Here is an 84,412-nt window from a genome sequence, read left to right as displayed (position 1 = left end):
AGCGCGCTGACGATCCGTTCCTGCCACCACGGCGTCGCCCGCATGTCGGCGAGCCACGCGGTGCTGGTGTTCCAGTCGTCGATGACGTCGTGGTCGTCGAAGATCATGCAGCTGGGCACGGTGGAGAGCAGCCAGCGGACGCCCGGGTCGCGCCAGGACTCGTCGTACAGCCAGGTGTACTCCTCGTAGTCCGCGACCCCGCTGCCCGGTGGCACGTCGGGGTCGCGCCGGGCGGCCAGCCGGTCGCCGGTCGCGTCCGAGGTCTCGTCCGCGTACACCTGGTCGCCGAGCAGGAGCAGCACGTCCGGGCGTTCGCCCTCCGGCGCGGAGGCGAGACGCGCGGCGAGTGTGTCGAGGGCGTCCGGCCCCACCGGATCGTGCCCGTGTGCGGGCCGTGCCGCCCAGCGGCAGGAGCCGAACGTGACCCGCACGGCGTCGGCCCCCGGGGGTGGCGTGCGGATCGTGCTCGGCGGAAGCGCGGAGTCCTCGGGCGGCCAGACGCGTTCGCCGTCCAGCAGCACCTCGTACGCGGTCGAGGAGCCCGGTGTCAGGCCGGTCACCGGGATCAGGGCGTAGTGGTGCCCGGCGATCAGGAACGTGCGCGCGGAGCCGCTGCCGAGGTCCGCTCCGCCCTGGTCGCAGCGGACCTCGGCGGTGCACGCGCGATCCGTCTCGACCCACACGGTCGCGGCGGTGCCCGTCTCCCAGTCGACGTGCCGCAGCAGTGGCCCCAGGCGCAGCCGGGTCATGTGACGCCCCTTCCTGTCGCCCCGTACGGTACGGAACGACTCAGGGGGGTGGGCGGGTTCCGGGGGTTCCGCGGCCTTGCGCGCCTCGTGGCGCCGGTGGCACGGGTGGCACGGGTGGCACGGGTGGCACGGGTGGCACGGGTGGCACGGGTGGCACGGGTGGCGGGGCTGTTCCCCTCCCCGCCCCTTCCCGAAACCGGGGCTCCGCCCCGGACCCCGTACCGCCCTGCGGGCGGCCGGGGCTTGTCCGGGCCTGCTCAGGCGCCACCCGGGCCGGGCTTGCCCGCGCCCGCTGGGCGGTGGCCTCGAACACCCGCCGGGCCGGTGTCGCGGAGGGAAGTCCAGCCTCGTCGGCGATTGAGGCGCGGGGTCGCGGCGGAGCCCCGAGGGTGCGTCAGCAGCTGTTCAGGACCGACTGGAGCGCGCTCTTCTCCGCGGAGTCGACCTTCAGCTTCCAGTAGTACTTCGTGTGCACCCACATCCGCGCGTAGGAGCAGTGGTACGAGCTTCGCGGCGGCATCCACTCCGCCGGGTCCTTGTCACCCTTGGACTGGTTGACGTTGTCCGTGACGGCGATCAGCTGAGGGCGGGTCAGGTCGTTGGCGAACTGCTGGCGCTTGGACGTGGTCCAGCTGTTCGCGCCGGAGCGCCACGCCTCCGCGAGCGGGATGACGTGGTCGATGTCGACGTCGGAGGCCGCGTACCAGGTGGCGCCGTCGTAAGGGGAGTACCAACGGCCGCTCACAGCCGCGCAGGTGGAGCTCTGCACCACGTCCGTGCCGTCGCGATCGAGGACGACCTCGCGGGTGTTGCAGGAGCCCGACTGGGTGATCCAGTGCGGGAAGTGGTCACGGCTGTAGCCGGAGGAGGAGCCCTCCGCGGACACGGTCAGCTGGCTGAGGTAGCTGCGGGCGGTGGAGGCGCTGACGGGGGTGGGAGGCGCGGCCTGCGCGGCGGGGGCGGTGGCCAGCAGACCTGTCGTGGCGAGAGCGGAGGCGGCGGCGAGCACGCCTATTCGGCGGGCGGCGGCACGGGGACCGTCACCGGCAACGTCGCCGGAACCGTCACCGGCAACGCCGCTTCGACGCGCGTAGACACCTGGCATGTGAACTCCTCTGGGGTGGGGGGAGCTTGGCCTTGCGGGCATGGCCATGCTGGCGGCGCCGGGTTGCCTGGGGATGGGCGCCAGGTAACAGAGTGGCGACATGGGCACGTCACATCAAGACTTCTGACGCACCGGCACGAACGGCTCCTCGTCGTAGGGTTGCCGCGTGCTCCTGCCGGTCAACCTCACCCTCGGGGCCGTACTCGCCGTTCTGCTGGCGGCCGCGGCGACCGTGGCGGCCCTCGCCCACCTGGGGCGTTCGCGCCAGATCGCCGTCGCGGGCGTGCGCGCCGCAGTCCAACTCGCCGCCGTCTCCATGGCGATCGGCTGGGTCGTCCGCTCCGTACCGCTGCTGCTCGCGTTCCTCGTCCTCATGTACGCGGTCGCCGTCCGCACCGCAGGACGGCGCATCACCGCCAACGCCACCTGGTGGTGGGCCGGCCTGCCGATCGCCGCCGGCGTGCTGCCCGTCGTGGCCGCGCTGCTGCTGACCGGGCTGGTCCCGGTGAAGGGCATCACCCTCATCCCCGTGACCGGCATCCTCATCGGCGGTGCCCTGTCCGTGACGGCGGTCGGTGGCCGGCGCGCCCTGGACGAGCTGGAGCAGCGCCGCGGCGAGGTGGAGGCGGGCCTGGCCCTCGGCCTCGCCGACCGCGACGCCCGCCTCGAGGTCGCCCGCAGGCCCGCCTCCGACGCGATGCTCCCCGGCCTCGACCAGACCAGGACCGTGGGCCTCGTCACCCTCCCGGGCGCGTTCGTCGGCATGCTGCTCGGCGGCGCGTCACCGGTGGAGGCGGGCGCGGTCCAGCTGTTCGTGCTGGTGGCGCTGATGGCGGTGCAGGTGGTCGCCGTGGCCCTGGTGCTGGAGCTGGTGGCGAGGGGGCGCCTGCACCGCTCGCCCCGGGAGCAAGGACGCTGACGGCCGTACGGGTGCATCACGTAGGCTGTGCGTTGCAGAAGGGGAGTAGCTCTTCGCCGGACCGTCGACATACTGCTGGGCCTCGCGCCCGGCCGGCGCCCGGAGGCAGTCTCGTCGCAGAGGCTCGCCGGCGAGACCTTCGGCCGCAGTGCCCGTGTACGTATACGTATTCATGGTGCTGCCGTGCCGAAGCGACCCCTGAAACGCTCAGGACTCTCGGCAGGGCCGCGCCCTACCGATTGAGGTCCCATCCGTGATCAGCTTCACCGTCATGGCGATCACCTTCGGCGTCGTCTTCCTCGCCGAACTGCCCGACAAGACCGCGCTCGCCGGTCTCATGCTCGGCACCCGCTACCGCGCCTCCTACGTCTTCGCCGGTGTCGCGGCCGCGTTCGCCGTTCATGTCGCGCTCGCCATCGCCGCAGGGAGCGTACTCACCCTGCTGCCGCACCGCCTCGTGCAGGCCGTGGTGGGGGTCCTGTTCCTGGCGGGCGCGCTGATGCTGCTGCTGAAGAAGGACGACGGTGACGAGGAGACCGTCAGGACCCCGGCAGACCAGTCCTTCTGGAAGGTCTCCGGGGCGGGCTTCATGCTCATCCTCGTCGCGGAGTTCGGCGACCTGACGCAGATCATGACCGCCAACCTCGCCGCCCGTTACGACAACCCCGTCTCGGTCGGCATCGGTGCGGTGCTGGCGCTCTGGGCGGTCGCCGGGATCGGGATCGTGGGCGGCCGGACGCTCATGAGGTACGTGCCGCTGAAGCTGATCACCAAGGTCGCGGCGTGTCTGATGCTGGCGCTGGCCGGCTTCAGCCTCTTCGAGGCGGTGACCGGCTAGCAGCGCGCCGGTCACCGGCCGTAGCGCCGCCGCGTCTCCGCCCGGAGCGCGGCGGGGTCGTGGACCGGATCACCGTGGGGTCTCGGGCCGGATCGCGCCCGGATCGCGGACCGGGGCGCCGCGGGGCCTCGGTCCGGGGCGCGGCCCTTCTCCGGCCCCGGCCGGTCGGGGCCGCGCGGGCGCCGCCGCTATGCGGCGCGGCGCAGCTCGATCGTGCCGTCCGCGTGCGCGGTCACCGCGAGGTGCGTGAGGTCCGGTACGTGGAGGTCCGGCGCCATCGCCAGGGCCCGGGGCCCCACGCCGACCACCCGCATGCCCGCCGCGCGGGCCGCCGTGATGCCCGCTTCCGAGTCCTCGAACGCCACGCAGTCCGCAGGGGCGAAGCCAAGTTCGGCCGCACCCTTGAGGAAGCCCTCGGGGTCCGGCTTGCTCGCGCCGACGCACTCGGCCGTCACCCGCACCCCGGGCATCGTCAGCCCGGCCGCGTCCATGCGGGCGGTGGCCAGCGCCAGGTCGGCCGAGGTCACCAGTGCGTGCGGCAGGCCGGCGACGGCGGCCATGAAGGCGGGGGCGCCCGCGACGGCGACCACGCCGTCCGTGTCGGACGTCTCCTGAGCCAGGAGTACGCGGTTGTCGGCGTGGTTCTGCTCCATGGGGCGGTCCGGCAGCAGTGCCGCCATCGTGGCCCAGCCCTGCCGACCGTGGACGACCTTGAGCGCCTTGTCGGCGTCCAGCCCGTGGGCGGTCGCCCAGGTTCGCCAGACACGCTCCACCACGGCATCCGAGTTGACGATGGTGCCGTCCATGTCGAGCAGGAGGGCGCGAGCGGTCAGGGTGGTCGTCATACGGGCTCCAGGGCGCGACAAAAGAGGACCAAGTGGCTCCGCCCGCCGGTCAGGGAGTGCGGGCAGAGCCACTTTGTTCCTTCAAGATACAAAAACCGGGGCGGTGACGCCAATCCTGCCTGCCTGCCTGCCGCCTCCTTCTTCTCGCCGCCTGCTTCACGGCTCCCGCCTCCTGCTTCACGGCTCCCGCGTCTCGGCCTCCAGCGAGCGGCGGGTGTGAGGGCCGTACACGCCCAGCGGGTCGCGGTCGATACCGCGGTCCCATTGGTAGACCTTCACGGCCTGTTCCACGTCCTCGTCGAACCGCCCGTCGGCCTCGTCGTACGGGTACAGCCACAGCTGCCTCAGCCGCAGCTGGAGTTCGGTCACCGCCGGGCCGCTGTCCCCGAGTCGCAGTGTGCCGCCGCCCGGGTTCTGCCCCGGCGCGTCGGAGACCGTGCCCGTGGCCCGAGCCGTCGACGGCGCGGCCGAGGGGGCGGCGGGGGCGTCGCCGGTTCTCGCGGTCGTATTCGGCTCGCCGCGTGAGGGCGACGGAGAGGCGGAGGCGGACGGGGTCGCCGACACGGACGCGGACGTGGAAGGTGACGGGGGCGCCGACGCCGACGCACTGGCGGAGACGGACTCCGAAGGTGCGTCCGGCTCCACACTGGCGCTTGGCGCGCTGCTCCGGATGTCCGGTGGCAGGGCCCGGTCCCGCTGGTCGTCGCCGGAGAACAACCCGCCGGCGAACGTCACCGTCCCCGCGACGGCGACGGCCGCCGCGCCGACCGCGATCGCGGCGACCGCGCGGCGCCGCCGTGGTCGGGGCCGCGATCCGGGCTCCGACCCTGGACCGGCGACGTACAGGTCCAGCTCCTCGGTGGCGCCGCCCCCGGCCTCGGGCGGAGGTCCGCTGCCGACGACCCGCAGTACCGCGGTGTCCTCGTGCGCGGACCGGAGCGCGTCGTCCGGGTGGCCCGACCCGGGCCCGGCACCGGCCCCCGCTTGAGCCTGCCTGGTTGCCGGCCCGACCGGATGCACGGGCGGAAGCGCCACGGTCGGCGCGGCGCCCGCCCCGGGCGCCGGTTCGGCCCCGGGCCCGGCCCCGGCACCGGCCGCCCACGGCCCATCACCACCCCCATCACGCACTTCAGGCCCAACCCCAGGCCCAACCTCAGGCCCAACCCCAGGCCCGGCCCCAGCCTCCGGTCCCGCCGTGGGCCCGGCCGCCGGTGCGTCTGCCGGCCGAGCCGCCGGCGGCACGCCACCGGCGGTCGGCGCGTACCCCGCCGAAGCCGCCCCCGACGCGCCCGGCATGGGACCCGCGCCCGGCGACGGACTCGCACCGGGGGCCGCGCCCGGCGGTGGGTCGTACCGAAGGCTCTCCAGCGTCACGTACGGCCTGATCCGCAGCGGATCGAAGTCCTCCGCCGCCGAGACGTCCGCCTCCCGCTGCGCACGGAGCGCGGCCCCAGCGCGCTCGGCGCAGTCGCAACCGGGCGCGGCGCTGCCGTCCGGGTTCCGCGGTCTGGCGCACTCCGGGCATCTGCTTCCGGTCATTGCCGGTTCCCCTCCCCTTCGAATGCCGCCGATTATGCAGCCGCCCCTTACGACACCCAACGCCCCACCGGCATCAGCGCGCCTCTCGGCAGGCCATAAGCGGACAGAACCACCACGATGGGGAAGGAAACGCTGCGCCACCGGACCGAGGAGAACGGCATGGCCCAGGAAGTGAGCACCGCTCAGGCGGGGCCCGCCCCCGAGGGGCAGGCACGACGGACGGTCCTCGTGGCCATCGGCGCGCTGTTGCTGGGCATGCTGCTCGCCGCCCTCGACCAGACGATCGTCGCCACCGCGCTGCCGACGATCGTCAGCGAACTGGGCGGCATGGACCATCTGTCGTGGGTGGTCACCGCCTACATGCTGGCCGCGACCGCCGCCACCCCGCTGTGGGGCAAGCTCGGTGACCAGTACGGCCGCAAAAAGCTGTTCCAGACGGCCATCGTCATCTTCCTGATCGGCTCCGCCCTCTGCGGCATCGCCCAGGACATGCCTCAGCTCATCATCTTCCGCGCGGTCCAGGGACTCGGCGGCGGCGGGCTGATGGTGCTGTCGATGGCGATCGTCGGCGACCTGGTGCCGCCCCGCGAACGCGGCAAGTACCAAGGGCTGTTCGGGGCGGTCTTCGGCGCCACGAGCGTCCTCGGGCCGCTCCTCGGCGGCTTCTTCACCGAACACCTCACCTGGCGCTGGGTCTTCTACATCAACCTGCCCATCGGCGTCGTCGCCCTGCTCGTCATCGCCGCCGTGCTGCACATCCCGGTACACCGGACCCGCCACACCATCGACTACCTCGGCACCTTCCTCATCGCCTCCGTCGCCACCTGTCTCGTGCTCGTCGCGTCCCTCGGCGGCACCACCTGGGACTGGGGCTCGGCGCAGATCATCGGCCTCGCCGTCCTCGGGGCCGTACTCCTCGTCGCGTTCGTCGCCGTCGAACGCAAGGCGGCCGAACCGGTCCTGCCGCTGAAGCTGTTCCGCATCAGGACTTTCACGCTTGTCGCCGTCATCAGCTTCGTCATCGGCTTCGCGATGTTCGGCGCGATGACGTACCTTCCGACGTTCCTCCAGGTCGTCCAAGGCGTCTCACCGACCATGTCCGGCGTTCACATGCTGCCGATGGTGTTCGGCCTGCTGCTCACGTCCACCGCGTCCGGTCAGATCGTCAGCCGTACCGGCCGCTGGAAGGTCTTTCCCATCCTCGGGACGGGGATCACGGCGATCGGACTTCTGCTGCTCCACCAGCTCGAGCGGGACAGCTCCACCTGGCTGACGAGCACGTTCTTCTTCGTCTTCGGCGGCGGCCTCGGACTCGTCATGCAGGTCCTCGTCCTCGTCGTCCAGAACGCCGTCGGCTACGAGGACCTCGGCGTCGCCACGTCCGGCGCGACGTTCTTCCGCTCCATCGGCGCCTCGTTCGGCGTCGCGATCTTCGGCACGATCTTCACCAACCGGCTGGAGCGCAAGCTCGCCGACGCCCTCGCCGGGCAGCAGGTCCCGCCCGGCGCGGGACCCGCGGAGCTGGCCGCCGACCCCCGTGCCATCGGCGAGCTGCCGGCCGCTCTGCGTCCGTCGGTACTGAACGCGTACTCCACGGCCATCACCGATGTCTTCCTCTACGCCGTGCCGGTCGTCGTGCTCGCCTTCCTCATCGCCTGGTTCCTCAAGGAGGACAAGCTGCGTGCCTCGGTGACCGCACCCGAGCCGACGGAGACACTGGCCTCCAACCCCGTCGAGCGCTCCTCCTACGACGAGGTCGCGCGGGCCCTGTCGGTGCTCGGCTCCCGCGAGGGGAGGCGCCACATCTACGAGAAGATCACCGAACGGGCCGGCTACGACCTGCTGCCCGCTTCGAGCTGGCTGCTGCTGCGCATGAAGCGCCACGGCGTCGTCGAACCGGCCCTGCTCGCCGCAACCACCCCCGTACCGCTGCGGGCGATCACCGAGGCCGCCAGAGAGGTGGAGGGGCGCGGCCTCGCCCGCCGCGAGGGCCTCGGCCTGATGCTCACCGACGAAGGGGCGGAGGCGGCCGTCCATCTGGCGCAGGCACGTGAGGACTCGCTGGCCGAACTTCTCGGCGACTGGTGGGGCCCGGACCGGCCGACCGACCTCGTCCAGCTCGTCCACGAGCTGAACCTGGAACTGTGCGGTTCCGACGCCGAACGGCCGCACAGCCCCGAGCCCCGCCGCGACCACGAGGCCCCGCACGGGGGGCACCCCGTCGTCTGACCGCCTCGCCGGCCCCGGCTCAGAGATCCCTGCCGTACCAGATGTCCATGTACGGGCCCGAGCAGTACGCCGGTATCTCCTCGTAGCCGTGCCGGACGTACAGCGCCCGCGCCTCGACCAGGTCCAGGCGGGTGTTGAGCACCATCCGGCGGGCCCCGAGCGCGCGGGCCTCGTGCTCCAGCGATTCCATCAGCAGACCGGCACCACCGCAGCCGCGGACCTCGTGCCGCAGGAACACCCGGGTCAGCTCCGCGCGCTTCTCGTCAAGCATCAGCACCCCGCCGCAGGCCGCCGCCGCCCCGCCGTACCGGCCGACGACGAACCGGCCCGTCGGCGGGGTCAGCAGCTCCGCGCCGTCGTTCCCGAGCCCGTCGTCGACCTCTGCCGCGGTCGCGGGCCGGCCCCAGTAGCGGCTCGCCACATCGTGGTAGTACGCGCGCCGCAGCGCGGTGGCGTCGGGGGAGTCGAAGGGCTCGGCGGCCAGGGTCCAGACGGTCATGGGCCCTCTGTATCCCGGACGGTCGTTGTTCGGCCAACCAATTCCCGGTTACTCGCAGCTATGCACGCTCGCCGAACGCGAGCATCCGCCCAGGGTCGGACCCGGAAGGTGAGTCATGTCAACACCGACCACAGTTCTGCTCGTCGTCGCGGTCGTCGCTGCCCTTTCGATCGTCGCGGGCGCGCTCTACGCACGCCGCAGCAGTGGACTCGGCGGCGGCCGCAGAGCACTGCGCCGACGCTTCGGACCCGAGTACGAACGGGTCCTGGCCCGCCACGACGGCGACGCCAAGGCGGCGGACCGCGAACTGCAGGACCGCGTCCGGCGCCACGGAGACTTCATGCCCCAGCCGCTGGCGCCCGGCGTGCGCGAAGAGTACGACGCCGAATGGGCCGCCGTGCAGGAACGCTTCGTCGACTCTCCGCGCAGTGCGGTCGCCGAGGCCGGCCAGCTCCTCGGCCGCCTCGCCGCCGACCGGGGTTTCCCGGCCGCCGGCCGCTACGAGGAGCAGCTCGCCGCGCTGTCCGTCCACCATCCCCGCCACATCGAGGGCTACCGCGAGGTGCACCGTGCCGCACGCGCCGACTCCGGTACGAGCACGGAGAGCCTGCGCGAGGCGATGGTCGACGCGCGTGATCTCTTCGAGGACCTGGTCGCGGACCGTGCCGTGGACCACGGTCGTCACCGGCCCGGACACGGGCAGCGGCGCGGCCACGGGCGAGGACACATGCTGCGGCCGAGGGGGAGGGGTGCGTGATGAGGCACCGGCCCGGTGACGACGTGCCCCCGACTGCCGTCCCGCCCGGCTCCTTCGGTGCCGCGGGTGAAACCCACGCCCCCGCCACGCCGAGCGGGCGGGACGGCAAGCAGACCGCGGAACGCAGCGAACGCGGTGCCTCCCACTCGGCCCGGCCCGGGCCGGTGGACGAGCCGCTGAAGCCGGTCCTCGAACCGGACCCCGCTGCGCAGCCGCTGCTGCCGCCGGACGAGCGCGAACGGCTCGAACAGCGCCTGCAGCACGCGCTGGCAGGCTTCGTCGACGACCCCCGCCGCGCCGTCGAAGAGGCGGCAGGCATCCTCGACGACACCGGCGACCGGCTCACCGCGTCCCTCGCGGAGCACCGGCGGACGCTGCGGGAGTCCGCGTCCGCTGTCGCGGGCGACACGGAGGAACTGCGGATCGCGCTGCAGAGGTACCGCGAGACGACGGAGCGGCTGCTGCGGACCTGACCGGCGGCGGCCGGTCAGCCCTTCGGCGCGGCCTGCTGCACGACCTCGAACGACCACACGGTGGACCCGGTGGCGGCGGGCTTGGGACGCTCGCCGCCACCGCCCTGTGCGCCACCGCCCTGGTGGGCGGCCTTCATCGGCCCCTCCATCCACGCCTGGAACGCGGCCTCGTCACGCCACCGCGTGTACACCAGGTACTGGTCGGTCCCCTCGACGGGCCGCAGCAGCTCGAACCACTCGAACCCGTCGGAGCTCTCGACGGCACCGGCACGGGAGGCGAAGCGCTTCTCGAGAACCTCGCGCTGCTCGTCGGGAACGGTGAGGGCGTTGATCTTCACGATGCTCATACGGCCATCCTGCCCCACGCGGACGGAGCCGCCTTTCCCGCCCCGGGTGGTGGCGTGCCGCTCCCCGGGTGCCGCTCCCCTCCGGGCGCTGCTCCGCGCCCGCGTGTGCCGGCCGTGTCGGGCCCGGCCCCGCGCCTCGCCGCGCCACCGTCAGGCGAGGACCCGCGCTTCGCCGTACCACCGTCACGCGAGGACCCGCGCCACCAGCAGCCCGTCGTACCCCTTCGCCCCCACCGTCTGCACCGCCGTGGCGTCCAGCCGCGGCTCGCGTGCGACGAGTTCGAACATCTCCCGCGTCGCGACGATCGCCGGGTCCTCGCTCGACGCGTCGGCCACCGCCCCGCCGCGCACCACGTTGTCGACGACGATCAGGCTGCCGGGCCTGGTCAGGCGCAGCGCCCATTCGACGTAACGCGGGTTGTTGGGTTTGTCGGCGTCGATGAAGACCAGGTCGAAGGGGCCGGCGCCCGGTTCCGCCGCGATGCGCGGCAGGGTGTCCAGGGCCGCGCCGGTGCGGACCTCGGCGACCTTGTCCAGGCCGGCCCGCGCGAGGTTCGCGCGGGCGAGGTCGGCGTGGCCCGGGTCGTACTCGAGCGAGATCAGCCGGCCGTCCGCCGGCAGCGCCCGCGCCAGCCAGATCGTGCTGTAGCCGCCGAGCGTGCCGATCTCCAGTGCCGTGCGGGCGCCCTGTACACGGGCCAGCAGATGCAGGAGTTTCCCCTGGTTGGGCGCCACGCTGATGGCGGGCAGCCCTGCCGCGTCGCTCGCGGCGAGCGCTTCGGTCAGGGCTTCGTCCTGGGGGACGAGAAGATCGCTGATGTAGCCGTCGACGGCCTGCCACTGATCCTGAGTCATACGCGTAAACCTACGTTCACGGGCCCGCCACCGGTACCGCCTCGCGTGGTCCCACCCGTAAGCGCCACACCGTCGGAGCCACGGCGACCACCGGCGCCCCGGCTGCCGGTCACCTGAGCACGCGCGCGCGTGGCCCGAGTTCTTGTATGTTCCCCCGCATACCGTCTGTGACGGCGCCGTGGCACCAGCGGCAGCCGCCAGGACGGGACCGCCCGTTTCCCGACCGGACGACATGTTTCGGCCGTCGCATGGGGGCGGACGGGGTGACGGTCAGGCGAACAGGCGGTTCCGGGGGTCTTCTTCACGGGGCGGGCGGTGCGACGTTCTGCAGCCACCCTGCGGACACCAGAACTTTCAGACAACGCGACGGACGAACGGTGGGGAGGCTCGGCACGACGTGGCGAACGCGGAACCCGGCCCGCGCAGCGGTGCGGTGGCCACAGCAACGGCGGTGGATGCGAGGATCGGCACCGCCAGGGCCGCGCTGTGGCTCTTCGCCGCCGTCCTGGCCGTACGGCAGGCGGCGGCCGTGCTGACCCTGCCGCCCGGTGAGCGGCTCCTCGACCTGGGCTCCTGGACCGGGGAGAACGGCGTCCTGCACGTCCCCGGTTCCCTGTACGACGAGGGAAGATTCACCGGCACCCCGTTCACCGGGCTCGTACTCAGGCCCCTCGCCGGCTCCGCCGAGCAGGGACTCGGCGTCGCCTGGACCTTCGGCACCCTGCTGCTCGTGGTGCTGGTCGGCCTGGTTGCCGCCCGCGCCCTGCCGGCCCCGGTGTCCCGCCGCAGCACCGTGCTGGCCGCACCGGTCGCGATCAGCCTGCTGATGCTGTCACTGCCCGTCCGCAACAGCTTCCACCTGGGCCAGACCAGCGTCATCCCGGTCCTGCTGGTCCTCCTCGGCTGCCTCGCCGTTCGCGGTGAGCGGCCCGCCGGCCTGCTCATCGGCATCGGCGCCGCCCTCCAGCCGACCGTGCTGCTCTTCGCGCCGCTGCTGTGGTACACCGGCCGTCGCCGGGCCGCCGTGACCTCGGCGGGCACCTTCGCCGCCCTCTCCGCGCTCGCCTGGGCCGCGATGCCCGGCGACTCATGGACGTACTGGGTGCACCACGTCGCGGGCGCCGGGCTCGGCGAGAGCCCCGACAGCCTCGCGAACCAGTCCCTGCACGGCGCGCTCCTGCGCTTCGGTCTCCAGGGCGGACCCGAGATCGCCGTCTGTCTGCTGCTCGCGGCCGTCGTCGTCTTCCTCGGTCTGCGCCGTGCCATCCGTTACGCCCATGACGGACAACTGCTGCTGGCCGTCGCCCTCACCGGCTGTGTCGCCGTCGCTGTCTCGCCGACCGCCTGGCAGCACCAACTCCTGTGGGTGCTGCTCGCCGTCGCCGGACGGGTCGGCAAGCGCGCCTCGGACCGCATGCTGTGGCCCGTGCTCGTCGTCCTCGCGATCACGCTGCCGGGCAAGATGCTGCTGCCCAACGTCACGGTCCTGCACCCCGTGCGGGACAACGCGCTCCTCGTCGCCGCGCTCGCGGCGGCCTGCGCGGTGCCGTTCCTGCCGATCGGCTCGCCGCACTTCCGCCGCCCCGTCCCGACCGAGTACGCCGCACCGCTGCCCGCCCGCTGGGGCCGCGTGCCGCTGCTGCCGTTCTGGCGGCGCGTCCTCAGCCGCCCGAACCTGCTGCTCGAACTGCTGGTCATCAGGGTCGGCTACTCCGTCTACTCCCTCATCCGTGCCGCCGCGACCGGCAGCGTCGCGGCGGCCGAGGAGCACGGCAGGCAGATCCACTCCGCCGAGGCCGCGCTCGGCATCGACATAGAGCACTGGGTCAACCAGGCGGTGGTGAGGACGCAGTGGGCCGAAGCCTTCTTCGACTTCTACTACACGTCGTTCCACTTCACGGTCCCGCTGGCGGTCCTCGGCGTCCTCTACGTGCGCCGGCCGTCCGACTACCGCTGGGCGCGCACGTCGCTCGCGTTCGCGACGCTGCTCGCGCTCCTCGGTTTCTGGCTCTATCCGCTGGCGCCGCCGCGGTTGATGCCCGGGATGGGCTTCATCGACACGGTCCACGGCCCGCAGGATCTCGCCAACCCCGACTACGGCGCGATGACCGCCGTCACCAACCAGTACGCGGCGATGCCGTCCCTGCACTTCGGCTGGTCGCTGTGGTGCGGACTGGTGGTGGTGCTGCTCGCGCCCAAGTTGTGGATGAAGCTGCTGGGGCTGCTGCATCCGCTGTTCACGGTCTGCGCGATCGTCGCCACCGCCAACCACTGGGTCCTCGACGCGGCGGGCGGCGCGGCGGTCGTGGCGGCCGGTTTCGGTCTCACCCATGTGCTGGCGGGGCCGAGGCAACTGCTGGTCCCGGCGAAGTCGGTGCCGGCGGCGAGGTCGCACGCGGACGTGGGCAGCAGGGACGCGGACGGGGACGGCAAGAAGGTGACGGCGCAGAGCGCGTGAGCCCCGGCGGGTGCGGGCACCGGGTCCGCACCCCCGGGGTGGATCGTCGCGTTCAGCAATCGTCCGTCACTTCGGCCGGTTCCGCCACTTGGGCGACCTCGAACCAGACCGTCTTGCCCGGCCTCCCGTGCGTGATGTCCACGCCCCACTGGTCCACGAAGGCGTCCAGCAGCGCCAGCCCCCGGCCGGACTCGTCGTCCGCGCACGGCTGTTGGGGCACGGGCAGCGCGGCCGACCGTCCGACACCTCCACCCGCACGCCCTGCGGATGTCGCAGGATCGGCAATCCGCAACGTCGGCCGGGCGCATGACGCACGTGGTCGCCGTCCGCGACTCGAAGGACATCACCCGCCACGCCCTCCACGTCTTTCGCCCCGCGGTCGCCGTCTGCGTCGACTCGCTGCGGTGATCCGGGGCCTTTTCGGGCGAGGACGAAGACGTCGCGCAGCCGAACGGGCCGAGATCGAGATCCGGATCCCGGTCTCTGCGTCGCTCTGGACGAGCACCCGTTGGTACCCGGACAGCCGGGCGCCACCGACGAGGTGCGCGACGATCTGGTGCGCGCTCGGCGAGTACCGTGATGTGCAGGGTCGGGGCGCGCCGTGTGCCGCGCTCGACCAGGTGGGCGATATCCGGCAGCCCGGCCCTGATGCAGGACTCACGCGGTGTTCTGCCATGTTCTTCTGAACCTCCTTGGCTCGTGGCATCCCGTCCGGTTGAGAAGGAGAGCCCGATGCATCCCGACGTCGGCGACCGCGACCCGCAGAGTCGAAATCTCGCAGGATTCCGGGTGCCGCGGGGCAGCGCGTCGGCCCGGTCAGCGCGATGCGCAGGTGACGAGACGCCCCGCAGGCCCGGTGCCGCGCGCCGCCGGCGGACCGTATCGGGCACCTTCGCGCGGGGGCTGATGGCGGCGATGCTGGTCGGCGCGCTGCTGCCCGGCGCGGCCGGGGTCTTCGGCGCCGGCGGCCAGGACCACGCTGCGCGGCAAGCGGCCGTGCCGGACCTGGGGACACCCCTCGGCCCCGGCACGCACGAGGTCCGGATGCTGCGGACCGAAGTACGAAACACGCTCGCCCACGATCCGCGGGCCTTCACCCAGGGCCTGGAATTCCGCGGCGGGACGCTCTACGAGGGTACGGGGCTGGCAGGCGAGTCCTCCGTGCGCGCCGGACCGCCGGGCAAGCCGCCCACGGTGTACGCCGAGCTGCCGACGCCCTTGTTCGGTGAGGGCATCACCCTGACCGGTGACAAGCTCTGGCAACTCACATGGCGCGACGGCATCGCCGTCGAACGCGACCCCACCTCACTCGCGGAACGTCGCCGGGTCGCCTACCGGGGCGAGGGCTGGGGCCTGTGCCGGCAACGTGGCGCAGGGCAGAGCCGGCTGGTGATGAGCGACGGCTCCGACCGGCTCACCTTCCGCGACCCGGAGACCTTCAGAGCAACGGGCGGCGTCCACGTGCGTCGGGACGGCCAGCCCGTGACAGGGCTCAACGAACTCGAATGCGCCTTTGACGGTTCCCTCTACGCCAACGTCTACAAGACCGACACGATCGTGCGCATCGACCCCCGCACCGGCGCCGTCACCGCGCACATCGACGCAGCCGGGCTCCTGACGGCGGCCGAACGTCGCGGAGCCCGGGAACTGAACGGCATCGCAGCCGTCCCCGGTACCGACGAATTCCTGATCACCGGCAAGCTCTGGCCCCGCATGTTCCAGGTGACCTTCGTGCCGGGGTGAGCCGCCGCCGCACGCGGGCGCGACCGGTGACGGGACACGGATGGGGCCTCTGCCTGCTCAACTCCGGGTGACCCGAAGCTCCTTGATGCCGTTCAGCCAGGCCGAGCGCAGGCGGCGCGGGTCGCCCGCGAGGCGGAGGTCGGGGAGGGTGTCGGCTATCGCGTCGAAGATCAGGTTGATCTCCATGACCGCCAGGGACTTGCCGAGGCAGAAGTGCGGGCCGCCGCCGCCGAAGCCGAGGTGGGGGTTGGGGTCGCGGGTGATGTCGAAGCGTTCGGGGTGGTCGAAGACCGTGGGGTCGTTGTTGGCGGAGGAGTAGAAGAGGCCCACCCGGTCGCCCTTCTTGATGCGGGCGCCGCCCAGGACCACGTCCTGCGTCGCGGTGCGCTGGAAGGAGACCACCGGAGTGGCCCAGCGCACGATCTCCTCGGCCGCCGCCTCGGGTCGCAGCCGCTTGTAGAGCCCCCACTGCTCGGGGTGCGTGAGGAAGGCGTGCATGCCGTGGCTGATCGCGTTGCGGGTGGTCTCGTTCCCGGCCACCGCCAGCAGGATGACGAAGAAGCCGAACTCGTCGGAGGACAGGTTCCCTTCGCCCTCCGCCGCGACGAGCCGGCTGACGATGTCCTCGGCGGGGCACTCCTTGCGCGCCGCCGCCAGGTTCATCGCGTACGAGACGATCTCCATCGCCGCCTCGGTGCCGACCTCCTCGGTGATGGCGTACTCGGGGTCGTCGTACGCGGCCATCTTGTTGGACCAGTCGAAGATCTTGGACCGGTCCTCCTGGGGGACGCCGATGAGTTCGGCGATGGCCTGGAGCGGGAGTTCGACCGCGATGCTCGTGACGAAGTCGAAGCCGCCGTCCGGTTCCGCGCCGGATGCCGCCGTCTCGACGATGGAGCGCGCGCGGCGACGTAGCGCGGCCTCCAGGGACCGCACCGCGCGGGGCGTGAAACCGCGCTGGACGATCTGGCGGACCCGGGTGTGTTCGGGCGGGTCCATGTTGAGCATGATCAGCTTCTGGACTTCGATCTGGTCGCGGCTGATCGACTCGTTGAAGCGGATGACGGCCGTGTTGGCGTGGGACGAGAAGAGCTCGGGGTGCGTGGAGACGTGCCTGACGTCCGCGTGCCGGGTGACGGCCCAGTAGCCCTCGTCGTCGAAGCCGGAGATGCCGGCGGGCTGTTCGCACCACCAGACGGGCGCGGTGCGCCGCATCTCGGCGAACTCGGGGTGGGGGACGCGGGCCTGGAGGAGGTCGGGGTCGGTGAAGTCGAACCCTCGGGGGAGGTGGGGGCAGGACATCGGCAGCTCCCGCTTCAGCGTCGGTCGCGGTCGGGTGGGTTCCGGTGCGGGGCGGAGCGTCGCCCTGACGGGGCCGCCTGCCGGGTGGGCTGACGGTCCATCAGAAGGTGGCTGAAAGGTAATAACGGGTTCTACAAGTAGCAAGGCTCGCGGACGGAACTGTTGCGTGCGGGCCTCCCGGTAAGAGGCGTGCAAGACCCTTGCGTACCGGCGGTAGCACTCATAAGACTTCTGAAAGAACTAGAACGCGTACTAGTTCGAGAGTCTCCAGAGTTCGGCCCGTAAGGGCGCCGGGACGCCCGTACGGCCGCCAGAGAGGACGAGCTCATGGCCGCGGAACCCGTCATCGTCGAAGCCGTACGCACTCCCATCGGCAAGCGGGGAGGGCTGCTCGCCAACCTCCACCCCGCCTACCTGCTGGGCGAGACCTACCGTGAACTCCTCGGCCGGACCGGCATCCCCGCCGACTGCGTCGAACAGATCGTCGGCGGCACCGTCACCCACGCCGGCGAGCAGTCCATGAACCCGGCACGCACCGCCTGGCTGACGGTCGGACTGCCGTACGAGACGGCCGCCACGACCGTGGACTGCCAGTGCGGCTCCTCGCAGCAGGCGAGCCACATGGTCGCCAACATGATCTCGGCCGGCGTCATCGACATCGGCATCGGCTGCGGCGTCGAGGCCATGTCGCGGGTGCCGCTCGGCAGCGGGTCCAAGCACGGGCCCGGCAAGCCGTTCCCCGAGGAGTGGAACGTCGACCTGCCCAACCAGTTCGAGGCCGCCGAGCGCATCGCACGCCGCCGCGGGCTGACCCGGGAGGACGTGGACCGGCTCGGGCTGCTGTCCCAGCAGCGGGCGCAGGCGGCGTGGAGCGAGGAGCGCTTCAAGCGTGAGACGTACGCCGTGCAGGTGCCGACGACGGAGGAGGAGCAGGCCGCCGGGCAGGGCATGTGGCGCCTCGTCGACCGGGACGAAGGGCTCCGCGACACCTCGCCGGAGGCGCTCGCGGGGCTGAAACCGGTCATGCCGACGGCCGTCCACACCGCCGGCAACTCGTCACAGATCTCGGACGGCGCCGCCGCCGTCATGTGGGCGTCCAAGCGCATGGCGCGGGCGCTCAAGCTGAAGCCCCGTGCTCGTATCGTCGCCCAGGCGCTCGTCGGCGCGGACCCGCACTACCACCTGGACGGGCCCGTCGACGCGACGCGGGCGGTGCTCGGCAGGGCCGGGATGTCGCTCAAGGACATCGACCTCGTCGAGATCAACGAGGCGTTCGCGTCCGTGGTGCTGAGCTGGGCGCAGGTCTTCGACCAGGACCTCGAGAAGGTCAACGTCAACGGCGGCGGGATAGCGCTCGGCCACCCGGTCGGAGCGACGGGCGCCCGGCTCATCACGACGGCGCTCCACGAACTGGAGCGCCGGGACAAGGAGTTCGCGCTGATCACCATGTGCGCGGGGGGCGCGCAGGCGACCGGGACGATCATCCAGCGGATCTGAGGTCGTGGACCAGGCGCCGAGGGCGCTCAGTACCAGCCCTGGGCCTGCCAGGCGGACCAGGCGTCGCACGGACTGCCGTAACGGTCCTTCATGTAGTCCAGGCCCCACTCGATCTGAGTGGCCGGGTTGGTCCGCCAGTCGGCGCCGGCGGACGCCATCTTGCCGCCGGGCAGGGCCTGGACCAGGCCGTACGCACCGCTGGACGCATTGGTGGCGCCGACGTCCCAGTGGGACTCGTGGGTCACGATCTTGTCGAAGCAGGCGAACTGCGCGTGATCCTTGATGATCTTCTGGGCGATCGCCTTCGGTGAGCCGGACGGCGCGGCGGGAGCCGCCGAGGCCGTGGCCGGGTTCATGCCGAGCACCGCGCCGGCGGTGGCCGGCACGACGGCGGCACCGGTGAAAGCGGTCATGGAGCGGGGGCGATGCCGCGGAGGACGGGGCGCGACACGTGGGGATCCTGGCTTCGGGGGCGGGGCCGTCGCGACCGGGCAGGCCGGTACCCCGGGGAGGGGTTCCGGCCTGCCGGGTGGGCGCGGGCCGCTCCGTCAGGAGCACGGCGTTGCGCCTTGCGACCGGACCAGTCTTAGCGGCGCGTCCTGGGCGGTGCAACGACCCCGCTTACTAGTCGACGTCGCATTCGGGGCGGAATGTCCCTGGGGCTTGACGGGACGGTCCTCCGCAGGTGGGAGGGGGTGCAAGGGGGGGCCGGGAGTTGCCCCGCAGGCTACTGCCCCGCCTCGTACAGGCCGAAGGTCCCGTGGGGCGCCTCACGGGCGCGGGGTCCCGCGAGCCTCCTCGAAGGTGACCTGCGCCTCCTCGAAGGCGACCGGCGCCTCGAACGCGGCCCGCCGCGTCGCCCGCCGCAGCGCCTTGAGAAGCGTCCCTCCCAGGGTGAGCGTCAGGACGACGGTCAGGACCGCACGGCCGAGGTCCCAGCCGAGGGAGGTGGCCGCGCAGTACGCGACGAAGCGCACCAGGTTCTCGTGGAGCGGGTCCCCGGGGTGGAACGAGATCCCCGACGACATGCCCGTGATGATCGTCCAGCCGTGCAGATTCATCACCGTGCCGTACGCGAAGGCCGCGAGCGCCCCGTACGCGGCGAGCATCAGCAACTCCGCCCGTCCGCGGACGCGGTGGGCTCCCGGCAGCAGCCCCGCGCCCATCGTGAACCAGCCCATCGACAGCATCTGGAAGGGCATCCAGGGGCCGACGCCGCCCGTCAGCAGCGCCGACGCGAACATGGTCACCGACCCGAGCACGAACCCGAAGCCCGGGCCGAGGACCCGCCCGCTGAGCACCATGAGGAAGAACATGGGCTCCAGCCCCGCCGTCCCCGCGCCCAACGGCCGCAGCGCCGCCCCGACCGCGGCCAGCACGCCCAGCATCGCCACCGCCTTCGCGTCCATCCCGCTGTCGGCGATCGTCGCGACGACGACGGCCACCAGGAGCGGGAGCAGCGCGGCGAACAGCCACGGCGCGTCACCGGCGTGTGCCGCCAGGCCCGACTGCGCGTCGGCGAGCAGCGGCCAGCCGAAGAAGGCGACACCGATGCCGCTGATCAGGACCAGCGCGGCGACGGAACGGGGGCCGAGGCGTACGGGGCGGTCAGTGCTCCAGGTCTTCTTCGTCGGCTTCTCGGGCTTCTTCGCCTCGCTCACGGTGTCGTCTCCAGGGCCGCCTCGACCTGCGCGACCGTCAGCCACTGCTGCGGCGCGAGCACCTTGGCGACCTGCGGGGCGAACGCGGGGGAGGAGACCACGACCTCGGCCGTCGGGCCGTCGGCGACGACCTCGCCGTCGGCCAGGATCACCACCCGGTGCGCCAGCTCGGCCGCGAGCTCCACGTCGTGCGTCGCCATGACGATGGCGTGCCCGTGGCGGGCGAGGGCCTGCAGAATCCCCACCAGCCGCGCCTTGGTCGCGTAGTCCAGGCCGCGGGTCGGCTCGTCGAGGAGCAGGAGCGGCGGACGGCCGGTGAGGACGATCGCCAGCGCGAGAGCCAGCCGCTGCCCTTCGGACAGGTCACGGGGATGGGTGCCGTCCGGGACGCCGGGGAGCAACTCGCCGACGAGCGCGCGGCAGGTGCCGGGCGCCGCCTGCGCGTCGGTGTCGGCCGCCGCGCACTCGGCGGCGACCGTGTCCGCGTAGAGCAGGTCACGCGGCTCCTGCGGGACGAGCCCGACATGGCGGATCAGGTCGCGGGGGCGCGTGCGGTGGGGAGCGCGGCCGTCGATCTCCACCGCGCCGCTCGTCGGCTCGATCATGCCGACGAGCGTCGACAGCAGGGTCGACTTGCCGGCTCCGTTGCGGCCCATGAGAGCGACGGTCTCGCCCGGCGCGACCTCCAGGCCGACGTCCCGCAGCGCTTCTGCGCGGCCGCGGCGGACGGTGAGGCGGGTGGTGGTGGCGACGCTGCCGGTGGCGTGTGCGGGGGGCGGGGCGGGTGCGGGGGTGGGGCGGCGGAGGCGGGCGAGCAGGCGGCGGGCGGGGCCGTGGCCGCTGCGCGGGGCTGCGCCCCTCCCCGCCCCTTCCCGAAGCGAGGGCTTCGCCCCGGACCCCGTTTCGGGGGCTCTGCCCCCGGACCCCCGCGCCTCAAACGCCGGCGGGGCCGGTGGCTCGGGTGCCGGCGGTGCAGGGGGCGGCGTCCCGCCTTCCGGAAGAGGCTGTGCGGGGGAAAGCCCCTCCAGCCGCTCCCGCAGCGAACCGGCGCGCCGGCGCGCGTCCCGCACGGACAGCGGCACCGGTGCCGCCCAGCCCGCCGCCCGTGCCAGCGCCACCACCGGAGGGTGGACCGGGGAGTCGGCCATGACCGTCGCCGGATCACCGACGACCAGCCGCGCGCCGCGCGCCGGCAGGAGAACGACCCGGTCCGCGTACTGCACGACCCGCTCCAGGCGGTGCTCCGCCATCAGGACCGTCGTGCCGAGGTCGTGGACGAGCCGCTGCAGCACCGCCAGTACCTCCTCCGCCGCCGCCGGGTCCAGCGCGGACGTCGGCTCGTCGAGTACCAGGACCTTAGGATGCGGGGTGAGCACCGAGCCGATCGCGACCCGCTGCTGCTGGCCGCCCGACAGCGTCGCGATCGGCCGCTCCCTCAGCTCCGCCAGGCCCAGCAGGTCGAGCGTCTCCTCGACCCGGCGGCGCATCACGTCCGGAGCGAGGCCGAGCGACTCCATGCCGTACGCAAGCTCGTCCTCGACGGTGTCGGTGACGAAGTGGGCCAGGGGGTCCTGGCCCACCGTGCCGACCACGTCCGCCAGTTCGCGGGGCTTGTGGGTACGCGTGTCACGGCCGTCGACCGTGACCCGGCCGCGCAGCGTGCCGCCCGTGAAGTGCGGGACGAGCCCCGACACCGCGCTCAGCAGCGTCGACTTGCCGACGCCCGAGGGGCCGACGAGCAGCACCAGTTCGCCTTCGGGAACGGTGAGATCGATGTTCGCCAGTGTGGGCTCTGCGGCGTCGCCGTACGTCACGGACACGTTCTCGAAGCGGATCACCGGGTCGACTCCTTGGCTCCTACGGGGACCGGCGCCACGAACGCCGGCAGCAGGCCGATCAGCACGGACAGCGCGGGCCACAGCGGCAGCACGGGCGCCGTCAGCGGTACGACGCCGGGGTGCAGCGCCTCACCCCCGTACGCGGCGGCCCGGATCACCAGCCCGGCCACGGCCACGCCGGAACCGGCCACCAGCCAGGCCCGCCCGCCCCACCGGTCGGGACGGTAGCGGGTACGGACGGAACGCCGGCCGCCCAGCCACAGGCCACCGGACGCCGCGACGAGGCCCGCTGCCAGCAGCGGCACCCCGTACTCGGCGCCCTCGGCGGCGAGCAGACCGTACGACCCCGCGCACACGCCCAGCAGTCCGCCGAGGGTGAGCACGTTCGTGGTGCGGCGCACGGCGGGCGGGACCTGGGCGGTGCGCCCGTATCCGCGGGCGTCCATGGACGCGGCGACCGCGACCGAACGCTCCAACGCGCCCTCCAGGACGGGCAGTCCGATCTGCGCGACCGCCTTGACGCCGCCGGTGGGGCGGCCGCGCAACCGGCGGGCCGTGCGCAGCCGGAGGACGTCGGCGACCATGTTCGGCGCGAAGGTCATCGCGACGACGACGGCCACGCCCGCCTCGTACAGGGCGCCCGGCAGCGACTTGAGGAGCCGCGCAGGGTTCGCGAGCGCGTTGGCGGCGCCGAGGCAGATGAGGAGCGTCGCGAGCTTGGCGCCGTCGTACAGGGCGAAGACGATCTGCTCGGCGAAGACGCGGCCGCCGATCCTTGTCCCGTCCGCCCAGCCGGGCACCGGGACTTCCGGCAGGGCGAACAGGACGTGCGTACCGCCGATGGGGGAGCCGAGGACGACGGAGAAGGCGACGCGTACGGCGATGACGGCGAGCCCCAGCTTGACGAACGCGCCGTAGGAACGGGCCCAGGGCGCGTCCGTGCGGCGGGCCGCGACGACGTGGCCCGCGACGCCGACGAGCAGGCCGAGGAGGAGGGGGTTGGTGGTACGGGAGGCGGCGACGGCGAGACCGAGCGCCCAGAGCCACCAGGCGGTGGCGGGGAGGGCGTTGGCGCGGGTGGCCGTGGGGGGACGAAGGGCGCGCAGGCGCAGGCGCGGGGGCGTGGTCGCGCGCGGTGGGGTCGTGCGGGTGGGGCCGCTGCGCGGGGCTGTTCCCCTCCCCGCCCCTTCCCCGGACCGGGGCTCCGTCCCGGGCCCCGGTCCGGGGGCTCCTGCTCCTGGGCCCGGCGGCCCGGGGGGACCCACACCGGATCCCCGCGCCCCAACCGCCGGCGGGGCCGGGCGGGGCGTCCCGTCCGCGGCCGGGGTTTGGGGCTCCCTTGGCGCGGGCGGGAGCGTGCGGGGCGCCGATGCCTCGGCCGCGGGCGGGGTTTGGGGCTCCCCCGGCGTCGGCCGGGGGCCGTGGTCGGAGGTCATCGCCTGCGACGGCGGGACTGCCAGGCCGTTGCCGCCGCCAGAACCAGGATCGCCGCGATGCCCGCGTAGACGCCGACCGAGGGGCCGGTGCCGTTGTCGTCGTCCGTGCCCGCCTCGGTGGCCTCGGTGGCCTCCGGCTTCGCGGCGGACTCGAAGACCTGTTCGCCGCAGCCCGACGTCGGGTAGCCCGAGATCGCGCACAGCAGGGCCTGGCTGTTGTAGCGCAGCGGCTTCGCGACCTGTGCCAGGGCCTCGGCCGTCGTCGCCGCCTCGTCGACCTGCGCGCACGCCGAGCGCCGCTCGGGCGGCGTCTCGCCCCCGGGGGCGTCCGTCGTCGTGCCGGGGTCGATGACGAGAGCGATCCTCTTGGTGCCGTCCTTCGCGGGCGTCTTCGCGCAGATCGCCTCGAAGTCGGGTGCCGTGCGCGGCTTCGCGGAGTCCCCGCTGTCCTCGCTCACCGAGAAGCGGAAGCCGTGCACGGACCCGTCGGCGGGGCGTGCGGTGGCCGGGCCCTCGGTGGCGTACGCCCACCGGCCGTCGGTGCTCTGCCAGAACGACCAGTAGCGGTAGCCCGCCGCTTGGGCGGGGGCCGCGACCAGCACGGTGAACAGGGCGCCGAGGCCGAGGAGTACGAGGAGGCAGCGGGTACGTCGCATCAGCTCTGGTTCTTCCTGCGGCCGCTGAGCAGGAAGCCCGCGCCCACGGCGGCGACGAAGAGCACGCCGACGATCCACCAGTTGGTGAAGGAGGACGAGTCGTCGTCCGCCTTCGTGTCGTCCTTGCCGGCCTGCTCGTCGCCCTTCGCGGCCGGTGACTTCGCCCCTGCCGCCTGCGGCGCCGGGCCGGTCGCGGACAGCGCGGCGACCAGGTCCGTGCCGCCGAAGTCCTTCGGGTCGGCGCCGGCCGCCCGCGCGGCGAAGATCAGCTGGGCGTAGGCGGCCGGGCCGTTCTCCTTCGCCCACGCCGCCGAGTTCTTCCGCAGCCACTCGAGCGGCTTCTCCGCCTGCTCGGCGCGGCCCTGCACGGAGAGCGCCACCACCGCGTCGGCGGTGTTGCCGAAGTCCGGCTTGGGGGACGAGTCGTCGGCGCCGGGCATCGGCGGGGTGTCGAAGTGCCCGGTCTTCGCCAGGCCGTTCGCGAGGTACGCCGCGCCGTTGTGCGCGGCGCCGTCGAGGGTCGTGGCCTTCTCGCAGTCCGTTCCCTTGACGTCCCCGGCGTCGCCGCCGGTCGCCGCCAGGCCCTTGCCGTGGGAGGCGAGTACGGCGGCGGCCGTGGAGTCGGCGACCATGCCGGGGGACTCCACCTGGTAGACGAAGGCGCCGCCGTCCTCGCCGCCGCACGGCTTCGCGAACGTCAGCAGTGCGTCGTAAGGGGTCTTGCCCGCCGGGGACTTCGCGTCGGCGGGGCGTTCACCGGCGGCGGCCAGCGCGCCGATCACGAGGGAGGTGGAGTTGGCGTCGCTCGCGCCGCCGGGGTTGTAGCCCCAGCCGCCGTCCTCGTTCTGGACGGACTTCAGCCAGTCGACGGTCTTCTTCACGGCGGCGTCCTGCCCGCCGAGCGCGGCGAGCGCCTGCACGGCGGCACCACTGGCGTTCGTGTCGAGCGGCACTGCGGCGTCGCAGCCCTTCGCCGTGTCGGCGCGGTACGAGGGGAAGCCGCCGTTCGCGCACTGCTGCCCGGTCAGGAAGGTGACGGCCTCGTCGGCGGGCTTCACGCCCGCCGTGTCCTGGGCGAGCAGCGCGAGGGACTGGCGCCAGACGCCGTCGTAGGTCGGGTCGCTCTTGCCGTAGAGACCGCCGGGCAGTTCGCTGGACGGTGCCGGGGAGGGGGCGGCGAGGGCGGCGGGCGCGGCGGTCAGGCCGAGCACGGCGGAGGCGACGAGCGCGGCTGCGCAGCGGCGAAGGGTGGTCATGGCGGGGCTGTGCCTCTCCTGCGGTACTCCCGGCGGGGAGCCGGGCACGGGCACGCTCACGCACCTGGGCTCCGGCTCCGTATGCCTCGACGGTGCCGGTCACCGGCGGGCTGCCGGTGACACGAGCCGGTCACGACCGCGCACGGGGCATTCCGACTTGCCACTTCTGGAGTGGTTCACGGCTGCGGGATCAGTGCCGGATTCGCACCGGCTTCCCCCCGTACGGGCAATGATGACGACGCCGACACTCTACCGGCCCGTCGCACATGTGAACGTGGGGCGCTGGTCACAGGGCCACGTACCGGGCCGGCTCCCCGCCCGGCGCGACCTCCGCCCGGCCCAGCTTCACCAGCCGCCGCAGATGGGACTCCGCCTCGGAGACCGCGATGGTGCGCGAGCCGTAGGGGATCTGCCCCCAGGGCCTGTTCCACTCCATCCGCTCCGCCACCTGCCACGCCGTTCGCGGCTCGGCCAGCAGCGTCAGCAGCCCGGTGAGGCGCTGCTCGTGGTGGGCGAGCAGTTCCCGTACCCGGTCGGCGGCGCCGGTGAAGGCGTGCTGGTGGGCGGGGAGGACTTCGGCGGGGGCCAGGCGGCCGACGCGTTCCAGGGAGTCGAGGTAGTCGCCGAGGGGGTCGGTGACGGTGGCGTCGTCGGGATCCTCGTAGAGGCCGATGTGCGGGGTGATGCCCGGCAGCAGGTGGTCGCCGGAGAAGAGGCGGCCGTTGCCGGGGCGGCCCCCCGGGTGGGCCTCCTCCAGATGGAGGCAGACGTGGCCCGGGGTGTGGCCGGGTGTCCACACGGCCCGCAGTCTGCGGCCCGCGAGGTCGAGCAGTTCGCCGGGGACGATCTCCCGGTCGGGGAGTGCGGGGCGCATCCCGGGCAGTCCGCCTGCGCTGCCCGAGGCGCGTGCGGCGCGCAGCGGTGCGATGTGTGCCTCGGGCGCTCCGGCGCGCTCGAGTTTGGAGGCGAGGTAGTCGAGCCACAGGCCCGGTTCCGCCTCGCGGGTGCGGCGGACGACGGTGGCGTCGGCGGCGTGCATCGCGATCCACGCACCCGACGCCTCACGGACGCGGCCGGACAGGCCGTGGTGGTCCGGGTGGTGGTGGGTGACGACGACGCCGTGGATCTCTGCGGGCGAGGTGCCGCAGGCGGCCAGGCCCGCCGTGAGCGCCTCCCAGGCGGCCGGGTCGTCCCAGCCGGTGTCGACGAGGACCGGCCCGCGGTCGGTGTCGAGGAGATGGACCAGGGTGTGCCCGAGCGGGTTGTCCGGGATCGGGACGCGCAGCGAGTGCACGCCGCCACCGTGGTCGTGGGCGAGCGGTACCGGGTCCTCGTCCGTCGTCGGCGCCATGCCCATTGCCCCCTGTAACTGGAACTGGTATCAGTTCTGAAACTGTGTCAGATAGCGTGCTCCGGCGGGAGGCAGCAGTCATGACCGAGCTCGTGGAACACGGAGAACTGTTCATCGGCGGCGAGTTGACGGCTCCGCTCGGCACGGACGTGATCGAGGTGATCTCCCCGCACAGCGAGCAGGTCGTCGGTCGCGTCCCGCACGCCGCGCCGGCGGACGTCGACCGTGCCGTGGCGGCCGCGCGCCGGGCCTTCGACGAAGGGCCCTGGCCGCGGATGACGCTCGACGAGCGGATCGAGGTCGTCGGCCGGATCAAGGACGCGATCGCCGTACGGCACGAGGAGATCGCCCGGACCATCAGCACGCAGAACGGCTCCCCGTACTCGTGGAGCGTCCTCGCGCAGGCGCTCGGCGCGATGATGGTGTGGGACTCGGCCATCACCGTCGCCCGCGACTTCACGTACGAGGAGCGGCGCGCCGGCGTCCTCGGCCCGATCCTGGTGCGGCGTGAGCCGGTGGGCGTCGTCGCGGCCGTCGTGCCGTGGAACGTGCCCCAGTTCACCGCCGCCGCCAAACTCGCGCCCGCGCTGCTCGCGGGCTGCACCGTGGTCCTCAAACCGTCGCCGGAGACACCTTTGGACGCATACCTCCTCGGTGAGATGGCGAGCGAGGCGGGGCTGCCGGAGGGGGTGCTGTCGATCCTGCCCGCGGGCCGGGAGGTCAGCGAGTACCTGGTCGGGCACCCGGGCGTCGACAAGGTGTCCTTCACCGGCTCGGTCGCGGCGGGGCGCCGCGTCATGGAGGTCGCCTCCCGCAACCTCACCCGCGTGACACTGGAGCTGGGCGGCAAGTCGGCGGCCGTGATCCTCCCGGACGCCGACCTCGGCGCCGCAGTCGCCGGGATCGTCCCGGCCGCATGGATGAACAACGGCCAGGCGTGCGTGGCCCAGACCCGTGTCCTCGCGCCGCGCAGCCGCTACGACGAGATCGCGGAGGCGTTCGCCGCAGCGGCCTCCGCGCTCGTCGTCGGCGACCCGCTCGACGCGGCCACCCAGGTCGGCCCCCTCGTCGCCGAGCGCCAGCAGCGGCGCTCGCTCGACTACATCCGCATCGGACAGGAGGAGGGCGCCAAGATCCTCTGCGGCGGCGGCCGCCCCGCCGGCCAAGAGCGCGGCTGGTACGTCGAGCCGACCCTGTTCGGCGGCGTCGACAACGCGATGCGCATCGCCCGCGAGGAGATCTTCGGACCGGTGGTCTGCCTGCTGCCGTACGGCGAGGAGGACGAGGCCGCAGCGATGGCGAACGACTCCGACTACGGCCTGAGCGGCAGTGTCTGGACCTCCGACGTCGAGCACGGCATCGACTTCGCCCGCCGGGTGCGGACCGGCACCTACAACGTGAACACCTTCAGCCTCGACATGCTCGGCCCCTTCGGCGGCTACAAGAACAGCGGCATGGGCCGGGAGTTCGGCCCCGAGGGGTACGGCGAGTACTTCGAGCACAAGATGATCCACCTGCCCGCCGGCTACGGGAGCGAATGATGGGCGACCGCTGGCACATCGAGGTGGACCGCAGCGTGTGCATCGGCTCCGGCATGTGCGTGGGCCACGCCCCCGACTCCTTCGACCTCGACTCCGCCCGCCAGTCGCACGCGCGGTCCACGACGGCCGACGCGGGCGAGAGGCTGCTGGCGGCGGCGGAGAACTGCCCGGTCGAGGCGATCACGCTGACACTGGCGGACAGCGGCGAGACCGTCTTCCCGCCGGAGGAGTGACCGGTTCACCTTCCGTCGGAGGGGTGACGGGTGCACCCTCCCGCCGGAGAAGCGACCGGTTCACCGCCTGCGGGAGCCGCCTTCGGGGGGCGTCGGCTCCGTCAGTTCGATCAGACGGCAGACCGTCTCGATGTCGATCTTCACCTGGGCGATCGACGCCCGGCCCGAGAGCCAGGTGATCAGCGCCGAGTGCCAGGTGTGCTCGATCACCCGGACCGCCGACAGCTGCTCCGGCGTCGGGTCCTCGATGCCCATCGCGTCCAGGATGATCGCCGTCGTCTGCCGCGAGACCGTGTCCACCTCCGGGCTCACGCTGCGGTCCGCGAAGGTCAGCGCCCGCACCATCGCGTCCGCGAGGTGCGGCTCGCGCTGCAGCGCCCGGAAGGCGCGCATCAGTGTCTCCGCGACCCGGTCCGCGGCACTGTCGCCGCCCGGCGGGCGCTTGCGCAGCGTCGTGTGCATGTGCTGGAGCTGGTCCTGCATGGTCGCCACCAGCAGGTGGATCTTGGAGGGGAAGTAGCGGTACAGCGTGCCGAGCGCGACGCTCGACGACTCGGCGACCTCACGCATCTGCACCGCGTCGAATCCGCCCCGGCTCGCGAGCCGCGCGCTCGAGTGGAGAATGCGCCGACGGCGCGCCTCCTGCCGCTCCGTGAGGGGCGGCGTCGCGGGGATCACCGGCCCGCCTTCCGCTGTCATCAGTCCCGTAGTCCGTTCCTGCGCGCCCGCCGTGGCGGGAATCACCTGATCCGCCGGTCACAGTTGCGCTACCGCCCGGTAGATTCGAAGGTCCTTGAACGATCAAGTCTGTAACTTGTTCTAGATTAGCGCGACCGATTACGCTCCGCCGAAACGCAGCTGAGAAGGGGGCCACGGGTGACCGCAGAGGCCATGGAGGCCGGCCCTCGAGCGGGCACGTCCGGCGCGTCCGGCGGCGGTGGTGACACTCCGCTGCGGATCGCGCTCCTGACGTACAAAGGGAACCCGTTCTGCGGCGGCCAGGGCGTCTACGTGCGCCATCTGTCACGGGAGCTCGCCCGCCTCGGCCACCATGTCGAGGTGATCGGCGCCCAGCCCTACCCGGTCCTCGACGAGGGCGTGCCGCTCACCGAGCTGGCCAGCCTCGACCTGTACCGCAGCCCCGACCCGTTCCGCACGCCGAGGCGCGGCGAGTACCGCGACTGGGTCGACGCGATCGAGGTCGCCACCATGTGGACCGGCGGCTTTCCCGAGCCGCTGACGTTCTCGCTGCGTGCCCGCCGCCATCTGCGGGCCCGGCGCGGCGAGTTCGACGTCGTCCACGACAACCAGACCCTCGGCTACGGCCTCCTCGGCGACATCGGCGCGCCGCTGGTCACCACGATCCACCACCCCATCACCGTCGACCGCCAACTCGACCTGGAAGCCGCCGCCGACTGGAAGCGCCGCGCGTCCGTACGCCGCTGGTACGGCTTCACCCGGATGCAGAAGCGGGTCGCCCGCCGACTGCCGTCCGTGCTCACCGTCTCCGGCTCCTCGCAGCAGGAGATCGTCGACCACCTCGGCGTACGGCGCGAGCGGGTCCACGTCGTCCACATCGGCGCCGACACCGACCTCTTCTCGCCCGACCCGGCCGTCGCCGAAGTCCCCGGCCGGATCGTCACCACCTCCAGCGCCGACGTCCCCCTCAAGGGACTCGTCCACCTCGTCGAGGCGCTCGCCAAGCTCCGCACCGACAACCCGGACGCCCACCTCGTCGTCGTCGGCAAGCGCGCCGAGGACGGCCCGGTGGCGCAGCTGATCGAGCGCTACGGCCTCGCGGACGCGGTCGAGTTCGTCAAGGGCATCACCGACGCCGAACTGGTCGACCTGGTGCGCAGCGCCCAGATCGCCTGCGTACCGTCCCTCTACGAAGGCTTCTCGCTGCCCGCCGCCGAGGCCATGGCCACCGGCACCCCGCTGGTCGCCACCACCGGCGGCGCGATCCCCGAAGTCGCGGGCACCGACGGCGAGACCTGCCTGGCCGTGCCGCCCGGTGACGCGGAGGCGCTGGCCGCCGCGCTGCGCCGGCTCCTCGGCGACGCCGGTCTGCGGGCCCGCCTCGGCGACGCGGGCCGGGCCAGGGTGCTGGCGCGCTTCACCTGGAAGCAGGCCGCCATCGGCACCGCCGAGCGCTACCGAGAGGCCATCGCGGCGTCCCCCGCCGCGATCCGTGCCTCCTGAAACCCCTCCGCCCCCGCCCCCAGGAAGGCAGACCCCCGTGCTGACCGTCGACTTCTCCCGCTTCCCGCTCGCCCCGGGCGACCGTGTGCTCGATCTGGGCTGCGGCGCCGGCCGGCACGCGTTCGAGTGCTACCGGCGCGGTGCCCGGGTCGTGGCCCTGGACCAGAACGGTGAGGAGATCCGCGAGGTCGCCAAGTGGTTCGCCGCGATGAAGGAGGCCGGTGAGGCACCGGCGGGTGCGACGGCCACCGCGATGGAGGGCGACGCGCTCAACCTGCCCTTCCCCGACGAGTCGTTCGACGTCGTCATCATCTCCGAGGTGATGGAGCACATCCCCGACGACAAGGGCGTCCTCGCCGAGATGGTCCGCGTGCTGCGGCCCGGCGGCCGTATCGCCGTCACCGTCCCGCGCTACGGCCCCGAGAAGGTCTGCTGGGCGCTCAGCGACGCGTACCACGAGGTCGAGGGCGGCCACATCCGCATCTACCGGGCCGACGAACTGCTCGCCAGGATGAGGCAGGCGGGCCTGCGTCCCTACGGCACCCACCACGCGCACGCGCTGCACTCGCCGTACTGGTGGCTCAAGTGCGCCTTCGGCGTCGACAACGACAAGGCGCTGCCGGTGAAGGCGTACCACAAGCTCCTGGTCTGGGACATCATGAAGAAACCACTGGCCACCCGGATCGCCGAGCAGGCGCTGAACCCGCTGATCGGCAAGAGCTTCGTGGCGTACGCGACCAAGCCCCACCTTCCCTCCGACGCCGTGGACGCCGCCAAGTGACCTTGCCGGGACGTACAGAGCACCTTGTCCTCCCCGGGGTCCTGAGCGCCGAGCAGGCCGCGGAGACCGTCGCCGGGATACTCGCCGCGCAGCGCGCCGACGGCGCGATCCCCTGGTTCCGGGGCCACCATCTCGACCCCTGGGACCACACCGAAGCCGCCATGGCCCTCGACGCCGCCGGCGAGCACGACGCGGCGGTCCGCGCCTACGAGTGGCTCGCCAGACACCAGAACGGCGACGGCTCCTGGTACGCCGCCTACCACGACGGCGACGCGGACGCCGTGACCGACCACGGCCGCGAGACCAACTTCTGCGCCTACGTCGCGGTCGGCGTCTGGCACCACTACCTCGCCACCGGCGACGAGGCATTCCTCGACCGGATGTGGCCCGTCGTCTACGCGGCGATCGAGTTCGTCCTCGCGCTGCAGCAGCCCGGCGGGCAGATCGGCTGGAAGCGTGAGCAGGACGGCACGGCGGTCGACGACGCGCTGCTGACCGGGAGTTCCTCCATCCACCACGCGCTGCGCTGCGCGCTGGCGGTGGCCGAGGAACGCGAGGAGCCGCAGCCGGACTGGGAACTCGCCGCGGGTGCGCTGGCGCACGCGGTCCGCCACCACCCGGAGCGCTTCCTCGACAAGGACCGCTACTCCATGGACTGGTACTACCCGGTCCTGGGCGGCGCGGTGACCGGTGTCGAGGCCAAGGAGCGCATCGAGTCACGCTGGGACGAGTTCGTGGTGCCGGGCCTCGGGGTGCGGTGCGTGCTGCCGAACCCGTGGGTCACGGGCGGCGAGAGCTGCGAACTGGCGCTCGCGCTCTGGGCGATGGGCGAGTCCGACCGCGCGCTGGAGATCCTCCAGTCGGTCCAGCACCTGCGCGCCGACGGCGGCCTGTACTGGACGGGCTACGTCTTCGAGGGCGAGCGCGCGGTGTGGCCGGAAGAACTGACCACGTGGACGGCGGGCTCGCTGCTGCTGGCGGTGGCGGCGCTGGGCGGCGACGAGGCGACGGTGGCGGTGTTCGGTGGCGAGCGCCTGCCGAGGGGGTTGGCGCCGGACCGCTGCGGGGCCCCCTGACGCGGGCGGGCGCGCGGCGGGGGCGGGCGTGTCCGCTGCGCGGGGGCTGTTCCCCTACCCGCCCCTTCCCGAACCGGGCTCCGCCCGGACCCGTACCGCGCTTCGCGCGGTGTTCTCATATCGCCGGACGGGCATTTCCAGCCCCGCCGGCGTTTGAGGCGCGGGGGTCCGGGGGCGGAGCCCCCGGTTACGGGAAGGGGCGGGGAGGGGACAAGCCCCGCGCAGCGGCCACACCGCCCGGCCCCGCCGCACCCGCGTCAGCGGCGCCGCAGCGCCCTCGCCCCCGCGTGTCCCAGGAACAGGTAGACGAGCGCCGCCAGACCGTAGCCCGACACGACCCGCGCCCACTCCTCGTCGAACGTGAACAGGTCGTGCGACCAGCCCGCCAGCCACCGTGCCGCCCCGCGGACGAACTCCACGAGGTCGTTCGCACGGTTGGCGTCCAGCAGGTACATCAGGATCCACAGCCCGATGACGAAGGCGATGACGTCCGCGACGGCGGCGATGACCCTCGCCGCGGTGGTGGTGGTGCTCGCGCGTGTTGTCATGTACGGCGTATTGCCGCTTGTGCGTGTATGAAACCCCCAAGGTTCTGCCGCGCTAGGCGTTCAGCTCGGCCAGCACCCGCAGCGTGTGCGGGTCGGGCGCGGTGACCAGCAGGTCCGTCACCGGCCCTGTCCGCCACATCTCCAGGCGTTCCGCGATGCGTTCCCGCGGCCCGACGAGCGAGATCTCGTCCGCGAAGTCGTCCGGCACGGCGCGTACGGCCTCCTCCCGGCGGCCCGCGAGGAACAGTTCCTGGATCCGCCGGGCCGCTTCCTCGAAGCCCATCCGGGCCATCAGTTCGGCGTGGAAGTTGCGGGCCGCGTGGCCCATGCCGCCGATGTAGAAGCCGAGCATCGCCTTCACCGGCAGCAGCCCCTCCGCGATGTCGTCGCAGACCCGCGCCCGGGCCATCGGCGCGACCATGAAGCCCTTCGGGAGGTCCGCGAGGGACGGCTCGTACACGTCGGTCCGCAGCGGGGACCAGTACAGCGGGAGCCAGCCGTCGGCGATACGGGTCGTCTGCGCGATGTTCTTCGGCCCCTCCGCGCCGAGGAGGAGCGGCAGGTCGGCCCGGAGCGGGTGCGTGATGGGCTTGAGCGGCTTACCGGTGCCGCTGCCGTCGTCACCCGCGTACGGGTGGGAGTGGAAGCGCCCCGCCAGCTCCACCGGCCCCTTGCGGGCCATGACCTGGCGGACGACGTCGACGTACTCGCGCGTCGCGGTGAGCGGGCTCTTCGGAAACGGGCGGCCGTACCAGCCCTCCACCACCTGCGGCCCGGACAGCCCGAGGCCCAGCATCATCCGGCCGCCGGAGAGGTGGTCCAGGGTGAGCGCGTGCATCGCCGTGGCCGTCGGCGTGCGCGCGGCCATCTGTGCCACCGCCGTGCCCAGTCGGATGCGGGACGTGTGCGCCGCGATCCAGGTGAGCGGGGTGAAGGCATCCGATCCCCACGCCTCCGCCGTCCACACCGAGTCGTAGCCCAGCCGTTCGGCCTCGCGGGCCAGTTCGAGGTGGCCGGGGTCGGGGCCGCGGCCCCAGTAGCCGAGGGCGAGTCCGAGTCGCACGTGTGCCGCCTCCCCGCGGGGTCTCACCATCAGGCTTCCCTGGCGTGCTTCCCCATCTACTGACGGGGCGTCAGGGTACGGCAGCGGCCCCCCGCCCGGAAGAGCGAGGGGCCGTGCGGTGTACGGGGGCGGGGTCAGCCGCGCTGGATGCCCGTGGTGTCCTGCAGGACGCCACGACGTCCGTCCTGCGTCTGGGCCACCAGGCCCGGACCGCGCTGCTCGACCGCCAAATACCAGGTGCCGGGCGCCAGTTCGGCGATCGGCGTCGGCGAACCGTCCTCGCCGTACAGCGGGCGGGCCACCGGCACGGCGAACCAGAACGGGGCGAAGTCCGACAGCGCACCGCCCTGCGAGGCGTCCGCCGGAGCCGCGGCGGCGGCCTGCCGGCCGGCGTCCTGCGGCTGCGGGGCGCCCTGCTGGGCACCGTAGGGCTGCGGCTGGCCCGGCTGGCCGCCGTACGGCAGCTGCTGGGCGCCCGCGCCCGGGTAGCCGTAACCGCCCTGCGGCTGGGGCTGCATGCCGTACGGCTGCTGACCGGCGGCCGGGGCGGGGCTCGGGGCGCCGACGAGCGGGGCCTTGAGCGCCGGGACCAGGGGGGTGGCGATGGCGCCGCCCGCGAGGACGATGGTGCTGAGCAGGCCGAGGACGGCTCCCGCGCCCGCGCTGTTCAGCTCGATGATGGTCCAGAACATCGTCCACAGCGAGAAGATGGTGAGGGCGACGCCGAACTGGCCGATCTCCATGCCGATGACCTTGCGGCCCGGCATGGCACGGCTGAGCACCAACAGGCCGGCCCCGACGATGCCGGCGATGTAGATGGACATCACCGTGCCCAGGTTGTCCCAGGCGTTCGGTGTGGAGCACTCGATGTTGCTGGGGCAGTCGATACTGAAGAAGCTGAGGAACGAGGCGATGAACAGCACCACCGCTGCTCCGATCACCACGCCGTCGCCTCGAGTGAGGGAGCGGATGTTCACGTAAGAATCCTTCGTCGTCGTCTCATCATCGGGGCGGTCTGCGCCGCCGCCTGTCGGCGGTCGCGCTGACGCGGAGCACGGGGGTGACTCCCCATCGTAGAGGTGAATCTATCGTCTGCCGGTTCCGGACGTCCGCCCGGTATCGCACTCACCGTGTCAGGTAGCTGCTGATGCCGTCCGCCAATCCCTGGGCTGCCTTCTGCCGCCAGCTCGGGTCGGTGAGCAGAGCGACGTCCTCAGGATCCCGCATGTTGCCGCATTCGATGAAGACTTTGGGCACGGTCGAAAGGTTGAGTCCACCCAGATCGCCGCGCACGTCGAGGCCGGTGCCGCCGCCCACGTAGTTGGAAGGGGAGCTTCCGGTGGCGCGCAGGAATTTGCCGGCGATCCGCTCGCCCAGTTCGCGCGACGGGCCCACGATCTTTGAAGTGTCGGCCGCGCCCGCTTTTACCCGATCGGGGAGGATCACATGGAACCCGCGGTTGCCGACCGCAGAGCCGTCCGCGTGGACGGAGACGACCGCGTCGGCCTTTGCTTCGTTGCCGAATCGTGCCCGTTCGTCGATGCACGGGCCGAACGGACGATCGGCGTCGTGGGTGAATTCGACCTGCGCGCCCTGCTCTTCGAGCAGTGTGCGCAGGCGTCGTGAAACGTCGAGGGTGAATTCGGCTTCCCGGTATCCGGCGTCGGTCGCCGTGCCCGTCGTGTCACATTCCTTGCGCTTGGTGCCGATGTCCACCTGCCGGTTGATCTCGCGGGTGTGCGAGAAGTTCCCGGGGTTGTGACCCGGGTCCACGACGACGACCCTGCCCGCGAGCGGGCCCGTCGCCTTCGTCGGGGACTTCGCGGGGGCGGGGGAGGGAGTGGGCGGCGCGAGTGTCGGTGACGGCGTGGGGGTCGGGGAGCTGCCCGGCTTGGCCGCTGTCGTGGCGGACCCGACGGGGGCGCGGCCACCGGAGCCGTCCGCCTGCCAGGCCAGCCAGCCGCCCAGGCCGCCCACGGTCAGCGCCGCGGCCGTGACGACGATGACGGGACCGCGCCGGAGACGGCGCGGCCGGGGCTCGTGATGCCAGTTGTCACGGTGGTTCTCGTCGTACGACACGGTCGCGATGCTAGCGGGCGGTTGCCCGGGTGCTCAGATGCCGGGCCCCGTGCGTCGCAGGACGCGGAGGGAGTCGGTGGCCGACACCTCGGTGAACGCCCCGGACGCCAGGGCCCGCAGATAGATGCGGTACGGCGCCTGGCCGGTCCACTCGTCGACCGGGTCGGGGAAGACGTCGTGGATCGCCAGCAGACCGTCCGGGGCGACATGAGGGGCCCAGCCCTCGTAGTCGTTCGCCGCGTGCTCGTCGGTGTGGCCGCCGTCGATGAAGACCAGTCCGGCCGGCCCGCACCACACCTTCGCCACCTGCGGGGACCGCCCCACGATCGCGACGACGTGGTCCTCGAGGCCCGCCCTGTGCAGGGTGCGGCGGAAGGCGGGAAGCGTGTCCATGAGCCCGATCTCGGGGTCCACCGTCTCCGGGTCGTGGTAGTCCCAGCCGGGCTGCTGCTCCTCACTGCCCCGGTGGTGGTCCACGGTCACGGCGACCGTCCCCGCAGCGCGGGCCGCGTCCGCCAGCAGGATCGTCGAGCGCCCGCAGTACGTCCCCACCTCCAGCAGCGGCAGCCCGAGCGCACCCGCCTCGGCGGCGGCGGCGTACAGGGCGAGGCCCTCCTCCACGGGCATGAAGCCCTTGGCGGCCTCGAAGGCGGCGAGGATCTCCGGCTCGGGGGTGGCGGCGGGCATCGGTTCCTCCGGGGAAGGGGCGTGCGTGCGCTGGACGGGGGGTGTACGGATGGGGAGGCCATCGTGCCCTACGCGCCGTTGGCTCCGGCGGGCACCACCCCACCGCGTGTGCGGCGGTCGCCTCCGTGGCGGCCGGAGGCCGGCTCCGACGGCCCGCCCCGCGGGCCTCGTGGCGCCGGCACGCAGAGCGAAGACGACGAGGAGGACCGCGACGCCATGACCCGCGTGGTCGTCGACGCGGCGGAGGGCGTCACGCGCGTGCCGGGCTGCTCCGCCGGGTGCCGGGTGTCGGGTGCTGGTCTGCCGTGTGTCGGGTGCCGCGGGTTGGTCCGCCGTGTGTCGGATACCGCGGGTTGGTCTGCCGTGTGCCGGGTGCCGCGGGCTGGTCTGCCGTGTGTCGGGTGCCGGAGACATCGCCGGCCCTGCCCGGTGCGACGAAGTGAAGCCGGACGCCCTACTGCGGGCGGAGACGCCTCGACCCTGCCGAGCGCGCATGCGGACTTCGTCTGCGACCCGCTGCCCGCCTGGCCGAGGCGGAGCCGGAACGCATCGGCTGCGCCATGCGTGAAACGGGTTCCGTCGGATTGAAACGTGTTCTACTCTGTCGCCCGTTCCCGGCCTGTCCGCGAGACGGAAGGAGTGCCGGAGATGAAGGCGTACATCGTCGGCGTCGGCACCACCAAGTTCGAGAAGCCGGAAACCGGCGACCGGCAGTACTGGGACATGGCGCGGGAGGCCGGCGCCGCCGCGCTCGCCGACACCGGCGTCGCGTACGGGCAGGTCGACCAGGTGGCCGTCGGATACTGCTTCCAGCAGTCAACCGCCGGGCAGCGGGCCGCGTACGAACTCGGGCTCACCGGGGTGCCCGTCTACAACGTCAACAACAACTGCGCCACCGGCGCGACCGCGCTGATGCTGGCCCGGCAGTTCGTCGAGGGCGGCGCCGGCGACTGCGTACTGGCCCTCGGCTTCGAGAAGATGACCCGCGGCGCACTCGGCGGCGGGGCGGGGCAGGGGGACTTCGCGGCCTCGCCCGTCGCCCGCCACTACGGCGTCATGGCCGCCCGGCACGGCTTCGCGCAGTCCCCGCCCACCGCGCAGATCTTCGGCAACGCGGCCCGCGAGCACATGGAGCGGTACGGGACGACCGTCGCGCAGCTCGCCGCCGTCGCGGCCAAGAACCACCGGCACTCGGCCGGCAACCCCGACGCCCAGTTCCAGGACGTGTACTCCGTCGACGAGATACTCGCCGCCAAACCGGTCCATCCGCCGCTGACCAGGCTCCAGTGCTCACCGACCTCCGACGGCGCGGCCGCCGCCCTCGTCGTCTCCGAACGCTTCGTCGTCCGGCACGGCCTGCACGACAAGGCGGTCGAGATCGCCGCCCAGGCGATGACCACCGACACCGAGGAGTCCTTCGCCTCCGGCTCGTGCATCGACGTCGTCGGCAGGCCGATGTCCCGTGCCGCGGCGCTGGCGGCGTACGAGAAGTCGGGGCTCGGCATCGAGGACGTGGACGTCGTCGAGCTGCACGACTGCTTCTCCGTCAACGAGTTGCTGACCTATGAGGCGCTCGGCATGTGCCCGGACGGGGAGTCCGGCAAGCTCGTCGAGAGCGGCGCCACGACGTACGGCGGGCGGTGGGTGGTCAACCCGTCAGGCGGCCTCATCTCCAAGGGGCATCCGCTCGGCGCCACCGGGCTCGCGCAGGCCGCAGAACTGGTGCGGCAGCTGCGCGGAGAGGCCGGAGCGCGGCAGGTCGAGGGCGCCCGCACCGGCCTCGCTCACAACATCGGGCTGGGCGGCGCGGCGGTGGTCACACTGCTGCGGCGGTCCTCGTCCCCCTGCCGGTGACTCGGAGGCCGCCCGGTTGCCCGAGTACGGCGCCCGGGGTGGCGACCGCAGGGAGGCGAGGCCGGAAGGCATGCCTCAAGGGTCAGTCCAGCAGTGCGGTTGCTTCGACTTCTACGAGCACATCCCGCTCGAAGAGGTACTCGACACCGATCAGGGAGGCCGGCGGCATGGGGAGCTGGAGCCCGATCTCGTCGGCGACGGCCTCCACACCGGCCATGAGGTCGCCGATCTTCTCCGGGCTCCACCGGGTCACGTAGAACGTCAGGCGCAGCACGTCTGCGAACGACGCGCCCGCGCCCGCCAGCCCGACAGAGGTGTTGCGCAGTGCCTGGGCGACCTGCCCGGCCAGGTCGCCGGGTGCGACCGGAGACCCATCGGCCCGGCGTGCGACCTGACCGCTGACGTGGACATGTGTCGTGCCGGTGCCGACGGCCACGTGGTGATACGGAGCCGGTTGCAGCATGCCTTCCGGCGTGAAGTGCTGGACGGTCATCGGTGTTCTCCCTCTGAGCCGGGTATCCGGTGAACCAGGTATCCGTAAGCTACTTAATGGAAAAAGGACACTTCAACGAGACCAGGTTTCCCCATGGATACCGAGGACGAATTCCTCATCGGCCCTCCGCATCGCGAACTGCTCGACCAGGTCCTCGACAAGTGGTCGCTGAGCGTTCTCGGCGAACTGTGCGAACGCCCGTGCCGCTTCAACGAGTTGCGCCGAGTCATCCCGCAGGTCACACAGAAGTCGCTGACCGCGACACTTCGGCGACTCGAGCGAAACGGCGTGGTCGAGCGCGAGGTCGCCTCCACCCGCCCGGTGGCGATCAGGTATCGGATCACGCCACTCGGCAAGACCCTGCGGCCTCCCGTCGACGTGTTGCTGGCGTGGGCCTCGGAGAACATGCCCGCCATCGCACGCGCCCGTGAAGCCTTCGACACACGGGAAGAAGCGAGCCGCTGAGTCTTCCCCGCCCGACCGGCCCGGGGGCGGCCCCTTTTCGCGTGCCCGGAGCCGGCGTCGGCGCCCCGACCGCGATCCGGCCCGGCGACCGCTCACCCGCATGCGCCCTGACCTGCCCCACCCTCACTACACGGAAGACGGAGAGGCGCAGCCGCCCCAAGTCACCGGCACGGGACCCAGGACCGCAGGCCGCGGCGGCTCCTCCGAAATCCTCATGTACGGACCGCCCGGCGGCTGCGACCATGACACGCATGGTCCGTCCCGCATCGAAGACACACGAGCCCGTCCGGCCCGCTCCCGCCACGCCGTCCCCGCGCACGTGGGCGGTGATCGCCGCCGCGTGCGCCGGCCAGTTCCTCGTCGTGCTCGACGTGTCGGTCGTCAATGTGGCGCTGCCGTCGATGCGTGCGGACCTGGCGCTGTCCCCGGCCGGGCTGCAGTGGGTGCTCAACGCGTACTCGATCGCGTTCGCCGGCTTCATGCTCCTCGGCGGCCGGGCGGCCGACATGTTCGGCCGCAAGCTGATGTTCCTGGCCGGGCTGAGCCTGTTCACCGCCGCGTCCGTCGCCGGCGGACTGGCGCAGGAGGGCTGGCAGTTGCTGGCCGCCCGCGGAGTGCAGGGGCTGGGCGCCGCCGTGCTGGCGCCCGCCACGCTGACCATCATCACCGCGGCCGTGCCGCCGGGCCCCGCCCGTACCCGGGCGATCGCCACCTGGGCGGCAGTCGGCGCGGCGGGAGGCGCGGCCGGCGGGCTGGTCGGCGGCGTGCTGACCGACCTGCTGTCCTGGCGCTGGGTGCTTTTGATCAACGTGCCCGTCGGGGCGCTGGTGCTGGCGGTCGCCGCCGTGTGGCTGACCGAGAGCCGGACCGGCGGGAGCCGCAGGCTGGACCTGCCCGGCGCGGTCCTGGTGACCGGCGGCCTGGCGGCCGTCGCGTACGGCATCGTGCAGACGGAGGAGTCGGGCTGGGGGGAGACGGCGACCCTGTTGCCGCTGCTCGGCGGGCTCGTGCTGCTCGGTGCGTTCCTGGCGGTGGAGGCCCGGGCGAAGGCCCCGCTCATGCCGCTGAAGGTGTTCCGCTCGCGGGCGGTCTCGGCCGCCAACGTGGCCATGCTGGTGACCGGTTCGGCCTCGTTCGCCATGTGGTTCTTCATGACCGTCTACGCCCAGAACGTGCTCGGCTATACGCCTCTCGAGGCCGGGCTCGCCCTCATCCCCAGCTCGGTCAGCATCGTCGTCGGCTCCAAGCTCGCGCCGCCGCTGATGGCCAGGGCGGGCGCACGCAACGTCGCCGCCCTCGGAGCGCTGATCGCGGCGACCGGCTTCGGCTGGCAGTCGACGATGGACGCCCACGGCGCGTACCTGACCTCCATCGCGGGCCCCGGTGTGCTGATGATGGCCGGCATCGGCCTGGTCGCCACCCCGCTCGCCTCCCTCGCGACCTCCGGTGCGGCCCCCGAGGACGCCGGCCTGGTCTCCGGCCTGATCAACACCTCCCGGACGATGGGCGGCGCGCTGGGCCTGGCGGTCCTCACCACGGTCGCGGCCGCCCGCTCCGGCGGCGCCACCGACGCCGAGTCGCTGACGGCCGGTTACGCGATGGCGTTCCGTACGGGCACGGGGGTGCTGCTGGCGGCGGCGGTGCTCATGCTGCTGTGGCTGCCCCGGCCGACGGCGGACCGGGCGTAGGGCCGCCTCGTCGGCGGCTACAGCCAGCCCTGCTGACGGGCCGCCCGCATCGCCTCCATGCGGTTGCGGGTGCCCGTCTTGCCGATCGCCGACGACAGACGGTTCCGTACGGTCGGCTCCGGCTGACGCAGCGCCACCGCGATGTCGGCCACCGTGGCCCCGCCCACCGACGCGTTCAGCACGTCCCGCTCCCCGGCGGTGAGCGGGTTGGGACCGGCGCCGAGCGCGGCCGCCGCCAGCGCCGGGTCGACGACCGTCTCGCCGGTCAGCACCCGCCGGATCGCCTGCGCCAGTTCCTCCACCGGCCCGTCCTTGACGAGAAAGCCCGCCGCCCCCGCCTCCATGGCCCGTCGAAGATGGCCCGGACGGCCGAAGGTGGTGAGGATCAGCACCCGGCAGTCCGGGACCTCCCGGGCCAGGTCCGCGGCGGCGTCCAGGCCGCTGCGGACCGGCAGCTCGACGTCCAGCAGGGCCACGTCCGGCCGGTACGTGAGCGCCGCGTGCACGACGGCGTCGCCGCGCCCCACCTGGGCGACGACGTCGAGGTCCGGCTCCATTCGCAGCAGCAGCGCGAGCGCGCCGCGCGCCATGCCGTGGTCCTCCGCGATCAGCACCCGTACCGACCTGGTGGGCCTGTACGCGGGGGGCATCTCGTCCATGGGCTCAGGCTACGACCGGACCGGCGGTTCGGCGCTCGCACGGAGCCGCCGCGCGGCCCGGGGCCCGGCGTGCGCGTGCGGCCCGCCCGGGGGCCGGGGCCCGCCGTGAGCGTGCGGCCCGCCCGGGGCCCGAGGCCCGCCGTGAGCGTGCGGCCTCACCGGCGGAGCCGGCGGCGTGCACCCGTGCCGTCCCGGGCGGAGCCGGACGGGGCATCGGCGTATCTGACGTACCGTCAGTCGTCTTCACAACTGTCGGCGGCCGCGCTATACATGGACGCCATCGGCCTGGAACGCGTTCTAGAACGAGCTCGCCCGGCCGGTCCCGTACGACCTCGGTGCGGCCGACGGTGCGGACGGTCGCGCCGAGGTCTTCCCCTCCTCGAGGAGCAGCAGCCCCATGCCCATCGATGCCGCGAAGGCCGTCGCCGCCGGACCCCGCTCCACCACCATCACCTGGGACCACAAGGACATCCAGCTCTACCACCTCGGCGTCGGCGCCGGCCGGCCCGCCACCGACCCCGACGAACTGCGCTACACCCTGGAGTCCCGGCTGCACGTGCTGCCGAGTTTCGCGACCGTCGCCGGGGCCGGCACGGCCGTCGTCGGCCGGCTGTCCGCCCCCGGCCTCGACATCGACCTCGCCTCCGTGCTCCACGGCGGCCAGCGGGTCGAACTCCACCGCCCCGTCCCCGTCAAGGGCACGGCCACCGCCACCTCACGCGTCGCCGCCGTGTACGACAAGGGCAAGGCCGCGATCCTCGTCCTGCGCACCGAGGCCGCCGACGACGACGGGCCGCTGTGGACGAGCGACGCCCGGCTCTTCGTGCGCGGCGAAGGCGGCTTCGGCGGGGAACGAGGGCCCTCCGAGCGCCTGGAGCCGCCGGAGCGGGCACCCGACCGGACCGTCGAGCGCGCCGTCCGGGAGGACGCGGCCCTCCTCTACCGGCTCTCCGGTGACTGGAACCCACTGCACGCCGACCCACAGTTCGCGAAACTCGCCGGGTTCGACCGGCCGATCCTGCACGGCCTGTGCACCTACGGCATGACGCTCAAGGCGGTCGTCGACACGCTCCTCGGCGGGGACGTCACCCGCGTCCGCTCGTACGCCGCGCGCTTCGCGGGCGTCGTCTTCCCCGGCGAGACGCTCCGCATCCGCATGTGGACAAAGGAGGACGGCCGTGTCCGGGTGACCGTGACCGCCGTCGAACGCGGCGACGTGCCCGTACTCGCCGACACCCTCGTAGAGACCCTGTGACCGCCTGCTGAAGGGACCCGTCATGCGCGCAGCCGTAGTGCACGAGATCGGCCGGGACGAACTCGAAGTCCTCGACGACGTGGAGGCGGTGGGCTTCGGCCCCGGCAAGGTGCGGATACGCATCCGGGCCACCGGGCTGTGCCACTCCGACATCTCCGCGATGACCGGCGTCCTGCCCCAGCCCGCGCCCTTCGTCCCCGGCCACGAGGGCGCCGGCGAGATCCTCGACGTCGGTGACGGCGTCACCGGCCTCGCCGCCGGAGACCGGGTGCTGATGTGCTGGCTGCCCGCGTGCGGCGGGTGCGCCGCGTGCCGGCGCGGCCAGAGCCATCTCTGCCTGGCCGGGTTCATGAACGCCGGCACCCCCAACTTCCGCCGCGGCGGCGGGGACGTCTTCGGTTTCGCCGGCACCGGGACCTTCACCGAGGAGGTCGTCGTCGACGCCGGCTGCGCCGTGCCGATCCCCGACGACGTGCCCTTCGACATCGCCGCGCTCATCGGCTGCGGCGTCACCACCGGACTCGGCGCGGCCGTCAACACGGCCGAGGTGGAGGCCGGTTCGTCCGTCGCCGTCATCGGCTGCGGCGGCGTCGGCATCTCCGCGATCCAGGGGGCGAAGGTCCGGGGCGCGGCGCAGATCGTCGCCGTCGACCCGGTGGAGTCCCGGCGGGAGGCGGCCCTGCGGTTCGGCGCGACGGAGGCGGTGGCGCCCGACGGCCTCGCCGACGCCAAGCAGCGCATCACCGCGGGGGAGGGCTTCGACTACGTCTTCGAGGTCGTCGGCAGGTCCGCGACCGCCCGCACCGCCTACGAGACGACCAGGCGCGGCGGAACACTGTGCGTCGTCGGCGCCGGCGCGATGGACGACCACCTCCGGCTCAACATGTTCGAGCTGTTCTTCGACGAGAAGCGCATTCTGCCGTCCATGTACGGCGGCGGGGACGTGCTGCGTTCCTACGAACGGGCCATCGCGCTGTGGCGCGCCGGCCGGATCGACCTCGCCGGCCTCATCACCCACCGGGTGCCGCTCGCGGGGATCAACGACGCGGTCGCGCAGATGCGCAGCGGCGAGGCCCTGCGTACCTGCGTCGAGCTGTGAGGAGCCTCGCCATGTCCTCCCTGCCCCTGCCCCTCGAAGACCTCAGCGCGGTCGTCACCGGCGCCGGCCGCGGCCTCGGCCGGGCCGAGGCGCTGGAACTCGCCCGGCTCGGCGCGGCGGTCGTCGTCAACGACCTCGGGCAGCCGGGGCATGGGGGCACCTCCCATGCCGAAGGCCGTGGGGGAGGCACGGGCGCGTCGTCCGGCACGCCCGCCGAATCCGTCGCAGAGGAGATCCGCGCGGCGGGCGGCCGCGCGGTGGCCCACCACGGAGACGTCGCCGACTTTGAATCGGCACGGGACCTGATCGGCCTCGCGGTCCGCGAACACGGCAAGCTGGACGTCCTCGTCAACAACGCGGGCATCCTGCGGGACCGGATGGTCTTCTCGATGAGCGAGGACGAGTGGGACTCGGTCATCCGCGTCCACCTCAAGGGCCACTTCAACACCACCCGTTTCGCCGCCGAGCACTGGCGCGCACGCGCCAAGGCGTCCGGCGGCCCGGTGTACGGGCGGATCGTCAACACCTCCTCGGAGGCGTTCCTCGCAGGCTCGGCGGGTCAGCCGAACTACGCGGCTGCCAAGGGGGGAATCGTCGGCCTGACGATGTCGACGGCGTCGGCGCTGGCCAAGTACGGCGTCACGGCGAACGCGATCTGCCCGCGGGCGCGGACCCGGATGACCGAGGACGTCTTCGCGGGCTTCGCCGAACCGGCAAAGGACGCCGTCGATCCCCTCGCCCCCGAGCACGTGGCCCCGCTGATCGGCTACCTGGCCTCCCCGGCGGCCGCCGCGGTCAACGGGCAACTGCTGGTGGTCCACGGCGGCATGGTGGCGGTGATGGCCCGCCCGGCCGTGGCGGCGAAGTACGACACGGCGAAGGACGTCTTCACGTACGCGGAACTGGACGAGGTCCTGACGCCGTACTTCGCGGGGCGGCCGCGGGGGGAGACGTTCGCGTCGCCGGAGGTGCTGTCGCTGCGGCGGGGGTAGACCTGCGGTTCCCCTGCCCCACTCCTCCCGGACCGGGGGTGCTCCGCCCCTCCCCGCGCCCCCACCTCGATCGCCGGGGCGGGCGGCGCCGGTGTGTCGAGCACTGCCGGCAGCGCCACGCCGACCGAGTCGGCCGGCAGTGTTCCTCCCCGAGACCGGCTTCGACCCCGAGACCGGCCCCTGGGCCGGTAGCGGGCTGGGACGTCCGCACCCCGAGCGGTTCCCCGCGCCGCGACTTGCGCTGGTGCAGCATGTGGTGGAAGACCTCCGGCTTCCACCACCCTGCTCGGCCGTACGACGAGTCGTTACGGCCCCTCGGACCCCGACGGGCGACGGTGCCGGCCGTGCGGCTGCGTCGCCGCGTCCTCCGTCGCCGCACCGCCCCGGTGCTTGCCGGCTCCGCCGCCGTCGCCCCGCAGGGCGGCCGCGGGGTGCGGGCGCTCGTGGGCCGTGTCGGTTCGGGCTTCAGACATGTGGGAAGTCACCCCGTGTGATCGCTGCGTACGTGTGTCGCAGGGCGCCCGGCCGTGCCCGTGATATCCGTGGCCCGGTCGCCCCGGCCCGTGAGTCTAGCCACGGGCGATGCCGCCGGAGAGTGGTGCCTGCTGCAAGGGAACCGGCCTGCACACAACAGGAGTGACGGAGCCTTCGCACGGTTCCCCACCTGCGGCTTCCGGTTGTGCCGGTTCTGTGGCCGACTCCTGAGGATAGGTTTCTGCAGAGAGAACGACAGGCTCCGGCGCCCGGGTCCGAGCCACCCCGCACGGCATCGACGCGGTCGCGCAGGGCAGTTGCAGCACACCGTCCCGGCTCCACGTCCCGGAGCTCGTCAACCACCCCTCCGGTGCCATGAGTTGATGCATCATCCGGTCCGCGGGGCGCCAGACTCCCAGCCGGCTGCCCGCCGCGCCGTCGATCCGCAGCGCCACCGCACAGCTCTCCGGCATCAGCACCTGCCCCGGCTGTACGGCGAACGGTGTCACCTGTGCGTCCGGCAGACGCAGGCTCCGCGGGAACCGCACCGGCCGCGCACTGCCCAGCACACCCCAGCCGAGCAGGTCCTGGCCCGGCCCCGGCGCGTTCGAACGGACAAGCAGCAGACCGCTGTCGGCGTCCGCGAGCAGCAGCCGGTCGTCACTGTCCTCGGCGATCTGGAGCAGTGGCGTCACCTCGCCGCCCCGCTCCAGATCGACCGCGACCGACTTCACCGGCCCGCCGTCCGGCCGTCTGCGGTCGAGCGCGAGCAGGCGGCCCGTACGGTCCAGCCACACGCCGCCCGAGCAGTGCCCGGTCACGTCCGCGAGGTGCTCGGGTCCGGCCGTACCGCCCGCCACGAGCCAGATGCCGGTCGTGCGCTCACCGGGGGCCAGGGCGTAGGCACGGGCCCCGTCCGGCGACGGCGGCAGGAGGGTCAACTCCTCGGCGGCGACGGCCCCGAGAGCCACTTCGCCCGTCGCGGGGCCGGTGGGGTAGAGCAGCGAGAAGGTGTGCCGCTCCGCGACCCGGCGGCGGATCAGGACGCGGCCGTCGGCAAGCGGCAGAACCTGCGCCTCGGGCTCCTCCGGCTGGTCGAGCGGCAGCGAAACGGCGTACGGCTCGGGTCCGTCGAGCGTCCAGCGCTCGGGATACAGTGCCTCGCCCGTACCGGCGAGGCGGGCCCCGTACGTCCCGTCCGCGGTGATCGTGATGGCCGGTCCGCCGACGGCCGCCGGGGGCTCCGCGTCCCCGGCGCTCGCAGGCTCCGTGCCGCCGGTGCCGGCCGCGCCGTCCGTACCGTCGTTGCCCGCGACCGCCCCGTCCTCCGTGGCGGTCTCGATGGCCAAGGCTGTCATCGATGCGTCACCTCCGGCCTCCGAAGCTAGGTATCGCACTCCCTCCCGAACAGCACGAGCCACGGCTCTTCACACATAAGGGTGGCCATGTGCCGGTTTGCCTGAGAAGGAGAGGGTGGTTGTGCTCCCCGCCCGGCCCGTGCGTAAGGTAAGGCCCACCTAAGTGCGCAGAGCAGGAGCACCTCATGTCCCTACGCCGCCCCGGTACAGCCGCCGCAGTCGCCTTCGCCGCCGCCCTTTCGGTCGCAGCCTGCGGCGCCGGCGGCGAGGCCGATGAGGGCATGGGTGCGAAGGCGGACGACGGCGGCAAGAAGTCCGTGGCCCAGGGCGGCGAGGACTTCGGCGACGCCGCCGCGAAGACCGCGGCGATGGGCACGGACGCCGAGCCCGGCCAGTTCCCCCGCACCGTCACCCACGCACTCGGCACGACCGAGATCAAGGCCGAACCCAAGCGGTCGTCGTCCTCGACGTGGGCGAGCTGGACAACGTCGCCTCTCTCGGCGTCGAGCCGGTCGGCTACGCACCGACCGAGGGTGACGACGGCATCCCCGAGTACCTGAAGAAGACCGCGGGCGCCCCCAAGAGCGTCGGCACCATCAACAGCCTCAACCTCGAGGCCATCGCCGCCCTGAAGCCCGACCTGATCCTCGGCAGCCAGTTGCGCGCGAGCGACAAGTACAAGGAGCTGTCGCAGATCGCTCCTACCGTCTTCTCCATCCGCCCCGGCTTCACCTGGAAGGAGAACTACCTCCTCGACGCGGCCGCCCTCGACAGGACGGCGGAGGCGGAGGCCAAGCTCGCCGCGTACGCGAAGAAGGCGCGGCAGCTCGGCACCGACCTCGGCGAGAAGAAACCGACGGTCACCATGCTCCGTTACATGCCGGGCAAGATCCGCCTCTACGCGAAGGCGTCCTTCATCGGCACGATCCTGGACGACGCCGGCGTCCCACGGCCGAAGAACCAGCAGATCGACATCGACGACCTCGCCGTCGAGATCAGCCCGGAGAAGATGGACGAGGCCGACGCCGACTGGATCTTCACCGGCGTCTACGGAGAGCCGTCGAAGACCAAGCGCGACACCGCCGAGTCCAACCCGCTGTGGAAGAACCTGAAGGCCGTCAAGGCCGGACAGGCCGAGGACGTCCCCGACGAGACCTGGTACCTCGGTCTCGGCGTCACCGCCGCCGACGAGGTCCTCGACGACCTTCGCGGCTTCCTCGTCGAGTAGGCGCATGCTGCCGCCTGGGCGGGCCTCGTGAAGCAGGCGCGCACGGTGTGGGCGGGTTCGGCGGGGTGGGCGTACACGGCGTGGGCGGGTTCGGCGGGGGGCGTACACGGCGTGGGCGGGTTCGGCGAAGTAGGCGCACACCGCGTGAGGGGCCTCGTGAAGCAGGCGCACACCGCGTGGGCGGGCGGGGCAGGTAGCCTTTGCTGCGTGCCCCGTCTGTCTGAAGTCATCGCCGCGCTCGACGCCCTGTGGCCCCCTGAGCGGGCCGAACAGTGGGACGCCGTCGGCACGGTCTGCGGAGACCCCGGCGCCGAGGTCACCCGGGTGATGTTCGCCGTCGACCCCGTCCAGGATGTCGTCGAAGAGGCGGTCGGTCTCGGCGCGGACCTCCTCGTCACCCACCACCCGCTCTATCTGCGGGGTACGACGACGGTCGCGGCCGGTCACTTCAAGGGCCGGGTCGTGCACACGCTGATCAAGAACGACATCGCGCTGCACGTCGCGCACACCAACGCCGACACCGCCGACCCCGGCGTCTCCGACGCCCTCGCCGGCGCGCTCGACCTTCGCGTAATCCGCCCCCTGGTACCCGACGTCACCGACCCGCAGGGGCGCCGCGGCCTCGGCCGGGTGTGCGAACTGGATCACCCGGAGACGCTGCGCGACTTCGCGGCCCGCGCCGCGAAACGCCTGCCGGCCACCGCCCAGGGCATCCGCCTCGCCGGCGACCCCGAAGCGGCCGTCCGCACCGTCGCCGTCAGCGGCGGCTCCGGCGACGGCCTCTTCGACCAGGTACGGGCCGCCGGTGTCGACGCCTTCCTCACCGCCGACCTGCGCCACCACCCGGCTTCGGAAGCCACCCAGCACACCACGCTCGGCCTGGTCGACGCCGCGCACTGGGCCACCGAATGGCCCTGGTGCGAACAGGCCGCGGCACAGCTCGACGAGATTTCCGACCGGCACGGCTGGGACCTGCGGGTCCACGTCTCGACGACGGTCACCGACCCCTGGTCCGCCCACCACGATTCCCCCTCTGGAGCCCCCAACTGAACGCCGCGCCCGCCGACCAGATCCGACTCCTCGACGTCCAGGCCCTCGACCGGCGACTGGCGCAGCTCGCGCACAAGCGCACGTCGCTGCCCGAGCACGCGGAGATCGAGTCGCTCACCAAGGACCTCACCCAGCTGCGGGACCTGCTCGTCGCCGCGCAGACCGAGGAGGGCGACACCGCTCGCGAGCAGACCAAGGCCGAGCAGGACGTCGACCAGGTGCGCCAGCGCGCCACCCGCGACCAGGAGCGCCTGGACTCCGGCGCGACCACCTCGCCTAAGGACCTGGAGAACCTCCAGCGCGAGATCGTCTCCCTCGCCAAGCGCCAGGGCGACCTGGAGGACATCGTCCTCGAGGTCATGGAGCGCCGTGAGTCCGTGCAGGAGCGGGTCGCCGAACTGACCGAGCGGGTCTCCTCCGTACAGGGCAAGCTCGACGACGCCGTCACCCGCAGGGACGCCGCGCAGGAGGAGATCGACGCCGAGGCCGCGTCCGTCACCAAAGAGCGCGAGGTCGTCGCAGGTTCCGTCCCGGCCGACCTGCTGAAGCTGTACGAGAAGCTGCGTGTCCAGCAGGGCGGAGTGGGGGCGGCACGGCTGTTCCAGCGGCGCTGCGAGGGCTGCCAGCTCGAGCTGAACATCACCGAGCTGAACGACGTCCGTGCCGCCGCATCCGACACGGTGCTGCGCTGCGAGAACTGCCGCCGCATCCTCGTCCGTACGTCCGAGTCGGGACTCTGATGCGGGAGTTCGTCGTCGAGGCCGACGGCGGCTCCCGGGGGAACCCAGGCCCCGCCGGATACGGCGCGGTCGTCCTCGACCCGGTCTCCGGCGAACCTCTCGCCGAGGCCGCCGAGTACATCGGCGTGGCGACGAACAACGTCGCCGAGTACAAGGGCCTGGTCGCCGGCCTCAAGGCCGCGCACGCCCTCGACCCGGAGGCCGCCGTCCGCGTGCGGATGGACTCCAAGCTGGTCGTCGAGCAGATGTCGGGCCGCTGGAAGATCAAGCACCCCGACATGAAGCCCCTGGCAGCCGAGGCCGCCCGGGTCTTCCCGCCCGGCCGCGTGACGTACGAGTGGATCCCGCGCGAGCGCAACAAGCACGCGGACCGGCTCGCCAACGAGGCGATGGACGCGGGCAAGAAGGGCAAGCAGTGGGAGCCGTCGCGCTCCATGGCGGCGCTCGACGCGCGCGACGCGGAGGCTGCGCGCGTGGTCGGTGACGCGGCGGCCGGCGCGGCGAAGGCGCGGGCGGCGCTGGGGCGGGCGACGGGCGACGCCCCGGCCGGGGCCTCGGCGCTCACCGTGCCCGCGGCCCCCGGGCCGCAGACGGCCACGGCCGTCACGGAACCCGTCCCCGCGGCCGCCCCCGCGCCCGGATGGGGCCCGCCCGACATGGGGCTGCCCGCCACGTTCGTGCTGCTCCGGCACGGGGAGACGGTGCTGACCCCCGAGAAGCGGTTCTCCGGCAGCGGCGGCAGCGACCCGGTGCTCTCCGCCGTGGGCCGCCGCCAGGCCGACGCCGTCGCCGCGGCGCTCGCGGAGCGGGGCACGGTCCAGGAGATCATCAGCTCCCCGCTGCGGCGCTGCCGCGAGACGGCGGACGCGGTCGCCGGCAGGCTCGGCCTCGGGGTGACCCTCGAAGAGGGCCTGCGCGAGACCGACTTCGGCGCGTGGGAGGGCCTGACGTACGCGGAGGTGCGGGAGCGTTACCCCGACGACCTCGACGCGTGGCTGGCCTCCCCGAAGGCCGCGCCGACGGGGGGCGGCGAGAGCTTCGCCACGGTGGCGCGACGGGTCGCCGCGACCCGGGACAAGCTCCTGGCCCGCTGCCAGGGCCGCACGGTCCTGCTGGTCACCCATGTGACCCCGGTCAAGACGCTGGTCCGCCTGGCGCTGAGCGCGCCGCCGGAGTCCCTGTTCCGCATGGAACTGTCGGCGGCGTCGCTGTCGGCGGTGGCCTACTACGCGGACGGGAACGCGTCGCTGCGCCTCCTGAACGACACGTCGCACCTGCGCTGAGGGTGTGGACACGTCGCACCTGCGCTGAGGGTGTGGGCACGTGGCACCTGCGCTGAGGGCATGGGGCGGATGCGGGTGCGTGGCGCCTGCGGCGGGCTTGATTCCCGCCCGCCCCTTCCCGAACCGGGCTCCGCCCCGAACCCCGCGCTTCGATCGCCGGCGAGGCTGGAGCATGCCGGTCTTGTCGGGGCTCCGCCCCGAACTCCGCGCTTCGAGCGCCGGCGAGGCTGGAGTGGCAGGGCAACTCCAGCCCCGGCCTGGGGGCCCCTCCCCGGCCGCCGGGCCGTAGGGGGAGTTCGAGGCCACCACGCAAAGCACGGTGCCGGGCCCGGGCGGAGCCCGGAGGGCGGTACGGGGTCCGGGACTTGCCCCGGTTCAGGGAAGCGGCGGGCAGCGGGAAACGCCCGCCGCAGGCGCCACCCCGGCGCGTCCCGTCCCTCAGCGCCGCTGCCCCATAGCCGCCGCCCCCCGCGCCAGCGTCGCGACCCGCGCCCAGTCCCCGGCCCGGATCGCGTCCGCAGGCAGCATCCACGTACCCCCCACGCACGCCACGTTCGGCAGCCTCAGGTAGTCCGGCGCGGACGCCGGGGAGACTCCGCCCGTGGGGCAGAAGCGGGCCTGCGGAAGAGGCCCGGCGAGGGACTTCAGATACGGGGTCCCGCCCGCCGCCTCCGCGGGGAAGAACTTCATCTCGCTCACCCCGCGCTCCAGCAGCGCCACGACCTCCGACGCCGTCGAGACGCCCGGCAGGAACGGCACCCCGGACGTCCGCACGGCGTCCAGCAGGGTGTCCGTCCAGCCGGGGCTGACCAGGAAACGCGCCCCGGCCGCCACCGCTTCTGAGGCGTTCGCAGGCGAGATCACCGTGCCCGCGCCGACGACCGCCTCCGGCACCTCCGCCGCGATCGCGCGGATCGCGTCGAGCGCGGCCGGGGTCCGCAGCGTCACCTCGATCGCGGGCAGTCCCCCGGAGACGAGGGCGCGCGCGAGCGGCACGGCGTCGGCGGCGTCGTCGAGGACGACGACAGGGATCACGGGCGCGAGGTCGAGCACGGAGGTCACGCGGCCCATCCTGCCCAGGGTGACCGCAGTACGCAACGAACGTTGCACAGAATGCAATACGCCCCGAGGGTCAGTGGATCTCCGACACCACGACGTCCAGCCCCCACGCCCTTCCCGCCTTCTCCGGCGCCTGCGCCTCCACCGCGTACCCGAGGTCCCGCAGAACCTCGACCAGCGCCGCAGGGGACTTCGGTGCCGCGCCCGACTCCAGCAGGCTCCGTACGATCCGGCCCTTCGTGGCCTTGTTGAAGTGGCTGACCACCGAGCGCTTCTCGACCCCGTCGACCATCTGCGAGTGCAGCACCCGCACCGTCGCCGTACGACCCGAGACCTCGCCCTTCGGCTTCCACGCCGCCGCGTACGCCGACGAGCGCAGGTCGAGCACCAGCCCGCCGCCGGCCGCCTCCGGCAGCGCGGACTCCATCGGACTCCGCCAGTACGCGCCCAGCGCGCCGAGCCCCGGCAGCTTGACCCCCATCGAGCAGCGGTACGGCGGGATACGGTCGCCGACCCGTACCGCGCCCCACAGCCCGGAGAACACCAGCAGCGACTGCCGGGCCCGCCTGCGCGCGGCCGCGTCCAGCGTGGCCAGGCCCAGGGCGTCGTACAGCACGCCCGTGTAGATCTCACCGGCCGGCCGCGTGCCGGCAGTCCGCAGCTCCACGTTCTTCGCGATCTCGCCGCGCAGGCCCTCGCTCAGCCCGAGCACCTGCCGCGCTGTCGCCTCGTCGGCCGCGCACAGCTCGACCAGCTCGTCCAGCACGGCGGCCCGTGCCTCCGCGAGCCCCGGCAGCGACAGCGACTCCGGCTTCAGCGGAGCCCCGCGGCCGGCGGCGGCCTTGCCCTCAGACGGCGGCAACAGGACAAGCACAGCGGTCTCCTTCGTACGAACACGGGCGGGGGTGAGGCCCCGCGCAAGGGTACAAAGCACCGGGGCCGCCGAAATGCCACCACCCCCGCCCCGTCCTACGCTCGGTCCATGCCCCGCCGCCAGATGAACGCGACCGGCGCAGCCGAGGCCCCGCTGCGTGCCGCCCTGCGCGAGCTGCGCACGACGCTCGACGTGCCGGGCGACTTCCCGGCAGCGGTCCTCGCGGAGGCCGAGGCGGCGGCGAAGGCGCCGCGGCTGCCGGAAGAGGACGGGACGGACATCCCCTTCTTCACCATCGACCCGCCCGCGTCCGTCGACCTCGACCAGGCGATGCACCTCGCCCGCCGCGACGGCGGCTTCCGCGTCCACTACGCGATCGCCGACGTCGCCGCCTTCGTGACACCCGGCGGCGCGCTGGACTCGGAGGCCCACCGCAGGGTGCAGACCTTGTACTTCCCCGACAGGAAGGTCCCCCTCCACCCGCCCGCCCTCTCGGAGGGCGCCGCCAGCCTGCTCCCCGGCCAGAGCGCCCCCGCGCTGCTGTGGCGGATCGACCTCGACGGCGAGGGGCGTACGGTCACCGCCGACGTCCGCCGCGCGCTCGTCCGCAGCCGCGCCAGGCTCGACTACGCGGGCGCGCAGCGGCAGATCGACACCGGCACAGCGGAGGAACCGCTCGCCCTGCTGCGGGAGATCGGGAAGCTGCGCGAGACGCTGGAGATCGAGCGCGGCGGCATCTCGCTGAACGTTCCCGAGCAGGAGATCGCGCAACGGGACGACGGCACCTACGTCCTGGCCTACCGCGCCCCGCGCCCCGCCGAAGGCTGGAACGCCCAGATCTCACTCCTCACGGGCATGGCCGCCGCCCGTTTGATGACCGCGTCGGGCACCGGCGTCCTGCGCACCCTGCCGACTGCCCCCGACGGGGCCGTGGCGCGGCTGCGCCGCTCCGCGCAGGCCCTGCACGTCGAGTGGCCGCACCACGTCTCGTACGCCGAGCTCGTGCGCTCCCTCGACCCGCGAGAACCGCGCAACGCGGCCTTCCTCGAGGAGTGCACGACGCTGCTGCGCGGCGCCGGGTACTCGACGTTCACCGGCGGGGTGCTGCCCGTGCCCGCCGTCCACGCGGCGGTCGCCGCCGCGTACACCCACTGCACCGCGCCGCTGCGCCGGCTCGTCGACCGTTACGCCGGCGAGCTGTGCCTCGCCGCCGTGGCGGGCCGTGAGCCGCCGGAGTGGGCGAGCGCCGCCCTGGAGGAGCTGCCGGCGGAGATGGCAGTGGGCTCGCGCCGAGGCAACACCGTGGAGCGGGAGTGCCTCGACCTCCTCGAGGCGGTGCTGCTGCGCGGCCGGATCGATGAACTGTTCGACGCGGTCGTCGTGGACGTGGAGGAGAACGACCCCTCCGCCGGCACCGTCCAGCTCGAGGACCCGGCGGTGGTGGCCCGCGTCGACGGCGGCGGCGCGCCGCTGCCCCTGGGGGAGCGGCTGCGGGTCCGCCTCACCGAGGCGGATCCGGGGCGGGCGAAGGTGCGGTTCACGCCGGCGTGACCGGCGCCTGCGCCGGGCGCTCGGTGTTCACGGCCTCCCGCAGGGCCGTCGCGAAGGCTTTCGCGTCGTCGGCGTGCACGCGGACCGTGCGGACGGGCCGCTCCCGCCCGAGCAGACCGGCGTGGGGCACCGGCTCCGACAGCTCCAGCGTCACCGAGGTCTGCGCGGCGACCTTCAGATCGAGGACGCCGTCCCGCGGCTCGTGCGTGAAGCGCGGCTCGTACCGGACGCCGGCGATCCGGTCCAGCGGTATGCGCAGGTCCACGTGGCCGGCCCGGCGCAGCCGCAGCGTGTCCGCCGACAGGACGTGGGGGCGGGTGACGGAGGCGGCCTGCAGGCCCAGCATGAACAACACGGTGTAGACGTCGAGGACGAGCACAGCCGCGTGCACGGTCGGCCGGTCCATCAGCAGATACGACACGGCCGCCGTCTCCACGACGCACACGAACGTGAAGCCGTACATCAGCGCGGCCTGGTCCCGGGCGTGCCCGAAGGCACGGTCGCCCGGCCCGACGCCGTCCCGCCGCCGCCCCGCCCACAGGAACAGGCTGCGCATCAGCCGCAGTTCGTGGCCCACCAGCCGCAGCACGGGTACGGGCACCAGCTCCGCCACCGCCTGCCGTCCGGTCAGGCCGCGCCTGCGCAGCGTCACGTACGTGAACACCTCGGCGCCGAGCAGCAGTGCGACGGCGGCTTCGGCCGCGGCGAGGACGGGCAGTGGGACCGCCGCACCGGCCACCAGACAGACGGCGAGCAACACCTCGGCGGGCAGCACCGCGTAGGCGACGGTCCTCAGCACCCGCAGCAGCCGGCTCACCGGGCACGCTCCACGAGCAGCTCCAGGGCGCGTTTCACGACCGCGGCCTGGGCGGGGGAGAGCTCGGCGAGAAGGGCGTCCATGAATCCGTCGTCCCGGACGTCACCCGCCCCGGCCTCGACGTGCGTCACCATCTCCTCGGGCAGGATGGCGGCCAGTTTCCGGGCGGTCTCCCCGACCCGTGGATCGGCCGGGTCGGCGTCGGCGAGCGCGTCGAGGTCCCCGTACAGCGCGTACGCCCGCTCCATCGCCGCCGGTACCTCCGTCATCCGGCGCATCGCCCCCATCAGCCGCCCCCGCTCGGGTGCCGGCACCACGGTGTCCAGCAGCGCCAGCAGCTCACGGTCCTTGGCCGCCATCGCGGGCTCCGGCCCGGGCAGCCCGGCGGACGTGCGGGCCATGTCCCCGAACACCTCCGCCAGCAGCGGCGACACCGGACTCTCCGCGGTCAGCTTCCCGCCGCGGGCCTGCGCGAGGAGCGCGGCCAGCCGGGCCCGCCGTCCGTGGATCAGCGCCTCCTGCCGCGCCAGGTCGTCGTCCAGCTCCTCGAGCACCTCGACGAGATCCCGCCCGGCGTCCCCCGCGACCACGTCCCGCACCTCGTCGAGCCCCAGTCCCAGCTCCGTGAGCCGCCGGATCCGCGCGAGCAGTACGGCGTCGCGCACCCCGTACTCCCGGTATCCGTTGGCCCGCCGGGCGGGCTCGGGCAGCAGCCCGAGGTGGTGGTAGTGCCGCACGGCCCGCGGGGTCACCCCCACCAGCTCGGCCATCTCTCCGATTCGCATGGGGCCAGTAGAAACGTTGACGCTGCGACAAGGTCAAGCGACGTCCGTCGGCCCGCGCCGATCATGTGCCACGATCGGGGGAACGACCTCGATCCGACGGACGGCGGGTGCCTCGATGTCCGACGCTGACGACATGACTGCCATGCAACACGAACCACTCACGCGGGCGGACGTCCTGCTGGAGGGCTTCCTGGCGCTGGACACGCCGGAGGGCTTCCGCGCGGAGCTGATCGAGGGAGAGATCGTTGTGACGCCGCCGCCGGACGGGGACCACGAGAAGTGCATCGGCAGGATCGTCAAGCAGGTGGTCAGGCGATCTCGGACGGACATGGACCTCGCTGGGAACAAAGGCCTGACGTTGCGGGGCATTCCCGACAGTCCGCGAGATCATGTCATCCCGGACGGTACGTTCGCACGGGCGGAACTGGATCTGTTCGGCGGCGCCGAGCCCTGGATGCCCTGCGACGGGGTGGCGATGGTGCTTGAGGTGACCTCTACCCGCCCCATGGCCGACCGCGAGATCAAACGTCGCTGCTACGCCCGTGGAGGCATCCCGCTGTATCTCCTCGTGGACAGGGACACCTCCTCCGTGACGCTCTTCACGGACCCGGAGGGCGGCGACTATCGCGAGCAGCACACGGTGCCGTTCGGTAAGTCCCTCCCCCTCCCCGAGCCCTTCGGCTTCGACCTGGAGACGGCCGACTTCCTCTGAATCGGCAGGTAGCATGGCCCCCACGGCAGACGAGCCGGGCGGACGGCCGCGTGGGGTCCCGAGAGGGGCCTCCCGAGGAACGTCCGGGCTCCACAGGGCAGGGTGGTGGCTAACGGCCACCCGGGGTGACCCGCGGGACAGTGCCACAGAAAACAGACCGCCGGGGACCTCGGTCCTCGGTAAGGGTGAAACGGTGGTGTAAGAGACCACCAGCGCCTGAGGTGACTCAGGCGGCTAGGTAAACCCCACCCGGAGCAAGGTCAAGAGGGGCCGCCGCGAGGTGGTCCTGCGCGGACGTACGAGGGCTGCCCGCCCGAGTCCGCGGGTAGACCGCACGAGGCCGGCGGCAACGCCGGTCCTAGATGGATGGCCGTCGCCCCGACGACCGCGAGGTCCCGGGTGCACAGAACCCGGCGTATAGCTTGGCTCGTCTGTCGGTAAGCCAAGGAGGGGCCCCTGATCAGGTGTTTTACCTGGTCAGGGGCCACTTCTATGCCTCTGTGGCCGAGTGATCGGTGCTCACTCTTTGTGAACTTTTCCGGGTGTTTCTCAGTGCTGTGTGGCGATCCTGTGGCGGCGGGTCGGCGACCGAGGAAGTCTCCAGCACGGCGTAGCGGTGTGCTGGGCGAGTTGGGGTCCGGGCGCCAGCCTCAGGTGAGGTGCTGGCCGGACAGATCCGTAACGGGCTGGCCCGTGAGGGATTGAGCGATCTGCCAGAGCTGGCCGCCCCGCGACGCCTTAATGAGCACCCTGTCTCCCGGCTGAAGAATTGTGTGCAGGAGGGCGGCGGCGGTCTTGTTGTCTCCCACCGTCGCCACGTCGGGCACGCCTGCGGCGCCGGCAGCGAGGGCGAGCTGCTTCGCAAGGTCTCCGCCGATTGCGAGGACGAGATCGACACCGACTTCGGCGGCGAAGCGCCCGATCCCTCGGTGCGCTTCTACTGCCTCGTCACCCAGCTCAAGCATTTCCCCGAGCACGGCGATCCTCCGGCCACCTTCGACCTCGGTCGTTTCGCCGATTGCCTCGGTCATCAGGACTCTCCGTCGCTCAGGGGCGCGAAGGTGATCGCGCGGCCGGTGTACGAGTGCGCCAGGCGGCTGAGCGGAACGCGGTCGTGTTCCTGGCCCCAGGCCGAGGGGTCGCGGAACTGGATGACCGGGTCCGGACCGTCCTCGTAGCCGCGAAGGATGATCAGGTGACCACCCTTGCGGGCGCGCGCAGCCTTGCTGCTCTGGCGCACGTACTGCATTCAGCCCCTCCAGATTCCGAACACGATGGCGCCGCCGATCAACAAGACGGCTGCCATGTAAGCGAGCTGCTGGGCGCGGTGATTCATCGGACCCCGACCAAGAGGCTCTCGACGCGACGATGGACAGCCTCGATGCCGATCTCGGAGAGGGGCATCCAAGCCGCTGCGCCCAACTCGATCGCCGAGGGGAAGAGCGCACCGGTGTGGGCACGGAACAGGTAGCGAATGCCGACTCGGAGGCGAGGTCCGTAGTGGTGGTGTCCTGGCCTGGTCACGTCGACCAGAAAGGCGCTCTCGGTGCCGGGTTGGGTCCACACGTCCCGAATGCCGACCTGCTCGGCCAACAGGCGCAGAGCGGCGCCGCTAAGGGTGTCGTCCTCGTCTTCGGGCTCGGCCTCGGCAAGGGCGAAGCGGGGTCCGTTCCGCAGGCAGAGGACGGAGCCCTCCTCGTTCACGACGACGGCCCCCGTCACGATGAGAGGGCAACGCTGGTCGTGGGTGCAAGCCTGGCGCCGCGAGTGGTCAACGGCGGCGTCGTACACCGGCATCAAGGCCATCCGCTCGTCCGGGTGCTCGTAGATGTAGTGGGAGAGCTCCCGGATGATCTGGTCTTCCTTGACGCTCACGGCGCACCCAGCCCGTTGCGTTCGGTGTAGATCCAGAGGAGTCGACGAGTGAGCGTTGCCACGTCCCGAAGGTGGATAAACGCTCCGAAAGCCGGAGTGTTCTCGGTCGGCCGGTTCTTGGGGTCGATCAGGTTGTTGCCCGTGCGGACGAGCTCCCGCACCTGCGGGTCATCCTCCGCACCCAAGTCCTCACCGAGCAGAGAGTTGAGCTGCTGGACGATGGCCGGCGTGACGCCGTCTATGTCCGCACGGGTCGAGGAGTCCATCCGCATGGTGAGAACGGAGTCAGTGCGCGAGGAGATCGCCTCAACGTCGATGGCAGCCGGGGGCCCATCCACCGTGTTCCCGACTAGTCCCTTTTCCTTGCCGATACTTGCCAACGTCATCACTGCCCCCTCCGGGCACGTTTTGAGCCGTGCCAATGAAGTTAGAAAGGGAGGCAGGTGGGGGGCCACGAGTGTGCCCGGACTTGCCAGCGATTCACCCTAGAGATTCGATGGCTGCGGTGATGAGTTCACGCGCAGCGGCGCCCGTGACGGCAAGTTCGGCCAGTTCAGCGAATGTCTTGGCATACATGGCAAGTTCGTGCCGCTGGACGATGGTGAGGTGTGCCGAGATCAGCTCGACGTTCACCAGCTCGTCGTCGTGGAGGAAGAACCCCTCGACGGGCCACAGGCCCGAGCGGTCGGCGTCTTGGGGGATGATGCCGATGCTGATGGACGGCAGCGCCATAGCGCTCAGCAGGTAACCGAGCTGCCCCGCCATCACGTCAGTGCCGCCGATGCGGGTTCGGAGGACGCTTTCCTCCAGGATGATGGCGAACGTGTGTTTCCCGTAGACGACCTGTTGCTTCTCGACGCGTACTTTCACTGCGGCCGGCACGTCGTCGATGATTCCTCGACGGTCGCGGAGGGAAGTCAAAAGGGCAGTGATGTAGGAGGCCGTCTGTACGGGGCCAGGAATGAGCCACGGCGAGTAAATGTGGAAGCGTTCTGTGCGCTCCCAGAGAGGGACCACAGACTCCTGGGCCAGCTTGAGGCCGTTGGCCTCCATGTCTCGCCACTCGACGTACATGCCCTCGATTCCGCGGGCCGTCGAGATGAGGTCTTCCGCTTGGCTTTGCGCGCCACAGGCCGCGCACCAAGCGCGAAGGTCGCGCTCCGAGGGGGCGCGAGTGCCCCTCTCGAAGCGCGAAGCCTTCGATTCGTGCCAGCCGCAACGTTTGGCCAACTCCCGCTTGGTGATTCCGGCGGCAAGGCGGATGTCGGCCAGTCGCTTTCCGAGCGCTTGGCGGGCTTCCTGGACGCTCGAAGATGGTGATGTCATGTCGATGTGGCTAGAGCTGTCAGATCAGCTCGAACTCTGCGTGTGGGGTGGCCCGCTGCCACACGGCTTCGAAGGCCGAGTCACAGAGCTTCGCCACCTCCGGGTCTGCTGTCAGCTCCAACAGCATGTTCTCGCCCTCGCCGTCGAAGTGGTTGACGAGTACGAGGCTGGAGTCGAACAGCCAGAAGTCATTGCCCGGAAGCGCCAGGCTGGTGGCGTCGCGGCGTGAGAGCCAGCGCACGCTTTCCCCGGCGGCGATGTTCAGCCCGTCGGTCACGTCGTACTCGAAGCGGATGTACTCGCTGACGGGCGTCGAAACAATGCGCGCCCGCCGGACTTCGACGCCCCGCGAGGTCGCTTCCGTGACGATCGCGTGCCAGTCAGCCCAGCGTTCGGCAGGGTCGAGGGCCATGCCGGCCTTCCAGTCGACGAAGGCCGGGTCGGACTTCATGTAGGCGTCGCGCATCTCCAGGTGGACGGCTGTCCTCTGGCAGTCGCGGAAAAGCTCCTCAAACGTCGGGGTCCGCGTCATCCTTCTTCACCTCCGGGTCGGCGTCCTTGGTGTCCTGCCTCAGCTCCAGGAAGAACTGCACCATGCGCCGAGGGATCTCTACCACCGACTCGTGGCCAGGAATGTCCATCTTCCCGAGACGCTCGGCGTCCTCCACTTTCCACCCCTGGACGAGGTAGCTGTCCTTCTCGTCGTCGGGGTAGATGGTGGGCGATCCGCCGCTAGGACTCTCCGGGTCTTTGCCGAGCTCAACCAGGGCCATGATGTCCTCCTCGAACGTCGGTGACGATCTGTGTGCCTGAGCTTGCCCGTGGCTACGCCGTGGAGCGAGGAACTTGCCAGAACTTGCCAGGACTTCGACGATGACCCTAGTACTCCAGCCGTAGATCGTGATCTTCATGCCCGAGTGGCTTGTTGCCGGTAGTGGCTGGCCTGGGATCGGGCCTGGTGGCGGCGCCGCCAGTTCGACCAGCCGAGCCGGTGTGCAGCTGTATGGACGGGGCGGACGACGAGGGTGATGAACAGGCGCTGGATCTCGTTGCAGGTGAGCGGGGTGAGGGCATCGGGTGCGGGGCGGGTGTGCTCAGTCCGCGCGTACGACGGCGAGGAAGGCGTGCGCGAGCATGGCGAGGGTGACCCAGCGGGACCAGGAGGTACAGCGGCGGACCTGGTGCTCGTCGAGTGCGGCCAGGCCCGTGCCCGACTGGAAGAACTCCTCCACCCGCCACCTTGATGCAGCGACTTTGACCAGCACGGTCAGCGGCACGGATGCGGGCGAGTAGCAGCGATAGTAGGCGAGTTCGCCGGTGCTGCGGTTGCGGCGGATCAGCAGCCGGCGGCTGCCGGGGCGGGGGTCGGCGAGGTCGATGACTGCCCAGTTGTAGAAGCGGTGGCCCTTGGCCCCTGCCCCTGCGGAGAGCTTCTGCCAAGCCCGCTTGGGCACCTTCTTGGCCAGGATGTCCGCACGGAACTTCCCTGCACCGGTGGTGACTTCGTGCGAGCAGGCCACCGCGAGAACGTAGCCGGTGCCGCGTTCCTCCAGTGCGGTTCGCAGCTTGGGGTTGCCGCCGTAGACCTCGTCGCCGGCAACCCAGGCAGCCTGGTGGCCGGCGTCCGGGAACCGGGCGATCATACGAGTGGCCGGCTCCGGCTTGGTGGCGAAGGCGGCTTCCTCCGCAAGGCCCGCGGCGCGGCAGCGGTCGGGGTCGGAGGTCCAGGAACGCGGAACGCAGAGTTCCCGGTCCACTGCGGCGTGGCCGCGCTGACCTGCGTAGACCAGGTAGACGGTGACTTGGGAGTTCTCGATCCGGCCGGCGGTGCCGGTGTACTGGCGTTGGACGCCGACCGTGCCGGTGCCCTTCTTCACGTCGCCGGTCTCGTCGACGACCAGCACCGCCCGGTCGTCGTGCAGGTGCTCCACCACGTAGCCGCATACGTCGTCGCGGACCTGATCGGCATCCCACCTGGCCCTGCCCAACAGGTGCTGCATGCCGTCCGGAGTGCTCTCGCCGGCCCACTCGGCGATGGTCCAGCAGTTCTTGCGTGGCAGGTCGGCCAGTAGACCGAGGACCAACCGCGCCGCCCTGCGCCGGGGTTCGACCCGGGCGAAGCGGCCGGCGATCCGGCTCATCAGGCCCTCGAACGCGTCCCGCCAACGGGCGGGATCTATGCTGTGACCTGCGGCCACCGTCTCTTCGTTAGTCCACACAACTCACGATGATCAACGGTGGCCGCACCCATGCCCGCACCGGCCCCTACCAGCAGGATCACGATCTACGGCTGCTAGGCCATCAACAAGACACCAGTGGGAAGGCAACCATCCATGGCCACCTCGGGGGCGGACACACCTCGCCAGGTAACGCAGGTCCGCGAGCAGCTGCACGAGACATTCGGCGGGGTGATAGACGACAGCGACATCGCCCACTTCCGAGGGGGCAACTACGAACAGCGCTTCCTCTCCCGTGCCCTCGCGGCCCTCGCGGTACGGCGCTTGGCCCAATGCACTGTGGCCGAGGCGGCCCGGTTTGTCACGGACGGCATCGCGGACCAGGGATTGGACGCCATCGCCCCCCTGCCGGAGAGCGGGCAGGCCCTGCTCGTCCAGGCGAAGTGGAGCGACAAGGGCACGGCGACCTTCGATGTGGACGCCGCCAAGGCGATGGTGGATGGCCTGAACCGGATCGAGAACGAACTGTACGACCAGTTCAACCAGCGTGCAGGCGCCCTCGCTCTGGAAGCCAGGCCGTTCATCGTCAACAAGAAGGCCACTCTGCTCATCGCGCTGATGGGCACCGTGGAGCCCTCGCCGCCGGCGCTCGAGGTTCTCAACAACGCTCTCGACGAGTTCAACAAGCACGGTGCCCGCTTGAGTGTCGAGGTGCTGTACGCCGCGGACTTCCATGACCAGATCCACGCGGATCTTCGGCCGGAGCCGATCTGCCTGGATGTACGCCTTGACGACTGGTACCAGCAGAAGGGACCACTCGAGGCCTACCAGGGCACGGTCTCCGCCGAGAGCGTCGCCGAGTGGTACGAGACGCACGGGACCGGCCTGTTCGAGCAGAACCTCCGGGCCCCGCTCGGGACCACTCTCACGAATGCGGAGATCGGTCAGACCCTTACGTCCGATCCCACGAAATTCTGGCACCTGAACAACGGCATCACCATGATCTGCGACTCGCTCACGGCCAAGCACGACAGCGCCAAGGCACCGCAGAGCAGGCCGACCACGCTCACCGTGGCCGGGGCGAGCATCGTGAACGGTGCTCAGACCGTACGGGCTGTCGCCAGGGCCATGCACGACGACGGTGAGGCCGCGGCCAACGCCACCCTGAGCATCAAGGTCATCAACACGCATGAAGACCGGGAATTCGGCGTCCAGGTCTCGCAGGCGGCGAACCGGCAGAACGCCATCGAGCAGCGCGATCACATCTCGCTCGAGCCTGTGCACCAGGCGATCAAGGCCAACCTTCGCGCCGAACTGCGAAAGCAGTACGTGATCAAGCGCGGCGAGCCGGTCGCCGCGCCCGAGACCGGCTGTTCACTGGACGAACTCGCTCTCGCACTCGCATGCCTGTACCCGGATGCGGGACAGGCCGCCCGGGCCGCCAGTTCGACGGAGAACCTCTGGGAGCAGGGTCCCAAGGGCAGCCACACCCTGCTGTTCAAACGCGAACCCTCCCCCCAGAAGGTGTGGCGCTCCGTGCTCACGCTGCGCGCGGCACGGAGCGCGGTCTACGAACTGGGCAGCGGTCAGAACAGCCGCGAGGCCGCGACCACCGAGCACGGTGGCTTCCTCGTCACCCACCTGATCTTCCAGCATCTCGGCGCCACGAGTATCGATGACCCCGACTTCGACTGGGACAGCGAGGTCCTGGAGAGGATTCCCGCCCTCGTACCGGATCTGGTGCGTCGGCTGACCCATCAGATTGTCACTCGTTACGGGCCGCGTCCGCAGATCAGGACTGCCTTCCAGACCGCGGAGACGTGTCGGGAGCTCGCGAAGCATGTCCTCGGCGACCTGGCCGATGGCGTCGCCGTTCCCGCGCCTCCCGCGAAGGAGCGCAAGCCGCGGCGCCCGAACACCGTGCCGCTCCTTGTCGACCGCCGTGTCATCAAGGACGGAGCCCCCCTCCTTTACGTGGCTCTGAACGAGCCCGAGCGCGACGCCATGGAGGAGTGGCTTGTCCAAGATGAACGCCGACGCCAGGCGACCTGGGTCAATCACCGGACCAAGTCGATCCTGTGGGCGTACGACGAGCAGCAGTACTCGCCGTCCGGGCTGGTGTCGAAGATGTGGGCGGACGCCGACTGGGGCGACCGCCCGGTTGCCAATCAGGGTACGGCTCGCTGGTTCCAGTCGGATGGCCTGAGCCTGTGGGATCTGGCTCAGCGCATCCACAGCGAAGAGGACGAGGCCTGACGGCGTGAACACCGCACCGGCAGGACGTCAGTAAGGGCGCAGTCCCTCCGGGCCGCGCACTCGGGCGAGGAGATTGGCGACTTCGTGGGTCTCCTCATGGTCCTCGCCGAGCAGGACGCACATGTCCTCGTGGAGGGCGTCGAGGACCCCCTCGGCCTCGGCGCGGCGGCCTTCGGAGAAGAGGAGCACGCCGATACTCCGGCGCAGGTCGAGAGCGGTTTCGGAGGCGTCCCCGGCCGCGTCGGACACGACTTCCAGTACCTCCTGGAACTCCCGCAGAGCGACGGTTGCCTGACCGAGGTTGGCCCGGCAGTGGGCGGCGTGCCGACGGCATTCCAGCGTGCTCTCGTCGGCCGGTCCGACTGTACGGGCGTAGACGGCGGCCAGAGCGTCGAACTCGGGCAACGCACGCCGGAAGTCCTCGCCGGCCATGAGGACCGCCGCGCGCTGCCGCCGCAGACCGAGCACACGGGAGTTGTGTGCACCGAGGGTCGTGGCCGCTGTGGCGATCACTGCCTTGAGGACATCGGCGGCCTGGGCGAACCGCCCGCTCTCGGCGAGGTCCGCGGACCGGGCATAGGCGTCCCGGATCGCGTCCCGCAGCGCGGTGTCGACGCGCGCCGGGACCGGTACGGGAGCCACCGGCCCGAGCGAGGGCGCGGGTGGCGTGGGCCGCCGCAGGGGTGCGTTCGGCTGTCGGTACACCACCGTCGGGTCGGGAACTGCGGAAGGGGCGCCGTCGTGGGCGAGGGCCAAGGGTTCGGCTGCCGATCCCGGTTGCGGCAGGTGCGGCGACAGGCGTTCGTACACCGCGTGCGCGTCGGCCGGACGCTGCTCGGGCACCTTGGCCAGCAGGTCCAGGACCAGCGCCTCCAGGTCCTCCGGCACCTCGGGCCGCAGGGTGCGCAACGGTTTCGGCGGCACGTTCATGTGCTGGTGCAGAAGCTGGTACTCGTTGTCGCCGCAGAAGACCGGCTCTCCGGCGAGAAGTTCGTGCAGCACGCAGCCGAGCGCGTAGAGGTCGCTCAGCGGTGTGATCTGCGCGCAGTCGATCTGCTCGGGCGGCATGTAACGGCTGGTGCCGATCCGGCTGCCCGTGGCCGTGAGTCGGGTGACGTCCGTGCGCAGCAGTTTCGCGATGCCGAAATCCAGCACCTTGACCGTGCCGTCAGCGGCGATCAGGACGTTGTCCGGCTTCAGGTCGCGGTGCACGACAGGGATGGCGTGCGCGTACGAAAGGACCGTGCAGATCTGCGCCGCGATCGACGCGGCCCAGCTCACCGGCAGCAGCGTCGCCGTTCCGTCCTCCGCGCCGGCCAGCACCCTGCGTAGGGAGACCCCGCGCACGTACTCCATCACCAGGTACAGCCGGTCGTACGACGCCTCGTCCAGTACCGCGTCGAACACCTGCGGCACCCCGTGATGCCCGATCCGAGCGGTGACGCGGGCCTCGCGTTCGAAGCGGCGGGTGAACTCCTCGGCCTGCGCGGGCGATGCGACGACGTCGGGCCGGATGAGCTTGACCGCGATCTCCCGGTCGAGGACGGCGTCGTAGCCGCGCCAGACCGTGCCCATACCGCCGGACTCGATCTCCTCGATCAGCTCATAGCGGCCCTGCTCGCCGATTCTCCCTGCCTGCGACACGCGATGCGCCCCCGTCGTCCTGATGCCACGTCAGCCGATCGCTGTACACGGTACCCATTCGCGGGGCGCGCGACAGGAGTTACAGCAGGTGGTCGGCCTTGCCCGCCTTGATGTCGGTGATGAGGGTGCGCAGGGCTTCGAGGGAGTCGGTGAGGTACCGGTCCTCTTGCCCGTTGACGGCTATGTAGCCGTTGCCGTCGGCGTCGGTGCCGAGGCGGAAGCAGGAGCTGCCCTCGCCGCAGAACGGGGCATCCCAGGTGATGTCAGCCATCTTGGCTTCTCCTCATAGTTGTTGGGCGATCTGGCGGATGAAGTCGCGGGACCGTTCTGGAGACAGTGCCAAGTCTTCCAACAGGTCGAGTTGTGCCCGATATTTCGCGAGCTGGCCCTCAGCATGCAGGAAGACAGGACCATGAGAGTTGTCCACCTGCACGGTATCGAGCTGCTGCACAGGGCCCTCGGTGTAGACGACTGTGTGTCCTGCCCCGGGGAAGGCGCCGTGGCTGAACGGGACGACGAGCACTGTGACGTTGTCCCGCTCGGAGACCTCCAGCAGATACTCCAACTGTGCCTGGGCAACGTCTCGTCCGCCGAACTGCATGCGCAGCGCCGCCTCGTGGATCACAGCCACGTACGGGGCCGGGTTGTCGCCGATGATCACCTTCTGGCGCTCCGAACGGTGTGCCAGTCGGAGAGCGACCTCATGCTCGGGAAGTTGCGGGACGACGGCGCGGAAGATGGCCATGGCGTGCGCCGATGTCTGGAGCAGCCCTGGCACGTGCACGGTGTTCGCGCCCCGCAGACGCACTGCGCTGGCCTCCGTTTCGGAAATGTCCAGCAGGCCTTGAGGCAAGCTACCCCGGTAGCGCTCCCACCACCCTGCTTCGCTCGGCTCCGCCATCTCGGCCAAGGCGTCGATGTACTTCTCGTCGGTGCAGTCGCAGTTGCAGGCCAGCGTACGCAGCCGTTCGGCGTTGATTCCGCGCAGTCCGGACTCCATGTTGGAGATCCTGCTCCGATCGACGCCGAGGAGCCCCGCGGCGTATTCCGCCGACATGCCGGCCTTGGTGCGCATCCTGCGCAGTTCACTTCCCAGGCGCTTCTGCCGTTGGGTGAGGATCGTTCTTGGTGGCATGTCGTACCTTCCGTGCCGCGAGGCGTTCGTCGCATGGGTTTCGATGGGCGCCAGTTCACCGTATCGAGGCCATTGTTGCGAATGGCATGGCAAATATGGCCCCCATCTCCTACCGTGAGTATCGCGCACGCTACACACCGCAATGCCGGAAGCGCACCGCGCGAGCATGCCCGTCCGCCCTGGGACGGGTGTGCCCGCGACCAGGGCGGTAAGCCACCGGCGACCCCAAAACCCTCACAGAGTCGTGGAGTTCGCCATGCCCGAGATCCCCCTCGTCCCTGACTACTGGCGCTTCCCCGCCCACCCCGCCTCCGTACGGCGGGCCCGGCACGCCGTCGCCGCATCGCTGCCGCACGGTCTTCGGCCCCATCTCGGCGATGACCTGGGACTGTTGACCTCGGAGCTGGTCACCAACGCCATCCGCCACGGTGCCTGCGGGGAGGACGGAGACCTCGTCGAACTCGTCATGTGGCCCGCCGACGGACACTACTGGCTCGCCGTTTCCGACCCGGGTCCGGGTAAGCCGGCACTGGCCCACCCGGACACGACCTCCGAGTGCGGTCGGGGTCTGATCCTCGTCAACAGCCTCGCCACCGCCTGGACCGTCCGGCCCCGCCCCACGCGCGGTACGTCCGTGATCGCCGGGCTCTCGTTCCACCAGGGAGGCTGACCGGGGGAGTGGTCGGCAGGGAGGGGACGGAGGGCCGGACGGGTCAGGCCGCCTCGTCGTCGATGTTCTCCTCCCGGCGGATCATCCGCCAGGCAGCCCGGCGCGCACTCTGGTTGAGTGACTGCTTGAAACTGTCGTCGTGGCTGAAGTACTGCCGCCCCATGTCGGCGATGGTGTCGATGTGCTCGGCCATCTTGTCCTCGAAGACCTCGTCGAAGACGAGACCGAAGTTCTCCTCGTCGTTGACGGCGGCGGCCCGTACCTTCGGGTCCGCCTTCGCCTCCGAGAACGGCGTGATCACGTCCTGATCGGTGAAGTCGGTGCCGAACTTGTCGTTGAACTTCTCGATCAGCTCCGACAGCAGCGACTTCTCCTGCTCCTTGGCGCCGCCCCCACCTTCACCGAAGCCGCGCAGCTCCGCCGCTCCCTCGGCGGTCAGCGCGAGGTCGTGCTCGCCGGTCTTCTGGATGCGCAGGTGACTGAGGTCGACGTCACCTATGTCCACGCCGCCGTCTCCGCGCCGCGGCAGACGGTTGAGCAGGTGGCGGCCGTAGAGGTAGAGGCATTCGAGGTCGGCGTCGCGGTAGGGCACGATCTGCGAGAGGAAGCCGTACTTCCGTACGTAGTCGTTGAGATCCGCGCGGAACTGCTCGGCGGCCTCCGCGGCTTCCTCGTCGGGGTCGCCCGCCTCGTCCTTGCGGTCCAGCAGCTCGGTGAACCGCCCGACGGCTGGACCCAGATGCCGGTACAACTCGGCGTGCAGCTTCTCCCAGCGGGTCACCGAGCCCGCCGCCTTCTCCTCGGCCGCCAGATAGGCATCCGCGAACTCCCGCATCTCCTCCTCGACGAGGATGTCGGGCTGCATGACCTGGCTCTGCGCGGTGTAGAGAAGGTTGGGGTCGGAGGGGAGGGTGTTCGCCTCCTCGAAGTACGGGCGGAAGGACTCCTTGATGTCCTCGGCGTCGTTGACGAAGTCCAGTACGGCCAAATCCGCCTGCGACTTGCGGTCGGCGGTGCGGTTCAGACGGGAGAGGGTCTGGACGGCGCTGATGCCCGCGAGCTTCTTGTTCACGTACATCGTGGTGAGCAGCGGCTGGTCGAAGCCGGTCTGGTACTTCTCGGCGACGACCAGGATGCGGTACTCGCGCTGTGTCGCCGTCCCGCCCGTGCGCACGGCCTTGTCGTCCTTGCGTGTGTACGCGAACGCCTTCGGCAGCGCTGACTCGGCGAGGCCGCCGTTCTCCTTCGGCTCGGTGATCTCCTCGCCGTCGTACGTCAGGCTGCCGGAGAACGCGACCAGGACGCCGGGGTCGGCGTACGCGTTGTCGCCGATGTACTTCCTGATGGCACGGGCCATCTGCACGGCGCTGTGCCGGGAGGCCGTCACCACCATGGCCTTGGCACGTCCGCCGAGCCGGCCGGCGGTGTGTGTACGGAAGTGCTCGACGATCACCTGCGCCTGCTGGGTCACGGTGGAGTCGTGCGTGAGCGCGTACCGGGCGAGCAGCGGATTCGCCTTGGACGGGTCCACCTCGCGCTCGTCCGGGTTCTTGTTCACCAGCTTCCAGTACGTGTCGTACGTGACGTAGGTGCGCAGGGGATCGAGGATGAACCCTTCCTCGATGGCCTGGCGCATCGAGTACGTGTGGAAGGGGACGTACGCCGGTTTGCCGTCGACGGTGTCCAGGGTGCCGAAGAGTTCGAGTGTCTTGGCCTTGGGCGTGGCCGTGAACGCGAAGTAGGAGAGGTTGGAGGCCTTGCTGCGCTGGGTGGCCTTGCGGATGAGCCTGGCTTCGGTGGTGGCCGCCGCCGCTTCCACCTCGGTCGCCCCGGCCTCGTCGGAGTCCGAGTCCAGACCGAGGTCACGCAGCGCCGCGCGGACGGCCGTGGCCGCGTCGCCGGACTGCGAGGAGTGCGCCTCGTCCACGATGATCGCGAAGTTGCGGCCCTGTATCTCTGTGGGGTTGCGGCGCAGGTAGTCGATGAGGGCGGGGAAGGTGTGCAGCGTGACCGTGATGATCTTCCCGGTCTCGCGGGACAGCGCCTTGGCGAGTTGGTCGGACTTTGCGCCGTGCTTCTCGTCGATCTTCACGACCAGACCGGCGGTCTTCTCGAAACTGCCCACCGTCTCGCGGAGCTGGGCGTCGAGATTGCGGCGGTCGGTGATGATCACGACCTTGTCGAACACGGGCGCACCGGGCTTGAGCCCGGCGGCCAGGGCATCGGGGTCGATCTCGGCGGGGTCGGCGGGCGTGTGCAGCGACGACAGGCGGTGCGCCAGCCACCCGATGGTGTTCGACTTGCCGGAACCGGCGGAGGCCATTCCGAGGTAGTTGTGACCGGCACCCTGGCGGGCGGCGTGGTCGGCGAGCTTCTTGACGATGTCCCACTGGTGGTAGCGCGGGAAGATCAGCTTCTTGCGTGTCCGCCCGTCCGCGCCCTTCTCCCTGCTGAGGTGCACGAACCGCTCGATCAGGTCCAGCCAGGTGTCCCGCTCCCAGATCTGTTCCCAGAGGTAGGAAGTCGCGTACGTCCCGGGGACGGTGGGCGCCGGATTTCCCGCGCCGCCGGGCTTCCCCGGTCCCTCCGAGCCCGTGTTGAAGGGCAGGAACCGCGTGAGCTTGCCGCGCAGTTCAGGCGCGACGAACACCAGGTCCGTGTCCACGGCGAAGTTCGCGATCACCCGCCGTGCGAAGATCAGCTCGGTGGGGTCGCGGTCCATGCGGTACTGGTCCTTGGCCGCCTCCACGCCCTGGCGCGTGAGGGCGTTCTTCAACTCTGCGGTCGCCAGCGGGATTCCGTTGAGGAAGAGGGTGAGGTCGAGGCGCTTGCCCTTGTCCGTCTGCTTGGCGGCGTACTCCAGCTCCTTGACGAAGGTCAGCCGGTTCGCCCGGTAGTCGTCGAGGACCGCGTCCGACGCGATGAGCGACGGCTTGAAGTACGCGAGCCTGATCAGGACACCGTGGTCCTTCACGCCCTTGCGGAGTACGTCCAGCACACCGTCGGTGCCGATCGCCTGGTCCACGCGCTTGGCGAACCCGGCCTGGGCGGTGTTGGGATCACCGCCGTAGCGAGCGATCAGTTCGGCCCAGTCGTCGGCTTGGGTCTTGCCGATGAACTCGAAGAGCTGGGCGGTGTCCAGGCCGAGGTGGGGTTGGTAGTGCGACCGGTTTCCCTCGGTCCACCCGCGCTCCAACATGGCGGCGGCTATGGCGTTCCCGAATGCTGCTTCGTCGTGGACGGACATGAGTTGCTATTCCCCCCGCTTTCCGGTGATCAGGTACGTGATGTCGCGGCAGAACTTGTTGAAGGACGGTGAGTTGGCGCGGGCCAGGGCGAGATCCATGTCCTGGGTCAGTGCCGGCTGGTCCACGCGGGGGCGGTAGCGCACTCCGTCGCGCCGGTGGTGGGTCAGCCAGCCCTTGCAGTCGCGTAACGTCTCGCTGTTGGGCGGGATCTCCAGGTGCTCGGTGAGGCCCGCCCGGCCGCCGAGGGAGGGCGCTGACGCGAGGAACCACGCCTCGAACTCCCGGTTCGCCAGTACGACGGCCGTGCGGCGGTCCGGGCGGGCTGCTTGGACCCGGGCCAGCAGCGAAGGCCCGAGGCTGGCCGGGCAGTCGTCGTCGGCGTCGATCACGACGAGGATGCCACCCGGATGTTCGGCGGGTACGCGTCGCGCCTGGGCCTCCACGGCGGCTTCCAGACCGCCCGGCCGGACGAGTCGGCCGCGGTCGACCAGGAAGGGCGGCTGGATGTCCGCGTCCCAGATCTCCGCCTCGTACATCAGCCTTCGGAGGAGGACGGGGAGTGCGCTGATCTCGCCCTCGCCCTCGACGACGGAGGCGATCGTGACTCTCGGCTGGTTCACTCCTCACCCTCCGGCTGCTCGTCCGGTCGGGCGGGAGGTTCGACGACCGGGCGCAACTGGTCGGAGCGCAGCAGTTCGGCGGTGGTCGCCAGACCGTCGGCCACGATTGACCGGCTTACGGGGTCCACCTCGCCGATCACCGTCACTCCGTGCTCGGCGGCGACCACGCGGATGGCCGACAGGTCGGCCTCCTTGCGGTCGAACAACTCCGCGCTTTGGGTGGTCGCGAAGACCTGCACGTGCTCACTTGCTTCTGTGAGCGCGTCGTAGAGAGCCCCGGCCGCGAGTGGGTGCAGCGCCAACTCGGGCTCTTCGACGGCGATAAGCGGAATCCAGCCTTCACGGGCATCGGGCTGGAAAAGCGCGGTCAGCAGGCCGATGGCCCGGATGGTCCCTTCCGACATGGACTCTGCCCGGAAAACGTGCGGTTCGGTCTCGCCTTCGGTGGCGAAGTTGATCCGCGCCGCGATGTAGTCGGCGGAGGGGTCGGTGGGACCGACCTCCACGACACCGGGCACGATCACTCCGAGGTACTGCGAGACGCGGTCACGTTCCTGATCCCCGAGGGTGGCCAGGGCGGGGCCGAGGTCCCTGCCGTCTTCGCCGAGGGCTCCGGCGGTCGGCGTGTTCGGGCTGGCCTTGCGCAGATTGGCCAGGTCGGGGCTGTAGAAGAACATCTCGGTCAGTGCGTCGTGGAGTTCACCGAACGGCTCCGTGTCGGCCCTCTGCGAAAGCCCCAGCAGCTTCTGACGGCGCTTCGACCCGGTGCCGTACGGCACGAGGAACGACTCGAAGTACTCGTTGTCAGTTGCACCCTTGGCGCCAGGGTGACGCATTTCACAGTACTCATGCCGGACGCGTACACCGGACTCCGCATCCCGCCCCGCCCCGCTGACAGCCGTCGGTGCGAGGGTGATCTCGTACCGTCCTGCCCAGGGCTCTGTGTCGTGAGCGATCGCCGGCAGGTGAAATTCCAGCCCGATGGTGCAGGAGGCCGCCGGCTCAGGGACCCGGCGCAAAACCTCGTCCCACCCGCCGCGCGCTGCCACGGCCTCGGCCGGGCCGTTCACCAGCGCGTCGCGTACGAAGCGCAGGGCATCGAGGAAGTTCGACTTGCCAGCGGCGTTCAACCCGAGCAGCACGGTGAACCGGCCGAGAGTCACGTCGCAATGAGCGATGGATTTGTAGTTGTCGACTCGGACACGGGTGATGAACGGCATCGGGCGGTGAGACGCGGCGGGGCTCATGGCGCGATCATTCCTCGATCCCTCGCCCACTGGCGGTGGACACGTCGATCTGGCCGGTGACGGCGGCGGTGATGAGGGCTTGGCGACGCTCGGTGAGAACCGCCTTTTGGCGTTCCAGCTTCTTGCTCAGGCTCCTCATGGAGCTCTGGATGCGATCGATCTCTCGAATCATGTGCCTCCGCTCTTGCGGGTCCGATGGCCAAGTCAGTGAAAAGTTTCCCAGGTCTTCCATGCCAAGCGTTGGCTGGGCCGTGTCTGTGCTCGTGGCGATCAGAGCCTGCTCGTTAAATGAACTCGAGCCGATCCAGGCTTCGACAAGTTGCACTTCTACATCAGGCATGAAACGCATCGAACACACGGCTCGCGCGATGTTCGCTCCAGTCAAACTTGCGGGGGCAATTGCTGTGCGCCCAAGCGTTCCCACAACGCTCATCAGCAGATCGCCAGGCCGGACAACACTTCTGGTGTATTGCGCTGACAATTCGCTCGGGATATTGCGCAACCCATCGGCCCGTCCTTCCAAGTCAAGGAGGTCATTGACCCGGATGAAGGGGACGCCGTCATCTGTAAATACCGGAACCAGGACGCCGTAGCGAGGGCGCACAGAAAATAGATATTTGAGTCGCGTCGGAACCCCGGATCTTGCCTCTCCGAATGAGTGGTCCAGCATCGCTCGTTCGCGATCTGAGAGGAGCCTCAGTTGTGCGGACCGGGACGCGTCCAAACCGCCGATGCGGGCGGTTTCAGCGTCGAGGAAGTCGGCGATGCGGCGCTGCTCCTCCAACGGGGGCAGGCTGATTGGGAGTGCGCGTACCCGTTCAGCACTCAGATGGTAGATGTTCGCGCCTGATGAAATCGACGCAAATACTCCAGAGCCGAACGCCGAGCGAGCCCACCATTCCAGGTATCGTCCGTCAACGCCGACCCGGGGGCGAAGGCGCAACAGAGTGTTCTGGAAACAGACGATGCCCTCCAATTCACCGCGCCAAACCGCTGAAGCGCCTACGCTGCTGAGGCTCCCGCTGCCTTCGCTTACGAGGACATCGCCAGCTCGCAGCGCGAAGACATTCTGTTCGGCTGGGGTAAAGTTCATCGACTGAACATCGGCGAGGTCCAGCGTGCCGTCTTTTACGTTGGCGGCTCGCAGATAACGCACCATGTGCTCGCCCTCAGAGTGCTGAGGGGATCGTTGCCTTCCAAGAGAGACTTCCGCAGCAGAGCGGAGCGTCGTCGTGCTTGGCCCGGTCACTTCGTCACCTCACCCAGCAGCGCCTGGATCTCGCTCTCCAGAGCCTTCAACTCCGCGTCGATCTCCGCCAACGGTCGCGGCGGCTTGTACACATAGAAGTGCCGCGTGAACGGGATCTCGTACCCGACCTTCGTCTTGTTGTGGTCGATCCACGCGTCCGGCACGTGCGGCAGTACCTCCCGCCGCAAGTACTCCTCCACGTCCTCCTTCAGCGGCACGTTCTCGTAGTCCCGCAGCTCCGGGTCCGGTTCCGGCTCGCCCTTGATGCGCTGGACCTCGCCCTCTGGGTCCCGGACGCCGACCGCTTCCCGTAGCGCCTTGCCGAACGGTGCACCCGTCGGCCACAACAGGCCGGCCGCGACGACCGCGTCCTTCAGGTCGATCCACGCGTCGGACTTCGTTGTCCAGGACTTGCCGACCAGCGGGCGCAGCGCCTCCGCGAACGCCTCTGCGTCCGTGGCCCGTGTGATCGGCTTCGACGAGGTGATCGCCGCAAGCGTCTCCTCCGTCACCTCGAAGCGGAGCTTCAACGGCCGTTCGACGGTGATCCGGTGATATCCGAAGTCCTCGTTGCGGAAAATCTTGATCTTCCCGGCCCGGTCGGCCAGGTCGTGGCCGCCGCCCTTCTCCGCCGCGTCGACGACTGCCAGCGCCTCCGTGTAGAGCCTCGTGATCTCGGAGATGTGCTGCTCGCCCAGTTCCTTGCGCTTGTCCCCGAGGGACTTCCGCATCTTGCGCCAGTAGCCGCGGGCGTCCAGCAGGACGACCTTGCCGCGCCGGTCCCTGGCCTTGCGGTTGCTGAGCACCCAGAAGTACGTGGAGATCCCGGTGTTGTAGAAGAGCTGGTCGGGCAGGGCGACGATGCCCTCCAGCCAGTCGTTCTCCAGGATCCACTGCCGGATCCTGGACTCACCTGACTCTGCCGCCCCCGTGAACAGAGGGGAGCCGTTGAAGACGATCGCGATGCGGCTGCCGCCCGACCCGGACGGGTCCACCGGCTTCATCTTCGAGATCATGTGCTGGAGGAAGAGCAACGAGCCGTCGTTGATGCGGGGGAGGCCGGCCCCGAAGCGCCCGCTCTCACCGAGGCGTTCGTGCTCGTCCTCGACCGCGCCCTTGACCTTTTTCCATTCCACCCCGAACGGCGGGTTGGCCAGCAGGTAGTCGAAGGTGGCTCCGGCGTGGCCGTCGTCGCTGAACGAATTGCCGAACTTGATGTTCTCCGGGTCCTGGCCCTTGATCATCATGTCCGACCGGCAGATGGCCCAGGACTCGGGGTTGAGCTCCTGGCCGAAGACCTTGACCGTGGCGTCCCGATTGTGGGCGGTGATGTGCTCCTCGGCCGCGCTGAGCATGCCGCCGGTGCCGCAGGCCGGGTCCATGACCGTGCGGACGGTGCCCGGCAGGGCCAGCGCGTCGCTGTCCGGTGCGACGAGCAGGTTGACCATCAGCCGGATGACTTCCCGGGGCGTGAAGTGCTCACCGGCCGTCTCGTTGGACTGCTCGGCGAAGCGCCGGATCAGCTCCTCGAAGACGTAGCCCATCTGGTGGTTGGTGACGATCTCGATCGGCTTGCCGTGCTCGTCGACCACGACATTGTTGTCCGCGTCCCTCTTCACCGGCCGCAGGTCGAGGTCGGCGAACCGTCCGACCACCTGGTACAGCAGGTCCGCCGCGTCCAGCCGCTTGATCTGCTGGGCGAAGTCGTACCGCTCCAGGACTTCCCGCGCGTTGGGGGAGAAGGCGCCGTAGTACTCCGTAAGGTACTTCGCCGCGTGCGAGGCGTCGCCCGCGATGGCCTTCAGCGTGTAGGTGCTGGTGTTGTAGAAGCTGTGGCCGGACGCCTTGCGCAGGAAGCGGTCCGGGTTGATGTCCTGGCCCTCGTAGCGGGCGGCGACCTCCAGGACCTTGCCCTTGGTCGGGGCGAGGACGCACTCCAGGCGCCGCAGCACGGTGAACGGCAGGATCACCTTGCCGTAGTCGGACTGCTTGTAGTCGCCGCGCAGGAGGTCGGCGACCGACCACGCATGGTTCGCCAGTTCCGTGTGCTTACTGCTGTTCAACGCTGTCCTTCCGGAGTTTCGCCGTCCCCGAGGGACGGAGAGGTCAAGTCTGGCCGTTCGCGGTGCCGGGCCGCGCGTTTCACGCCGATCCGTGACCGTGCGGCAACAGCGCGCCGCCGGTAAGTCCGGTGGTGAGGAGACGTGTGACGTCCTCGGCGGTCTGGTCGGCACGGCGGGCGGCGGTGCGCAGCTCGTGCAGGCGGCGGAACGCGGCGCCGTAGCGCTGCTGTTCGGCGAGTGGGAGCAAAGGAACGCGTAGTCGTCGGGGGTCCACTCGAACGACGGATGTGCCGGTGGCCGCAGCGTTGACGTTCTGCTCCGCTGCGAGGAACCCGGCCAGGAACCAGGGGTCGAGTCGACGTTGATCCGGGCGGAACAGCAGCAGGTGGGGTCCGAGGGAGCAGCCTGCATCGTCCGGCTCCACGACTCGGGCCACGGCGCTGTGCCCCACCCGGAGCGTCTCTGTGAGCAGCACGTCTCTTCCCTGGATCAAGGTGAGAGCAGCGCCGGTGGGAAGGTCCGCATCCGTTCCGGACGCGGGTCGGTTCTTCATGACGTCGGTTGCCGTGAGCGTCGGTCGTCCGCCGCGTTCCGGTTCGGGCTGCGGTAGGGGTTGGCCGCTACGAGTCCGGCGGCTTCCGGGTGCGGTGCGAAGCAGACTGAGAGCGCCACCGCGCAGAAGATCCGCGACCGTTGCCGTGCGCCAGTCGCAGGGGTGGTCGTCGGCCGGTGGCCAGTCGCCTTCGGTGCTGAGGCTGGTCAGGTCCCTTGCGGCTCGGTGGAGTCGGTCGTACAGCTCCGATGCCTGCCGGGCCAGTAGGGCGGGGCGCAGAGTCTGCCGGGAAGCCGTGCGGATGTGGCGGGCCGGAGTCAGGTCCACGGCCTCGTTGAGGAGATCGGTGATCGGTACGGCGCCGGCGATGCCCGGGGCTCCGGTGAAGCCGTCCCGGTCGGCGAGATACGGCCGCCACGCCGAGAGCACGGTGTCGTCGATGGCGGCCCAGTCGAGGTCCCGGTTCCTGGCAGTGGCCGCATCGACGAGCAGAACGGTCCCCGGCGCTTCTGTCTGCGGATCGGGCCGTTCGAGCACCCACAGGTGCAGGCCGATGTGGAGCGGGGTGGCCGCGCCCTGGGGAAGTGAGATGACCGCGCGGAGGGCTCCGTCGCGTACGAGCTGAGCCCTGATACGCCGGCCGGCGGTGCGCTCCGCGACCGCGGGCGGCATGAGCAGTACGGCACGCCCCCCGGGCGCGAGATGGGCCAGACAGTGCTGGACCCAGGCGAGTTCGGGCTCGCCTTTGGGCGGCACGCCGTAGGCCCAGCGTTGGTCGTACGCCAGGTCCTCGTGCCCCCAGTCACGGACTCCGTACGGAGGATTGCAGAGGACGGCGTCAGCGGTGAGGCCCTTGAAGGCGTCCGAGCGCAGGCTGTCTCCCGCACGTACGGTGACGGCAGCCTCAGGGGCGCTCAGTCGGAGCCGTACTGCGGCCTGGGCGGCCTGTGCGGCCAGGACGTCCTGGCCGCACAGGCCGGTCGCACCGGCGGATGCCGCAGCGGCGAGCAGCGTTCCGGTACCGCACGCGGGGTCGAGAACGGTCGTCGGGAAAGCGCCCGTGCTGTCGGTCAGAAGCCGGGCCATGAGGGCGGCCAACGGTCGCGGCGTGAGGTAGGTGCCGGTGCCCCCGGTGTCCTCCAGCAGGCGTTCGGTCAGGACATCCGTCGCAGTCTCGGCGCCATCCGCGGCGACGGTCCGCAACAACGCCCTCAGCGGCCCGGCCGCCTCGGGGCCGTATGCGGTGTCCTCGGTTCCCAGGATGTCCTGGGCTCCGTCACTCGCGGCTGACCGGACCCAACGCAGAAGTGCGTCGTCACGCAGCTCGGGAAGGGCTTCGCTCTCTCTCCGGTCCAGCCGGGCGGCCGCGAGCACGACAGGGAGCAGGTGCAGGGCCAGTTCGCCGTCGCCGGGGTGGCCGCGCAGCGCAGTGCGAAGCCGGTCCGCCGGTGTGTCCTCGGGAAGTTGGCCACGGGCGTAGAGCCAGGCCCGCACCGCGTCGAGATCGTATGTGGGGCTGGCGTCCGTGCCTCCCGTAGGGGCGGGGAAGTCCGGATGGCGACGACGCCAGTTGCTCACCGTGGCGCGGGTCACGCCGGCCAGCCGGGAGATGTCGGCGGCGGTCACGAGGGCACTGGCCTGCGGGTTCATGGGCTCCTGCCGGGTGACGTGGGGCGAGCGTGCTGGACGGCTTCACTCTATACCGACCCTCAATCCGCGTGAAGTGTTTGACAGCGCTTTCAGGTGTCGCTCTACTGGTTGTGCTTTCACTTGGCTCCGGGCTTCCCCGGTCTCTCGGGCATCTCTCTGCCCACAAAGCGTCGATTCGAATGGAGCGGCACCATGGCCACCAGCACTTCCGGCACGTCCAAGCGCACCCTGTACCGGCTCACGGGTGTCGCTCCCACGATCGAGGCGATGTTCGACGTCCTCGACCCGAATCGGCTCGAAGCAGTTGACGCGGAGCTGCACTTTCCGGAGGAGCGGTTGGGTGTTCCGGCGCTGCTGGTCACCGGCAGCTTCGAGCAGCCGGTCGCGAGCTGGTGCGGCGAGATCAATCGCACGACCGGGTGCGAGGTGTCGCGGCCCGTGAACCGGTCGGCCGGGCTGCTGATGCTCGCGGTCGATGACGAGGTGTACGCCGTCGGTTACGACCAGGGCTTCCGCCTGGTGCCCGACCGGGTCAAGGACCGGCGGTTCGGGCTGAGTTTCGTGATCCGCAAGGTGGACCCCGCCCAGATCCGGGACATGGTCTCCCACACACCGGGCGGCGGCCGGACCGACATCACCCTCGTGCCCGGCGGCGCTCCGGTCTGGAGTCTGGGTGTCCAGGAGCACGCACAGATCGTGCGGCGGCTGGGTGGTCGGCTGGACGCACTCCAGCTGACGATCGCTCAGGACAACCGTACGAAGATCTCCAGCGTCGAGGGTGGTACCGGGCTGCGGATGCGCCTCGGAATCGACGCCGCGGACCTGGTCGCGGACATCCGGGCCATCGCCGGTGTCCTCCGGGACGAGGCCCCGACTCCGGAACTGGAGTTCGTCGAGCACATTGTTCCGGTCAAGGACGACGACCTCGTCGCGCGGTTGGAGGAACGGCTCGACGACATGCTCGGCGAGCAGCCGGACGGCCGTATCGCGGTCGCCGTCCCGTCCGATCGATGGGACGACTACGGCGCCGCTCAGGCGTTCGCCACCAAGGTGCACAGCAAGGACGCCTACGTCACCGACGACTTCAGCCTGGAGTACGTCCTCAACCGGGCCCGCGTGCAGAGGGCGGGAACGCGCTTCGCCGCGCTCCGGGACGGCAGTGTCACCCTCTTGGCGCACACCCGGGCGGAGAAGGCCGACGTCATCTGGACATCGAGCGTGCTGCGGTGGATCGAGGCGCAGGTGGCGCTCGGTGCGCGCCGGTACTTCCTGTTGGACGGGCAGTGGTACGAGATCGGTGAGGCGTACCTGGAGGCAATCCGTTCACAGGTGGAGCGGCTCATCACCGACGCGCCCTCGATCGACCTTCCGGCCTGGGTGCTCGGGGACAAGGAGCGGGACTACAACGAGTCGGTGCCCGACCTGCGGCCCGGGTACGTCTGCTTCGACCGTGACAACGTCCGGACCGCGCTTCACCGGGGCAACGGCGTGGAGATCTGCGACCTGCTGAGCCCGGATGACGTCCTGGTCATGGTGAAGCGGGCCAAGGGGTCCGACGCGCTGAGTCATCTGTTCGGTCAGGCCGTGGTCGCCGTGCAGAGCCTGCTCCACTCGCCGGAGGCCATGGACGGGTTCGCTCGGAAGGTGGCTACGGCCCGACCCGGCAGAGGGCTGCCGGAGGGCTTTCGGCCTTCGAAGGTCATTTTCGCGATCCTGCTGAAGAACGGAACCGATCTCACCGCCGACACACTCTTCCCGTTTTCCCAGGTCACCCTCGTGCAGGCGGCCAAGCTCCTTGAGGCGTGGGGCGTTGAAGTCGAGGTCATCGGAATCCAGGCCTCGACGGTGCCTCCGAGCCGGGCGGGAATCCGCCACCTGGCCGCGTAGACCACCGGCCGGCCCCGGCCGGTGGGCCGGAGCCGGTGTGGTGCGGTGGGCGGATCCGCCCGGTGGGCTCTTACCAGGCGACGGGCAGGCGCTCCGGGATGCGCTTCATGAACCCGGTGCGCCACACGAGCTGGTCGACGGGGACCGCGAGACGCAGGCGGGGCATCCTGTCGAGGAGTACCTCGATCGCGATCTCGGCATGCTTCTTCCCGAGGGCGGTGGCCGGGCAGTAGTGCGCGCCACCGCCGAACGACAGGTGGGTGCCCGCGTTGGCCCGGTCGATGTCGACGGTGTGCGGGTCCGGGAACTCGGCCGGGTCGGTGTTGGCCGCCTCGACGAGGACGAGGACGAGTTCGCCCCGCTTCACCACCGTGTCGCCGAGTTCGATGTCGTCGAGGGCCAGGCGGGGCAGCCCGTCGGCGATGGACAGGTTGATGCGCAGCAGCTCGTCCACCGCGGCCGGGATCTTCTCCGGGGCCTTCTGGAGCTGGTCCCACACCTGCGGATTCTGCATCAGTGAGAAGAGTCCCATGGTGAGGAAGCCCATGGTGGAGATGACGCCCGCGCCGAACATCGTGACGCCGACGGTGGCGAGCATCTCGTCGGTGAGGTGCGTGTAGCCGGGCCGGCCCCGGAGGGTGGCGAGTTCGGCCATGAGTCCCGTGGTCGCGGGATCGTCGAGCCGGTGGACCATGTAGGCGATGTCGCGGTCCCAGTTGAGCCGTGCCCCGGTGACGGGGTACGCCGAGTTCATGAACGCGATGTCGAGACTGGCGGCGAGGCGGTGCGCGTCCGCCTGGGGTACGCCGAGGATGCGGCAGTGCAGATGCTCGGCATAGGGGTTGGCGAACCGGCCCCTCAGGTCCACCGGCGGTCCGTAGGCGCGGAGTTCGTCGGCCAGGTCCTCCGCATGGCCGCGCATCCAGTCCGTGAGTCCCTCGGTCTTCGGGTTGATCGCCTTCAGTACGGCCTTGCGCAGCCCGGCCCCGGTGATGTTGCCCATGTTGTTGACCACCTCGGGCGGGATGGTCAGCGCGTACTGCCGGGGCACACCGGGGGCGGAGGTGTCCTTGAGGCTGAACCGCGGATCCTCGAGGACCTGCTTGCACAGGGCGTACGAGGACACCAGCCATGCCTCGTCGCCGGCGATGGTGCGCACGCGCTTGACGGGCTCGGCGCGCAGGGCCTCGATCTGCGGCGGGAGACGGTCGCCGCGTGCGGAGAACGGGAAGTCGAGCAGGGTGTCAGTGCTGGTCACGGTTGGTCCCCTTCGGCGGGAGTGACGATGGCGTGTCCCTGGTTGCGGGAGGCGCGGAGGCCGGAGCCGCGGGAGTAGAGCAGATCGGCGAGGGGCAGCGCCTGGTGGTAGCAGTTGAGCGAGGAGGAGACGCCGAGGATGGCCGGGGTGTCGAGGAACAGGGGAGCTTCGGCGGCGATGTACCGCAGACAGACCTCACGCTGGTGGGCGGTGCTGGTCCCGCCGCCCAGCACTTTGGAGGAGAGGAACGTGTCGACCAGCGCGTCGCAGGTCGTGCGGAAATCGTGGTCGTGGGCGAGCAGTTCGCTCAGATGGGCGTGGAGTTCGCGGTAGGCCGTGCCGGTGGTGAGGTCCGACATGGGCCTGGCGTGTACGCGGCTGCCCGCGGGGTCGGCGTCCCGGGCGGCGTTGGTGACCTTGGCGCGTACGCCGCGGAGGTTCTTCACGGCCTTGCGGCGTGCGTCGTCGGGTGGATAGCCGAGGGCCACGTACATGTCCGCGACATGGAGATCGGTGTAGACGAGGTCGACCTGCCGGAAGTGGCGGGCGCCCCAGTGGGCCAGGTCGGTGACGCGCTGCGCGGAGAAGTACGAGTTCCCCGGGGAGATACCGATGACAGCGTGTTCACCTTCGTCGTGAATCACCTGGCAGTGCGGTGTGTACGGCTGGACGGTGAAGAGTTCAACTGCTGTGGTCAACAGAGGTCTGGTCCTTCACGCCGTCGCTAGTCCCATAGGGGCCCTGCGCCCCTGGTGTGGCGACAGCGTCACGGACAGTACTCGATCGAAAAACCGGGATCCACCGTAACCGGGCAGTAACTCACCTGTCGGACAGGGACGTTGACGTTGAACGGTCATCCTTCAGGAGGCGGCAGTGGCGCGGGGCCGGGCTGGCCCGCTGTGCTCAGACCCGCTGGCGGGCGTTGCGCCGCCACAGGGCGAGCAGGGCCGGGGTGTCGGGCGGGGCGGAGCGGGCCGGGCAGACGTCGGCGTGGCCGACGCGGCAGACGGCGGACGGCGCGGTGGCACGGAGGTCGACGGCGGTGTGCCGACGGCGGCCTGGCGGCACGGACTCGGCGGGCTGCGTGCCCGGCTCCAGCAGCATCCAGCGGCCGGCGGCCGTCCGGTGCCACTCGGCGGTGGCTCCGCAGTGGCGGCAGGACGTACGGCGCGGGGTGTCGCGGTCCGGCAGGGCGGCGAACGCCAGGTCGGCCCCGGCGGCCGTCAGGACCTCGCCCAGCCGGACGGGGTCACGGCCGGCGGTCCGCCCGGTGCGCTCGCACCGGCTGCACAGAACGGTGCGCCGGCGGGCGTCCAGGCGGGCGTCCGGGCCGTCGCACGATGCGCATCGAAAGCCCAACTCCGGCCCCCCATCGGTCCGTTGCGGCGTGACGCCGTGTCCCCCACCCGGAAGTCTTCCGAGCGTGGCGGACTTGAAACCCCGCGCATCGCCTGCCGCGCGGGGCCGTCAGCCGTCCAGGGAGCGGTTCACCACCCGGTCCAGGTGGAAAGTGAAGGTCTCCGCCGCGTCCGGGGTGAGGGTGCGCAGCGCCACCATGGCCGTGATGACGACGTCGCACAGCTCCGACTCCACGTCCTGCCAGCTGTGCGTGGTGCCCTTGCGCGGGTTCTGGCCCTTCGCGCCGATGACCGCCTGTGCGACCTCGCCGACCTCCTCGGAGAGCTTCAGTACCCGCAGCAGCACCTCCTGCTCCGGCGGATGTGTGCTGTTCTCCTGCAGCCAGGCGTGCAGGCGGCCGATGCTCTCCCAGTGATCCCGGCTGTCCCGCTGATCCCGGCCGTCCCGACTGTCCCGTGGGTTACGGCGGTCCCAGCCACCCCGGTGATGTCGGTGATCCGAGCGATCCGGGTGATCCTCGCGCTCCATGGCGCCAGCCTGCCATGGATCCGTCCAGCCCCGGTGCGGACCCCGGCCCCCTCCGGGCGCGGTCCGTCAGCCGCGTCCGATGAACGGCATGTTCGTCGCGAGTACCGTCGCGAACTGCACGTTGGCCTCCAGCGGCAGTTCCGCCATGTGGCGTACGGTCCGTGCCACGTCGCCCACGTCCATCACCGGCTCCGGGGCCAGTTCGCCGTTGGCCTGGAGGACGCCCGACTGCATGGCGCTCGTCATGTCGGTGGCCGCGTTGCCGATGTCGATCTGGCCGCAGGCGATCGAGTGGGGCCGGCCGTCGAGAGACAGTGACTTGGTCAGGCCGGTGAGTGCGTGCTTGGTGGCCGTGTACGGCGCGGAGTTCGGGCGCGGCGTGTGTGCCGAGATCGAGCCGTTGTTGATGATGCGGCCGCCCTGGGGCGTCTGCTCCTTCATCTGGCGGAACGCCGCCTGTGCGCACAGGAACGCGCCCGTCAGGTTGGTGTCGACGACCTTGCGCCACGCCTCGTACGGCAGGTCCTCGAAGCGGACGCCGCCGGGGCCGAACGTACCCGCGTTGTTGAACAGCAGGTCCAGCCGGCCGTAGCGCTCGCGGACGGTGGAGAAGAGCACGGCCACTGCCTCCGGGTCCGTCACGTCCGCCTGGACGCACAGCACCTCCG

Annotated in this window: 79 protein-coding genes, 1 other RNA gene, 2 pseudogenes and 1 riboswitch (1 of these 83 only partly in view); of the genes and pseudogenes, 30 read left to right on the top strand and 52 right to left on the bottom strand. The window is 71.2% G+C overall.

The genetic code is table 11. The annotated features are described in order from the left end of the window. Together AB0903_RS13000 and AB0903_RS12995 are read right to left on the bottom strand one after the other, a co-directional pair. A partial coding sequence (locus tag AB0903_RS13000; protein WP_366701980.1) for an alkaline phosphatase D family protein occupies positions 1–749 on the bottom strand: 749 nt, incomplete at its 3' end. A gap of 394 nt (positions 750–1,143) precedes the next feature. Continuing rightward, a complete protein-coding gene (locus AB0903_RS12995) occupies positions 1,144–1,854 on the bottom strand; it encodes an HNH endonuclease family protein (RefSeq protein WP_366701978.1) in 711 nt (236 codons plus the stop codon). A gap of 166 nt (positions 1,855–2,020) precedes the next feature. Between AB0903_RS12995 and AB0903_RS12990 the strand changes: the two genes are divergently transcribed. Together AB0903_RS12990 and AB0903_RS12985 are read left to right on the top strand one after the other, a co-directional pair. Further along, positions 2,021–2,773: an ABC transporter permease gene (locus AB0903_RS12990; RefSeq protein WP_366701976.1), complete on the top strand. Its 753-nt coding sequence runs from the start codon at positions 2,021–2,023 to the stop codon at positions 2,771–2,773. 253 nt (positions 2,774–3,026) lie between these two features. Continuing rightward, a complete protein-coding gene (locus tag AB0903_RS12985) occupies positions 3,027–3,611 on the top strand; it encodes a TMEM165/GDT1 family protein (protein ID WP_366701974.1) in 585 nt (194 codons plus the stop codon). 188 nt (positions 3,612–3,799) lie between these two features. On the opposite strand, the gene AB0903_RS12980 is transcribed toward AB0903_RS12985, so the two are convergent. Together AB0903_RS12980 and AB0903_RS12975 are read right to left on the bottom strand one after the other, a co-directional pair. Next, the gene (locus AB0903_RS12980; RefSeq protein WP_366701972.1) at positions 3,800–4,456 is read right to left on the bottom strand and encodes an HAD-IA family hydrolase; all 657 of its coding nucleotides are present in this window, start codon (positions 4,454–4,456) and stop codon (positions 3,800–3,802) included. A 177-nt stretch (positions 4,457–4,633) separates the two neighbouring features. Continuing rightward, positions 4,634–4,825, bottom strand: coding sequence for a peptidoglycan-binding domain-containing protein (locus tag AB0903_RS12975; RefSeq protein ID WP_366701970.1), 192 nt, complete (start codon positions 4,823–4,825; stop codon positions 4,634–4,636). 73 nt (positions 4,826–4,898) lie between these two features. Here AB0903_RS12975 and AB0903_RS12970 point away from each other — a divergent pair, with 73 nt between their 5' ends. Together AB0903_RS12970 and AB0903_RS12965 are read left to right on the top strand one after the other, a co-directional pair. Then, the gene (locus AB0903_RS12970) at positions 4,899–5,444 is read left to right on the top strand and encodes a hypothetical protein (protein ID WP_366701968.1); all 546 of its coding nucleotides are present in this window, start codon (positions 4,899–4,901) and stop codon (positions 5,442–5,444) included. A 710-nt stretch (positions 5,445–6,154) separates the two neighbouring features. Continuing rightward, entirely contained in the window at positions 6,155–8,224 is a 2,070-nt protein-coding gene (locus AB0903_RS12965) for an MDR family MFS transporter (RefSeq protein ID WP_366702004.1), read from the top strand. Positions 8,225–8,243: 19 nt separating this feature from the next. On the opposite strand, the gene AB0903_RS12960 is transcribed toward AB0903_RS12965, so the two are convergent. Next, positions 8,244–8,723, bottom strand: a complete 480-nt coding sequence (locus AB0903_RS12960) for a GNAT family N-acetyltransferase (protein ID WP_366701966.1) — start codon at positions 8,721–8,723, stop codon at positions 8,244–8,246. A 115-nt stretch (positions 8,724–8,838) separates the two neighbouring features. Between AB0903_RS12960 and AB0903_RS12955 the strand changes: the two genes are divergently transcribed. Next, positions 8,839–9,480, top strand: coding sequence for a hypothetical protein (locus AB0903_RS12955; protein WP_366701964.1), 642 nt, complete (start codon positions 8,839–8,841; stop codon positions 9,478–9,480). After that, complete coding sequence (locus tag AB0903_RS12950) at positions 9,480–9,953, top strand: hypothetical protein (RefSeq protein ID WP_366701962.1); 474 nt, start codon at positions 9,480–9,482, stop codon at positions 9,951–9,953. The genes AB0903_RS12955 and AB0903_RS12950 overlap by 1 nt, the downstream gene beginning before the upstream one ends. A gap of 14 nt (positions 9,954–9,967) precedes the next feature. Here the strand turns inward: AB0903_RS12950 and AB0903_RS12945 are convergent, their stop codons facing one another. Together AB0903_RS12945 and AB0903_RS12940 are read right to left on the bottom strand one after the other, a co-directional pair. Continuing rightward, positions 9,968–10,300: an antibiotic biosynthesis monooxygenase gene (locus AB0903_RS12945; protein WP_366701960.1), complete on the bottom strand. Its 333-nt coding sequence runs from the start codon at positions 10,298–10,300 to the stop codon at positions 9,968–9,970. 183 nt (positions 10,301–10,483) lie between these two features. Then, complete coding sequence (locus tag AB0903_RS12940) at positions 10,484–11,155, bottom strand: O-methyltransferase (RefSeq protein ID WP_366701958.1); 672 nt, start codon at positions 11,153–11,155, stop codon at positions 10,484–10,486. 433 nt (positions 11,156–11,588) lie between these two features. On the opposite strand from AB0903_RS12940, the gene AB0903_RS12935 reads away from it, so the two are divergent. Further along, positions 11,589–13,613, top strand: coding sequence for a bifunctional glycosyltransferase 87/phosphatase PAP2 family protein (locus tag AB0903_RS12935; RefSeq protein WP_366702002.1), 2,025 nt, complete (start codon positions 11,589–11,591; stop codon positions 13,611–13,613). Between the two features lie 52 nt (positions 13,614–13,665). On the opposite strand, the gene AB0903_RS12930 is transcribed toward AB0903_RS12935, so the two are convergent. Further along, positions 13,666–13,833, bottom strand: coding sequence for a hypothetical protein (locus AB0903_RS12930; protein ID WP_366701956.1), 168 nt, complete (start codon positions 13,831–13,833; stop codon positions 13,666–13,668). 686 nt (positions 13,834–14,519) lie between these two features. Between AB0903_RS12930 and AB0903_RS12925 the strand changes: the two genes are divergently transcribed. Beyond that, positions 14,520–15,356 (top strand): glutaminyl-peptide cyclotransferase, encoded by an 837-nt coding sequence (locus tag AB0903_RS12925; protein ID WP_366701954.1) that lies wholly within the window; start codon positions 14,520–14,522, stop codon positions 15,354–15,356. A 57-nt stretch (positions 15,357–15,413) separates the two neighbouring features. On the opposite strand, the gene AB0903_RS12920 is transcribed toward AB0903_RS12925, so the two are convergent. Further along, on the bottom strand, positions 15,414–16,658 hold the full coding sequence (locus AB0903_RS12920) for a cytochrome P450 (RefSeq protein ID WP_366701952.1): 1,245 nt from the start codon (positions 16,656–16,658) through the stop codon (positions 15,414–15,416). 327 nt (positions 16,659–16,985) lie between these two features. Between AB0903_RS12920 and AB0903_RS12915 the strand changes: the two genes are divergently transcribed. Continuing rightward, positions 16,986–18,155, top strand: coding sequence for a steroid 3-ketoacyl-CoA thiolase (locus AB0903_RS12915; RefSeq protein WP_366701950.1), 1,170 nt, complete (start codon positions 16,986–16,988; stop codon positions 18,153–18,155). Positions 18,156–18,181: 26 nt separating this feature from the next. On the opposite strand, the gene AB0903_RS12910 is transcribed toward AB0903_RS12915, so the two are convergent. From AB0903_RS12910 to AB0903_RS12880, 7 genes are all read right to left on the bottom strand, one after another. After that, entirely contained in the window at positions 18,182–18,568 is a 387-nt protein-coding gene (locus tag AB0903_RS12910) for a transglycosylase SLT domain-containing protein (RefSeq protein WP_366701948.1), read from the bottom strand. Between the two features lie 357 nt (positions 18,569–18,925). Further along, positions 18,926–19,816: an ECF transporter S component gene (locus AB0903_RS12905; protein ID WP_366701946.1), complete on the bottom strand. Its 891-nt coding sequence runs from the start codon at positions 19,814–19,816 to the stop codon at positions 18,926–18,928. Beyond that, positions 19,813–21,654, bottom strand: coding sequence for an ATP-binding cassette domain-containing protein (locus tag AB0903_RS12900; protein ID WP_366701944.1), 1,842 nt, complete (start codon positions 21,652–21,654; stop codon positions 19,813–19,815). Before AB0903_RS12900 ends, AB0903_RS12905 begins: the two co-directional genes overlap by 4 nt. Further along, positions 21,651–22,766 carry an energy-coupling factor transporter transmembrane protein EcfT gene (locus tag AB0903_RS12895; RefSeq protein WP_366702000.1) on the bottom strand — a complete coding sequence of 372 codons (1,116 nt, stop codon included), beginning with the start codon at positions 22,764–22,766 and terminating at the stop codon, positions 21,651–21,653. Before AB0903_RS12895 ends, AB0903_RS12900 begins: the two co-directional genes overlap by 4 nt. A 320-nt stretch (positions 22,767–23,086) precedes the next feature. Further along, positions 23,087–23,746, bottom strand: a complete 660-nt coding sequence (locus AB0903_RS12890) for an SCO2322 family protein (RefSeq protein WP_366701942.1) — start codon at positions 23,744–23,746, stop codon at positions 23,087–23,089. Continuing rightward, on the bottom strand, positions 23,746–25,002 hold the full coding sequence (locus AB0903_RS12885) for a prenyltransferase/squalene oxidase repeat-containing protein (protein ID WP_366701940.1): 1,257 nt from the start codon (positions 25,000–25,002) through the stop codon (positions 23,746–23,748). Before AB0903_RS12885 ends, AB0903_RS12890 begins: the two co-directional genes overlap by 1 nt. 145 nt (positions 25,003–25,147) lie before the next feature. Continuing rightward, positions 25,148–25,220, bottom strand: a riboswitch (cobalamin riboswitch). 68 nt (positions 25,221–25,288) lie between these two features. Continuing rightward, entirely contained in the window at positions 25,289–26,353 is a 1,065-nt protein-coding gene (locus tag AB0903_RS12880) for an MBL fold metallo-hydrolase (protein ID WP_366701939.1), read from the bottom strand. 80 nt (positions 26,354–26,433) lie between these two features. Here AB0903_RS12880 and AB0903_RS12875 point away from each other — a divergent pair, with 80 nt between their 5' ends. Both AB0903_RS12875 and AB0903_RS12870 read left to right on the top strand, forming a co-directional pair. Beyond that, the gene (locus AB0903_RS12875; RefSeq protein ID WP_366701937.1) at positions 26,434–27,894 is read left to right on the top strand and encodes an aldehyde dehydrogenase; all 1,461 of its coding nucleotides are present in this window, start codon (positions 26,434–26,436) and stop codon (positions 27,892–27,894) included. Beyond that, a complete protein-coding gene (locus tag AB0903_RS12870; RefSeq protein ID WP_366701998.1) occupies positions 27,894–28,127 on the top strand; it encodes a ferredoxin in 234 nt (77 codons plus the stop codon). The genes AB0903_RS12875 and AB0903_RS12870 overlap by 1 nt, the downstream gene beginning before the upstream one ends. Positions 28,128–28,187: 60 nt before the next feature. Here AB0903_RS12870 and AB0903_RS12865 read toward each other — a convergent pair whose 3' ends face one another. Further along, complete coding sequence (locus tag AB0903_RS12865) at positions 28,188–28,826, bottom strand: TetR family transcriptional regulator (protein WP_366701935.1); 639 nt, start codon at positions 28,824–28,826, stop codon at positions 28,188–28,190. A 177-nt stretch (positions 28,827–29,003) separates the two neighbouring features. Between AB0903_RS12865 and AB0903_RS12860 the strand changes: the two genes are divergently transcribed. Genes AB0903_RS12860 through AB0903_RS12850 form a run of 3 tightly spaced genes read left to right on the top strand, consistent with a single transcriptional unit; the run spans position 29,004 to position 32,186 of the window. Beyond that, complete coding sequence (locus AB0903_RS12860; RefSeq protein ID WP_366701933.1) at positions 29,004–30,329, top strand: glycosyltransferase family 4 protein; 1,326 nt, start codon at positions 29,004–29,006, stop codon at positions 30,327–30,329. 37 nt (positions 30,330–30,366) lie between these two features. Next, positions 30,367–31,110 (top strand): methyltransferase domain-containing protein, encoded by a 744-nt coding sequence (locus tag AB0903_RS12855; protein WP_366701931.1) that lies wholly within the window; start codon positions 30,367–30,369, stop codon positions 31,108–31,110. After that, entirely contained in the window at positions 31,107–32,186 is a 1,080-nt protein-coding gene (locus tag AB0903_RS12850; protein WP_366701929.1) for a prenyltransferase, read from the top strand. The genes AB0903_RS12855 and AB0903_RS12850 overlap by 4 nt, the downstream gene beginning before the upstream one ends. A 257-nt stretch (positions 32,187–32,443) precedes the next feature. Here AB0903_RS12850 and AB0903_RS12845 read toward each other — a convergent pair whose 3' ends face one another. From AB0903_RS12845 to AB0903_RS12825, 5 genes are all read right to left on the bottom strand, one after another. After that, a complete protein-coding gene (locus AB0903_RS12845; RefSeq protein WP_366701927.1) occupies positions 32,444–32,734 on the bottom strand; it encodes a hypothetical protein in 291 nt (96 codons plus the stop codon). Positions 32,735–32,786: 52 nt separating this feature from the next. Next, the gene (locus AB0903_RS12840; protein WP_366701996.1) at positions 32,787–33,797 is read right to left on the bottom strand and encodes an LLM class F420-dependent oxidoreductase; all 1,011 of its coding nucleotides are present in this window, start codon (positions 33,795–33,797) and stop codon (positions 32,787–32,789) included. A 134-nt stretch (positions 33,798–33,931) separates the two neighbouring features. Then, positions 33,932–34,774 carry a hypothetical protein gene (locus AB0903_RS12835; protein ID WP_366701925.1) on the bottom strand — a complete coding sequence of 281 codons (843 nt, stop codon included), beginning with the start codon at positions 34,772–34,774 and terminating at the stop codon, positions 33,932–33,934. 148 nt (positions 34,775–34,922) lie between these two features. Then, a complete protein-coding gene (locus AB0903_RS12830) occupies positions 34,923–35,876 on the bottom strand; it encodes an N-acetylmuramoyl-L-alanine amidase (RefSeq protein WP_366701923.1) in 954 nt (317 codons plus the stop codon). Positions 35,877–35,909: 33 nt separating this feature from the next. Next, entirely contained in the window at positions 35,910–36,563 is a 654-nt protein-coding gene (locus AB0903_RS12825) for a class I SAM-dependent methyltransferase (protein WP_366701921.1), read from the bottom strand. A gap of 648 nt (positions 36,564–37,211) precedes the next feature. Between AB0903_RS12825 and AB0903_RS12820 the strand changes: the two genes are divergently transcribed. Then, the gene (locus tag AB0903_RS12820) at positions 37,212–38,417 is read left to right on the top strand and encodes a beta-ketoacyl synthase N-terminal-like domain-containing protein (RefSeq protein WP_366701919.1); all 1,206 of its coding nucleotides are present in this window, start codon (positions 37,212–37,214) and stop codon (positions 38,415–38,417) included. A gap of 82 nt (positions 38,418–38,499) precedes the next feature. Here the strand turns inward: AB0903_RS12820 and AB0903_RS12815 are convergent, their stop codons facing one another. Then, positions 38,500–38,910 carry a RidA family protein gene (locus tag AB0903_RS12815; RefSeq protein ID WP_366701917.1) on the bottom strand — a complete coding sequence of 137 codons (411 nt, stop codon included), beginning with the start codon at positions 38,908–38,910 and terminating at the stop codon, positions 38,500–38,502. A 93-nt stretch (positions 38,911–39,003) separates the two neighbouring features. On the opposite strand from AB0903_RS12815, the gene AB0903_RS12810 reads away from it, so the two are divergent. Both AB0903_RS12810 and AB0903_RS12805 read left to right on the top strand, forming a co-directional pair. After that, on the top strand, positions 39,004–39,375 hold the full coding sequence (locus AB0903_RS12810) for a helix-turn-helix domain-containing protein (protein ID WP_366701915.1): 372 nt from the start codon (positions 39,004–39,006) through the stop codon (positions 39,373–39,375). A gap of 251 nt (positions 39,376–39,626) precedes the next feature. Further along, on the top strand, positions 39,627–41,063 hold the full coding sequence (locus AB0903_RS12805; RefSeq protein ID WP_366701913.1) for an MFS transporter: 1,437 nt from the start codon (positions 39,627–39,629) through the stop codon (positions 41,061–41,063). Positions 41,064–41,080: 17 nt separating this feature from the next. Here AB0903_RS12805 and AB0903_RS12800 read toward each other — a convergent pair whose 3' ends face one another. Further along, positions 41,081–41,722, bottom strand: coding sequence for a response regulator transcription factor (locus AB0903_RS12800; protein ID WP_366701911.1), 642 nt, complete (start codon positions 41,720–41,722; stop codon positions 41,081–41,083). Between the two features lie 397 nt (positions 41,723–42,119). Between AB0903_RS12800 and AB0903_RS12795 the strand changes: the two genes are divergently transcribed. Genes AB0903_RS12795 through AB0903_RS12785 form a run of 3 tightly spaced genes read left to right on the top strand, consistent with a single transcriptional unit; the run spans position 42,120 to position 45,068 of the window. Then, positions 42,120–42,977 (top strand): MaoC/PaaZ C-terminal domain-containing protein, encoded by an 858-nt coding sequence (locus AB0903_RS12795; RefSeq protein ID WP_366701909.1) that lies wholly within the window; start codon positions 42,120–42,122, stop codon positions 42,975–42,977. A 22-nt stretch (positions 42,978–42,999) separates the two neighbouring features. Then, complete coding sequence (locus AB0903_RS12790) at positions 43,000–44,076, top strand: Zn-dependent alcohol dehydrogenase (protein WP_366701907.1); 1,077 nt, start codon at positions 43,000–43,002, stop codon at positions 44,074–44,076. Positions 44,077–44,087: 11 nt separating this feature from the next. Next, positions 44,088–45,068, top strand: coding sequence for a 3-oxoacyl-ACP reductase (locus tag AB0903_RS12785; protein WP_366701905.1), 981 nt, complete (start codon positions 44,088–44,090; stop codon positions 45,066–45,068). 305 nt (positions 45,069–45,373) lie between these two features. On the opposite strand, the gene AB0903_RS12780 is transcribed toward AB0903_RS12785, so the two are convergent. Beyond that, positions 45,374–45,541, bottom strand: coding sequence for a hypothetical protein (locus AB0903_RS12780; RefSeq protein WP_366701903.1), 168 nt, complete (start codon positions 45,539–45,541; stop codon positions 45,374–45,376). A 96-nt stretch (positions 45,542–45,637) separates the two neighbouring features. Continuing rightward, positions 45,638–46,900, bottom strand: a complete 1,263-nt coding sequence (locus AB0903_RS12775; RefSeq protein ID WP_366701902.1) for a hypothetical protein — start codon at positions 46,898–46,900, stop codon at positions 45,638–45,640. Between the two features lie 185 nt (positions 46,901–47,085). Between AB0903_RS12775 and AB0903_RS12770 the strand changes: the two are divergent. The 4 genes and pseudogenes from AB0903_RS12770 to AB0903_RS12755 all read left to right on the top strand — a co-directional run bounded on the left by AB0903_RS12770 (position 47,086) and on the right by AB0903_RS12755 (position 51,201). Beyond that, positions 47,086–48,128: pseudogene (locus tag AB0903_RS12770) on the top strand (iron-siderophore ABC transporter substrate-binding protein). A 207-nt stretch (positions 48,129–48,335) separates the two neighbouring features. Next, on the top strand, positions 48,336–49,178 hold the full coding sequence (locus tag AB0903_RS12765) for a Nif3-like dinuclear metal center hexameric protein (RefSeq protein ID WP_366701900.1): 843 nt from the start codon (positions 48,336–48,338) through the stop codon (positions 49,176–49,178). Next, positions 49,175–49,918 carry a C4-type zinc ribbon domain-containing protein gene (locus AB0903_RS12760; RefSeq protein WP_366701994.1) on the top strand — a complete coding sequence of 248 codons (744 nt, stop codon included), beginning with the start codon at positions 49,175–49,177 and terminating at the stop codon, positions 49,916–49,918. Before AB0903_RS12765 ends, AB0903_RS12760 begins: the two co-directional genes overlap by 4 nt. Continuing rightward, on the top strand, positions 49,918–51,201 hold the full coding sequence (locus AB0903_RS12755; protein ID WP_366701898.1) for a bifunctional RNase H/acid phosphatase: 1,284 nt from the start codon (positions 49,918–49,920) through the stop codon (positions 51,199–51,201). The genes AB0903_RS12760 and AB0903_RS12755 overlap by 1 nt, the downstream gene beginning before the upstream one ends. A gap of 438 nt (positions 51,202–51,639) precedes the next feature. Here the strand turns inward: AB0903_RS12755 and AB0903_RS12750 are convergent, their stop codons facing one another. After that, positions 51,640–52,272, bottom strand: coding sequence for a bifunctional 4-hydroxy-2-oxoglutarate aldolase/2-dehydro-3-deoxy-phosphogluconate aldolase (locus tag AB0903_RS12750; RefSeq protein WP_366701896.1), 633 nt, complete (start codon positions 52,270–52,272; stop codon positions 51,640–51,642). A gap of 61 nt (positions 52,273–52,333) precedes the next feature. Beyond that, positions 52,334–53,134 carry a peroxide stress protein YaaA gene (yaaA, locus tag AB0903_RS12745; RefSeq protein ID WP_366701894.1) on the bottom strand — a complete coding sequence of 267 codons (801 nt, stop codon included), beginning with the start codon at positions 53,132–53,134 and terminating at the stop codon, positions 52,334–52,336. A gap of 108 nt (positions 53,135–53,242) precedes the next feature. Here yaaA and AB0903_RS12740 point away from each other — a divergent pair, with 108 nt between their 5' ends. Continuing rightward, entirely contained in the window at positions 53,243–54,685 is a 1,443-nt protein-coding gene (locus AB0903_RS12740) for an RNB domain-containing ribonuclease (RefSeq protein WP_366701892.1), read from the top strand. On the opposite strand, the gene AB0903_RS12735 is transcribed toward AB0903_RS12740, so the two are convergent. Further along, positions 54,672–55,502, bottom strand: a complete 831-nt coding sequence (locus AB0903_RS12735; RefSeq protein WP_366701890.1) for a hypothetical protein — start codon at positions 55,500–55,502, stop codon at positions 54,672–54,674. The genes AB0903_RS12740 and AB0903_RS12735 overlap by 14 nt on opposite strands. Next, a complete protein-coding gene (locus AB0903_RS12730; RefSeq protein WP_366701888.1) occupies positions 55,499–56,287 on the bottom strand; it encodes a MerR family transcriptional regulator in 789 nt (262 codons plus the stop codon). The genes AB0903_RS12735 and AB0903_RS12730 overlap by 4 nt, the downstream gene beginning before the upstream one ends. 133 nt (positions 56,288–56,420) lie before the next feature. On the opposite strand from AB0903_RS12730, the gene AB0903_RS12725 reads away from it, so the two are divergent. Both AB0903_RS12725 and rnpB read left to right on the top strand, forming a co-directional pair. Further along, positions 56,421–56,999: a Uma2 family endonuclease gene (locus AB0903_RS12725; protein WP_366701886.1), complete on the top strand. Its 579-nt coding sequence runs from the start codon at positions 56,421–56,423 to the stop codon at positions 56,997–56,999. A 30-nt stretch (positions 57,000–57,029) separates the two neighbouring features. After that, an RNA gene (rnpB, locus tag AB0903_RS12720) (RNase P RNA component class A) lies at positions 57,030–57,433 on the top strand. A 216-nt stretch (positions 57,434–57,649) separates the two neighbouring features. Here the strand turns inward: rnpB and AB0903_RS12715 are convergent. From AB0903_RS12715 to AB0903_RS12680, 8 genes and pseudogenes are all read right to left on the bottom strand, one after another. Beyond that, positions 57,650–58,030, bottom strand: a complete 381-nt coding sequence (locus AB0903_RS12715; protein ID WP_366701884.1) for a UDP-N-acetylmuramoylalanyl-D-glutamate--2,6-diaminopimelate ligase — start codon at positions 58,028–58,030, stop codon at positions 57,650–57,652. After that, positions 58,030–58,248 (bottom strand): hypothetical protein, encoded by a 219-nt coding sequence (locus AB0903_RS12710; protein WP_366701882.1) that lies wholly within the window; start codon positions 58,246–58,248, stop codon positions 58,030–58,032. The genes AB0903_RS12715 and AB0903_RS12710 overlap by 1 nt, the downstream gene beginning before the upstream one ends. An 83-nt stretch (positions 58,249–58,331) precedes the next feature. Next, positions 58,332–58,874 (bottom strand): NUDIX hydrolase, encoded by a 543-nt coding sequence (locus AB0903_RS12705; RefSeq protein WP_366701880.1) that lies wholly within the window; start codon positions 58,872–58,874, stop codon positions 58,332–58,334. Beyond that, positions 58,871–59,260 (bottom strand): hypothetical protein, encoded by a 390-nt coding sequence (locus AB0903_RS12700; RefSeq protein ID WP_366701878.1) that lies wholly within the window; start codon positions 59,258–59,260, stop codon positions 58,871–58,873. The genes AB0903_RS12705 and AB0903_RS12700 overlap by 4 nt, the downstream gene beginning before the upstream one ends. A 94-nt stretch (positions 59,261–59,354) precedes the next feature. Then, complete coding sequence (locus AB0903_RS12695; protein WP_366701876.1) at positions 59,355–60,200, bottom strand: helix-turn-helix transcriptional regulator; 846 nt, start codon at positions 60,198–60,200, stop codon at positions 59,355–59,357. A 19-nt stretch (positions 60,201–60,219) separates the two neighbouring features. After that, positions 60,220–60,732 carry a DUF6879 family protein gene (locus AB0903_RS12690; RefSeq protein WP_366701874.1) on the bottom strand — a complete coding sequence of 171 codons (513 nt, stop codon included), beginning with the start codon at positions 60,730–60,732 and terminating at the stop codon, positions 60,220–60,222. Then, complete coding sequence (locus AB0903_RS12685; RefSeq protein WP_366701992.1) at positions 60,710–60,973, bottom strand: hypothetical protein; 264 nt, start codon at positions 60,971–60,973, stop codon at positions 60,710–60,712. The genes AB0903_RS12690 and AB0903_RS12685 overlap by 23 nt, the downstream gene beginning before the upstream one ends. A 134-nt stretch (positions 60,974–61,107) precedes the next feature. Continuing rightward, positions 61,108–62,341: pseudogene (locus AB0903_RS12680) on the bottom strand (IS701 family transposase). Positions 62,342–62,533: 192 nt separating this feature from the next. Between AB0903_RS12680 and AB0903_RS12675 the strand changes: the two are divergent. Then, on the top strand, positions 62,534–64,633 hold the full coding sequence (locus tag AB0903_RS12675; RefSeq protein WP_366701872.1) for an AIPR family protein: 2,100 nt from the start codon (positions 62,534–62,536) through the stop codon (positions 64,631–64,633). Between the two features lie 27 nt (positions 64,634–64,660). Here the strand turns inward: AB0903_RS12675 and AB0903_RS12670 are convergent, their stop codons facing one another. The 3 genes from AB0903_RS12670 to AB0903_RS12660 form a co-directional block, all read right to left on the bottom strand. After that, a complete protein-coding gene (locus tag AB0903_RS12670; RefSeq protein WP_366701870.1) occupies positions 64,661–66,277 on the bottom strand; it encodes a protein kinase in 1,617 nt (538 codons plus the stop codon). Between the two features lie 79 nt (positions 66,278–66,356). Then, the gene (locus AB0903_RS12665) at positions 66,357–66,548 is read right to left on the bottom strand and encodes a hypothetical protein (protein ID WP_107454637.1); all 192 of its coding nucleotides are present in this window, start codon (positions 66,546–66,548) and stop codon (positions 66,357–66,359) included. A 12-nt stretch (positions 66,549–66,560) separates the two neighbouring features. Further along, complete coding sequence (locus AB0903_RS12660; RefSeq protein WP_366701868.1) at positions 66,561–67,412, bottom strand: helix-turn-helix transcriptional regulator; 852 nt, start codon at positions 67,410–67,412, stop codon at positions 66,561–66,563. A gap of 256 nt (positions 67,413–67,668) precedes the next feature. On the opposite strand from AB0903_RS12660, the gene AB0903_RS12655 reads away from it, so the two are divergent. Further along, the gene (locus AB0903_RS12655) at positions 67,669–68,082 is read left to right on the top strand and encodes an ATP-binding protein (protein ID WP_366701866.1); all 414 of its coding nucleotides are present in this window, start codon (positions 67,669–67,671) and stop codon (positions 68,080–68,082) included. 43 nt (positions 68,083–68,125) lie between these two features. Here the strand turns inward: AB0903_RS12655 and AB0903_RS12650 are convergent, their stop codons facing one another. From AB0903_RS12650 to AB0903_RS12625, 6 genes are all read right to left on the bottom strand, one after another. Continuing rightward, a complete protein-coding gene (locus AB0903_RS12650; RefSeq protein ID WP_366701864.1) occupies positions 68,126–71,329 on the bottom strand; it encodes a type I restriction endonuclease in 3,204 nt (1,067 codons plus the stop codon). A gap of 6 nt (positions 71,330–71,335) precedes the next feature. Next, positions 71,336–71,950, bottom strand: a complete 615-nt coding sequence (locus tag AB0903_RS12645; RefSeq protein WP_366701862.1) for a DUF4276 family protein — start codon at positions 71,948–71,950, stop codon at positions 71,336–71,338. Further along, positions 71,947–73,197: an AAA family ATPase gene (locus AB0903_RS12640; protein WP_366701860.1), complete on the bottom strand. Its 1,251-nt coding sequence runs from the start codon at positions 73,195–73,197 to the stop codon at positions 71,947–71,949. Before AB0903_RS12640 ends, AB0903_RS12645 begins: the two co-directional genes overlap by 4 nt. A gap of 7 nt (positions 73,198–73,204) precedes the next feature. Continuing rightward, positions 73,205–74,356 (bottom strand): restriction endonuclease subunit S, encoded by a 1,152-nt coding sequence (locus AB0903_RS12635; protein ID WP_366701858.1) that lies wholly within the window; start codon positions 74,354–74,356, stop codon positions 73,205–73,207. A gap of 86 nt (positions 74,357–74,442) precedes the next feature. After that, positions 74,443–76,509 carry a class I SAM-dependent DNA methyltransferase gene (locus AB0903_RS12630; RefSeq protein WP_366701856.1) on the bottom strand — a complete coding sequence of 689 codons (2,067 nt, stop codon included), beginning with the start codon at positions 76,507–76,509 and terminating at the stop codon, positions 74,443–74,445. Positions 76,510–76,588: 79 nt separating this feature from the next. Beyond that, complete coding sequence (locus AB0903_RS12625) at positions 76,589–78,712, bottom strand: N-6 DNA methylase (protein WP_366701854.1); 2,124 nt, start codon at positions 78,710–78,712, stop codon at positions 76,589–76,591. 192 nt (positions 78,713–78,904) lie between these two features. Here AB0903_RS12625 and AB0903_RS12620 point away from each other — a divergent pair, with 192 nt between their 5' ends. Further along, positions 78,905–80,599, top strand: a complete 1,695-nt coding sequence (locus AB0903_RS12620) for a TIGR04141 family sporadically distributed protein (protein ID WP_366701852.1) — start codon at positions 78,905–78,907, stop codon at positions 80,597–80,599. A 70-nt stretch (positions 80,600–80,669) separates the two neighbouring features. Here the strand turns inward: AB0903_RS12620 and AB0903_RS12615 are convergent, their stop codons facing one another. The 5 genes from AB0903_RS12615 to AB0903_RS12595 form a co-directional block, all read right to left on the bottom strand. Next, positions 80,670–81,857: a cytochrome P450 gene (locus AB0903_RS12615; RefSeq protein ID WP_366701850.1), complete on the bottom strand. Its 1,188-nt coding sequence runs from the start codon at positions 81,855–81,857 to the stop codon at positions 80,670–80,672. Beyond that, positions 81,854–82,555, bottom strand: coding sequence for a tRNA-dependent cyclodipeptide synthase (locus AB0903_RS12610; protein ID WP_366701848.1), 702 nt, complete (start codon positions 82,553–82,555; stop codon positions 81,854–81,856). Before AB0903_RS12610 ends, AB0903_RS12615 begins: the two co-directional genes overlap by 4 nt. A 205-nt stretch (positions 82,556–82,760) precedes the next feature. Continuing rightward, positions 82,761–83,216 carry a DUF6083 domain-containing protein gene (locus tag AB0903_RS12605; protein ID WP_366701846.1) on the bottom strand — a complete coding sequence of 152 codons (456 nt, stop codon included), beginning with the start codon at positions 83,214–83,216 and terminating at the stop codon, positions 82,761–82,763. A 108-nt stretch (positions 83,217–83,324) separates the two neighbouring features. Next, on the bottom strand, positions 83,325–83,618 hold the full coding sequence (locus AB0903_RS12600; RefSeq protein WP_366701990.1) for a MazG-like family protein: 294 nt from the start codon (positions 83,616–83,618) through the stop codon (positions 83,325–83,327). 192 nt (positions 83,619–83,810) lie between these two features. Beyond that, a protein-coding gene (locus AB0903_RS12595; protein ID WP_366701844.1) for an SDR family oxidoreductase crosses the window boundary here: on the bottom strand, positions 83,811–84,412 show its 3' portion. Its footprint extends 202 nt past the window's final position; the window shows 602 of its 804 coding nt (coding positions 203–804); the start codon falls outside the window, past its right edge — the gene reads right to left on this strand; the stop codon is at positions 83,811–83,813.

Origin of the sequence: Streptomyces sp. NPDC048389 (genome assembly GCF_040706335.1) — a bacterium.
GTDB lineage: Bacteria > Actinomycetota > Actinomycetes > Streptomycetales > Streptomycetaceae > Streptomyces.
The sequence above is the reverse complement of the archived record's forward strand: the minus strand, read 5'-3'. Positions and strand labels throughout refer to the sequence as shown.

What these genes read in the sequence shown, in the direction of transcription:
- AB0903_RS12995 (WP_366701978.1), bottom strand. Translation starts at nt 1,854, where the DNA reads ATGCCAGGTGTCTACGCGCGTCGAAGCGGCGTTGCCGGTGACGGTTCC.
- AB0903_RS12980 (WP_366701972.1), bottom strand. Translation starts at nt 4,456, where the DNA reads ATGACGACCACCCTGACCGCTCGCGCCCTCCTGCTCGACATGGACGGC.
- AB0903_RS12965 (WP_366702004.1), top strand. Translation starts at nt 6,155, where the DNA reads ATGGCCCAGGAAGTGAGCACCGCTCAGGCGGGGCCCGCCCCCGAGGGG.
- AB0903_RS12960 (WP_366701966.1), bottom strand. Translation starts at nt 8,723, where the DNA reads ATGACCGTCTGGACCCTGGCCGCCGAGCCCTTCGACTCCCCCGACGCC.
- AB0903_RS12955 (WP_366701964.1), top strand. Translation starts at nt 8,839, where the DNA reads ATGTCAACACCGACCACAGTTCTGCTCGTCGTCGCGGTCGTCGCTGCC.
- AB0903_RS12950 (WP_366701962.1), top strand. Translation starts at nt 9,480, where the DNA reads ATGAGGCACCGGCCCGGTGACGACGTGCCCCCGACTGCCGTCCCGCCC.
- AB0903_RS12945 (WP_366701960.1), bottom strand. Translation starts at nt 10,300, where the DNA reads ATGAGCATCGTGAAGATCAACGCCCTCACCGTTCCCGACGAGCAGCGC.
- AB0903_RS12940 (WP_366701958.1), bottom strand. Translation starts at nt 11,155, where the DNA reads ATGACTCAGGATCAGTGGCAGGCCGTCGACGGCTACATCAGCGATCTT.
- AB0903_RS12925 (WP_366701954.1), top strand. Translation starts at nt 14,520, where the DNA reads ATGGCGGCGATGCTGGTCGGCGCGCTGCTGCCCGGCGCGGCCGGGGTC.
- AB0903_RS12920 (WP_366701952.1), bottom strand. Translation starts at nt 16,658, where the DNA reads ATGTCCTGCCCCCACCTCCCCCGAGGGTTCGACTTCACCGACCCCGAC.
- AB0903_RS12915 (WP_366701950.1), top strand. Translation starts at nt 16,986, where the DNA reads ATGGCCGCGGAACCCGTCATCGTCGAAGCCGTACGCACTCCCATCGGC.
- AB0903_RS12910 (WP_366701948.1), bottom strand. Translation starts at nt 18,568, where the DNA reads ATGACCGCTTTCACCGGTGCCGCCGTCGTGCCGGCCACCGCCGGCGCG.
- AB0903_RS12890 (WP_366701942.1), bottom strand. Translation starts at nt 23,746, where the DNA reads ATGCGACGTACCCGCTGCCTCCTCGTACTCCTCGGCCTCGGCGCCCTG.
- AB0903_RS12885 (WP_366701940.1), bottom strand. Translation starts at nt 25,002, where the DNA reads ATGACCACCCTTCGCCGCTGCGCAGCCGCGCTCGTCGCCTCCGCCGTG.
- AB0903_RS12880 (WP_366701939.1), bottom strand. Translation starts at nt 26,353, where the DNA reads ATGGCGCCGACGACGGACGAGGACCCGGTACCGCTCGCCCACGACCAC.
- AB0903_RS12875 (WP_366701937.1), top strand. Translation starts at nt 26,434, where the DNA reads ATGACCGAGCTCGTGGAACACGGAGAACTGTTCATCGGCGGCGAGTTG.
- AB0903_RS12870 (WP_366701998.1), top strand. Translation starts at nt 27,894, where the DNA reads ATGGGCGACCGCTGGCACATCGAGGTGGACCGCAGCGTGTGCATCGGC.
- AB0903_RS12865 (WP_366701935.1), bottom strand. Translation starts at nt 28,826, where the DNA reads ATGACAGCGGAAGGCGGGCCGGTGATCCCCGCGACGCCGCCCCTCACG.
- AB0903_RS12845 (WP_366701927.1), bottom strand. Translation starts at nt 32,734, where the DNA reads ATGACAACACGCGCGAGCACCACCACCACCGCGGCGAGGGTCATCGCC.
- AB0903_RS12825 (WP_366701921.1), bottom strand. Translation starts at nt 36,563, where the DNA reads ATGCCCGCCGCCACCCCCGAGCCGGAGATCCTCGCCGCCTTCGAGGCC.
- AB0903_RS12820 (WP_366701919.1), top strand. Translation starts at nt 37,212, where the DNA reads ATGAAGGCGTACATCGTCGGCGTCGGCACCACCAAGTTCGAGAAGCCG.
- AB0903_RS12815 (WP_366701917.1), bottom strand. Translation starts at nt 38,910, where the DNA reads ATGACCGTCCAGCACTTCACGCCGGAAGGCATGCTGCAACCGGCTCCG.
- AB0903_RS12810 (WP_366701915.1), top strand. Translation starts at nt 39,004, where the DNA reads ATGGATACCGAGGACGAATTCCTCATCGGCCCTCCGCATCGCGAACTG.
- AB0903_RS12805 (WP_366701913.1), top strand. Translation starts at nt 39,627, where the DNA reads ATGGTCCGTCCCGCATCGAAGACACACGAGCCCGTCCGGCCCGCTCCC.
- AB0903_RS12800 (WP_366701911.1), bottom strand. Translation starts at nt 41,722, where the DNA reads ATGGACGAGATGCCCCCCGCGTACAGGCCCACCAGGTCGGTACGGGTG.
- AB0903_RS12795 (WP_366701909.1), top strand. Translation starts at nt 42,120, where the DNA reads ATGCCCATCGATGCCGCGAAGGCCGTCGCCGCCGGACCCCGCTCCACC.
- AB0903_RS12790 (WP_366701907.1), top strand. Translation starts at nt 43,000, where the DNA reads ATGCGCGCAGCCGTAGTGCACGAGATCGGCCGGGACGAACTCGAAGTC.
- AB0903_RS12785 (WP_366701905.1), top strand. Translation starts at nt 44,088, where the DNA reads ATGTCCTCCCTGCCCCTGCCCCTCGAAGACCTCAGCGCGGTCGTCACC.
- AB0903_RS12780 (WP_366701903.1), bottom strand. Translation starts at nt 45,541, where the DNA reads ATGTCTGAAGCCCGAACCGACACGGCCCACGAGCGCCCGCACCCCGCG.
- AB0903_RS12775 (WP_366701902.1), bottom strand. Translation starts at nt 46,900, where the DNA reads ATGACAGCCTTGGCCATCGAGACCGCCACGGAGGACGGGGCGGTCGCG.
- AB0903_RS12755 (WP_366701898.1), top strand. Translation starts at nt 49,918, where the DNA reads ATGCGGGAGTTCGTCGTCGAGGCCGACGGCGGCTCCCGGGGGAACCCA.
- AB0903_RS12750 (WP_366701896.1), bottom strand. Translation starts at nt 52,272, where the DNA reads ATGGGCCGCGTGACCTCCGTGCTCGACCTCGCGCCCGTGATCCCTGTC.
- AB0903_RS12740 (WP_366701892.1), top strand. Translation starts at nt 53,243, where the DNA reads ATGCCCCGCCGCCAGATGAACGCGACCGGCGCAGCCGAGGCCCCGCTG.
- AB0903_RS12730 (WP_366701888.1), bottom strand. Translation starts at nt 56,287, where the DNA reads ATGCGAATCGGAGAGATGGCCGAGCTGGTGGGGGTGACCCCGCGGGCC.
- AB0903_RS12725 (WP_366701886.1), top strand. Translation starts at nt 56,421, where the DNA reads ATGACTGCCATGCAACACGAACCACTCACGCGGGCGGACGTCCTGCTG.
- AB0903_RS12715 (WP_366701884.1), bottom strand. Translation starts at nt 58,030, where the DNA reads ATGACCGAGGCAATCGGCGAAACGACCGAGGTCGAAGGTGGCCGGAGG.
- AB0903_RS12710 (WP_366701882.1), bottom strand. Translation starts at nt 58,248, where the DNA reads ATGCAGTACGTGCGCCAGAGCAGCAAGGCTGCGCGCGCCCGCAAGGGT.
- AB0903_RS12700 (WP_366701878.1), bottom strand. Translation starts at nt 59,260, where the DNA reads ATGACGTTGGCAAGTATCGGCAAGGAAAAGGGACTAGTCGGGAACACG.
- AB0903_RS12695 (WP_366701876.1), bottom strand. Translation starts at nt 60,200, where the DNA reads ATGACATCACCATCTTCGAGCGTCCAGGAAGCCCGCCAAGCGCTCGGA.
- AB0903_RS12690 (WP_366701874.1), bottom strand. Translation starts at nt 60,732, where the DNA reads ATGACGCGGACCCCGACGTTTGAGGAGCTTTTCCGCGACTGCCAGAGG.
- AB0903_RS12685 (WP_366701992.1), bottom strand. Translation starts at nt 60,973, where the DNA reads ATGGCCCTGGTTGAGCTCGGCAAAGACCCGGAGAGTCCTAGCGGCGGA.
- AB0903_RS12675 (WP_366701872.1), top strand. Translation starts at nt 62,534, where the DNA reads ATGGCCACCTCGGGGGCGGACACACCTCGCCAGGTAACGCAGGTCCGC.
- AB0903_RS12665 (WP_107454637.1), bottom strand. Translation starts at nt 66,548, where the DNA reads ATGGCTGACATCACCTGGGATGCCCCGTTCTGCGGCGAGGGCAGCTCC.
- AB0903_RS12660 (WP_366701868.1), bottom strand. Translation starts at nt 67,412, where the DNA reads ATGCCACCAAGAACGATCCTCACCCAACGGCAGAAGCGCCTGGGAAGT.
- AB0903_RS12655 (WP_366701866.1), top strand. Translation starts at nt 67,669, where the DNA reads ATGCCCGAGATCCCCCTCGTCCCTGACTACTGGCGCTTCCCCGCCCAC.
- AB0903_RS12650 (WP_366701864.1), bottom strand. Translation starts at nt 71,329, where the DNA reads ATGTCCGTCCACGACGAAGCAGCATTCGGGAACGCCATAGCCGCCGCC.
- AB0903_RS12640 (WP_366701860.1), bottom strand. Translation starts at nt 73,197, where the DNA reads ATGAGCCCCGCCGCGTCTCACCGCCCGATGCCGTTCATCACCCGTGTC.
- AB0903_RS12635 (WP_366701858.1), bottom strand. Translation starts at nt 74,356, where the DNA reads ATGGTGCGTTATCTGCGAGCCGCCAACGTAAAAGACGGCACGCTGGAC.
- AB0903_RS12625 (WP_366701854.1), bottom strand. Translation starts at nt 78,712, where the DNA reads ATGAACCCGCAGGCCAGTGCCCTCGTGACCGCCGCCGACATCTCCCGG.
- AB0903_RS12620 (WP_366701852.1), top strand. Translation starts at nt 78,905, where the DNA reads ATGGCCACCAGCACTTCCGGCACGTCCAAGCGCACCCTGTACCGGCTC.